This is a genomic window from Variovorax sp. GW821-FHT09B01 (genome assembly GCF_059418345.1).
In genome coordinates this window covers 718,553-826,851 of the sequence record NZ_JBWKPQ010000002.1, presented here as the reverse complement: position 1 = coordinate 826,851, position 108,299 = coordinate 718,553, and the positions used below count along the sequence as shown (strand labels likewise).

Annotated in this window: 112 protein-coding genes and 2 tRNA genes (2 of these 114 running past the window's edge); 50 read left to right on the top strand and 64 right to left on the bottom strand. The window is 69.2% G+C overall.

Annotated elements, in window-relative coordinates; all coding sequences use genetic code 11:
* Positions 1–82 carry the 3' portion of a Maf family protein gene (locus AC07RV_RS10930; protein ID WP_296787712.1) on the top strand. It extends 530 nt beyond the left edge of the window, so the window shows 82 of its 612 coding nt (coding positions 531–612); the start codon falls outside the window, past its left edge; the stop codon is at positions 80–82.
* A gap of 25 nt (positions 83–107) precedes the next feature.
* Complete coding sequence (rng, locus tag AC07RV_RS10925) at positions 108–1,634, top strand: ribonuclease G (protein WP_296787715.1); 1,527 nt, start codon at positions 108–110, stop codon at positions 1,632–1,634.
* 12 nt (positions 1,635–1,646) lie between these two features.
* Here rng and AC07RV_RS10920 read toward each other — a convergent pair whose 3' ends face one another.
* From AC07RV_RS10920 to AC07RV_RS10910, 3 genes are all read right to left on the bottom strand, one after another.
* A complete protein-coding gene (locus tag AC07RV_RS10920) occupies positions 1,647–2,981 on the bottom strand; it encodes an MFS transporter (RefSeq protein WP_296787717.1) in 1,335 nt (444 codons plus the stop codon).
* Positions 2,982–3,072: 91 nt separating this feature from the next.
* Positions 3,073–4,005 carry a 3,5-dioxohexanoate:acetyl-CoA acetone transferase gene (kce, locus tag AC07RV_RS10915; RefSeq protein WP_296787719.1) on the bottom strand — a complete coding sequence of 311 codons (933 nt, stop codon included), beginning with the start codon at positions 4,003–4,005 and terminating at the stop codon, positions 3,073–3,075.
* Between the two features lie 45 nt (positions 4,006–4,050).
* Entirely contained in the window at positions 4,051–4,833 is a 783-nt protein-coding gene (locus AC07RV_RS10910; protein ID WP_296787721.1) for an SDR family oxidoreductase, read from the bottom strand.
* 100 nt (positions 4,834–4,933) lie between these two features.
* Here AC07RV_RS10910 and AC07RV_RS10905 point away from each other — a divergent pair, with 100 nt between their 5' ends.
* Complete coding sequence (locus AC07RV_RS10905) at positions 4,934–5,677, top strand: GntR family transcriptional regulator (protein ID WP_296787722.1); 744 nt, start codon at positions 4,934–4,936, stop codon at positions 5,675–5,677.
* Here AC07RV_RS10905 and msbA read toward each other — a convergent pair.
* On the bottom strand, positions 5,659–7,449 hold the full coding sequence (msbA, locus tag AC07RV_RS10900) for a lipid A export permease/ATP-binding protein MsbA (protein ID WP_296787724.1): 1,791 nt from the start codon (positions 7,447–7,449) through the stop codon (positions 5,659–5,661). The two genes, AC07RV_RS10905 and msbA, sit on opposite strands and share 19 nt — an antisense overlap.
* A 201-nt stretch (positions 7,450–7,650) precedes the next feature.
* Between msbA and tolB the strand changes: the two genes are divergently transcribed.
* From tolB to AC07RV_RS10875, 5 genes are all read left to right on the top strand, one after another.
* Complete coding sequence (tolB, locus tag AC07RV_RS10895) at positions 7,651–8,976, top strand: Tol-Pal system beta propeller repeat protein TolB (RefSeq protein ID WP_172705446.1); 1,326 nt, start codon at positions 7,651–7,653, stop codon at positions 8,974–8,976.
* A 24-nt stretch (positions 8,977–9,000) separates the two neighbouring features.
* Positions 9,001–9,525, top strand: a complete 525-nt coding sequence (pal, locus tag AC07RV_RS10890) for a peptidoglycan-associated lipoprotein Pal (protein ID WP_093341601.1) — start codon at positions 9,001–9,003, stop codon at positions 9,523–9,525.
* On the top strand, positions 9,525–10,283 hold the full coding sequence (ybgF, locus tag AC07RV_RS10885) for a tol-pal system protein YbgF (protein WP_093341603.1): 759 nt from the start codon (positions 9,525–9,527) through the stop codon (positions 10,281–10,283). The genes pal and ybgF overlap by 1 nt, the downstream gene beginning before the upstream one ends.
* Before the next feature lie 109 nt (positions 10,284–10,392).
* Entirely contained in the window at positions 10,393–11,181 is a 789-nt protein-coding gene (locus tag AC07RV_RS10880) for a tRNA threonylcarbamoyladenosine dehydratase (protein WP_296787726.1), read from the top strand.
* A gap of 85 nt (positions 11,182–11,266) precedes the next feature.
* Positions 11,267–11,342 (top strand) — tRNA-Lys (locus AC07RV_RS10875).
* 179 nt (positions 11,343–11,521) lie between these two features.
* On the opposite strand, the gene AC07RV_RS10870 is transcribed toward AC07RV_RS10875, so the two are convergent.
* Complete coding sequence (locus AC07RV_RS10870; RefSeq protein WP_366929035.1) at positions 11,522–11,938, bottom strand: helix-turn-helix domain-containing protein; 417 nt, start codon at positions 11,936–11,938, stop codon at positions 11,522–11,524.
* 320 nt (positions 11,939–12,258) lie between these two features.
* On the opposite strand from AC07RV_RS10870, the gene AC07RV_RS10865 reads away from it, so the two are divergent.
* Both AC07RV_RS10865 and AC07RV_RS10860 read left to right on the top strand, forming a co-directional pair.
* Entirely contained in the window at positions 12,259–12,510 is a 252-nt protein-coding gene (locus AC07RV_RS10865) for a hypothetical protein (RefSeq protein WP_296787728.1), read from the top strand.
* 198 nt (positions 12,511–12,708) lie between these two features.
* Positions 12,709–14,331, top strand: coding sequence for a putative phage tail protein (locus AC07RV_RS10860; RefSeq protein ID WP_296787730.1), 1,623 nt, complete (start codon positions 12,709–12,711; stop codon positions 14,329–14,331).
* Positions 14,332–14,402: 71 nt separating this feature from the next.
* Here AC07RV_RS10860 and AC07RV_RS10855 read toward each other — a convergent pair whose 3' ends face one another.
* The 3 genes from AC07RV_RS10855 to AC07RV_RS10845 form a co-directional block, all read right to left on the bottom strand.
* Positions 14,403–14,915 (bottom strand): hypothetical protein, encoded by a 513-nt coding sequence (locus AC07RV_RS10855; RefSeq protein WP_296787731.1) that lies wholly within the window; start codon positions 14,913–14,915, stop codon positions 14,403–14,405.
* Between the two features lie 128 nt (positions 14,916–15,043).
* Positions 15,044–15,274, bottom strand: coding sequence for a hypothetical protein (locus AC07RV_RS10850; protein WP_296787732.1), 231 nt, complete (start codon positions 15,272–15,274; stop codon positions 15,044–15,046).
* A 112-nt stretch (positions 15,275–15,386) separates the two neighbouring features.
* Positions 15,387–16,325 (bottom strand): alpha/beta hydrolase, encoded by a 939-nt coding sequence (locus AC07RV_RS10845; RefSeq protein ID WP_296787734.1) that lies wholly within the window; start codon positions 16,323–16,325, stop codon positions 15,387–15,389.
* 179 nt (positions 16,326–16,504) lie between these two features.
* On the opposite strand from AC07RV_RS10845, the gene AC07RV_RS10840 reads away from it, so the two are divergent.
* Complete coding sequence (locus tag AC07RV_RS10840; RefSeq protein WP_296787736.1) at positions 16,505–16,945, top strand: hypothetical protein; 441 nt, start codon at positions 16,505–16,507, stop codon at positions 16,943–16,945.
* A gap of 30 nt (positions 16,946–16,975) precedes the next feature.
* Here the strand turns inward: AC07RV_RS10840 and AC07RV_RS10835 are convergent, their stop codons facing one another.
* The 3 genes from AC07RV_RS10835 to AC07RV_RS10825 all read right to left on the bottom strand — a co-directional run bounded on the left by AC07RV_RS10835 (position 16,976) and on the right by AC07RV_RS10825 (position 18,864).
* A complete protein-coding gene (locus AC07RV_RS10835; RefSeq protein ID WP_093341623.1) occupies positions 16,976–17,197 on the bottom strand; it encodes a hypothetical protein in 222 nt (73 codons plus the stop codon).
* Positions 17,198–17,317: 120 nt separating this feature from the next.
* Positions 17,318–18,244 (bottom strand): hypothetical protein, encoded by a 927-nt coding sequence (locus tag AC07RV_RS10830; RefSeq protein ID WP_296787738.1) that lies wholly within the window; start codon positions 18,242–18,244, stop codon positions 17,318–17,320.
* Positions 18,241–18,864 (bottom strand): YiiG family protein, encoded by a 624-nt coding sequence (locus AC07RV_RS10825; RefSeq protein WP_296787740.1) that lies wholly within the window; start codon positions 18,862–18,864, stop codon positions 18,241–18,243. The genes AC07RV_RS10830 and AC07RV_RS10825 overlap by 4 nt, the downstream gene beginning before the upstream one ends.
* Positions 18,865–19,121: 257 nt before the next feature.
* On the opposite strand from AC07RV_RS10825, the gene AC07RV_RS10820 reads away from it, so the two are divergent.
* Positions 19,122–20,120, top strand: coding sequence for an AraC family transcriptional regulator (locus AC07RV_RS10820; protein ID WP_296787742.1), 999 nt, complete (start codon positions 19,122–19,124; stop codon positions 20,118–20,120).
* Positions 20,121–20,129: 9 nt separating this feature from the next.
* Here the strand turns inward: AC07RV_RS10820 and AC07RV_RS10815 are convergent, their stop codons facing one another.
* Positions 20,130–21,344, bottom strand: coding sequence for an ABC transporter substrate-binding protein (locus AC07RV_RS10815; protein ID WP_256222403.1), 1,215 nt, complete (start codon positions 21,342–21,344; stop codon positions 20,130–20,132).
* A gap of 221 nt (positions 21,345–21,565) precedes the next feature.
* Here AC07RV_RS10815 and AC07RV_RS10810 point away from each other — a divergent pair, with 221 nt between their 5' ends.
* Genes AC07RV_RS10810 through AC07RV_RS10785 form a run of 6 tightly spaced genes read left to right on the top strand, consistent with a single transcriptional unit; the run spans position 21,566 to position 27,005 of the window.
* Positions 21,566–22,828 carry a dienelactone hydrolase family protein gene (locus AC07RV_RS10810; RefSeq protein ID WP_296787744.1) on the top strand — a complete coding sequence of 421 codons (1,263 nt, stop codon included), beginning with the start codon at positions 21,566–21,568 and terminating at the stop codon, positions 22,826–22,828.
* A 14-nt stretch (positions 22,829–22,842) separates the two neighbouring features.
* A complete protein-coding gene (locus AC07RV_RS10805; RefSeq protein WP_296787746.1) occupies positions 22,843–23,790 on the top strand; it encodes a PDR/VanB family oxidoreductase in 948 nt (315 codons plus the stop codon).
* A 25-nt stretch (positions 23,791–23,815) separates the two neighbouring features.
* Entirely contained in the window at positions 23,816–25,120 is a 1,305-nt protein-coding gene (locus AC07RV_RS10800; protein ID WP_296787747.1) for an aromatic ring-hydroxylating dioxygenase subunit alpha, read from the top strand.
* Positions 25,117–25,620: an aromatic-ring-hydroxylating dioxygenase subunit beta gene (locus AC07RV_RS10795; protein ID WP_203205888.1), complete on the top strand. Its 504-nt coding sequence runs from the start codon at positions 25,117–25,119 to the stop codon at positions 25,618–25,620. Before AC07RV_RS10800 ends, AC07RV_RS10795 begins: the two co-directional genes overlap by 4 nt.
* Complete coding sequence (locus AC07RV_RS10790; RefSeq protein ID WP_296787749.1) at positions 25,617–26,204, top strand: cysteine hydrolase family protein; 588 nt, start codon at positions 25,617–25,619, stop codon at positions 26,202–26,204. Before AC07RV_RS10795 ends, AC07RV_RS10790 begins: the two co-directional genes overlap by 4 nt.
* A gap of 18 nt (positions 26,205–26,222) precedes the next feature.
* A complete protein-coding gene (locus AC07RV_RS10785; protein WP_296787750.1) occupies positions 26,223–27,005 on the top strand; it encodes an SDR family oxidoreductase in 783 nt (260 codons plus the stop codon).
* On the opposite strand, the gene AC07RV_RS10780 is transcribed toward AC07RV_RS10785, so the two are convergent.
* From AC07RV_RS10780 to flgB, 13 genes are all read right to left on the bottom strand, one after another.
* Positions 27,002–27,868 carry an EAL domain-containing protein gene (locus AC07RV_RS10780; RefSeq protein WP_256222405.1) on the bottom strand — a complete coding sequence of 289 codons (867 nt, stop codon included), beginning with the start codon at positions 27,866–27,868 and terminating at the stop codon, positions 27,002–27,004. The two genes, AC07RV_RS10785 and AC07RV_RS10780, sit on opposite strands and share 4 nt — an antisense overlap.
* Before the next feature lie 193 nt (positions 27,869–28,061).
* Positions 28,062–29,294, bottom strand: a complete 1,233-nt coding sequence (locus AC07RV_RS10775; protein WP_296787752.1) for an HDOD domain-containing protein — start codon at positions 29,292–29,294, stop codon at positions 28,062–28,064.
* A gap of 44 nt (positions 29,295–29,338) precedes the next feature.
* A complete protein-coding gene (gene flgL / locus AC07RV_RS10770) occupies positions 29,339–30,541 on the bottom strand; it encodes a flagellar hook-associated protein FlgL (RefSeq protein WP_296787754.1) in 1,203 nt (400 codons plus the stop codon).
* Between the two features lie 20 nt (positions 30,542–30,561).
* Positions 30,562–32,445 carry a flagellar hook-associated protein FlgK gene (gene flgK / locus AC07RV_RS10765; RefSeq protein WP_296787757.1) on the bottom strand — a complete coding sequence of 628 codons (1,884 nt, stop codon included), beginning with the start codon at positions 32,443–32,445 and terminating at the stop codon, positions 30,562–30,564.
* Positions 32,446–32,466: 21 nt separating this feature from the next.
* On the bottom strand, positions 32,467–33,321 hold the full coding sequence (gene flgJ, locus AC07RV_RS10760; protein ID WP_296787991.1) for a flagellar assembly peptidoglycan hydrolase FlgJ: 855 nt from the start codon (positions 33,319–33,321) through the stop codon (positions 32,467–32,469).
* Positions 33,322–33,326: 5 nt separating this feature from the next.
* On the bottom strand, positions 33,327–34,478 hold the full coding sequence (locus AC07RV_RS10755; protein ID WP_444852427.1) for a flagellar basal body P-ring protein FlgI: 1,152 nt from the start codon (positions 34,476–34,478) through the stop codon (positions 33,327–33,329).
* Between the two features lie 14 nt (positions 34,479–34,492).
* The gene (locus AC07RV_RS10750; RefSeq protein ID WP_296787758.1) at positions 34,493–35,185 is read right to left on the bottom strand and encodes a flagellar basal body L-ring protein FlgH; all 693 of its coding nucleotides are present in this window, start codon (positions 35,183–35,185) and stop codon (positions 34,493–34,495) included.
* Positions 35,182–35,964, bottom strand: a complete 783-nt coding sequence (flgG, locus tag AC07RV_RS10745) for a flagellar basal-body rod protein FlgG (protein WP_057595348.1) — start codon at positions 35,962–35,964, stop codon at positions 35,182–35,184. Before flgG ends, AC07RV_RS10750 begins: the two co-directional genes overlap by 4 nt.
* A 31-nt stretch (positions 35,965–35,995) precedes the next feature.
* On the bottom strand, positions 35,996–36,736 hold the full coding sequence (flgF, locus tag AC07RV_RS10740) for a flagellar basal-body rod protein FlgF (protein ID WP_296787760.1): 741 nt from the start codon (positions 36,734–36,736) through the stop codon (positions 35,996–35,998).
* A gap of 25 nt (positions 36,737–36,761) precedes the next feature.
* The gene (gene flgE / locus AC07RV_RS10735) at positions 36,762–37,979 is read right to left on the bottom strand and encodes a flagellar hook protein FlgE (RefSeq protein ID WP_208508974.1); all 1,218 of its coding nucleotides are present in this window, start codon (positions 37,977–37,979) and stop codon (positions 36,762–36,764) included.
* A 38-nt stretch (positions 37,980–38,017) separates the two neighbouring features.
* On the bottom strand, positions 38,018–38,695 hold the full coding sequence (locus AC07RV_RS10730; RefSeq protein ID WP_296787761.1) for a flagellar hook assembly protein FlgD: 678 nt from the start codon (positions 38,693–38,695) through the stop codon (positions 38,018–38,020).
* Positions 38,696–38,735: 40 nt separating this feature from the next.
* Positions 38,736–39,140, bottom strand: coding sequence for a flagellar basal body rod protein FlgC (flgC, locus tag AC07RV_RS10725; RefSeq protein ID WP_057595352.1), 405 nt, complete (start codon positions 39,138–39,140; stop codon positions 38,736–38,738).
* 3 nt (positions 39,141–39,143) lie between these two features.
* Positions 39,144–39,572, bottom strand: a complete 429-nt coding sequence (flgB, locus tag AC07RV_RS10720; RefSeq protein ID WP_296787762.1) for a flagellar basal body rod protein FlgB — start codon at positions 39,570–39,572, stop codon at positions 39,144–39,146.
* A 211-nt stretch (positions 39,573–39,783) separates the two neighbouring features.
* On the opposite strand from flgB, the gene flgA reads away from it, so the two are divergent.
* The 3 genes from flgA to AC07RV_RS10705 all read left to right on the top strand — a co-directional run bounded on the left by flgA (position 39,784) and on the right by AC07RV_RS10705 (position 41,315).
* Entirely contained in the window at positions 39,784–40,524 is a 741-nt protein-coding gene (gene flgA / locus AC07RV_RS10715) for a flagellar basal body P-ring formation chaperone FlgA (RefSeq protein ID WP_093341648.1), read from the top strand.
* 97 nt (positions 40,525–40,621) lie between these two features.
* Positions 40,622–40,930 carry a flagellar biosynthesis anti-sigma factor FlgM gene (gene flgM, locus AC07RV_RS10710; RefSeq protein WP_093341650.1) on the top strand — a complete coding sequence of 103 codons (309 nt, stop codon included), beginning with the start codon at positions 40,622–40,624 and terminating at the stop codon, positions 40,928–40,930.
* Positions 40,931–40,934: 4 nt separating this feature from the next.
* A complete protein-coding gene (locus tag AC07RV_RS10705) occupies positions 40,935–41,315 on the top strand; it encodes a hypothetical protein (RefSeq protein WP_296787764.1) in 381 nt (126 codons plus the stop codon).
* 9 nt (positions 41,316–41,324) lie between these two features.
* On the opposite strand, the gene AC07RV_RS10700 is transcribed toward AC07RV_RS10705, so the two are convergent.
* Positions 41,325–42,245 (bottom strand): SdiA-regulated domain-containing protein, encoded by a 921-nt coding sequence (locus AC07RV_RS10700; protein ID WP_093341654.1) that lies wholly within the window; start codon positions 42,243–42,245, stop codon positions 41,325–41,327.
* A gap of 18 nt (positions 42,246–42,263) precedes the next feature.
* A complete protein-coding gene (locus AC07RV_RS10695; protein ID WP_296787766.1) occupies positions 42,264–43,184 on the bottom strand; it encodes a LysR family transcriptional regulator in 921 nt (306 codons plus the stop codon).
* Between the two features lie 68 nt (positions 43,185–43,252).
* Here AC07RV_RS10695 and pdxA point away from each other — a divergent pair, with 68 nt between their 5' ends.
* Positions 43,253–44,290, top strand: a complete 1,038-nt coding sequence (gene pdxA, locus AC07RV_RS10690; protein WP_296787768.1) for a 4-hydroxythreonine-4-phosphate dehydrogenase PdxA — start codon at positions 43,253–43,255, stop codon at positions 44,288–44,290.
* On the top strand, positions 44,287–44,958 hold the full coding sequence (locus AC07RV_RS10685; RefSeq protein WP_296787771.1) for a 4-hydroxythreonine-4-phosphate dehydrogenase: 672 nt from the start codon (positions 44,287–44,289) through the stop codon (positions 44,956–44,958). The genes pdxA and AC07RV_RS10685 overlap by 4 nt, the downstream gene beginning before the upstream one ends.
* 32 nt (positions 44,959–44,990) lie before the next feature.
* Here the strand turns inward: AC07RV_RS10685 and AC07RV_RS10680 are convergent, their stop codons facing one another.
* The 8 genes from AC07RV_RS10680 to flhD form a co-directional block, all read right to left on the bottom strand.
* Positions 44,991–45,713: an RNA polymerase sigma factor FliA gene (locus tag AC07RV_RS10680; protein WP_208509029.1), complete on the bottom strand. Its 723-nt coding sequence runs from the start codon at positions 45,711–45,713 to the stop codon at positions 44,991–44,993.
* A gap of 52 nt (positions 45,714–45,765) precedes the next feature.
* Positions 45,766–47,226 (bottom strand): flagellar biosynthesis GTPase FlhF, encoded by a 1,461-nt coding sequence (gene flhF / locus AC07RV_RS10675; RefSeq protein WP_296787772.1) that lies wholly within the window; start codon positions 47,224–47,226, stop codon positions 45,766–45,768.
* A complete protein-coding gene (gene flhA, locus AC07RV_RS10670; RefSeq protein ID WP_444852426.1) occupies positions 47,223–49,295 on the bottom strand; it encodes a flagellar biosynthesis protein FlhA in 2,073 nt (690 codons plus the stop codon). Before flhA ends, flhF begins: the two co-directional genes overlap by 4 nt.
* Positions 49,292–50,470 carry an EscU/YscU/HrcU family type III secretion system export apparatus switch protein gene (locus tag AC07RV_RS10665; protein ID WP_296787773.1) on the bottom strand — a complete coding sequence of 393 codons (1,179 nt, stop codon included), beginning with the start codon at positions 50,468–50,470 and terminating at the stop codon, positions 49,292–49,294. Before AC07RV_RS10665 ends, flhA begins: the two co-directional genes overlap by 4 nt.
* Positions 50,471–50,485: 15 nt before the next feature.
* The gene (motB, locus tag AC07RV_RS10660) at positions 50,486–51,505 is read right to left on the bottom strand and encodes a flagellar motor protein MotB (protein ID WP_296787775.1); all 1,020 of its coding nucleotides are present in this window, start codon (positions 51,503–51,505) and stop codon (positions 50,486–50,488) included.
* A 25-nt stretch (positions 51,506–51,530) separates the two neighbouring features.
* Positions 51,531–52,388 carry a flagellar motor stator protein MotA gene (gene motA / locus AC07RV_RS10655; RefSeq protein WP_057591773.1) on the bottom strand — a complete coding sequence of 286 codons (858 nt, stop codon included), beginning with the start codon at positions 52,386–52,388 and terminating at the stop codon, positions 51,531–51,533.
* Positions 52,389–52,512: 124 nt separating this feature from the next.
* On the bottom strand, positions 52,513–53,052 hold the full coding sequence (flhC, locus tag AC07RV_RS10650) for a flagellar transcriptional regulator FlhC (protein ID WP_057591772.1): 540 nt from the start codon (positions 53,050–53,052) through the stop codon (positions 52,513–52,515).
* Between the two features lie 29 nt (positions 53,053–53,081).
* Complete coding sequence (flhD, locus tag AC07RV_RS10645) at positions 53,082–53,414, bottom strand: flagellar transcriptional regulator FlhD (RefSeq protein ID WP_057591771.1); 333 nt, start codon at positions 53,412–53,414, stop codon at positions 53,082–53,084.
* 623 nt (positions 53,415–54,037) lie between these two features.
* On the opposite strand from flhD, the gene AC07RV_RS10640 reads away from it, so the two are divergent.
* From AC07RV_RS10640 to AC07RV_RS10625, 4 genes are all read left to right on the top strand, one after another.
* Positions 54,038–55,201 (top strand): flagellin, encoded by a 1,164-nt coding sequence (locus tag AC07RV_RS10640; RefSeq protein ID WP_296787776.1) that lies wholly within the window; start codon positions 54,038–54,040, stop codon positions 55,199–55,201.
* Between the two features lie 127 nt (positions 55,202–55,328).
* Entirely contained in the window at positions 55,329–56,777 is a 1,449-nt protein-coding gene (fliD, locus tag AC07RV_RS10635; RefSeq protein WP_296787778.1) for a flagellar filament capping protein FliD, read from the top strand.
* Between the two features lie 98 nt (positions 56,778–56,875).
* Positions 56,876–57,292: a flagellar export chaperone FliS gene (gene fliS / locus AC07RV_RS10630; RefSeq protein WP_208509020.1), complete on the top strand. Its 417-nt coding sequence runs from the start codon at positions 56,876–56,878 to the stop codon at positions 57,290–57,292.
* 19 nt (positions 57,293–57,311) lie between these two features.
* Positions 57,312–57,611 (top strand): flagellar protein FliT, encoded by a 300-nt coding sequence (locus AC07RV_RS10625; protein ID WP_093341673.1) that lies wholly within the window; start codon positions 57,312–57,314, stop codon positions 57,609–57,611.
* A gap of 73 nt (positions 57,612–57,684) precedes the next feature.
* Here the strand turns inward: AC07RV_RS10625 and fliE are convergent, their stop codons facing one another.
* Positions 57,685–58,002: a flagellar hook-basal body complex protein FliE gene (fliE, locus tag AC07RV_RS10620; RefSeq protein ID WP_203205913.1), complete on the bottom strand. Its 318-nt coding sequence runs from the start codon at positions 58,000–58,002 to the stop codon at positions 57,685–57,687.
* A 158-nt stretch (positions 58,003–58,160) separates the two neighbouring features.
* On the opposite strand from fliE, the gene fliF reads away from it, so the two are divergent.
* The 13 genes from fliF (at position 58,161) to fliR (ending at position 68,873) form a co-directional block, all read left to right on the top strand.
* Positions 58,161–59,906, top strand: a complete 1,746-nt coding sequence (gene fliF / locus AC07RV_RS10615) for a flagellar basal-body MS-ring/collar protein FliF (RefSeq protein ID WP_296787782.1) — start codon at positions 58,161–58,163, stop codon at positions 59,904–59,906.
* Positions 59,907–59,921: 15 nt separating this feature from the next.
* On the top strand, positions 59,922–60,914 hold the full coding sequence (gene fliG / locus AC07RV_RS10610; protein WP_057591764.1) for a flagellar motor switch protein FliG: 993 nt from the start codon (positions 59,922–59,924) through the stop codon (positions 60,912–60,914).
* Positions 60,915–60,957: 43 nt separating this feature from the next.
* On the top strand, positions 60,958–61,635 hold the full coding sequence (locus AC07RV_RS10605; RefSeq protein WP_296787783.1) for a FliH/SctL family protein: 678 nt from the start codon (positions 60,958–60,960) through the stop codon (positions 61,633–61,635).
* Positions 61,622–63,028: a flagellar protein export ATPase FliI gene (gene fliI / locus AC07RV_RS10600; protein WP_093341679.1), complete on the top strand. Its 1,407-nt coding sequence runs from the start codon at positions 61,622–61,624 to the stop codon at positions 63,026–63,028. The genes AC07RV_RS10605 and fliI overlap by 14 nt, the downstream gene beginning before the upstream one ends.
* A complete protein-coding gene (locus AC07RV_RS10595) occupies positions 63,025–63,474 on the top strand; it encodes a flagellar export protein FliJ (RefSeq protein WP_093341681.1) in 450 nt (149 codons plus the stop codon). Before fliI ends, AC07RV_RS10595 begins: the two co-directional genes overlap by 4 nt.
* Positions 63,471–64,733: a flagellar hook-length control protein FliK gene (locus tag AC07RV_RS10590; protein WP_296787785.1), complete on the top strand. Its 1,263-nt coding sequence runs from the start codon at positions 63,471–63,473 to the stop codon at positions 64,731–64,733. The genes AC07RV_RS10595 and AC07RV_RS10590 overlap by 4 nt, the downstream gene beginning before the upstream one ends.
* A 107-nt stretch (positions 64,734–64,840) precedes the next feature.
* Complete coding sequence (locus AC07RV_RS10585; protein ID WP_296787787.1) at positions 64,841–65,407, top strand: flagellar basal body-associated FliL family protein; 567 nt, start codon at positions 64,841–64,843, stop codon at positions 65,405–65,407.
* A 13-nt stretch (positions 65,408–65,420) separates the two neighbouring features.
* Entirely contained in the window at positions 65,421–66,410 is a 990-nt protein-coding gene (fliM, locus tag AC07RV_RS10580; RefSeq protein ID WP_296787788.1) for a flagellar motor switch protein FliM, read from the top strand.
* Positions 66,400–66,765 (top strand): flagellar motor switch protein FliN, encoded by a 366-nt coding sequence (fliN, locus tag AC07RV_RS10575; RefSeq protein ID WP_093341686.1) that lies wholly within the window; start codon positions 66,400–66,402, stop codon positions 66,763–66,765. Before fliM ends, fliN begins: the two co-directional genes overlap by 11 nt.
* 25 nt (positions 66,766–66,790) lie before the next feature.
* The gene (locus AC07RV_RS10570; protein WP_093341687.1) at positions 66,791–67,087 is read left to right on the top strand and encodes a FliO/MopB family protein; all 297 of its coding nucleotides are present in this window, start codon (positions 66,791–66,793) and stop codon (positions 67,085–67,087) included.
* Positions 67,068–67,817 (top strand): flagellar type III secretion system pore protein FliP, encoded by a 750-nt coding sequence (gene fliP / locus AC07RV_RS10565; RefSeq protein ID WP_296787790.1) that lies wholly within the window; start codon positions 67,068–67,070, stop codon positions 67,815–67,817. The genes AC07RV_RS10570 and fliP overlap by 20 nt, the downstream gene beginning before the upstream one ends.
* Positions 67,814–68,083: a flagellar biosynthesis protein FliQ gene (gene fliQ, locus AC07RV_RS10560; protein WP_057591754.1), complete on the top strand. Its 270-nt coding sequence runs from the start codon at positions 67,814–67,816 to the stop codon at positions 68,081–68,083. The genes fliP and fliQ overlap by 4 nt, the downstream gene beginning before the upstream one ends.
* 19 nt (positions 68,084–68,102) lie before the next feature.
* Positions 68,103–68,873: a flagellar biosynthetic protein FliR gene (fliR, locus tag AC07RV_RS10555; RefSeq protein ID WP_057591753.1), complete on the top strand. Its 771-nt coding sequence runs from the start codon at positions 68,103–68,105 to the stop codon at positions 68,871–68,873.
* A 1-nt stretch (position 68,874) separates the two neighbouring features.
* Here fliR and AC07RV_RS10550 read toward each other — a convergent pair whose 3' ends face one another.
* From AC07RV_RS10550 to AC07RV_RS10540, 3 genes are all read right to left on the bottom strand, one after another.
* Positions 68,875–69,402, bottom strand: coding sequence for a nucleoside 2-deoxyribosyltransferase (locus tag AC07RV_RS10550; RefSeq protein ID WP_296787792.1), 528 nt, complete (start codon positions 69,400–69,402; stop codon positions 68,875–68,877).
* 127 nt (positions 69,403–69,529) lie between these two features.
* Positions 69,530–70,927 carry an alkaline phosphatase PhoX gene (locus tag AC07RV_RS10545; RefSeq protein ID WP_296787794.1) on the bottom strand — a complete coding sequence of 466 codons (1,398 nt, stop codon included), beginning with the start codon at positions 70,925–70,927 and terminating at the stop codon, positions 69,530–69,532.
* A 288-nt stretch (positions 70,928–71,215) separates the two neighbouring features.
* Positions 71,216–71,968 (bottom strand): S24 family peptidase, encoded by a 753-nt coding sequence (locus AC07RV_RS10540; protein ID WP_492715350.1) that lies wholly within the window; start codon positions 71,966–71,968, stop codon positions 71,216–71,218.
* 117 nt (positions 71,969–72,085) lie between these two features.
* On the opposite strand from AC07RV_RS10540, the gene AC07RV_RS10535 reads away from it, so the two are divergent.
* Positions 72,086–72,490 (top strand): helix-turn-helix domain-containing protein, encoded by a 405-nt coding sequence (locus tag AC07RV_RS10535; RefSeq protein WP_296787798.1) that lies wholly within the window; start codon positions 72,086–72,088, stop codon positions 72,488–72,490.
* Positions 72,491–72,493: 3 nt separating this feature from the next.
* The gene (locus AC07RV_RS10530) at positions 72,494–72,745 is read left to right on the top strand and encodes a hypothetical protein (RefSeq protein WP_492715348.1); all 252 of its coding nucleotides are present in this window, start codon (positions 72,494–72,496) and stop codon (positions 72,743–72,745) included.
* On the opposite strand, the gene AC07RV_RS10525 is transcribed toward AC07RV_RS10530, so the two are convergent.
* From AC07RV_RS10525 to AC07RV_RS10480, 10 genes are all read right to left on the bottom strand, one after another.
* Complete coding sequence (locus AC07RV_RS10525) at positions 72,678–73,181, bottom strand: hypothetical protein (RefSeq protein WP_093341697.1); 504 nt, start codon at positions 73,179–73,181, stop codon at positions 72,678–72,680. The two genes, AC07RV_RS10530 and AC07RV_RS10525, sit on opposite strands and share 68 nt — an antisense overlap.
* A 115-nt stretch (positions 73,182–73,296) precedes the next feature.
* A complete protein-coding gene (locus AC07RV_RS10520) occupies positions 73,297–75,342 on the bottom strand; it encodes an ABC-F family ATP-binding cassette domain-containing protein (RefSeq protein WP_296787800.1) in 2,046 nt (681 codons plus the stop codon).
* A 168-nt stretch (positions 75,343–75,510) separates the two neighbouring features.
* Positions 75,511–76,389, bottom strand: coding sequence for a 50S ribosomal protein L3 N(5)-glutamine methyltransferase (gene prmB, locus AC07RV_RS10515; RefSeq protein WP_296787802.1), 879 nt, complete (start codon positions 76,387–76,389; stop codon positions 75,511–75,513).
* Complete coding sequence (dapE, locus tag AC07RV_RS10510) at positions 76,386–77,564, bottom strand: succinyl-diaminopimelate desuccinylase (RefSeq protein WP_208507889.1); 1,179 nt, start codon at positions 77,562–77,564, stop codon at positions 76,386–76,388. Before dapE ends, prmB begins: the two co-directional genes overlap by 4 nt.
* Positions 77,565–77,578: 14 nt before the next feature.
* Positions 77,579–78,727 carry a PilT/PilU family type 4a pilus ATPase gene (locus tag AC07RV_RS10505; protein WP_093341704.1) on the bottom strand — a complete coding sequence of 383 codons (1,149 nt, stop codon included), beginning with the start codon at positions 78,725–78,727 and terminating at the stop codon, positions 77,579–77,581.
* A gap of 92 nt (positions 78,728–78,819) precedes the next feature.
* Positions 78,820–79,653: a 2,3,4,5-tetrahydropyridine-2,6-dicarboxylate N-succinyltransferase gene (gene dapD / locus AC07RV_RS10500; protein ID WP_208507891.1), complete on the bottom strand. Its 834-nt coding sequence runs from the start codon at positions 79,651–79,653 to the stop codon at positions 78,820–78,822.
* A 50-nt stretch (positions 79,654–79,703) separates the two neighbouring features.
* The gene (dapC, locus tag AC07RV_RS10495; protein WP_296787806.1) at positions 79,704–80,930 is read right to left on the bottom strand and encodes a succinyldiaminopimelate transaminase; all 1,227 of its coding nucleotides are present in this window, start codon (positions 80,928–80,930) and stop codon (positions 79,704–79,706) included.
* 53 nt (positions 80,931–80,983) lie between these two features.
* Positions 80,984–81,619, bottom strand: coding sequence for a LysE family translocator (locus tag AC07RV_RS10490; RefSeq protein WP_296787808.1), 636 nt, complete (start codon positions 81,617–81,619; stop codon positions 80,984–80,986).
* 31 nt (positions 81,620–81,650) lie between these two features.
* A complete protein-coding gene (gene argA / locus AC07RV_RS10485; RefSeq protein ID WP_093341712.1) occupies positions 81,651–82,997 on the bottom strand; it encodes an amino-acid N-acetyltransferase in 1,347 nt (448 codons plus the stop codon).
* Between the two features lie 43 nt (positions 82,998–83,040).
* Positions 83,041–85,056 carry an AAA family ATPase gene (locus tag AC07RV_RS10480; protein ID WP_296787810.1) on the bottom strand — a complete coding sequence of 672 codons (2,016 nt, stop codon included), beginning with the start codon at positions 85,054–85,056 and terminating at the stop codon, positions 83,041–83,043.
* Positions 85,057–85,542: 486 nt separating this feature from the next.
* Between AC07RV_RS10480 and hrpA the strand changes: the two genes are divergently transcribed.
* Entirely contained in the window at positions 85,543–89,328 is a 3,786-nt protein-coding gene (gene hrpA / locus AC07RV_RS10475) for an ATP-dependent RNA helicase HrpA (RefSeq protein WP_296788000.1), read from the top strand.
* A gap of 106 nt (positions 89,329–89,434) precedes the next feature.
* Here hrpA and AC07RV_RS10470 read toward each other — a convergent pair whose 3' ends face one another.
* The 8 genes from AC07RV_RS10470 to lptF form a co-directional block, all read right to left on the bottom strand.
* Complete coding sequence (locus AC07RV_RS10470) at positions 89,435–89,593, bottom strand: DUF3309 family protein (protein ID WP_082321553.1); 159 nt, start codon at positions 89,591–89,593, stop codon at positions 89,435–89,437.
* 95 nt (positions 89,594–89,688) lie between these two features.
* Positions 89,689–90,156 carry a DUF3592 domain-containing protein gene (locus tag AC07RV_RS10465; protein WP_296787812.1) on the bottom strand — a complete coding sequence of 156 codons (468 nt, stop codon included), beginning with the start codon at positions 90,154–90,156 and terminating at the stop codon, positions 89,689–89,691.
* A 14-nt stretch (positions 90,157–90,170) separates the two neighbouring features.
* Complete coding sequence (locus AC07RV_RS10460) at positions 90,171–90,557, bottom strand: rard protein (RefSeq protein ID WP_208507897.1); 387 nt, start codon at positions 90,555–90,557, stop codon at positions 90,171–90,173.
* Between the two features lie 37 nt (positions 90,558–90,594).
* Entirely contained in the window at positions 90,595–91,764 is a 1,170-nt protein-coding gene (locus tag AC07RV_RS10455) for a pyridoxal phosphate-dependent aminotransferase (protein WP_296787814.1), read from the bottom strand.
* Between the two features lie 53 nt (positions 91,765–91,817).
* Complete coding sequence (locus tag AC07RV_RS10450) at positions 91,818–92,759, bottom strand: CysB family HTH-type transcriptional regulator (protein WP_093341723.1); 942 nt, start codon at positions 92,757–92,759, stop codon at positions 91,818–91,820.
* A gap of 63 nt (positions 92,760–92,822) precedes the next feature.
* Positions 92,823–93,197, bottom strand: a complete 375-nt coding sequence (locus tag AC07RV_RS10445; protein ID WP_296787817.1) for a sirohydrochlorin chelatase — start codon at positions 93,195–93,197, stop codon at positions 92,823–92,825.
* A complete protein-coding gene (gene lptG, locus AC07RV_RS10440) occupies positions 93,197–94,306 on the bottom strand; it encodes an LPS export ABC transporter permease LptG (protein ID WP_093341727.1) in 1,110 nt (369 codons plus the stop codon). Before lptG ends, AC07RV_RS10445 begins: the two co-directional genes overlap by 1 nt.
* On the bottom strand, positions 94,303–95,445 hold the full coding sequence (lptF, locus tag AC07RV_RS10435) for an LPS export ABC transporter permease LptF (RefSeq protein WP_093341729.1): 1,143 nt from the start codon (positions 95,443–95,445) through the stop codon (positions 94,303–94,305). The genes lptG and lptF overlap by 4 nt, the downstream gene beginning before the upstream one ends.
* Positions 95,446–95,466: 21 nt before the next feature.
* Between lptF and AC07RV_RS10430 the strand changes: the two genes are divergently transcribed.
* The 4 genes from AC07RV_RS10430 (at position 95,467) to AC07RV_RS10415 (ending at position 99,231) form a co-directional block, all read left to right on the top strand.
* Entirely contained in the window at positions 95,467–97,014 is a 1,548-nt protein-coding gene (locus AC07RV_RS10430; protein ID WP_296787820.1) for a leucyl aminopeptidase, read from the top strand.
* Positions 97,011–97,454 (top strand): DNA polymerase III subunit chi, encoded by a 444-nt coding sequence (locus tag AC07RV_RS10425; protein ID WP_093341733.1) that lies wholly within the window; start codon positions 97,011–97,013, stop codon positions 97,452–97,454. The genes AC07RV_RS10430 and AC07RV_RS10425 overlap by 4 nt, the downstream gene beginning before the upstream one ends.
* Complete coding sequence (locus AC07RV_RS10420; protein ID WP_296787823.1) at positions 97,454–97,873, top strand: hypothetical protein; 420 nt, start codon at positions 97,454–97,456, stop codon at positions 97,871–97,873. Before AC07RV_RS10425 ends, AC07RV_RS10420 begins: the two co-directional genes overlap by 1 nt.
* Positions 97,874–98,022: 149 nt before the next feature.
* A complete protein-coding gene (locus AC07RV_RS10415; protein ID WP_093341737.1) occupies positions 98,023–99,231 on the top strand; it encodes a branched-chain amino acid ABC transporter substrate-binding protein in 1,209 nt (402 codons plus the stop codon).
* 99 nt (positions 99,232–99,330) lie between these two features.
* On the opposite strand, the gene AC07RV_RS10410 is transcribed toward AC07RV_RS10415, so the two are convergent.
* From AC07RV_RS10410 to AC07RV_RS10390, 5 genes are all read right to left on the bottom strand, one after another.
* Positions 99,331–99,720, bottom strand: a complete 390-nt coding sequence (locus tag AC07RV_RS10410; protein WP_093341739.1) for a response regulator — start codon at positions 99,718–99,720, stop codon at positions 99,331–99,333.
* A gap of 142 nt (positions 99,721–99,862) precedes the next feature.
* Positions 99,863–100,243, bottom strand: coding sequence for a hypothetical protein (locus AC07RV_RS10405; RefSeq protein WP_093341741.1), 381 nt, complete (start codon positions 100,241–100,243; stop codon positions 99,863–99,865).
* 213 nt (positions 100,244–100,456) lie between these two features.
* A tRNA-Ser gene (locus AC07RV_RS10400) sits at positions 100,457–100,547 on the bottom strand.
* Between the two features lie 44 nt (positions 100,548–100,591).
* Entirely contained in the window at positions 100,592–101,524 is a 933-nt protein-coding gene (locus tag AC07RV_RS10395; RefSeq protein WP_093341743.1) for an SPFH domain-containing protein, read from the bottom strand.
* 37 nt (positions 101,525–101,561) lie between these two features.
* Positions 101,562–101,987, bottom strand: coding sequence for an NfeD family protein (locus AC07RV_RS10390; RefSeq protein ID WP_093341745.1), 426 nt, complete (start codon positions 101,985–101,987; stop codon positions 101,562–101,564).
* A gap of 208 nt (positions 101,988–102,195) precedes the next feature.
* Here AC07RV_RS10390 and AC07RV_RS10385 point away from each other — a divergent pair, with 208 nt between their 5' ends.
* A complete protein-coding gene (locus AC07RV_RS10385; RefSeq protein ID WP_093341746.1) occupies positions 102,196–104,493 on the top strand; it encodes an arginine/lysine/ornithine decarboxylase in 2,298 nt (765 codons plus the stop codon).
* A gap of 47 nt (positions 104,494–104,540) precedes the next feature.
* On the opposite strand, the gene AC07RV_RS10380 is transcribed toward AC07RV_RS10385, so the two are convergent.
* Both AC07RV_RS10380 and fabI read right to left on the bottom strand, forming a co-directional pair.
* A complete protein-coding gene (locus AC07RV_RS10380) occupies positions 104,541–105,380 on the bottom strand; it encodes a DNA ligase (RefSeq protein WP_296787828.1) in 840 nt (279 codons plus the stop codon).
* A gap of 141 nt (positions 105,381–105,521) precedes the next feature.
* Positions 105,522–106,304, bottom strand: a complete 783-nt coding sequence (gene fabI, locus AC07RV_RS10375; RefSeq protein ID WP_208508713.1) for an enoyl-ACP reductase FabI — start codon at positions 106,302–106,304, stop codon at positions 105,522–105,524.
* A 38-nt stretch (positions 106,305–106,342) separates the two neighbouring features.
* Here fabI and AC07RV_RS10370 point away from each other — a divergent pair, with 38 nt between their 5' ends.
* Positions 106,343–108,142: an extracellular solute-binding protein gene (locus tag AC07RV_RS10370; RefSeq protein WP_296787831.1), complete on the top strand. Its 1,800-nt coding sequence runs from the start codon at positions 106,343–106,345 to the stop codon at positions 108,140–108,142.
* A 40-nt stretch (positions 108,143–108,182) separates the two neighbouring features.
* Positions 108,183–108,299 carry the beginning of a microcin C ABC transporter permease YejB gene (locus AC07RV_RS10365; RefSeq protein WP_093341754.1) on the top strand. The gene runs 918 nt beyond the window's last position, so 117 of the gene's 1,035 nt are visible here — the first part of the coding sequence; its start codon is at positions 108,183–108,185; its stop codon lies off the right edge, out of view.

Sequence of the window (108,299 nt, the reverse complement as noted above, 5' to 3'; positions counted from 1 at the left end):
CAGCGGCTCCTATTCGGGCATCATGGGCCTCCCCATGTTCGAGACCGCGCAACTGCTGCGGCGCGCCGGTTTCCCCACTTGAGACAACCGAGACAACCGAGAACTCCATGCAAGACATCCTGATCAACTGGTCCCCGCAGGAGACCCGCGTGGCGGTGGTCGAGCACGGCGCGGTGCAGGAGCTGCACGTCGAGCGCACGCTCGAGCGCGGACTGGTCGGCAACATCTACCTGGGCAAGGTCTCGCGCGTGCTGCCGGGCATGCAGTCGGCCTTCATCGACATCGGGCTCGAACGCACCGCCTTCCTGCACGTGGCCGACATCGTGGCCCCGTTCACGCCGGGCTCGCGGCCCAGCGCCGCGCCAGCCGAACGCGACCACCGCAACGGCGGCACCATGGTGCCGATCGAGAAGCAGGTGTTCGAGGGCCAGTCGCTCTTGGTGCAGGTCATCAAGGACCCGATCGGCACCAAGGGCGCGCGGCTGTCGACGCAGATCAGCATCGCGGGCCGGCTGCTCGTGTTCCTGCCGCAGGACAACCACATCGGCGTGTCGCAGAAGATCCCGGCCGACCTGCGCGATGCGCTGCGCTCGCGCATGCTCGCGCTGATCGAGGCCGCCGCGGCCGCCGACAGCGGCGGCGTGGTGCCCGAGAACACCGGCGGCTTCATCCTGCGCACCAACGGCGAGGATTCGACCGACGCCGAGCTCGCCGACGACATCGCCTACCTGCGCAAGACCTGGTCGCGCATCCGCGAGGCCTCGACGCGGCTGCCGCCGATGTCGCTGCTGCACCAGGACCTGAGCCTGCTGCAGCGCGTGCTGCGCGACCTCACCACCGAGGACACGCAGACCATCCGCATCGATTCGCGCGAGCAGTTCGAGCTGCTGCTGAAGTTCGGCCTCGAGTTCATGCCCAAGGCGGCCGGCAAGCTGCAGCACTACCGCGGCGAGCGGCCGATCTTCGACCTCTATTCGGTCGACGAGGAGATCGCGCGCGCGCTGGGGCGCCGGGTCGATCTCAAGTCGGGCGGCTACCTCGTGGTCGACCAGACCGAGGCACTGACCACCATCGACGTGAACACCGGCGGCTTCGTCGGCGCGCGCAACTTCGACGACACCATCTTCAAGACCAACCTCGAGGCGGCGCAGGCCATCGCGCGCCAGCTGCGGCTGCGCAACCTGGGCGGGATCATCATCGTCGACTTCATCGACATGGCGCGCGACGACCACCGCGAGCAGGTGCTCGGCGAGTTCCGCAAGCAGCTCGCGCGCGACCGCGTGAAGACCACGGCCGGCGGCTTCTCGCAGCTCGGCCTGGTCGAGATGACGCGCAAGCGCACGCGCGAATCGCTGGCCCACATGCTGTGCGAGCCCTGCGTGGCCTGCGGCGGGCAGGGCATCGTGAAGACCGCGCGCAGCGTGGCCTACGACGTGATGCGCGAGATCCTGCGCGAGGCGCGGCAGTTCACGCCGCGCGAGTTCCGCATCGTCTCGTCGCCGCAGGTGATCGAGCTGTTCCTCGACGAGGAGAGCCAGCACCTGGCCGGGCTCAGCGACTTCATCGGCAAGCCGATCTCGCTGCAGTCCGAGCCGGCGATCGGGCAGGGGCAGTACGACATCGTCTTGCTCTGAGCCTTCGGGCTCTTAACGCCGCGACTCGCGCCCCTGGCGCATCCCGATGCTGGCGAGCGCCGCCAGCACCAGCAGCACGGCCATCGCGAGCAGGCCGTTCTTCGTGCTGCCCGTGCTCTGCTCGATCCATCCCATCACCGACGGTCCGATGAAGCCGCCCAGCAGGCCGCAGGTGTTGACCAGGGCCAGCCCGCCCGCGAGCGCCACGCCGGCCAGGCGCGAGGAAGCGAACAGGAAGATCACCGACTGCACCACGAAGAACATCGAGCCCGTGAGGCAGAAGCCCGCGAGCGCGACGGCCGGGCTCGCGAAGGCCGCGATGCCCAGCCCCACGGCCATGGCGACCAGCCCGATCAGCAGCAGCAGGCGCCCGCGCTGCGGCGTGACCGCGAGCCGCGGCAGCGCGATCGCGCCGACCGCGGCGGCGACCCAGGGCAGCGAATTGAGCGCGCCGATCTGCAGCGGCGTGAGCTTGCCGTAGGTGCCGATGATGCTCGGCAGAAAGAAGATCACCGTGTAGATGCTGATCTGGTGGCAGAAGTAGACGAAGATCGCGAGCCAGATCTGCTTGTCGACCAGGCAGGCACGGAACGATTCGCCGACCTGGCCATGGGCCGCGTCCTCGGCGCGTTCGGCGGCGAGGCCCTGCTCGATTGCCCGGGCCTGCGCAGGCGTGAGCCAGCTCGCATCGGTCGGCCCGTCGGGCAGCTTGCGCCAGACCACGAAGGCCAGCGCCACGGCCGGCAGGCCCTCGATCACGAACATCCATTGCCAGCCGTGCCAGCCCAGCAGGCCGTCCATCTGCAGCAGCGCGCCGCCGACCGGGCCGCTGAGGATGTTGGCGATGCACACGCCGAGCAGGAAGTAGCCGGTGGCGCGCGCCCGGTCCTTGCGGCCGAACCAGTAGTTCAGGTAGAGCATCACGCCCGGGAACAGGCCGGCCTCGGCCGCGCCGAGCAGCACGCGCATCACGTAGAACGAGGTCTCGCCGGTGACGAAGGCCATGCCGGCCGACAGCAGGCCCCAGGTGATCATGATGCGCGCGATCCACCAGCGCGCGCCCACGCGGTGCATCACCAGGTTGCTCGGCACCTCGAGCAACGCGTAGCTCAGGAAGAACAGGCCCGCGCCCAGGCCGTAGGCCGCGGCCGAGATGCCGATGTCGACCGCCATGTGGCTCTTGGCGAGCGCGATGTTGGTGCGGTCGATGAAGCTGATCACGTAGGCCAGCACCAGCAGCGGCATCAGTTTGCGGAAGATCAATGCGTTGAGCGAAGCCTGCTCGTCGGTGGTGGCCGTGTCGGCCGCGGGCCCGAGGCGGGCGCCGGGGATGGATGTGTGTGCCATCGGTGTCTCTCTCTGAAGTCTTGTTCTGATGAAGGAATGCAGCGGCGCGCCGTGCGATGCGGCGGCGCTGCGGACGATGGGAAAACGAGGGCTAGAAGTCGACCTGGGCCGCGCCCTTGAGGCCGAGGATCTCGCGCGCCTCGTCGGGTGTCGCGATGTCGATGTTCAGCGCCTCGAGCACGGCGCGGATGCGCAGCACCTGTTCGGCGCTCGAGGCGGCGAGCCGGCCCGGGCCGATCCACAGCGAGTCCTCGAGGCCGACGCGCACGTGCGAGCCCATGGCCGCGCCGATGGTGGCCAGCGGCAGCTGGTTGCGGCCGGTGCCGAGGATCGACCACTGGAAGCGGTCGCCGAACAGGCGCGCCGCCGTGCGGTGCATGTGCATCAGGTCCTCGGGATCGGCGCCGATGCCGCCGAGGATGCCGAACACCGTCTGCACGAACACCGGCGCGCGCACCAGGCCGCGGTCCATGAAGTGGCGCAGGTTGTTGAGGTGGCTGACGTCATAGCACTCGAACTCGAAGCGCGTGCCGTTGGCCTCGCCCAGGCGCAGGATGTTCTCGATGTCGGCGAAGGTGTTCTTGAAGATCAGGTTGCGGCTGTTCTCGAGGTGCTCGCGCTCCCACTCGTGCTCGAAGGACTTGAAGCGCTCGAGCATCGGGAACAGGCCGAAGTTCATCGAGCCCATGTTGAGCGAGGCCAGCTCGGGCTTGAAGGTGGTGGCCGGGCGCATGCGCTCCTCGACGCTCATGTGCGGGCTGCCGCCGGTGGTGAGGTTGATCACCGCGTCGGTGGCCGCCTTGATCTTCGAGAGGAAGGGACGGAACAGCGCCGGGTCCTGCGAGGGGCGGCCGTCCTTCGGATCGCGCGCGTGCAGATGCAGGATCGCGGCACCGGCGCGGGCGGCCTCGATCGAGGCGGCGGCGATCTCGTCGGCCGTCACCGGCAGGTGCGGCGACATGCTCGGCGTGTGGATCGCGCCGGTGGGGGCGCAGGTGATGATGGCTTTGGTGCGGGTGGCCATGGTCGGGATTCGGGTGAGGTCGGGAAGAGAAGAACAGGGGCGGGGTCAGCTCAGCGCCTGCGTGTGGCCGTCGACCACGAGCTCCTGGCCGGTGACGCTGGCCGCCAGGTCGCTGGCGGCGAACAGCACCATGTTCGCGATGTCGCCGGCCGTCACCATGCGGTTGAGCGCGGACTGCGAGGTGTAGATGCGCGTGACTTCCTCGATGGGCTTGCCGAGCGCCTGGGCCTTGGCGGCGATCACGGCGCGGATGCGCGGCCCGTCGACCGCGCCCGGCAGGATCGCGTTGACGCGGATGCCGTCGGGGCCGAGTTCGAGCGCGAGCGTCTTGGTGAAACCGATCACCGCCCATTTCGAGGCCGAGTAGGGCGAGCGGCCCGGCATGCCCAGATGGCCGGCGGCCGAGGACAGGTTGACGATCGAGGGATTGCGGCCCTGGCGCAGCCGTGGCACCGCGAGCCGGGCGCAGAGGAACTGTCCCGTGATGTTGACGGCCAGCGTGCGGTTCCAGTCGTCGAGCGAGAGGGTCTCGATGCCACCGGTCGGGCCGGCCACGCCGGCGTTGTTGACCAGCACGTCGAGGCCGCCGAGTTCGCGGTCCGTGGCTTCGAACAGCCGGGCGACCTGTTCCTCGCTCGAGACGTCGGCGAGGCAGCTGCCGACCTCGGGCAACTCGGCCGACAGCCGGTCCAGGCCCTCGGCCTGCACGTCGCAGGCGAAGACACGGGCGCCGGCCGCGGCGAAGGCACGCACGATCTCGAGGCCGATGCCGCTGGCGCCCGCGGTGACGAGCACGCGTCGGCCGGCGAGGGAATTTCCGTTCCACATTCTGAATAGCTCCTTGGGGTGTGACAGAGAACGGTCGGCATCGTAGATCTGTGATCACAGATATCTCATAGGGTATACCCCGAACCGTATACTCGCCGGCATGGAGCTCTCCGACCTCGTCACCCCGCTCAAGCGCCAGACGCTCAGCGCCAACGTCTACGACCAGTTGCGCGACCTGGTGATGAGCGGGCAGATGATGCCGGGCGAGCAGATCTCGCTGCGCAGCGCTGCGGCGGCGCTGGGCGTGAGCGTGATGCCGGTACGCGAGGCGATGCAGCGGCTGGTGGCCGAGCAGGCGCTCGAGCTGACGCCCAGCCGCACCCTGCGCGTGCCGCGCATGACGGCCGCGCAGTTCAAGGAGATCACGGTGATCCGCACCAACCTCGAGGGGCTGGCGACCGAGGCGGCGGCCGCGGCGGTCGGCACGGTGGCGCTGCGCGAGATCGCCGAGCGCCACGATGCCTTCGTCGCCGAGATGAAGGCCGCGAGTCCCGATGGCTCGAGGCTGGTCACCTTCAACAAGGAATTCCACTTCGCGGTCTATGCCGCGGCCGACATGCCGATGCTGTTGCAGATGATCGAGGCGCTGTGGCTGCGCATCGGGCCGATCCTCAACTACGACCTGCGCGCCGGCTCGCGCCGCGTGGGCGAGAAGACGGGGGTGGTGCACCATGCGGCGCTGCTCGCGGCGCTGAAGCGGCGCGACGGCGCCAAGGCCCGGGCCGCGCTCGAGGGCGACATCCGCAGCGCGGCCGAGTTCATCCTCTCGGCGGGCGTGCTGGTGGCGGAGGGCGTTTCAAGGCCGGCGCCGCCCGGCGGCCGGGATCAGAGCGTCGGATCCTGACCCGCGGCGGCGCTGCGCACCGCGTTCGTCTGCAGCCGTGCATAGAGGCCGTCGAGCGCCATCAGCTGCGCGTGCGAACCCTGCTCGGCCACGCGGCCCTGTTCCATCACGATGATGCGGTCGGCATGCTGGATGGTCGACAGGCGGTGCGCCACGATCAGCGTGGTGCGGTTCTGCATCAGGCGCTGCAGGGCGTCCTGCACCAGGCGCTCGGATTCGGTGTCGAGGGCCGAGGTGGCCTCGTCGAGCAGCAGCACCGGCGCATCCTTGTAGAGCGCGCGCGCGATCGCGAGGCGCTGGCGCTGGCCGCCCGAGAGCTGGGTGGCGTTGTGGCCCAGCACGGTGTCGATGCCCTGGGGCAGGCCCTCGACGTGGGTGCTGAGGTTGGCGGCCGCGATGCAGGCCAGCACGCGGTCGCGATCGATCCCGGCGTCGGCGCCCAGCGCCACGTTGGCCGCGAGGGTGTCGTTGAGCATCACCACGTCCTGGCTCACCATGGCGAACTGCGAGCGCAGGCTCTTGAGCTCCCATTCCGAGATGTCGTGGCCGTCGAGCAGCACCTGGCCGCCGCTGGGCAGCACGAAGCGCGGCAGCAGGTTCATCAGCGTGGTCTTGCCCGAGCCCGAGGGGCCGACGAAGGCCACGTTCTGGCCCGGCTCGATGGCGATGCTCACGCCGTCGAGGGCGGGGCGCTCGTCGTCGCCGCGGTAGTTCACGCGCGTGTCGCGGAATTCGATACGGCCCTGGGCATGCGCCATGCCGAAGCTGCCCTGCGGCTCGGTCGGCACCTCGTCGACCAGCGCCAGGCCGCGCTCGAGGGCGGCCAGGCCGCGCGTGATCGGGCCGGCCACTTCGGCGAGGCGCCGGATCGGCGCGATCAGCATCAGCATCGCCGTGATGTAGGCGACGAAACCGCCGACCGTGAAGCCCTGCTTGCCGCTCTGCCAGAGCGCGATCATCACCACCACCGACAGCGCCAGCGAGGCCATCATCTGCGTGAGCGGGGTGGTCGCGGCCTGGGCGATGGTGGACTTCACGGCCAGCCGGTTGAGCTTCTGGCTCAACTGCTCGAAGCGTTGGGCCTGGGCCGTTTCGGCGCCATGCAGGCGCACCATGCGGTGGGCCAGCACGTTCTCTTCCACCACGTAGGCCAGTTCGTCGGTGGCCTGCTGGCCCTGCTGCGTCAGCTTGTAGAGGCGTTTGGAGAACACCTTCATGATCCAGGAGATGCTCGGCACCAGGAAGGCCACGATCAGCGTGAGCTTCCAGTTCAGATAGACCAGGTAGCCCAGCAGCGCCACCAGCGTGAAGCCGTCGCGCGACAGCCCCAGCAGCGCCTGCACCAGCAGCATCGCGCCGGTCTGCACTTCATAGACCACGGTGTTCGACAGCGTGCTGGCCGACTGGCGCGCGAACAGTGCGAGCTCGGCGCCCAGCAGCCGGTCGAACAGCACCTTGCGCAGCCGCTGCATGCCTTCGTTGGCGATGCGCGAGAGCGCGTACTGCGAGATGAACTGGGCGATGCCGCGCACCGCGAACAACAGCAGCACGGCCGCCGGCACGAACCACAGCGGCATTTCGCCGCGCGTGAAGCCGCGGTCGAGCAGCGGCTTGAGGAGGGCCGCCATCAGCGGCTCGGTGATGGCGGCCAGCATCGCGCCGCTCAGTCCCAGCGCCCACCACTGGCGCGAACCGCCGAACCAGGTCATGAGCCGCGCCAGCCGGCGCATCAGGGGAGGGCGTGCGGCTTCGCTGCCGGGGGGTGTCTGCATGGCGGCGGATTCTACGGGGCGGGTCGGAACACCCTTTCAGCGGCCCGGGCCGGTGCTTCGGACCGCTTTCCTGAAGCATTTTGAATGTAGGACCCGGCCCCGCATGGAACGTTTTGCCATGGCGCCATCAAAGCAATGTGTACCATGTGGCCCCGTTACAAGGGGAGAAACTTTTTCAACCCGAGATCTCTCCGAAACCGCATGAACAAGCCGTTGCAAGCCCTCTCTCCAACTCCTTCTTCATCGCTTTTGGGTCGCCGCACGGTCATTGCGGCCCTGGCTGCCTCCCCCGTTTTGCCCGCACTCGCCCAGTTCAAGGTCGAGGTGTCGGGCGTGGGGCTGACCCAGTTGCCCATCGCGCTCGTGCCGTTCCGCGGCCAGGATTCCTCGCCGCAGAAGATCTCCGAGATCGTCCAGGCCGACCTCGAGCGCAGCGGCCAGTTCCGCGGCGTCGATGCCTCGGGCCAGGCGCTCGACGAGGGCTCGCGTCCTGATTTCTCCGTCTGGCGCCAGCGCACCGCCGACTCGCTCGTGGTCGGCAGCGTCACGCGCCTGGCCGACGGCCGGTACGACGTGCGCTTCCGTCTCTGGGACGTGGTGCGCGGACCGAACGGCGGCGATCTCGGCGGCCAGAGCTACATCGTTCCCCAGGGCGACCTGCGACTCGCCTCGCACCGCATCGCCGACTACGTCTACGAGAAGCTCACGGGCGACAAGGGCATCTTCTCGACCCGCATCGCCTACGTGACCAAGGGCGGCAGCCGCTACTCGCTGTGGGTGGCCGATGCCGACGGCGAGAACGCGCAGGCCGCGCTGGCCAGCCCCGAGCCGATCATCTCGCCGGTCTGGTCGTCCAACGGCCAGCAACTGGCCTACGTGTCCTTCGAGTCGCGCAAGCCCGTGGTCTACGTGCACAACGTGGCCAGCGGCCAGCGCCGGCTGGTCGCCAACTTCCGCGGCTCCAACAGCGCGCCGGCCTGGGCGCCCGACGGCAGCACGCTCGCCGTCACGCTGAGCCGCGATGGCGGCTCGCAGCTTTACACCATCCCGGCCAGCGGCGGCGAGCCGCGTCGGCTGACCCAGAGCGCGAGCATCGACACCGAACCGGTCTACTCGGCCGACGGCAGCACCATCTACTTCGTGAGCGACCGCGGCGGCGCGCCGCAGATCTACAAGATGGGTGCCAACGGCGGTAACCCGACCCGGGTCACCTTCAGCGGTACCTACAACATTTCTCCTTCCGTCAGCGCCGACGGCCGGTGGTTGGCCTACATCTCCCGCGTGGGAGGGGCCTTCAAACTCCATGTGATGGAGTTGGCCAGCGGCAATGTCACCGCCATCACCGACACCTCGGCGGACGAGAGTCCGAGTTTTGCCCCCAATAGCAAGCTGATCGTCTACGCCACGCAACTGCAAGGTCGCGAAGCCCTCATGACGACCACGCTGGACGGAAAAATAAAGGCACGGCTGGCGGGTCAGGCAGGAGACATCAGGGAACCGGACTGGGGTCCGTTTCAAAAGCAATGATTAGGTTTATCTGAGGAGTTCGAAATGTTGAAACGTACGATTTATTCGCTGGCCATCGTGGCGCTGATCGCAGGCTGCTCGTCGGGCACCAAGCTCAACGAAACGCCCGTGACCGACCGCACCGGCACCACCGGTGGCGCCGGCAACCAGGGCGCGACCACTTCCGTGGCGCCCGTCACGATCGATCCCAACGCCGGCACCGCGCAAGGCCCGGTGGGCGTCGAGCGCATCGTGTTTTTCGACTACGACAGCTACACGGTCAAGCCCGAGTTCCAGTCGCTGATCGACGGCCATGCCCGTTTCCTCAAGGCCAACGCACAGCGCCGCATCTCGATCGAAGGCCACACCGACGAGCGCGGCGGCCGCGAGTACAACCTCGCGCTGGGCCAGAAGCGTTCGGAAGCCGTGCGCCGTGCGCTCACGCTGCTGGGCGTGAACGACAGCCAGATCGAAGCCGTGAGCTTCGGCAAGGAAAAGCCCGCCGTGACCGGCGCGGGTGAAGAAGTCTGGGCGCAGAACCGTCGCGCCGAAATCCGCTACACCCGGTGATGCGACCCGCCCAACGCGCTCTGTGGCGTGGCGCGGCCCTGGCGGCCGCCCTGTTGTGCGCCTCGGCCGGATCGCAGGCCGCGCTGTTCGAGGATGACGAGGCCCGCAAGGCCATCCTCGACCTGCGCCAGCGCGTGGAGGCCGTGCGCCAGCAGACCGATCAGCGCCTGAGCGACGAGAACGGCCAGTTGCGGCGAAGCCTGCTCGACCTGCAGACGCAGATCGAGCAGATGCGCGGCGACCTGGCGCGCATGACCGGCCAGAACGAGCAGCTCACGCGCGCCGTGAGCGACCTGCAGTCCAAGCAGACCACCATCGACGATCGGCTCAAGCAGAACGAGCCCTCGAAGGTCACGGTCGATGGCCGCGAGTTCAATGCCGATCCGCGCGAGAAGGCCGACTTCGAAGCCGCGCTCGGCGTGTTCCGCGCCGGCCAGTTCGCGCAGGCCCAGACCGCCTTCGCCGAGTTCGTCAAGCGCTACCCGCAAAGCGGCTACAACGCTTCGGCCCTGTTCTGGCTCGGCAACGCCCAGTACGCCACGCGCAACTACAACGAGGCCATCGCCAACTTCCGTTCGATGCTCTCGCTCGCGCCCGACCATGCCAAGGCCCCCGAGGCCGTGCTGTCGATCGCGAACTGCCAGATCGAGCTCAAGGACACGCGCGCCGCGCGCCGCACGCTGGAAGACCTGACCAAGGCCTACCCGCAGTCGGAAGCCGCGCAGGCCGGCCGCGAGCGTCTCTCGCGCCTGCGCTAGTGCCGGCGGAGCCCTCCGCTTGAGCGCCGTTCACGAGCCCGTCTCCACGATCGAACCGGCGACTGCCCCCGAGGCAGCCGCCGGTTTTGTCGCGTCTGGCGACGACGCGATGGCACCCGATTTCGCGCGCCGCTTCGGCGGCCTCGAGCGCCTGTACGGCGTGAGCGGCGCCGCGCGCATCCGCAACGCGCACGTGCTCGTCGTGGGCATCGGCGGCGTCGGATCGTGGGCCGTCGAGGCGCTGGCGCGCAGCGGGGTGGGTCGCCTCACGCTGATCGATCTCGACCACGTGTCCGAGTCGAACATCAATCGCCAGATCCATGCGCTCGACAGCACCGTGGGCCAGGCCAAGGTCGAGGCCATGCGCGAGCGCATCGCGCAGATCAATGCCGAGTGCCGCGTGCTGCCGATCGACGAGTTCGTCGAGCCCGACAACTGGCCCGCGCTGCTAGAAGCCGCGCAGGCCGCCAACGGCCCCGTGCATGCCGTCATCGATGCCTGCGACCAGGTGAAGGCCAAGCTCGCGATGGCCGCCTGGGCGCGAGGTGTCGCACGCGGCACCGACTTCGTCACCGTCGGCGCGGCGGGCGGCAAGCGGCTCGCCCACAAGGTCGACATCGACGACCTCTCGCAGGTCACGCACGACCCGCTGCTCGCGCAACTGCGGCAACGCCTGCGCAAGTCGCACGGCGCGCCGCGCGAAGGCCGCAAGATCGGCGTGGCCTGTGTCTTCAGCCGCGAGAGCGTGGCCCCGCCCGATGCTTCGTGCGCCATCGAGAGCGGCGACGGTTCGCTCAACTGCCATGGCTACGGATCGGTGGTCAGCGTGACCGCCACCTTCGGCCAGTGCGCGGCGGGGTGGGTTCTCGATCGGGTGGCTGCAAATACCACGCTATAATCTCGGGCTTTGCCGCGTTTGACACAGCGGCGAAGCACCAAGAAGAACAAGAACGAGGAACTCCCTTCCAAGGGAAACCGAATTCGGGACGTTAGCTCAGTTGGTAGAGCAGCGGACTTTTAATCCGTTGGTCACTGGTTCGAATCCAGTACGTCCTACCAGAATCAGATCCATCGATCTTCGAATGGATCTAGCAGCCCTAAGTGAGTCAATCACTTAGGGTATTTTTTTGTCCCCTTGCGCATGCTTGAAGCCAGCGATTTCGTTGGGACGAGCGCTGGTATTCGGCCGCGGGGGGCTGATGGCTTGGCCTGTGGGAGCGGCGCGTGTGGGCTTCGCTTCATGCGCCGCGATTCGGCTTCGCGCGAGCTTTCTCGGCAAGAAAATGCAGGAGGTCCGGATACACGAAGATCCAACTCCGGCCGATCCTGAGGCCTGGGATCTCACCCGTTCGCATCATTTCTTCCACGCGCTCAGCTGTGCAGTGCAGTAGCTCGGCACATTGATCTACCGTGATGACCTTGGTGGACGCTGCTACGCAGTCGGGTTCGCATTGATGGTTCGCACGGCAGCTGCAGTGGGTAGTCTTTGGCGGAGCTGCGAACCGACTCACCGAGCTCTTTTCTCGTCCATAGCAAGTCGGCAAGGCTTTCGCTGGGTGATCCCGGAGATTCGCCCAAGCTAATCGCTTCCCTGATGCCGTGCAGCGCGAGGAACTCGCCAGCCTTGTGAAGAGAGCCGCCGAGAGTGTCAACATCAAGGATCAGTCGTCCGCGAGAAAACTTTCAGTTTCGATCCCCGAATACACGCCTGGCGGGGTGGTCAACGCCGGTGTTCAATGTCTGCTGGAGACGTGATCTTGCGCGCCACCGGCCGAGGCGCGGGTGATGCGACTGGAGATCGCTCGTGCCAGTGCGACTAACCCCGCACTTGTTTGAAGTTCGTCTGCTTGCGGAGCGACGGCCTGGTCGACTTGCGTCGAGCGGGCTCGCGTGTCGGCATAGGCGCCAAACTGCGCGATCGTGATCTGGTTCGCCCGGTCGACGTACAAGCGCTGACCAAAGCATCACCCCAGGTGTGTTGTCCGAAGATGTGCTGGAGGAGATGCCGCAGTCGATGGCCGAGCACGCGCTGCAGAACTTCGCGCTCGACAAGCCCGTGGATGAGGGCCTCGACGCGGCCGCGGCGCAGGGCCTGCTGGCCCGCGGTGCTGGTGCACGGCGCGCGCGTAGAGCTCGCTTCAGCGGCACCGGCACCGGCACCGGCTGCAGCAGGATGTCGAAGTTAAGCGGGGCGTCAGCGCTAGTCCTTGCAGCTTCGAATAGCTGAGGTTGACTCATCACAGAACGCCCCGTGGTTCGTGGGCAGGACTAGCTGCGAACGCTGACGCGATGATGGGCGGGAGCGCCGACGAGCATCAACGTTCAACCATGGCAGGTGGACAGTGAAACGGTAGTCTCTGTTCATGCGGTCACGAGATACCCTGGCAATCGTGCCTTGCTCAACGACTGCGAGGAGATCCGTTTCATGGCTACCTATGTCACGCGCGAAGACCTTGCCGCCCCAGCTACCTTGGCAGCATACGGGTATGACGCCGAGGAAGCGCAGAGCATTTTTGACAACGCATTGCCGGTGCAGGGGTACACAGAGCTGCGCGCATACACAGGGCGCGCTGCTGGCGTGCGCATCACTGGCGCGGGCGTGGCGGGAACTTTCCAGCGGGATGCCTCCGACACGACCAGCGCGGACAACGGCGGCACGGTCATCGTGGATGCGACCGGCCGGCGATGGAAGCGGATCTTCGACGGCGCCGTTGTTGTGGAGTGGTTCGGGGCCATTCACGGTTGTGACAGCACGGTCGAGATTCAAAACGCGCTTAACTTCGCACGATCCGCCGGTATCCCAGAGGTCCTCTTGGTCCGCGACTACCTGATCACAAACATCGAGGTTCCCGAAGGCGTGACACTGAAGGGCTACGGAAATCGGTCGACCTATCAAAGCGGCACTTCCGGCCTGCCGTCGCGCGTTACGAAGAAAGCAGGCTCGACAGGTTGGGGCGTGAAGCTTGTAGGCACGCGGGCCCGCATTGAAGGCGTGGGAATCTATTCGGAGGCTGGTGCTTCAGGAGGTGGGCTTTGGATAGCTGCAAATTACTGTAGCTTCATCCGTATCGCGTCAAACGGGCACAACGGCAAGGGCATCCACGTCGGAGCGCTGGCTGGCGACCGGTACATCAATTGCAACGGCTGGTACGGCGCTGAGATAACCGCATCGTTCAACTCAGACGTCGGGTTCTCAGTTGACGATCAATTCACGGCGTGGCCGTTGAATGACGTGAATGCCGGCATGCTGATTCAGGCCGAGTTTCGTTCCAATGGAAGCCACGGGGTGTACGTCGGTAACTGCTTCGCGAATGTCTTCCAGAGCGTCTTGACTGACCACAACACGGGTTACGGGGCCTACTTCGATGCCAAGAGCGCGAAGTGCACGCTGATCGGTAGCGATCTGGATGAGTCGAACACCTTGGGGCCGCTGTTCATCCACGCCCAGGCGCAATACCACACCGTCATCGGCGTGCCGGCGCTCTATACGAACAACAGCCCGAGTTCGAACGTGATGTCGTGGACGCGGAATGTGTTCAACCAGACCGACGTCGCGACTCGGCTCGCGGTGCGGCGGGGAGGTGACGCGGGAATCGGCACGGCCATCGTCGTTTCGAGTCGCTCCAATCGCCTGACGAATCGTGGTGTTTCCATAGACATGGAAACACCCATTAATGAGGGCGGAGATCCCCAGACCGGTGTTCGACTCATCGCCAAAGCCGGTCCCAACATCGTCTATGACCGGTTCGAGCTGCAGGTTCGGGAATCGATGATGGTCACCGCATTCACTGTCGATCCTTCGAGTGGCGTGCACGCGCTGTATCCGGGGGCGGACAACACTTGGAATCTCGGCATCACGTCGTTTCGCTGGAAGGACTTCTACATGGGAGGCACGTTCTCACATACCGGTGCGAGCGCGGGATTCTTCGGCGCAACTCCCGTGACAAGGCCGACAGTGAGCGGGTCTCGTTCTGGGAATGCCGCGCTCGACAGCCTTGTGACTGCGCTGACGAATCTCGGACTCATCAACAACGGTACGACTGCATAGATATTTCCCTCGAATCCGCCGTGGCAGACCTCATCGTTGCCAACAACGCACTGACCTCTGCCGACGTACCATCATTCAGATCGATCGCCCCCGCCGCGAATCGATGTCGCCATCGCCACCTTGCGCATGTGATGAGCAATCCGCATGAAGTAGATGATGGTGTAGGCAAGCGACGCGACGAACACGAGCAGGCGATAAACGAAAGCGGGGTCCCGAAACGTGTCGTTCGTCAGCACATGCGGCAGTCCAAAGTGCATGAGGGTCGCCACCAGAAGATTGAGGGCCAGGACCTTGAATCCGATGGGAACCGCAATGACGCAATAGCGACGAACGAAGTCGCGCCCGGAAGCCGCACCGTTCGCGACAAATGCTTCGTGCGTGCCCACGAAGCTGATGGCGAGGGTGAGGGCGGCTTCGAACAGCAAGGTCCAGTTTCTGTAGCCGCCGAACCAGAGCGCCGAATAGTTCAGGATCACATAGAGCAGCGCCGCCGCCAGCATGTACTTGAGGCCATCGGTTTCATCGAGCCTGTCGTGGACCAGATCGTCTCTGAGTTTTCGCGTGTTCCAGATGTGCATGCTCATGGGGATTTCGATGGCTGGGTTGAATCCAGATGTACACCCATAAGCATGCCGGATCCACCTTTGTCCGCCGGATCCAGATGGTCAACAAGCGGATGCAGTCCGGGTGCTCCCGGAACCACCGGGTCGGTTCACGTCGCGGGCCGAATCTTCCGCGGCCAAAGCAACTCCTTCCCCGCCGGCGTCAGCTGATAAGCAAACCGCCGCGCCGGCCTCGCCTGGATCCGCATCGAAGGCGTATCCACCGGCGCTATCAACCCCGCCGTCTGCAGCACCTCGAGGTGATGCCCCTCGACCTCCGGCCACGCCCCCGCGCTGACCCGCGCAAGGCAGGCGGTGACGAGCGTCTTGTTCTCGAGCATCGATGACTCCTTCTGGCTGGCCGCGATTCTGTGCCTGCCATGGAGTTCGATCCCTCCTCCGTTGGGAGGAGGAGGAAGGGCGCACGCGGAGCGAGGTCCGAAGCGCGTGCAGTTAGTCGATGAACCGCGCCGCGATGTCTCCGAGCGAAGGGATATCCATCTGCGTGTGCCCGCCCGCATACCCCTTCAGGCTCAGCTTCAGGCCCTTGTAATTGCGGCTGGCGATCGTGTCGTGCATCGCGGTGATCGTGGGGCCGCCGCTGTTGTTGAGGGCATAGGCCAGCAGCATCGTCACGGGAACATCGCGGGTGGCGGCGTTGGCGTACATCTGCTTCTCGAGCTGATCCATCGGCGCGGCCAGCGGGCCGTTGAAGGGGGCTTCGGAAGAGAAGAAGTACTGGAAGGTGAATTGGCCCGCACCCTCCATGAAGAAGGCGCTCGCGACGAAGATGCCGCCGTTCGACAGTCCCGAGAGCATGCGCCTGGCCGGGTTGGCGCGGTAATTCGATTCGACGTACGGCACGAGTTCGCGCGTGACGAAGTCGTGATACGCCGTGGAGCCGGGCGGCAGGTAGTCGGTGTTGCGGTGCGCGGTGCCGCCGATGCCGACGACGATGGCCTTCTTGCCCTGCTGCTCGAGGATGTCGACGAAGTTCTGGAAGCGCGACGTGCCGAAATTGAATTTCGCATCGCCGTCCGTCAGGTACATCGCGGGATAGGTCGATGTCCCGCCATCGTAGGCGGCGGGCAGGTAGATCTGGATCGGATAGGTGTCGCCGTTCGCGTTGGACTTCAGCGTGGCATTGATCACCCGGCTCGTGCTGGACGGCGGCGGCGGGGGCGGCGGTTCACCGGCCACCGGTGGAAGCAGCGGCAGTCCACCGCCACCGCCGCCGCCTCCACCCCCGCCACAGGCGGCGAGGCTGAGCACGAATGCGGCGGCCAGGGCCAACGTGAATCGGCGGAACATCCGATGAACCTGCATGCTGAATCTCCTCGTGCTGCGGATGCGCGGGGCATCCTGCTTGTGCTCGCCGATGCGGGATGGCATCGCGCGGCCAATGGCTTGCGCATTGGTGGAGAGCGATTGGGTCAGAAGATGTCGGCGAATGGAAGTTACGAAGATCGTTGTAGTCGGCAGGGGCGCGAGCGACGCGGGCGCACGAAGATCGGGGGTATGGCCGCGCGCTACAGTGGTCCACCTCCGGAACCACAGACCAGGGACGATCCATGACCACCCGAAGAAGCCGCCCGGCCTGCCTGCTGCTGGCACTGGCGGCCTCCTGCACGGCCGCATCGGCCGCCACCATCGTCTGCACGCCGGGGCCGGCCGCGGGCAATGCGCCGTTCAACGCGGTGCGCAGGATCGCGATCGACGAGTTCTCGCGCACGGTCAATCTCGACGTGGTGCGATCGAAGACGCGCGAGACCGAGACGCTGGGCAAGATGCGCGCGGACCTGGTCGGCATGGACGAATCGTCCGGCGATCCGGTCTACGTGTTCAATTCGATCCCGACCTCCGAGGTGGAGACCACCACGTTGTTCAAGCTGTTCAAGGCCGGCGAATGGCGGCTGACCAGCGCCACGCTGAGCTTCGTGGGCAAGGTGCCCATGCTGCGCGCGGCGGACAGCGGCACGGTGTTCAACTGCAAGCGCTCGAGCCTCGGTTGACGAGGCCGCGGGCGAACGAGGGGAACGGGCTCAGGGCTGCGTGCGTGCCTTGATGAACTGGCCGCCGCGCAGCCGCACGCGTTCGACGGCCGCTTCCAGCGAAGGTTGGCGCATCACGACGAGGTCGCCCTTGGGGATGCCGTGCCAGGTGATCCGGGCCACGCCCGAATAGCTGCCGCGCACCGTCTCCCTGCAGAAGAACGAACCATTCCAGCCATCCTGGAGGTCGACGGAGATGTGGGCTGAGTGCATGGGAGGCGAGCGTAGGCGCGAGAGGCCTGCGAAGCCAGGAAATAGTACCTTGGTTCTCAACTTATTGCTACCGATTGCCGTGGGCGATCCGGCATCGGCAGCGGCCGGCTTCAGGGCTCGTCAGTTGAAGTCGGTCATGAAGTACCAGATCGGCTCGAGCTTCGCGCCGGGCGCGGGCCGGTGCAGGTAGATGTCGTAGACGATGGTCCGGGGCTGCGGCCCCCGCTTGTACGCGATGCGCACCACGCCTTCGTCGACGCTGGCCGGATCGGTGCGCCTGAGCCGCACCAGCTTGCCGTCGCCGCGGATCTCGAGCGCGTGGTGCTCGAGCGGCACGACGGTTCCGGTGCCCTTGTCGATGAAGCTCACCCATTCGGCATCCCGCTCGCGCGCCTCCCTGGCCGACAGGTAGATGGTGGGGTAGAGCAGCCGCTGGGCCTTGGCAAGCGCGCCGATGAAGGCCTCGCCCTTCCTGTTCCCGATGTCGTCGATCAGCCGGCGGTAGGCCTCGACCACCTCGGCCTCGAGCTTGGGATCGTTGGCATCGAGCGGCACGCTGCGTTCCCAGCCGGCCAGCCTGTAGGGCACCTGGGCCTCGAACTGCACGGTCTGGCTGAAGCCCTGCGGGTCGGTGAACTGCGCCTGCCTGCCGTCGCGCAGCGGGGGCAGCTCATAGAGCGTGGTGTTGCGCGGCGGCGCGGTCTTGCTGCGCACCACCAGTTCCACCTTGAGGTCGTCCGTGTCGGGCAGCCGGTCCTGCCCGGCCGCGGGCAGCAGGCGGATCGTGAGCTTCTGCGGGCCGCTGCGCAGGATCGCGGGGTTGAGCGGCATGCTCATCGAGCCGATCCGCCGGGTCGGGAAGGCCTGGATCAGCAGGTCGTTGACATACACCCGGAACGCCAGCTTCTCGGTCGAGATCCGCAGGTCATAGGAGGGCTGCTGCTCCTGCTGCTTCGGCGTGGCCGCGTCGGCCGGGGCCTGGGCCGCCACCGGCACGGTGGCCTGCAGCAGCGCGGCGAGCACCGCGATGGCGGTCGATTTCCTCATTCAACGATCTCCTTGAGCCGGGGTGAGCGCTGGGCATGCAGCGCATCCTGCACGCGGTCGAGCTCGGTGCCGAGCGTGTCGATGCGTTCGAGCAGGCCGATGAAGGCGCGGCGCATGTCGTCGTCGGCGGCGCGGGCCCGGGCCCAGTGGTCCTCGAGGAAGCCCCTGGACGCGTAATAGGCGTCGAGCGGCGTCCAGACGTCGACCAGCCTGTCGCCGGCCGCCAGCACGCCGTCCACGGCGGCATCGAGCGCCGCGTCGCCCGAGCCGTCGATGCGCGCCGCCTCGAGGTCCGAGAGGATGGGATGCAGTTCGGAGGGACTGCCATGGAAGGCGCTCGCGTTCGGCGCCGTGCCGGGCACGTTCATGCGCAGGTAGCTGCGGTACTTCGCGGCCACGCTGCGGTTGTCGGCGACCAGCCGGTAGTAGGCCGTGCCGTAGGCGCCGCGGGTGGTGGCCTGCAGCCTGTCGAGGGTGGGGCGGGCCAGGGCCGGGGGAGCCGCGTTCGAAGGCACCGTCGCAGTGCGGTCGCTCGGACCGCAGGCCGCGAGCAGGGCGCAGCACAGGCCCGGCAGCAGCAGGCGCGCATGCGCCACCCTCCCTCTTTCTCGTTCGCTCATGGGCGTCTTTTCTCTCCCGAAGGGCGCGGATGATAGCCACGCCCTCGGCCAGAACGGCCGCGCGACATGCAAGCAATCGCAACGTCCGCTGCTTTGCGCTTCAGGCCTCGCGGGCAGGTTTCTTGCTGCGCGAATACCTCCGTGTGCATCGCCTCAGGGCAACCGCCATGGCGGCCCGCGGCGTTTGCACGTAGATTCGCCGCCGCACAAGACGCAACAAGCGTTCGGTTCCCCACCTTGAAATCGCAGGAGTGTCCGTGGAAGCATGGTCGAGCCAGCAACTCTCGCCGCTGTACGGGCGCGAGGTCTTCCGTTCCCGCGCGGCGGACGAAACCCATGCACGCATCGCCTGCGAGCTGAAGCCGCACCGCAGCGTCTGGCATCGCGGCGACGTCGATGCGATCTTCTGCCGCGCCGAGCTCAGCGCACTCTCGCTGTGCATCCTGCGCTATGGCTGCGACGTGGACATCGAGCCCGATGCGCTCGGCAACTTCGTGCTGGTGCAGATGCCGCTGCGCGGCCACGCCGACATCCATCACGCGGGCGGCAGCCTGCAGATCCATCCGGGGCAGGGCGCGGTGATCTCGGCCCACAAGCCGGTGCGGCTGCGCTGGCATGCCGACTGCGAACAGCTGATGCTCAAGATCGAGCTGAGCCGACTGCAGGAGGTGGCGCGCCATGCCTTCCCGCTGCGCGGCGCCGATGCGGTGGGCGAGATCGACTTCGAGATGCCGTTCCGGCTCGACGACACGGCGGGCACGCAATGGCGCCGCATGGTGGCCAGCCTCGCCTCGCTGCTGCCCGCGGCGGGCGATGCCGGCTACGACGCGCGCTGGCTCTCGCATTGCGAGGACAACCTGATGCTCTACCTGCTGTGCCACCGGCCGAACTCGGTGCGCGAGCGGCACGACGAGGCGCGGCACGGTTCGGAGGCCGCGAGCCTGCGCCAGCTGCGGCGCGCCGAGGAGTTCATGCAGGAGCGGCTCGACACGCCGCTGTCGCTCGAGGAGGTGGCGCGCGCCGCCGGCCTCACGCGGCGCGGGCTGGCGCTGCTGTTCCGGCGCTACCGCGAGCGCTCGCCCGGCGAGGTGCTGCGCAACATGCGGCTCGACGCCGCGCATGCGCAGCTCGCGCGCCACGACGGCGCCAGCGTGACCGAGGTGGCGCTCAACTGCGGCTTCTCGCACCTGAGCCGCTTCGCGGGGTGCTACCGCGAGCGCTTCGGCCACCTGCCGCGCGAGACCGCGCGGCATTGAGGCACTGGGTCAGGACGACTTCATCGCGCACTGCGCCGCGGTCGTGTCCTGGTAATTCGTCAGCACGGTGCCGATCACCTTGTTGGCGATGCGGCCGCTGCCGTCCTTGGCGATCACGCGCAGGTAGTAGTTCTGCACCGGGAAGTTGTTGGCGCCATAGCGGAAGTCGCCGCGCACCGACTTGTAGTTGGCGGCCTTGATCGCCTTCAGCAGCGCGGGCTTGTCGGCCACCTTGCCGCCGACGTCGCGCACCGCCGCGTCCATCGCCATCAGCACGTCGTAGGCCTGGCCCGCGTAGAACGAGGGGTTGCGGCCGTTGTTCTGCTGCCGGAACGCGGCCACGAAGCGCTGGTTGGCCGGGTTGTCGAGGTCGAAGGACCAGTGCGCGGTGTTGAACAGCCCGAGCATCGGCTCGCCGACCGCGGGGATCATGTCCTCGTCGGCCGAGAAGGCGGTGGAGATCAGCGCCACGTCCTTCGACAGGCCCGCGCCCACGAACTGCTTGATGAAGGCCACGCCCATCGCGCCCGGCAGGAAGAAGTAGAGCGCGTCGGGCTTCGAAGCGCGGATCTGCGCGAGCTCGGCGGAGTAGTCGAGCTGGCCCAGCTTGGTGTAGAGCTCGTCGCCCGTGCCGCCCTTGTAGGTGCGCTTGAAGCCGGTGATGGCGTCCTTGCCGCCGGGGTAGCTGGGTGCGATCAGCGCCACCTTCTTGAAGCCCTTGTCGCCCGCGAACTTGCCGGCCGCCTCGTGGTACGCATCGTTGGGGTACGAGGCGCCGAAGAAGTAGGGATTGCAACGCGCGCCCGAGAGGTCGCTCGGCCCGGTGTTGCTCGACAGGTAGGGCACCTTGGCCGCGAACAGCGGCGGCGCCACCGCCAGCGCCACCGAGGAGCCGACCGGCCCGGTGAACAGGTCGATCTTGTCGCGCATCAGCATGCGCTCGACCACCTGGCGCGCGGTCTCGGGGTTGCCCGCGGTGTCGGCCTCGACGAACTCGACCGGCACGCCGCCGAGCTTGCCGCCCAGTTGCTTGATCGCGACCGCGAAGCCGGCCTTCGACTCGGCGCCGCCGACGGCGAAGGGGCCCGACAGGTCCATCGCGAGGCCGACCTTGACGGTCTGCGCGCGCACCTGCGGCGACACGGCGAGCACCGCGGCGAAGGCGGCGAGGGCGATGACCGAGGGCACGGCGGCGGTGGTCGTGCGCTGGCGTCTGTACGGCATGAAGGAACTCCTCTGGCGGTGGTCCGCCGAACGTGGGTGGCAAGGCTGGATGGAAAAAAGCGTCAGGGAAATGTACGCAAGCCGGAGTCTGGGCAGCGCCCCTCGGCGCGGCTATCCATTTCCTGCAGCGCCGCCGGCTGCCGGAAATGGACAGACAGCCGACGCGGGCGCTCGCCAGAATCGCCGCCACGACGATCCACCCCTTCGAAAGAGACACCCCGATGAGCCACTACATCGACATCCCGGCCGGCGACGGCACGCAGAGCTTCCGCGGCTACCTGGCCCTGCCGGCCTCGGGCCGCGGCCCCGGCATCGTGCTGTGCCAGGAGATCTTCGGCATCAACGACTACGTGCGCGAGGTGGCCGACCTCTATGCCGAGGAAGGCTACGTGGTGCTCGCGCCCGACCTGTTCTGGCGCATGGAGCCCGGCGTCGAGCTCGGCTACTCGCCCGAGGACTGGCAGCGCGCCTTCGGCTTCTTCCAGCAGTTCGACATCGAGGCCGGCATCGCCGACGTGACGGCCAGCGTGCAGGCGCTGCGCGCGCACCCGGCCTGCACCGGCAAGGTCGGCGCGCTGGGCTTCTGCCTCGGCGGCAAGCTGGCCTACCTCGCGGCCGCGCATTCGGGCGTGGACGCGGCGGTCGGCTACTACGGCGTCGGCATCGAAGGCGCGCTCGAACTGGTGCCGAAGATCGCGTGCCCGATCGCGCTGCACTTCGCCGAGCTCGACAAGTTCTGCCCGCCCGAGGCGCGCGCCCAGGTGCTCGAGGCCTTCGCGGGCCGGCCCGGCGCGCAGATGTACGTCTACCCCGGCGTCGACCATGCCTTCGCGCGCACCGGCGGCGACCACTTCGACAAGCCCTCGACGCTGATGGCGCACCAGCGTTCCATGGCGCTGTTCAAGGAGGCGATCGGACCGGTCTACGACCTGTCGGCGCTGTGGGACAAGCACTGCGAGTACGAGTTCGCCACGCGCGACGTGGTCGCCACCATGGGCACCATGGTCGCCGAGCCCTACGTCAACCACATCCCCACCATGACCGGCGGCGTGGGCGCGAAGGAGCTGTCGCGTTTCTACAAGCACCACTTCATTCCCACCACGCCGCCCGACACGCGGCTCACGCCGATCTCGCGCACCGTGGGCGCCACCCAGATCGTCGACGAGATGCTGTTCTGCTTCACCCACACGGTCGAGATCGACTGGATGCTGCCGGGCATCGCGCCCACGGGCAGGCCGGTGGAGATTCCGCTGGTGGCCATCGTCAAGTTCCGCGGCGACAAGCTCTATCACGAGCACATCTACTGGGACCAGGCCAGCGTGCTCGCGCAGATCGGCCTGCTCGATGCAACGGGCCTGCCGGTGGCCGGCGTGGAGACCGCGCGCAAGCTGGTCGACGAGAAGCTGCCCTCGAACACGCTGATGCCGCGCTGGGCCAAGTCCACCGCGCTGACCATCGCCGACCCGGCGCTGCCGCTCGGATGAACGCCGCGCCTTCCATGCTCGAACTGGTGGTGGCCTCGGCCAGCGCGCTCACGCCGGCCATCAAGGCCTTCGTTCTGCGCAGCGCGAACGGCGAGGCGCTGCCCGCGTTCGCGCCGGGCGCGCACCTGGGCGTGCAGGTGATGCAGTCCAACGGGCAGGCCGGCCAGCGTGCCTATTCGCTCGCGCGGCCGCATGGCGATTCGAACCGCTACGAGATCGCCGTGCTGCACGAGCCCGACGGCGCGGGCGGCTCGGCCTGGATGCATGGCCTGGCCGAGGGCGCGCGCGTGCTCGCGCAGGCGCCGCGCAACGATTTCGCGCTGCGCCGGGGCGAGGCCGCGCCGCTGCTGATCGCGGGCGGCATCGGCATCACGCCGCTGCTGTGCATGGCGCGCGCGCTCGCGGCCCAGGGCCACGCCTTCAAGTTCCACTACGCCACGCGCAACCCCGAGGCCACCGCCTACCTCGACGAGGTGCGCGCGCTCGGCGGCCGCGTGGTGCACGACGGCGGCGATCCCGCGCGCGGCCTCGACCTGCGCGCGCTGCTGGCCGCGCCGGTGCCCGGGCGCCATCTGCATGTCTGCGGTCCGCGCGGTCTGGTGCAGGCCGTGGTCGACACCGCGCGTGCCCAGGGCTGGGCCGACGACCACGTGCACTTCGAGCTGTTCGCGGGCGCGCTCGCGCAGGCCGGCGACGTCGCCTTCGAGGTGCGCACGCTGCGCTCGGGCCATGTGCTGACGGTGCCGCCGGGCCAGAGCCTGCTCGACGTGCTGATCGCCGCGGGCCTCGACCCGCTCTACGATTGCCGCCAGGGCGACTGCGGCGTGTGCGCCGTCGACGTGGTCGAGGGCGTGCCCGACCACCGCGACCACAACCTGAGCCCGCGCGAGAAAGCCGACGGGCGCACCATCTGCACCTGCGTGTCGCGCGCCAGGACGCCGCAGCTGGTGCTCGACATCTGATCCCACGATTCCAGGAGACCCATCCATGACCATCGACCTGCAGTCCCTCGTGCAGCCCGACCGCGTCCACAAGCGCGTCTACACCGACCCCGCGATCTTCGAGCTCGAGATGGACCGCGTGTTCGGCCAGGCCTGGCTCTACGTCGGCCATGAGAGCCAGGTGCCCAAGCCCGGCGATTACTTCACCACCCGGCTCGGCCGCGAGCCCGTGGTGATGGTGCGCCACACCGACGGCCAGATCCACGTGATGTTCAACCGCTGCCCGCACAAGGGCGCCAAGATCGTGCCCGACGGCAGCGGCAGCGCCGGCAAGTTCCTGCGCTGCCTCTACCACGGCTGGACCTTCAAGTGCGATGGCAGCCTGCTGTCGGTGCCGCTGCGCAGCGGCTACGAGGACACGGGGCTCGACCTCAAGGACCCGCAGTACGGCGTGCGCAACGTGGCGCGCGTCGCCACGCACCGCGGCTTCGTGTTCGCGAGCCTGTCGAAGGAAGGGCCCGAGCTCAAGGAGTTCCTCGGCGGCGTCGCGACCTCGCTCGACAACTTCTGCGACCGCGCGCCCGAGGGCGAGGTCGAGGTGGCCGGCGGCGTGCAGCGCGTGATCCAGCGCAACAACTGGAAGATCTTCTTCGAGAACCTGCACGACACCATCCATGCGGTGGCCACGCACGAGTCGTCGTGGCGCGCGGCCAAGGAGGAGTTCGAGGCCATGCCGGCCGGCACGCAGAAGCCCTTCGAGGTGGTGATCGTCGACGGCAACGGCGAGCCGCTGGAGTTCTGGGAGAAGCTCGAGCTCAAGGGCTACGACAACGGCCACGGCTTCATGGAGGGCATCTTCGTGCCGCCGACCGACCCGGTGAGCCTGGCCTACGTGGCCGCGCTCGAGGCGGCGCAGGGCGCCGAGCGCGCGGACCAGATCCTGCGCGTGAACCGCCACAACACCATCGTCTACCCGAGCTGCTCGCCCCACACCTCGTTCCAGCAGATCCGCGTGATCCGGCCGCTGTCGGTCGACCGCACGCTGGTCGAGATCTTCAGCTTCCGGCTCAAGGGCGCGCCCGAGGCCACCTTCCAGCGCACGCTGAAATACACCAATATCGTCAACTCGCCCTCGTCGAACGTGATGCCCGACGACCTCGAGGCCTACAACCGGGTGCAGGAGGGCCTGGGCTCGGACGGCGGCGACTGGGTCAGCATGCACCGCGCCGTGGGGCGCGACCAGCCGCTGCCCGGCGGGCGCGCCTCCAACGGCAACAGCGAGATGCCCGCGCGCAACATGTTCGGCGCGTGGGCCAGGTACATGGGCGTGGACACCGGGAGCGCCGCATGAACTTCCTCGACTGGAACGAACAGCAGGAGATCACGCAGTTCCTGCACCACGAGGCACGGCTGCTCGACGAGCACCGCTGGGACGAATGGCAGCGCCTGTTCACGCCCGACGGCCTGTACTGGGTGCCGCTGGTGCACGGCCAGGCCGACCACCTCAACCATGCCTCGCTGTTCTGCGAGGACGCGCTGCTGCGCTCGATGCGTGCGCGCCGGCTCGAGCAGGCGCGTGCCTATTCGCAGCAGCCGCCCACGCGCACGGTGCACGTGGTGGGCAACATCGGCATCGAGGCGCGCGAGGAGGGCACAGAGGGCAAGGGGGCCGGCTGCACCGTGCGCTCCACTTTCGTGCTGCTCGAATGGCGCAAGACCGAGCAGCGCATGTTCGGCGGCAGCGTGCTGCACACACTGCGCCGCCACGAGGGCGAGCTGCGCATCCACCTCAAGCGCGTCGAGCTGGTCAACTGCGACGCCGCGCACGAAGCGCTGCAGGTGTTCGTGTGAAGGCCGCGCTGCTCGCGATGCACTACCAGAACGACGTGCTGCACGCCGACGGCAAGGTGCGCGTGGGCGTCGCGGCCGACGATCCGGCGCGCCCGCGGCTGATCGCCTCGGCCGGCCGGCTGATCGCGGGGGCGCGCGCCGCCGGCGTGCCGGTGATCTTCGTGCGCATCGCCTTCGCGCCCGGCTACGTCGACTGCCTCGACAACTGCACGCTGTTCCGGCGTGTGGCGCAGAGCGGCGCGGTGCAGGAGGGCAGCTGGGGCGCGGAGTTCTACGACGAGCTCGCGCCGCTGCCGGGCGAGGCCGTGGTCACGCACAAGCGCAACAACCCCTTCTGGGCCAGCGGGCTCGAGCGGGCGGTGCGCGCCACCGGCGCCGACCGGCTCTACGTGGCGGGCATCGCGACCAACCACGTGGTCGAGCACGGCGCGCGCCATGCGAGCGACCTGGGCTACGACGTGGCGGTGGTGGCCGATGCCTGCAACACGGCGCAGCCGCACCTGCATGCCGCGAGCCTGGAGAATCTGTCGATGCTCGCGCAGGTGATCGGCGTCGAGGACGCACTCGCCCAGATGGGCCCCTGAACCGATGAAGGACATCTCATGAACATGCAAGGCAAGGTCGCGATCGTCACCGGCGCGGCCGCGATGCTGGGCAACGCCATCGTGCGCACGCTGGCGCAGGCCGGCGCGCGCGTGGTCGCGGTCGACATCGACGCGGCGCGCGGCCAGGCGCTGGCGGACGAGGTCGGCGCGGGCTGCCGATTCGCCGCCTGCGACATCGCGAACGACGAGGCGCTCGACGCGCTGGTGGCCGATGCGCTGCGCATCGAGGGCCGCATCGACTGCCTGGTCAACAACGCCGTGGTCTACAACGACGGCGGCATGGGCGCGAAGCGCGCCGAGTGGCTGAGCGCGCTCAACGTCAACCTGGTGTCGGGCGCATTGCTCGTGCACAAGGCCACCGAGGCGCTGGCCGCGCAGGGCGGCGCCATCGTCAACATGGGCAGCGTGGGCGGCAAGTTCGGCACCGCCGATCGCGCGCTCTATCCCGCGGCCAAGGCGGCGATCCTGCAGCTCACGCGCAACCAGGCCGCGACCCTGGCGCCGCGGCGCATCCGCGTGAATTCGGTGTCGCCGGGCTGGACCTGGTCGGACGCGCTCTCGCGCATGGCCGGCGGCGACCGCGCCAAGGCCGACCGCATGGCCGCGCCGCTGCATCCGCTGGGCCGCGCGGGCGACGGCGACGACGTGGCGCAGGTGGTGCTGTTCCTGTGCTCGGACGCGGCGCGTTTCGTGACCGGCGCCGACATCCCGGTCGATGGCGGCTTCTCGATGCTGGGCCCCGACCAGGGCCGCTCGGCGCGCGACTGGTTCGCGAGCTAGTCGAAGCGCTGCTCCCACTCCCAGTTCACCGCCGGCAGCGTCTCGACCACCGGCCGCGCGAACAGGTAGCCCTGGAACAGCCGGATACCGAGCTCGCGCAGCGCCACCACCTCTTCCATGATCTCCACGCCCTCGGCCACCACGTGGATGCCGAGTTCGCCGCAGGTCGACACAAAGCCCTTGACCACGGCGCGGCGCACGCCGTCGGTGTGGATGTTGCGGATCAGCTCCATGTCGAGCTTGACGATGTGCGGCCTGAGCGCGACGAACAGCTCGAAGCCCGCGAAGCCGGCGCCGAAGTCGTCGATGGCCGAGGAGAAGCCGTGCTGCTGGTGCATCTCGAAAGCCTTCACCAGGTGCGGCAGGTCCTCGACGCGCTCCGACTCGGTCACCTCGAAGATCAGCCGCTCCTTCGGAAAGCCGAAGCGCTCGGCGGTCTCGACCGCGCTCTGGAAGCATTCGCCCTGGCGCCCGGTGTCGTTGGGCATCACGTTGAGGCTCAGCCGCGAGGCCATGCGCAGCCCGGCCGCAAGCTCGATCGCCTTGGCGCGGCAGGCGCGGTCGAACTCGACGCGGTGGCGCGCATGCACCAGCCCGAGGATGTGGCCGGCGCCTTCGCCATGGATGCCGCGCACCAGCGCCTCGTGCGCGTAGACCTCGCCCTTGTCGACGTCGACGATGGGCTGGAAGGCCATGGTGAAGGCCGGGCAGCTGGCGGCGAAGTCGAGCACCGCCGAGGCATCGTTGCTGGCCTGGGTGGCCGGCTGCTGGAGGCGGTTGATGGTCAGCGCGCGCGCGGCGCTGCAGTAGCCCGGCGGGCGGGCGTTGAGATCGAGGGCCAACGACGATGCCGAACTGGACACGGATGGCCTTCAGGCCCGGGGGCCGTGGATGAAAAGTCGGTGCGGGATGCTCGACATGCTGTTCTCCGGTTCCTGGGCGCGGCCACGTGGGGCCGCATGTCCGCTTTTTCGGCGCGGCGGCGGAAGACTTGAGGAAAAAAGCGGGTCGGCAGGCAAAAAAAGAGCGGACTCCTCCCAATGGAGGAGGGCTGGCCTAGAAGCCGCCCGCGGCGATCATCCGCAGCAGCGCGCGGTTGACTTCCTCGGCATCGACCGCATGGGTGCGGCGCAGGTTGCGCAGCGCGGTCGGGTTGCTCGATTCGAGCGCGGTCGCGAGCTGCAGCGCCGGCGCATAGGGGCCGTTCTGCGCGATGGTCGCGGCCACGATGCGGTCGGTCAGCGGGATGCGGCCGAAGCTGGTGCGCAGCGGCTCGCCCATCACCAGGTCGAGCTGCGAGAACAGGCCGCAGAGGTAGACCTCGCGCTTGAGGTCGTCCTCGATGCCGGCGTCCATCAGCTGCGCGACCAGGTGGCCGCGCATCGCCATCGAGGTGTTGAGCGGGCGCAGGTTGGCGTCCTCGCTGGCGGTCGGCAGCTGCTGCGACAGCCAGGTGCTCAGGCGCTGGAAGCCGATCATCATGAAGCCGTGGCGCAGCGAGGCCACGCGGTTCGGCAGCCCCAGGCCCGGCGAGTTCAGGTAGAGCATCAGCGCATAGACCAGCGCCGCCTCGCGGCTCACGAGCTGGTCGATGCGCTCGAGCGATTCCTCGGCATCGATCGCATTCATCACGCGCACGATGGCGCGCCGCGTCGGCGGCAATGGCTGGCCGCCGTAGCCGTGCAGCACGTCTTCGCTGGGCCAGCCGGCCACGGCCCAGGCGTTCTGCTGGTCGAGCGCATGCTCGGCCAGCGCGCGGCTGGCCACGCCGTCGATCAGCGCGTCGGGGCGCACCGGGCTGCTCTCGCCGGGGTGCGTCATGCCGCGGTCGAACACCGTGGTGTCGCGCTCCACCTGCGCCAGGCGCAGTGCGTCCATCGCGTCTTCCGGTGCCAGCCGCAGCAGCCGGCGCTCGAACCAGGGCGCGGCCTCGGCATCGGGGATCTGGGTCGGCACGCCGCTCGCGACCATGCGCACGCCGCGGCGGGCGGCGGCGCGCACCGCGGGGCGCAGGCCGGCGTCCTGCATCCAGCCGAGCGGAATCTCGAGCATCGGCCCGGCCGCCTCGGCATTGCTCGCGATGTCGCGCAGGAACTCGGGCGTCTGGATCGACAGCAGCAAGGTCGGCGAATCGGCGTTCCAGGTCTCGGCCAGCGTGCGCAGCAGGTGGCGCCCGTCGATGCGTTGGCGGTCCTCGTGGACGAACAGCTGGACTCCCGCGAGCGCGCGCGGCCGGTTCCAGAACGGGCGGTAGCCGAAGGTCAGGCTGCCGAGTACCGATTGAGACATGAAGGCGAGAAGGAGAGAAAGAACGAAAGGGCGGTCACGCCACCTCAGCCGATGAAGTTGAACAGCGAGAGTTTCTGGATTTCGGCATAGGAGCCGAGGGCCGCGGAGTAGGCGGTCTGCTGGGTCTTGAAGTCGGACAGCGCCTGGATCGTGTCGAGGTCCTCGGCGCGCGAGCGGTCGGCCTCGAGCTGCAGGCTGCGCGAGGACTGGCGGTCGGAGATGCTGTCGACCTGGTTCAGCAGGTCGCCCGCGCGGCCGCGCGAGGCCGACAGCCGCGCGCTCGCGGCGTCGATCTGCACCAGCGACTGCGCCACGTTCTGCGCCAGCTGGCCGCTGCTGTTGCTGCCGTCCTTCACGCCCGCGATCGCCTGGTCGAGCACGCCGAACAGGCTGGTCTTGCCGCTGGGCGCGACGGTCAAAGCATTGCCGTCGGTCGGCACGCCGCTGGCCGTGAGCGAGATCCCGGCGAACTCGATCGCCTGGCCCGCGGTGTAGGGCTGGCCCGACTTGAGCGTGGCCTGCGTGGTGGTGTCGATCACGTCGTAGGTGGTCACGCCGTTGGCGACGCTGAACGCGACGCGGTAGCCGTGGCCGGTTAGCGCCGAGGGATCGACCACCTTGCCGGCGTCGCTGTAGACATTGCGCGTGCCGGCCGCCTGGCTCACGGTGAACACGCCGTTGCCGGTGGGCACGTCCATCCAGGTGCCGTAGCCGTCGAGCATCGAGGGGATGGCGGTGTCGCTGGCGGCGCCGGCCTGGCCCGCGATGCCGTCGAAGCGCACGCCGCTGCCGTTGTCGACGAAGGGCGCCGCGGTGCTGCCCAGGCCGCCGAACAGCGACTGGCCGTTGCTGTCCTGCGCATTGGCATAGCCGAGCAGCTGGCCGCGCAGCGTGGTCAGGCGCTGCGCGATGGTGGCGCGGTCGGCGGCCGACAGCGTGGCATTGCCGGCGTTCACCACCAGCGTGCGGAACTCGGCCATGGCCGCGGTCGCGCTGCCCAGGGTCGACTCGGCCGTCGAGACCGCGTTGCGCTGCAGTTCCAGCGCGCGCTGGTCGGTGCTGACGCGCGCCATGCGCGTGATGGCGCGCTCGGCCTGCGCCGCGCCGGTCGGGTCGTCGCTGGGGCGCAGCACCTTCTTGCTGGCGCTGAGCTGTTCCTGCAGTTTCGAGAGCTGGGACTGGCGCGTGGTGAGCTGGCGCACCGCGTTGTCGTAGGTGGTGGCACTGGCGAGGCGGGTGGCTGTCATGGTTCTTCCTGTCTCCCGGGTCAGTTCATGTTCTGCAGCAGCGAATCGAAGATGCTCTGCGCGATCTGGATCATCTTGGACGAGGCCTGGTAGGCCTGCTGGTACTGCAGCAGCTTGGCGGCTTCCTCGTCGAGGTTCACGCCGGCCTGGCTGGTGCGGTCGGTCTCGAGCGAGGTGGCGATCGAGCCCGAGATCTCGGCCGCGTACTGCGCGCTCTGCGAACGCACGCCGACCTGCGCCATCAGCGCGGCATAGCCGTCGGTCATGGGGGCGCCGTCGAACACCGTCTTGTCGCGCAGTGCCAGGAGCGCCTGCGCATTGCCGGCGTTGCTGCCGCCATAGGCGGTGGTGGCGGCCTGGACGGTGATCGTGTCGCCGGCCTTGGGCGTGCCCGACAGCACGATGGTCCAGCCGTTGTAGCTGATCGGCTGGCCCGCCACGTAGGGCACGCTGGTCGGGTTGCCGGTGCCGTTGCCCGACACGTCGAAGCCGCCCGCGCCGTTGAAGGTCAGGGTGACCGGCTGGTTGAGGTTGGCATTGGCCGAGGTCGCGGCCAGGCTGCCGACCGCCATGCCGCCGGTGTTGCCGGTGCCCACGCGCGCCTCGACCGGGCTGCCCGCGGCCAGCCCGCGCGCCGAGCGCAGCACGGTGGCCATGTCGCCGGCGGCCGAGGCATAGGGCTTGAGCACGAAGCTGTCGCCCTCGGCCGCACTGCCCGACTTCAGGTCGAGCTTGAGGCCGTCGATCTCGATCGGCATCGGGCCCGCGAAGCTGGTGGTCTTGCCGTCCGACAGCCGCTGCACCTCGATGCTGCCGCCCGCGCCGAACTTGACCTGGTAGCTCGAGGCCGCGAGCGCCGAGGTGTTGGACACCGTGGCGCCGATCACCGCGCTGCCGGTGTTGCTCGCGGCGCCCATGGCATCGGGGATCGCGATCGGCTTGAAGAAATCGCCGCCGGCCTTGCCGTCGAGGTCCACGCCGAGCCGGTGCTGGGCATTGATCTCGGTCGTCAGGGTGAGCGCCATGCGGCCCAGGCCGTCGCGTGCCTCGGCCAGGTCGCTGTTCTGGAAGCGCAGCAGGCCCGCGACCGCGCCGCCGCCGAGCGTGGCCTCGTCGATGGTGGTCGAGAGGCCGCTGCGCATCAGCGTCAGCTTGCTCTGGTTGGCGTCGTCGGTGCTCATCGCGACCTGCGCCGCCTTGTTGCCCAGCACCAGCGCCTGGCTGCCCACGAACACGCTGAGCGAGCCGTCGTCGGCCTGCACGGTGGTGGTCTGCACCTGCTGGTTGAGCTCGCGCAGCAGCTGGTCGCGCTGGTCGAGCAGGTCGTTCGGGCTCTGGCCGCCGCCGCTGGCGCGCGCGATCTGCTCGTTGAGCGTGGCCAGCCGCGCGGCCAGGCCGTTGATGCTGCGCACCGCGTCGCCGAGCTGCGAGTTCACGCCCTTCTGCAGGTCGTCGAGCCGGGTCTGGGCATCGCGCATGCGCGCGGCCATCTCGTCGGCGCGCGTGAGCACCACGTTGCGCGCCGTCACGTCGGTCGGCGCGCTCGCGATGTCGGAGAAGGCGTTGAGCAGGTCCGACACGGCCGCGCCCAGGCCGGTCTTGCCGCCCTTGAAGATGTCCTCGAGCGAGGACAGGCGCGCCGCGCGCGTCTCGTCCATGGCCTGCACCGACTGCGCGGCCGCGGCCTGGCGCGTGAGGAACTCGTTGTGGGCGCGCTCGATGGTCGTGACCTCGACGCCCTTGCCGATGTAGCCACTGCCGGTGTATTGGCCCGCGACCTGGCCCATCACGGCGGTCTGGCGCGAATAGCCGACGGTGCTGGCGTTGGCGATGTTGTGGCCGGTGGTCGACAGCGCGACCTGGTTCGCGAGCAGGGCGCGGGCGCCGACGTTGAGCAGACTCATGGCGGGATCTTTCTCGGCGCTTCAGGTGCGCTGGATCTTCAGCGTGGTGTGGATCGCGCGGCTGAGCTTGGCCGCGTAGGCCGGGTCGGTGGCATAGCCGGCGCGGTGCAGTTCGCTCGCGTAGGCGCTGACCGAGCTCACGCTGGCGCGCGCCTTCTCGTAGCGCGGCGAGTTGCCGATCAGGCGCGCGTAGTCGCGGAACGACTCCTCGTAGGAGTCGTAGGCACGAAAACGCGCCGTCACCTTGCGCGGCTCGCCGCCGATGTATTCGGTGGTGGTCACGGCCACGGTGGGGCCGGTCCAGCTGCCGCCGGCCTTGATGCCGAACAGGTTGTGCGAGGGGGTGCCGTCGCGGTGGCGGATCTCGCTGCGGCCCCAGCCGGTCTCGTGGCCGGCCTGGCCGATCATGAAGCTGGCGGGAATGCCGGTCTCGCGCGACACGCGCTCGGCCGCGTCGTCGTGCTGCTCGACGAAGCTGCGCTGGTTGGCGGCCGGCTTGATGCGCGCGGCCTCGGCGCCCAGCGCGATGGTCGGCGCCTTGGCGGTGCCGCTCATCTGCTGCGTGAGCTGGCGCGTGATCGCGTCGGTGAGGCCGCCGGGCAGGCCCGAGAGCTGCACCGCGAACTGCTGGTCGAGCAGGTCGGTACCGAGCTTCTCGCCGTCGCTGTCGAGCAGGCCCGACTTCATGGTCGCCTCGCGCATGCTCTTGATCAGCTCGCGCATGAACAGCGACTCGAACTGCTTGGCCGCCTCGCGCACCGCCTTCGGGTCGTTGCCGTTGGCCGCGAGCTTGAGTGCGTCGAGCGAGCGCGCGTCGGCCGCCAGCCCCTGGCCGGTGGACGGCGACATGGACATCGCGGACAGCGAGGTCTGCATCGACATCAGATCACCTCGAGTTCCGCGTTGAGCGCGCCCGAGGCCTTGATGGCCTGCAGGATCGCGAGCAGGTCCTGCGGCGTGGCACCCAGCGAGTTGAGGGCGCGCACCACGTCCGACAGCAGCGGCGCGGCCGGCACCTGGATCATGGTGCCGGGTTCCTGCTTGATCTGGATCGAGGCCTGCTCGGCCACCACGGTGCGTCCGCCCGACAGCGGCGCGGGCTGGCTGATCACCGGCGCCGAGCTGATCGTGACCGACAGGTTGCCGTGCGCGATGGCGCAGGGCCCGAGCGTCACGGCCTGGTTCAGCACGATCGAGCCGGTGCGCGCATTGATCACCACCTTGGCCGCGGGCGTGCTGGCCTCGAGCGTGAGCTCCTCGAGCTCGGCGATGAAGTTCACGCGCGCATTGGCGTCGGTGGGCGCGCGCACCTGCACCGTGCGGCCGTCCATGGCGCGCGCGGTGCCGGTGCCGAGCCGGCGGTCGATGGCCTGGGCCACGCGGCGCGCGGTCTGGAAGTCGACCGCGTTGAGGTCGAGGTTCACGCTGTCGCCGTCGAGCAGCGGCGAGGGCACGCTGCGTTCCACCTGCGCGCCGTTGGGCACGCGGCCCGCGCTCAGGTGGTTGATCTGCACCTTGCTGCCGGCGGCCGCGGCGCCGGCGCCGCCCACCACCATGTTGCCCTGCGCGAGCGCGTAGATCTCGCCGTCGGCGCCGCGCAGCGGCGTGGCGACCAGCGTGCCGCCCTTGAGCGACTTGGCGTTGCCCATCGAGGAGACGTTGACGTCGAGCTGCTGGCCCGGCTGCGCGAAGGCCGGCAGCTGCGCGGTGACGATCACCGCCGCCACGTTCTTCAGCTGCAGCTGCGAAGCGCGGTTGTCGGGCAGCGTGATGCCGAGCTGCTGCAGGTAGTTCGCCACGCTCTGCGTGGTGTAGGGCATCTGCGTGGTCTGGTCGCCGGTGCCGTCGAGGCCGACCACCAGGCCGTAGCCCGTGAGCTGGTTGCTGCGCACGCCCTGCACGGCGGCGACTTCCTTGATGCGCAGCGCATGCGCCTTTTGCGCGGGGCCGAGCGCGAGCAGCAGCATGCCGGCCACGCCGAACGAGAAGGCGGCGAGCCGGCGGCGCAGGCGGTGCTTCTGTGAAAGGGCCATGGCGTCGTGCATCCTCAGAACGGCAGCACGCTCATGAAGAAGCGGCCCAGCCACGGCATCACCTGCGATTCCTGCTGCGCGCCGCGGCCGCGCGACTCGATGCGCACGTTCGCCACCTGCGTCGACAGCACGTTGCTGCCGGCCTGGATCGAGCGCGGATCGATGGTGCCCGAGAAGCGCAGCACGTCCACGTTCTGGTTCACGCCGATCTGCTTCTCGCCGGTCACCACCAGGTGGCCGTTGGGCTGCACGTCGATCACCGTCGCCGTGATCGAGCCCTGGAAGGTGTTGGCGCTCTCGGTGCCGCCCTTGCCCGCGAAGTTGTGGGCCGACTCGGCATTGGCGCTGGCGCGGCCGAAGGAGTTGGCGGCGAAGAAGGGCAGGGCCGCGATGCCGGTGTCGATGCTGCTGGTCTTGCCGATGGTCGAGGTCGACTTCTGGCTCGCGCTCACGTTCTCGACGATCGAGATCGTCACCGTGTCGCCGATCATGCGCGCGCGCCGGTCCTCGAACAGCGGCCGGTAGCTCGCGGTGCGGAACAGGCTGCCCGTGGCCTGGCGCGGCACGGCCGCCATCGGCGAGGCGCTCACGGGCGGCGGCGCGGTCGAGGGCATCTCGACCTGCGGCGTGTTGGCCAGCGTGGTGCAGCCGCCGGCCACGACGAGGGCGAGGGCGGCGAAGACCGCGCGAAACAGTGGAAGTCTCACAGCTGCCCCAGCTTCTGCAACATCTGGTCGCTGGTCTGGATGGCTTTCGAGTTCATCTCGTAGGCGCGCTGCGTCTGGATCATCGAGACCAGCTCCTGCACCACGTTCACGTTCGAGGTCTCGAGGAAGCCCTGCATCACCGTGCCCAGGCCGTTGGTGCCCGCGGTGCCGCCGTTGGGCTGGCCCGAGGCGGCGGTCTCGGCATAGAGGTTCTCGCCCAGCGGCTCGAGGCCGGCCGGATTGATGAAGTTGACGATCGCCAGCGAGCCGATGTTCTGCGGCGTGGCATTGCCCGACAGCGTGGCCGAGACCGTGCCGTCGCTAGAGATGCTGACGCTGGTCGCGGTGGCGGGCACCGTGATGCCGTTGGCCACCGGCAGGCCCGAGGAGGTGACCAGCCGGCCCTGCGCGTCGACCTGGAACGAACCGTCGCGCGTGTAGCCGATGGTGCCGTCGGGCTGCGTGACCTGGAAGAAGCCGTTGCCCTTGATCGCCAGGTCGAACTGGTTGTTGGTCTGCTGCATGCTGCCCTGCGAGAACGAGCGGCTGGTGGCGACCGTGCGCACGCCCAGGCCCAGCTGCAGGCCGGTGGGCAGCTGCGACTGCTCGGTGCTGTTGGCGCCGACCTGGCGCAGGTTCTGGTACATCAGGTCCTCGAACACCGCGTTGGCGCGCTTGTAGCCCGTGGTCGAGACGTTGGCGAGGTTGTGCGAAATCACGTCCAGCTGGGTCTGCTGGGCTTCCATGCCGGTCTTGGAGATCCAGAGCGAATTGATCATGGCGAGGGTCTTTCTTCTCTTGCGGCGGGCATCAGCCCTGGACGTTGAGCAACTGCGCGGCCGACTTGTCGGAGTCCTGCGCGGACTGCAGCAGGCGCAGCTGGCTGTCGAACTGGCGCGCGGCGGCGATCATCCCGACCATGGTCTCGATCGGGTTCACGTTCGAGCCCTCGAGCGCGCCGGTCTCCACGCGCGCGGTGGCGTCCGAGGGCAGCGGCTCCTGCGAGGCGGTGCGGAACAGGCCGTCCTCGCCGCGGCGCAGCGGGTCGTCGGCCGTGGGCGTGGCCAGCTTCAGGCGACCCAGGGTGGAGGAGGGCTGGTCGCCGGTCTTGGCGCTGACCGTGCCGTCGCTGCCCACCGACAGCTCCGAGCCCGGCGGCACGTCGATCGGCGCGCCGCCGTCGGACAGGAGCGGCAGGCCCGAGCTGGTCATCAGCGTGCCTTCGGGCGAGACCTGGAAGGCGCCGGCGCGGGTGTAGGCCTCGGTGCCGTCGAGACCCTGCACCGCGAACCAGCTCTTGCCCTGCGCCACCATGTCGAGCGCGCGGCCGGTGCGCTGGATCGCGCCGGGCTTGTCGTCGTGGCCCGAGGTGGCTTCCATCGCGAACACGCGCGTGCTGGCGCCGTCGCCGCGCAGCGGCACGGCGCGGAAGGTCGAGAGCTCGGCGCGAAAGCCCTGGGTCGAGGCATTCGCCAGGTTGTTGGCGAGCACGCTCTGGCGCTGCGCCGCGGCGCTCGCGCCGCTCATGGCGGTGTAGATCAGGCGGTCCATCGCGCGTCGCTTCCGGTGCGTCCGGTCAGCGCAGGTTGATCAGCGTGGACATGACCTGGTCCTGCGTCTTGATGGTCTGCGCATTGGCCTGGTAGGCGCGCTGCGTGCTCATCATGTTGACCAGCTCGGCCGTGAGGTCGACGTTCGATTCCTCCAGCGCGCCCGAGCGCAGCTGGCCGAAGGTGCCCTCGCCGGGCGCGCCGCGCACCGGCTGGCCCGAGGCGGCGGTCTCGACCCAGTAGCCCGAGCCGCTGGGCGCCAGGCCCTGGGCGTTGCGGAAGTTCACCAGCGCGACCTGGCCCGCGGCCTGGGTCTGGCCGTTCGAGTAGGTGGCGGTGATGACGCCGGTGTCCTCGATCTTGATGCCGGTGAGCTGGCCGGCGGTGTAGCCGTCCTGCGTCAGGTCCGAGACCGCGAAGCGCGCGTTGACCTGGGTCATCTTGCTCAGGTCGAGCGAGGCGGTGAAGGTGCGCGTCGGGTCGTTGGGCGAGGACAGCGTGATCGCGGGCACCGTCGAGGTGGTGGTGTTCAGGCTGCCGTCGGCGTTGAAGTTGAGCTGGAACGGCGTGGAGGCCGCGGGATCGCTGCCGTTGACGCTGGTGTAGACGTTCCAGCTGTTGTTGGCGGTCTTCTGGAAGTACAGGCCGACCGGCACCTCGAGGCCCTGCGCGTCGTAGGCGGTCAGCGAGGTGCCGTAGGTGCGGATCGGCGTCGGCGGCGTGGCGGTGGAAGCCACCACGGCGCTGGCGTCGAGCGTGATCTCGGCCGCCATCTTGGTGGTCTGCTTGGCGGGAATGGGCGCGCCGGTGGGCAGCTTCAGCGGGATCGCGTCGTAGCTCTGGCGCACGCCGTTGGCGTCGGTGGCATAGCCCATCACCTGCGCGCCGCTGTTGGTGATGATGTTGCCCTGCTTGTCCTGCTTGAAGTTGCCGGCGCGGGTGTAGGCGGTGGAGCCATCGGGGGCCTTCACCTGGAAGAAGCCGCCGCCGTTGATCGCCACGTCGAGGTCGTTGCCGGTGATCGACAGCGAGCCCTGCGAGAACTGCTGCGAGACGTCGGCCACGCCCACGCCCAGGCCCACGTTGGTGCCGCCGATGGCGCCGGCCGAGCTGGCGTAGATCTCGGCGAACTCGGCGCGCGAGGACTTCATGCCGGTGGTGCCCGCGTTGGCGATGTTGTGGCCGATCACGTCGAGGCTGCGGCTGGCGGCGTTGAGACCCGAGAGTGCCTGTTGAAAGCTCATGGAGTGGCTCCTGTGTGCTGGATGGGAAGGGGTGTCTGTCAGAGAACGGCGTGCACGTTGGCGTAGGGCGTCTTGCCCGCGGTCAGCAGCGTGAGCGTGAGGCCGCCGCTGGCGTCGCTGCCCACGGCCACCACCTTGTCGCGCATCAGCGCCACGGCATCGACCTTCTCGCTGCCGTTGGTGGCGATGACCTTGAACTGCAGCGGCGTGTCGGCCGGGTACTTGGAGGAATCGAGCGTGAAGCCGTGCTGGCCCGCCTCGAGCTCGCCGAGCGAGACGGTGTCGATGACCTGGCCGCCGGCCGTGGTGACCTGGATCTTCACGTTGCTGGCCTTGGCCGGCAGCTCGATCGCGCCCACCGCGGTCTTGGCCGTGGTGTCGAAGGCCAGCTGGTTGCCCTCGGTCAGCACGCCGTGGCCCACCAGGTTGCCGGCCTGCAGCACCTGCATGGCCGACATCTGGGTGTTCATGTTCTTCATCGTGTCGTTGAGCTGCTGGATGCCCGTGACCGTGTTGATCTGCGCGATCTGCGAGGTCATCTGCGCGTTGTCCATCGGATTCATCGGATCCTGGTTCGCGAGCTGGGCGACCAGCAGCTTGAGGAAGCGGTCCTGCGCCTCGGCGGTGCCGCTGGCGGAGATCGACTTGCTGTCCGCGCTCGAGCTCGGCACGTAGGTGGTGCCGGTGAGGTTGGAGGTGGCGGCGGTGGAGGTCATGCGCGGGCGTCCGGAAGAGGGGTGTGCGGTGGGGTGGCGGTCACTGGCCGATCTGCAGCGTCTTGAGCAGCAGGTTCTTGGCCGTGTTCATCACCTCGACGTTGTTCTGGTAGGAGCGCGAGGCCGAGATCATGTTGACCATCTCCTCCACCGCGTTCACGTTCGAATGGGTCACGTAGCCCTGGGCGTCGGCCATCGGGTTGGCGGGCTCGTGCACCTTGCGACCGGGCGTCTGGTTCTCGGTCACCGAGTCCACGCGCACGCCGGCGCCGGTCTCGCCGTCGAGCGCCACGGTCTGGAACACCACCTGGCGCGCCTTGTAGGGCTGGCCGTCGGGGCCGGCCACCGCGTCGGCATTGGCCAGGTTGCTGGCCACCACGTTGAGGCGCTGCGACTGCGCGCTGACCGCGCTGCCGGAGATGCCGAAGATCGAGAACATCGACATGGCTTATTGCCCCTGGATGGCCGCGAGCAGCGTCTTGCCCTGGCCGTTGATGAAGCGCAGCGTGGCCTCGTAGCGCACCGCGTTGTCGGCGAAGGCCGCGCGTTCGCGGTCGAGGTCGACGCTGTTGCCGTCGAGCGAGGGCTGGGTCTGGACCGCGTAGCCGCCGCTGGCGCCCGTGCCACCGGTTCCGCCGCCCGAAGTCAGCGGGATGTGGCGCGCATCGGTGCGGCCGTCGGCGCCGGCACCCGAGGCGGCGCGCGGCGTGCCGCCGCCCGTGGCCTCGCGCATCGCATCGGCGAAGCTGAAGTCGCGCGCCGCGTAGCCGGGCGTGTCGGCGTTGGCGATGTTGCTCGCGATGTCGCGCTGGCGGTCGGCACGCAGCACCAGCGCTTTCGCCTGGAAATCCAGTGAGTTCGTCAGTTTGTCGAGCATGGGCCAAGGTCCTCGCGAAGGGGGTGGGCGTGAGCGCCCGTGCGGAAATTGTGGGAGCCGCGCCGATTTCGGAAGCGCGGATGAAAGGCGGCTTTTTCGGCCTTATCGCGGCTTTGGGGTCGGGCCGGTCTGCCTACAGTGCGGGTCGCGGCGCGGTGGGCCGAGGCGCGCGCGTTCCGCATTTCCGTCCCTGCACATCCCGGAGGAGCCCATGGCCATCCCCGCATTCCATCTCGCCGCCGGCGCGCTGCTGCTCGCGGCCGGCACCGCATTCAGCGCCTTCGCCCAGCAGGCACCGTCCGAAGGCGCCGAGGCCGGCGAGGCCTTCGCCGCCAGCACCCGCCAGTGGCTCGACGACGCCGTGGCCCAGGCCCAGTCGGCCAATCCCGCGCCGCTGCGCATGGAGGTCGCCATCGGCGCGCTCGACAACCGGCTGCGCCTGGCGCCCTGCAGCCGTGTCGAGCCCTACATTCCCACCGGCCTGCGCCTGTGGGGCCGCACCCGGCTCGGGCTGCGCTGCGTCGAGGGCGGCGCGCGCTGGAACGTGTTCCTGCCGGTCACCATCAAGGCCTTCGGCCCGGCCTGGGTGCTGCGCGACAACGTGCTGCCCGGCACCGTGCTGAGCGCGGCCGACGCGGTCGAGGCCGAAGCCGACTGGGCCGCCGATCCCTCGCCGGTGATGGCCGAGGCCACCCAGTGGGTGGGGCAGGTCGCCTCGCGCTCGCTGCAGGCCGGCCAGCCGCTGCGCCAGTCGATGGTGAAGCCGGCCCAGGCTTTCGCGGCCGGCACCCAGGTGCGCGTGGTGGCCCAGGGCCAGGGCTTCGAGATCGCCACCGAGGCCCAGGCGCTGACGCCGGGCGTGGTCGGCCAGATGGTGCGCATCCGCATGGAGAATGGCCGCATCACCACCGGGGTGGTGCAGGATCCGCGCACCGTGCGCCTCTCGATGTGAGCGGCGCGGCGCAAAAAACTTCGAAAAAGTCCTCAAGTCCGTCGAACGGCGGCCGAAATCCTGGGGACGAAGCCCCCGCCCGGGGCCAGGAGCCGCCATGAAGATCAACCCGTTGCAAGATCCCGCCGTCGCGGCCGCCACTGGCGTGGCCGCGACCGCGAAGACCGGCCGGGGCGCCACGCCCGCGGTGGCCGATGCCGGCGACGCCACCGGCACGCCGGTCAGCGTGTCGGCCTCGGCCCGCACGCTCGAGGCCGCCGCCACGGCCGGCAACGGCATCGACGCGGCGAAGGTGGCCGCGGTGCGCGCCGCCATCGCCGACGGCAGCTTCAAGGTCGACTCCGGCGCCATCGCCGACAAGCTCCTGGCCAACGCCCAGGAATTCCTGAGCCGCGCAAGGAACTGATGCCATGCCCGATACCCGTGCTTCCGCCGAGATGCTGCTGAGCGAGGTCGAGGACCAGCTCGACCGGGTCGATGCCGGCCTGCGCTGCGACCAATCCTCGGACCTGCTGCAGGCCAGCGGCGAGCTGCGCCGCTGCGCCACCGGTTTCGCGCGCGCCCTCGAGGCCGCGCTGTCGGCCGAGGCGCTCGACGCCGAATTCCGCCGCCGCATCGAGGCCGTGGCCCAGCGGCTGTCGAACCAGCGCGACAGCGTGGCGCGCCGCACCGTCATCGTCGACCGCAGCCTGGCCTCGCTGCTGGGGCCGCGCCCCGACGCCACCTACACCATGCCCGGCGAGCGCAGGGTGTTCGCGGGCCTGCGCTCGGCCTCGATGCCGGCGCACTGACGACCAAGGCTACGAAGGCTTCGGCGCGCGCTCGAAGCGGTAGAACAGGTTGGGTTCCGACAGGAGGTAGAGCCGCCCGTCGGGCCCGACCGCCACGCCCTCGGGCTGCGGCACCTTGCGCTGCAGGCCGCCGAAGCCGCGCCACAGCGGCAGCATGCTGATCGGGCGCCCGTCGGGTGCGTACTCCACCACCAGCGCCGACTCGTCGCTCAGCAGCAGCAGGTGGCCGGTCGCATCGTGCAGCGTGACCGAGGACAGGTCGCTCATGAACAGCGAGGACGCGCGCGAGGACTGCCATTCGCTGATGTCGATGTTGAAGCCGCTGGAAGTCGTGTCGGGGTCGAGCCCGGTGATCACCAGCACGCGCATCGGCAGCTTCTCGCGCACCACGTACAGGCGCTTGTGCACGCCGTCCCAGGAGATGCCCTCGAAGCTGCTGTTGTGCAGCCGGTCGATGCCGATGCCCAGGCTCGGTCGGCCGGCCACCGACACCTGCCGCGTGTCGCGCCCGATCTGCACCCAGTACATGCGGTGGCTGTCCTCGTCGGAGATCACGTAGCGCTCGCCCTGCACGTAGGTGATGCCCTCGGGATCCTTCACGCCCTCGAGCCCGATCACGCGTAGCAGCCGGCCCTCGGTGTCGAGCTCGGCGATCTGCGGCGGGCGGTTGATCACCGTGAACAGGGTGCCGGTCTCGGTGTTGAAGGTCAGGCCCGAGGCGTTGCGCGTCAGGCCCTGGATCGGCAGGCCCTCGACCGCCACCCGGTAGTCCGGCAGCCACAGCGCGTTGTTCGCCCATTGCGCCGCGCCCAGCGTGGTGCTGAGCCAGTAGTAGCCGAGCGCGGGCACCTTGAAGTACCAGCCGAAGGCCACGCCGAATGCGAGCACGATGGCCAGGAACAGGGTCTTGCGGGATCTGGCTCGGGTCATGCGGGCGGAGTCTAGCGTTCAGACCACCGAGAGCAGCCAGTCGAGCAACTGGCGCTGCCGACCCGTCGTCGGCTTCTGCGGCGACAGCAGGAAATAGCCCGAGCCGTCCGCGACGAAGCCCAGCGGCGCGGCCAGCACGCCGCTCGCGAGGTCGTCGCAGACCAGGTGCCAGGGCCCGATCGCCACGCCGAGCCCGGCGACCGCCGCCTGCAGGCTGAAATAGAAATGCTCGAAGACCTGTTCCCTGCCGCCGGCGCCGGCCGATGCGCCTTGCAGCTGCATCCACGACGGCCAGGCCTGCGGCCGCGTGCGCGTGTGCAGCCGCACCGCGTCGCGGCGCAGCGACGCTCCCGCGCTGCTGGTGTCGAAGAAGGCGTCGACCCGGCCCGGGCTGCACACGGGGCCGACCTTCTCCTCGAACAGCGGCTGCGCCTGCACGCTCGCGGGCCAGTCGAAATCGTTGCGCCGGATCGCGAGGTCGATGCCGCCGTCGAAGGCGAACGGCCCGCCGCCCGCCACCAGGTGCACGGCCGCGTCGGGATGGCGTGCCTGGAAACTCGGCCAGCGCGGGATCAGCCAGCGCATCAGCAGGGTCGGCTCGCACGAGAGCACCAGCGGCGCCTCGCGCGCCGAGTGCCGCAGCTCGCGCGTGGCGTCCTCGATCAGGCCGAAGCCCTCGTCCACCGCGCGCTGCAGCCGGCGCCCGGCCTCGGTGAGGAAGACCCCGCGGTTGCGCCGTTCGAACAGCGCCAGGCCCAGGTCGTCCTCGAGCATGCGCACGGCGCGGCTGACCGCGCCATGGGTCAGGTGCAGGCTGGCGGCGGCCTGGCTGAAGTTCTGGGTCCGGGCCGCGGCGGCGAAGCAGCGCAGCGCCATCAGCGAGGGCAGGCGCGAGGGGTTTTTCCGTGAGCCAGGCTCACCGTCGGTGTCAGCAATCATCGTTTGTCCTGGGGCGGGCATCTGCATAGATTAGGGCGTCCGGCTCCGCTGTCCACCAAGTCCCCACGATGCAAGAACTGTCAGCCCAACTCACCCAGCCCGCGCCGCCCGAGCGGCTCGCGCTGACGATGGGCGATCCCTCGGGCATCGGCCCCGAGATCGTTGCCCGCACCATGCTGAACGCCGAGTGGGCCCGGCGCTGCGTGCTGGTCGGCGATCCGCGCGTGATGCGCCAGGCCTTCGAGGCCCTGGGCGCCGGCGCGAGGCTGCGCGTGGCGGCGTCGATCGACGACATGGCGCACGAGGTGGGCATGGTGAACCTGCTGGCCGCGTCGCGGCTCGAGGCGCTGCCGCCCGTGGGCGCCGTGCATGCGGCCAGCGGCCGGGCCGCCTTCGAGGCGATCGCGGCCGCGATAGCCCTCGCGCAAGCGGGCCGGGTCGCGGGCATCGTCACGGCGCCGATCCACAAAGAGGCGCTGGCGGCCGCCGGCCTGCGCTATCCGGGCCACACCGAGATCCTGGCCGAGCGCACCGGCTGCAAGGTCGCGATGATGCTGGCCAACGACGAACTGCGCACCGTGCTCGTGACGGTCCATTGCGCGTTGCGCGAGGCCATCGAACGCGCGGACTTCGCGGCGCAGATGTCGGCGATCCGGCTCGCGCACCAGGGCGTCCGGGCCTTCGGCATCGCCGCGCCGCGCATCGCGGTGGCGGGGCTCAATCCGCATGCGGGAGAGGGCGGTCTGTTCGGCGACGAGGAGCAACGCACCATCGCGCCCGCGATCGCCGCCGCGCGGCGCGAGGGCATCGACGCCAGCGGTCCCTGGCCCGGCGACACGGTGTTCATGCAGGCGCGCCAGGGCCGCTTCGACGTGGTGGTGGCGCAGTACCACGACCAGGGGCTGATCCCGGTCAAGTACCTCGGGCTCGACAAGGGCGTGAACATCACGCTCGGCCTGCCTTTCGTCCGCACCAGCCCCGACCACGGCACCGCCTTCGACATCGCGGGGCGCGGCATCGCCGACGCCGCCAGCCTCGAGGCCGCGCTCGACATGGCCGCGCGCCTGGCGGCCGCCCACCGAACCACGAGAAAGACCGGACCATGAGCGGCTTCGAATTCATCTTCATGCTCACGCGCCACGACCGCACCGTGGCCGACGCGGCACGGCACCTGGCGATGGCGCTCGCGGCCGGCGTGCGCCACATCGGCTTCAAGGACATCGGGCTGCCGATGGGCGAGCTCGAGGGCCTGCATCGCACCCTCCGCGCGCACGGCGCCTCGAGCTACCTCGAGGTGGTCTCGCTCGACCGCGACAGCGAGATCGCCTCGGTCGAGATGGCGTGCCGGCTCGGTGTCGATCACCTGCTCGGCGGCACGCATGTCGACGAGGTGCTGCCGCTGCTCGAGGGCACCGGCATCCGCTACTACCCGTTCGCGGGCCGGGTCTCGGGGCATCCGAGCGTGCTCGGCGGCTCGATCGACGAGATCGTGGCCAGCGCCCGCGCGATCGCGAGCCGGCCCGGCGTGGCGGGGCTGGACCTGCTGGCCTACCGCGCCGCGCTCGACGTGCCGCGGCTGATGCGCGCGGTGTGCGAGGCCGCGGGCAAGCCGGTGATCGTGGCCGGATCGATCGACACGCCGGAACGCATCGCGGCGATCCGCGCCAGCGGTGCCGCGGGCTTCACGGTGGGCACGGCGGCGCTCGACGGGTGCTTTCCGGCGGCTGGCCGAAGCCTCGAGAGCCAGCTCGCGGCGATCCTCGGCGCGCGATGAAAAAAGCACCGCGACGCGGTGCTGTGTGAGCGTCAGTGCGAGCGCATCTTCGCGCGCAACCGCGCGATCGACTGGCTGTGCAGCTGCGACACGCGCGACTCGGTCACGCCGAGCACGGCCGCGATCTCTTTGAGGTTCATGTCCTGCTCGTAGTACATGCCCATGATGTGGCGCTCGCGCTCGGGCAGGCTGTCGATCGCGCCCACCAGCGCCTGGCGCAGCCGCTGGTCCTTGAGCAGGCTCATCGGGTCGGCGTCGGCATCGGCCAGGTGGCGGTCGAGAAAGCCCGACTCGCCCTCGGCATCGGTGCCGCCGCCCATGTCTTCCAGGTATACGAGCTGGGTGCCGCGCACGCGGCCCAGCAGGCTCTGGTAGTCGGCCAGCGGCATCTCGAGCGCCTCGGCGATCTCGGACTCGGCCGGCGCGCGGCCCAGCTTCTGCTCGAGCGCGCGCACCGCCTGCTCGATCTGCTTCTGGCTCTTGCGCGAGCCGCGCGAGAGCCAGTCGCCGTCGCGCAGCTCGTCGAGCATGGCGCCGCGGATGCGCTGGGTGGCGAAGGTCTCGAACTGCACGCCCTGGCTGGCCTCGTAGCGCGACAGCGCATCGGCCAGGCCGATCATGCCGACCTGGATCAGGTCGTCGAGCTCGACGTTGGGCGGCAGCTTGGCGATCATGTGATGCGCCAGCCGGCGCACCAGCGGCACGTGCTGGCGGATCAGCGCATCGCGATCGAGCCGGCCCTTGGGCGTGTACATCTGGGAGAGCGGGGAAGCGGCCTGCATGTCGTGTCGGGGGGCGCAACGCTCCTCAGAGTTCGCCCGCGCCCGGCGAGAAGAACAGCTCGAGGTCGGCCGGCTGCGGATCGAAGGGCGAGCGCTGCGCCGCGCGCATCGAGTCGCGCACCAGCTCGGCGGCCAGCGCCGGCTTCCAGTCCTGCGAGGTGCGCGGGCCATGGGCCACGCCGCGCAGCACCAGCTGGTGGCGGATCAGCGTGTCGAGCGCCGGGCCCAGCTTCACGGCCTCGTCGGTCTTGCTCAGCACGGCCTGGCGCGCGCCGCCGATCTTGAAGCTGGCGGCCATCTCGTCGAGCGTGTCGCCGTGCGCGCCGGCGTTGAGCACCATCAGGCGCGAGATGCCGGGCAGGTCGAGCAGGTCCAGCAGGTCGCGCCGGCGCGGATCGCGCGGCGCGAGGCCGGCGGTGTCGATCAGCACCATGCGCTTGCCGTGGAACAGCGCGAGCAGCTCCTGCAGCGCGGCGCGGTCGTGCGCGAGATGCGCCACCACGCCCATGGCGCGGCCGTGGGCGCGCAGCTGCTCGTGCGCGCCCGCGCGGTGCATGTCGAGCGTGATCAGGCCGACGCTGGCCGGGCCGTGCAGCCGCGCGCACTGGGCCGCGATCTTGGCGGCGGTGGTGGTCTTGCCGACACCGGTGGCGCCGACCAGCGCGTAGACGCCGCCTTCCTCGGCCAGCGTGGGCGCGGCGGGGTCGAGGCCGAGCATGGTTTCGAGCGCGGCCATCATGCGGCGCACCGCGCCGGCCGCGTCGTTGTCGAGCGCGATCGATTCGAGCACGCTGCGCGCGAGCGCGGGCGAGTAGCCGGCGCGCAGCAGCTTGAGCATCAGATTCGAATGCACCGGGTTCTGCCGCGCCGGGCCGAGCCAGGCGAGGGCGTTGAAGCGGCTCTCCATCAGCGTGCGCATGGCCTGCAGTTCGGCCATCAGCGCCTGCTGCGTTTCGCTCGCGGTGTCGATCGCGGGAGCGGGCGTGGCGACGGGTGCGGGGCGGGGCGTTTCGGTGGCGGCAGGGGCGGCAGTGGGCGCGAAGGCCGCGCGGGCCGGCGCTGCCGAGGGCGCGGCGGGTGCGGGTGCCGGCGATGCGGCCTCCTGCTGGCGCCGCAGCATGCGCTCGCGCACGTAGTCCTGGAACGACAGCGTGCTCATGCCGAGCTCGGCCACGTCGGCCTCGACGATGGCGCGCGATTCGGCGCTCGCGAGCGGGGCCGGTGCGGCGGGTTGCGGTTGCGCGATGGCGGGCGCGGGCACCGGCTTCGGCGGCGTCCACGCGGGCGCCGACAGCGTGCCTTGCGTGCCCTGCAGGATCGCGCGGCCGGCCTCGAGCGCGCTGAGGCTGTCCTCGGCCGCGGCCACCACTTCCACGCCGTCGTCGAGCTGGCGGTTCGAGAGGATCAGCGTGCCGTCGCCGAAGACATTGCGCGCCAGCGCCATCGCTTCGCGGGCGGTCGGTGCGGTGAAACGTTGGATGTTCATGCGGAGGCTCCTCGCAGGATCGGGCCGATGCGGATCGTGTGGGTTTCAGGGATTTCGCTGTGGCCGAGCACCTGCATGCGCGGCGCGGCGCGGCGCACCATGCGCGCGATGGCGTTGCGGATGGCGTCGGGCACCAGCAGGCAGGCCGGCACGCCTTGCTCTTCCTGCTTGAGCGCGACCTCGGCGGCGGTGCGCGTGAAGATCTCGACCACGCCCGGATCGAGCGCGGGCGCCTGGGCATTGCCCAGCGCCTGCATCAGCAGGCGCTCGAAGGCCGGCTCGATGGCGATCACGTCGAGCTCCTTCACCGGGCCGTAGATCTGCTGCACGATGGCCGGCGCCAGCGCCACGCGCACGCGGCGCGCGAGTTCGGCCGGGTCGGTGGTGCTGCCGGCATGTTCGGCCAGCGTCTCGACGATGGTGCGGATGTCGCGGATGTGCACCGACTCTTCCAGCAGCAGCTGCAGCACCTTCTGGAACGTGGACAGCGGCACCAGCTTGGGCACGACTTCCTCGATCAGCTTGGGCGCCAGTTTGTTCACGTGTTCGACCAGTTGTTGGGTTTCGGTGCGGCTCAGCAGCCGCGCCGCCTGCACCTGCATCAAATGTGACAGGTGGGTGGCCATCACGGTCTCCGAATCAACGACGGTGAAACCGCTCATTTGCGCGGCTTCCCGCTGCCGCTCCTCGATCCAGTGCGCGGGCAGGCCGAAGGCCGGGTCGGTGGTGGGCGTGCCGATCAGCGGGGTGGTGATGCCGCCCGGGTTGATCGCCAGGTACATGCCCGGATGGGCCTCGCCCTCGGCCACCACCACGCCGCGCAGGGTGACGCGGTAGCTGCTGGGCTTGAGCTCGAGGTTGTCGCGCACGTGCACCGCGGGCGGCAGGAAGCCGACCTCCTGCGCGAACTTGCGGCGCACGCCCTTGATGCGCGTGAGCAGGTCGCCCTGACGGCTCTTGTCGACCAGCGCGATCAGGCGGTAGCCGAGCTCCAGGCCCAGCAGGTCCACCGGCTGCAGGTCGTCCCAGGTGGCTTCGGCATCGGGCGCGGGCGGGGCCGGCGGCGCGGGCGCGGCCGGCGGCGGGCGGCGCGACAGCCGCCAGGCGCCCCAGGCCAGCAGCGACGCGATCGAGAGGAACACCACGTGCGGCATGCCCGGGATCACGCCCAGCAGGCCCAGGATGCCGGCCGTGAGGCCCAGCACCCGCGGCGAGGTCAGCAGCTGGTCGACGATCTGGCGGCCCACGTCGTCCTCGCGGCCCACGCGCGAGATCACCATCGCCGCGGCGACCGAGATCAGCAGGCCCGGCACCTGCGCCACCAGCGCGTCGCCGACCGCGAGCAGCACGTAGGTGTCGGCCGCCTTGCCGGCCGACAGGCCGTGCTGCAGCACGCCGATGGCGAAGCCGCCGACGATGCTGATCACCAGGATCAGGATGCCGGCGATGGCATCGCCGCGCACGAACTTGGAGGCACCGTCCATCGAGCCGAAGAAGTTGGCTTCCTCCGACACCTCGGCGCGGCGGCGGCGGGCCTCCTGCTCGTCGATCACGCCCGCGTTGAGGTCGGCATCGACCGCCATCTGCTTGCCGGGCATGGCGTCGAGCGTGAAGCGCGCCGACACCTCGGCGATGCGCTCGGCGCCCTTGGTCACCACCACGAAGTTGATCACCACCAGGATCGCGAACACGATCAGGCCGACCGCGAAGTTGCCGCCGATCAGGAAGTGGCCGAAGGACTCGATCACCGCGCCCGCGGCGCCGGGGCCGGTGTGGCCCTCGAGCAGCACCACGCGCGTGGAGGCCACGTTGAGCGACAGCCGCATCAGCGTGGTCAGCAGCAGCACCGAGGGAAAGGCCGCGAAGTCCAGCGGGCGCACCATGTAGGCCGCCACCATCATCACCATCAGCGCGACCGCGATGTTGAGCGTGAAGAAGCCGTCGAGCAGCCAGGGCGGGATCGGCAGCACCATCAGCGCGAGGATGGCCACCACCAGCAGCGGCGCGGCCGCGCGCTGGAACATGCCGCCGCGTTCACCGAGCCACTGGCGCAGGGCGAGCGGGTTCATGGGCGCACTCCGGCGACGGGTTCGGCGGCTGCCGTTGCAGGCAGCTTGCGGTGCGGGTCGAGCTCGGGCGCCACGTAGGGATCGGGCACGCCCTGCGGCATCGGGCCCTCACCGCGCAGCGCGGCCTTCAGGCGGTAGACGTAGGCCAGCACCTGGGCCACGGCGGTGAACAGGCTCGAGGGAATGGGCTGGTCGATCTCGGCATGGGCGAACAGCGCGCGCGCGAGCATCGGCGACTGCACCACGGGGATGCCGTTGGCGTTGGCGATCTCGCGGATCTTCATCGCGAGCAGGTCGGCGCCCTTGGCCACCACCTGCGGTGCGTTCATGGTGGCCTCGTCGTAGCGCAGCGCCACCGCGTAGTGGGTCGGGTTCATCAGCACGAAGTCGGCGCGCGGCACGGCCGTGATGCTGGCGCGCTGCGAGATCGCGCGCGCCGCGCTGCGCTGCCTGCCCTTGGTATGCGGGTCGCCGTCGGATTCCTTGTGCTCCTGCTTGAGCTCCTGGTGCGACATCTTGAGCTTCGACAGGTGGAAGAAGCGCTGCAGCGGCACGTCGATCACCGCGGTGGCGAACACCACCAGCAGCAGCAGGCCCACGCCGGTGGCGAGCCAGTCGCCGAGCGCGCGCAGCGCCGAAGGCGAGGGCTGCAGCACCACGCGCACCACCTCGCCGATCGAGCCCGCCACGTAGTACCAGCCGATGGCGCCGAGGATGGCCGACAGCAGCACCAGCTTGGTCACCTGCGCGACCTGCTGGCGGCTGAACAGGTTGCCCAGGCCCTTGAACGGGCTCAGGCGCGAGAGGTCGGGCGTGATCGCCTTGGTGCTCGAGACCCAGCCGCCGACCGCGAGGCTGCCCGCGACCGCCGCGCTCAGCACGATGGCCGCGAACACCACGCAGGCCACCAGGCCCAGGCCGGCGAAGGTCGACAGCCGCGACAGCATGTCGGCCGGGTCCTGCACGCTGGCCGCGTTGAAGACCAGTGCCTGCGCGAGCGTGCCGCGCAGCTGCTCGAAGGCGGTGGGCGCCAGCAGCAGCAGCGCGACCGCGCCGGTGCCCATCACCGCGAGGTGCGACAGGTCCTTCGAGCGCGGCACCTGGCCGTCGCGGCGCGCCTGGTCGATCTTGCGCTGCGAGGCGGGGAGCTGGCGGTCCTGGCTGTTCGATTCCATGGCGGTGGCGCTCGCTCAGGGCTGGGCGCGGCCCGGGGTGGCGGCGGGCGCCGCACCGGCGGGCGCGGCCGGCGCATCGGCGCCCTCGGGCTTCTTCTGTTCCTTGGCGAGCTCGGTGGCGATGGCCTTCACCGCGTCGTTGCCCTCCAGGCGTGCGTTGCCGAACAGGCGCGATTCGGCATCGCGCGTGAGCACCACGATGCTGATGCGGCGGTTCAGCGGCGCCAGCGCGTTCTTCTTGTCGAGCAGGTCGCTGGCGGCCAGGCCGACCACGCGCACCAGCTTGTCGTCGGGCATGCCGGCGGCCACCAGCTCGCGCCGCGAGGCATTGGCGCGGTCGGCCGACAGCTCCCAGTTGCCGTAGCCGCGGTCGCCGTTGCCGTAGGGCGCGGCGTCGGTGTGGCCGGCCAGGCTCACGCGGTTCTCGATGTCGTTGAGCGCGCTGCCCACCGCGCGCAGGATGTCGTGCATGTAGGGCTTCACGATCGCGCTGCCGGTGTCGAACATCGGGCGGTTCTGCGCGTCGACGATCTGGATCTCGAGGCCGTCGGAGGTCACCTCGAGCTTGATCTGCGAGCGGAACTCGCGCAGCTTGGGGTTGGCGTTGATCATCTCCTCGATGCGCGCGCGCAGGGCGGCCATGCGGCGCGCGTCCTGGCGCGCCTGCTCGAGCTTGAGGCTGTTGTCCTGGCCGATCTTCTTCGGGTCCATGGTGCTGCCGTCGGTGCGGCGCACTTCGCCGGTGGTGCGCGTGAGGTCGCGCCCGCCGCCGGGCACCACGCTCGAGGCGCTGCCCGCGCCCGAGCCGCCGGCCATCTCGACCTTCATCGGCGAGTTGAAGTAGGAGGCGATGCCCTGCAGGTCGCCCTTGGCAGTCGAGCCCAGCAGCCACATCAGCAGGAAGAAGGCCATCATGGCCGTCACGAAGTCGGCGTAGGCGATCTTCCAGGCGCCGCCGTGGTGCGCATGCGTGGTCTTCTTGACCCGCTTGATGATGATCGGCTGGAGCTTGCGGGTCCCGGGCGTGGTGGCCATGGCGTTGCCTCTTGCGCTGGGCGCTCTACTTCTTCTTCACGTGGGTCTCGAGCTCGGTGAAGCTCGGCCTGTCGGTCGAGAACAGCACCTTGCGGCCGAACTCGATCGCGGTCGTGGGGTTGTAGCCCTGCATGCTCGCCAGCAGGGTGGTCTTGATGCACTGCAGTTCCTTGGTGCCTTCCTCGGCCTTCTGCTCGAGCAGGCCGCCCAGCGGCTCGACGATGGCGTAGGCCAGCAGGATGCCCAGGAAGGTGCCGACCAGCGCCGAGCCGATCATGGCGCCGAGCACTGCCGGCGGCTGGCCGACCGAGCCCATGGTGTTCACCACGCCCAGCACCGCGGCCACGATGCCGAAGGCCGGCAGGCCGCCGGCCAGCCGCGCGATGGCGGCCACGGGCGCGTGCGATTCCTGGTGGTGGGTCTCGATCTCGCTGTCCATCAGCGACTCGATCTCGTGGCTGTTGAGGTTGCCCGAGGCCATCATGCGCAGGTAGTCGGTGGTGAACTCGACCACGTGGTGGTCCTTCGCCACGTTCGGGTGCTTCTGGAACAGCGGCGAATCCTGCGGTGCCTCGATGTCCTTCTCGATCGACATCAGGCCTTCCTTGCGCGCCTTCTGCAGGATGTCGTAGAGCAGCGCCATCAGCTCGAGGTAGCGCGCCTTGGTGTACTTGGAACCCTTGAGAGCGGTCGGCAGCGCCTTCAGCGTGGCCATCAGCACCTTGCGCTGGTTGTTCACCACGAAGGCGCCGAGCGCGCCGCCGCCGATCACCATCAGCTCGATCGGCAGCGCATGCAGCACCACCCCGATGTTGCCGCCATGGATGATGTAGCCGCCGAAGATGCAGCCCAGCGCGACGAGGTAACCGAGGATGACGGACATGGGGCGATACGAGTTCCTGGAGCCCCTATTGGGCCTCGGAGCCGCCCCGCGCATTCCATGAAAAAAGGGCCCTGCGGGGGCCCTTATCTTCTGTTTGCCGGCTGGCTCGCGGCATTCGCCGCGCTCACTGCAGCTGGATGCCGCCCGCGCCGGAGCCCTTGCCGGCGCGCGCCGGCGGTTCGCACAGGCCGCAGACGAAGTGCTGCGCGTTCTCGTAGGGCTCGGTCACGAAGTGGCCGCCGCAGCGCGAGCAGGGCGTCATGGCGAGCATCTGGTTCTCCATGAAGCGCACCAGCCGCCAGGCACGCGTGATCGACAGCTGCGGCTCCAGGCCGCAGGCACCGGTCTGCTCGGTGTACAGGCCATAGGCCTTGATCAGCGCGTCGACCGGTTCGAGCTCGCTGGTCTTGTGGAGGTAGGTGTAGATGTTGTGGAACAGCGAGGCGTGGATGTTCGGCTGCCAGGTCAGGAACCAGTCGGTCGAGAAGGGCAACTGGCCCTTCGACGGCGACTTGCCCGCGACTTCCTTGTAGAGGCGCAGCAGCCGCTCGTACGACAGCTCGGTCTCGCTCTCCAGCACCTGCAGGCGGGCGCCCATCTCGATCAGATGGACCGCGCGCTCGATCTGCCGGGACTCGCCCAGCACGCTCTTCGGATTGGCCATGCCTTGTCAGCTCGCGAACGCGCGGCGCCTCAGTACGAGGTTTCCGCGAAGCGGCTCGACATGACGATGTTGGCGTGCAGCTTCAGCGTCTCGTCGTTGGCCGTGCGGGTGCGCACGTTGTGGTTGGTGAGCAGTCCCCAGACCATGTCGTCGGTGGCGCGGAAGCGGCACAGCAGCATGTTGCTGGAAGCCAGCTTCATGATCTGCGCCGGCGACAGCGTGTCGATGAGGTCCGCGGATTCCTCGGAAATGCCCAGCCGGAACAGGGCCTGTGCCTTGTCTTCCCGGATGAGGCTCTGGGCCAGCATCAGGTAGGTGAGGTTGGCTTCCTTGATCTCGGCGAGCAACTGTTCATTGGTCATGAGTGCCTCCTCCTAGGCGGGCAAAAGTGCCCTTGTCGACCGTGTACTTTCAGTTTAATCACAAATGTCAGCTTCAGTAAACATTTGTTAAAAATGTACCTGAGTAGGCGGGTTCCTACAAAAAAACTTCGACCCGAAGGCATCCGATGGTAAGCGCTTGCAACCATCGCGCCCCAAGAATGTGATTTTGTTGGCTGAAATGAATACTAAGGGATGCGCGGTGAAAGACTTATTTCGACACTGCTAGATAAATCTATCGAAAGTCAGACATTCATGGCTTTAGCACTGCGCTTTACAAGCTGTTAACGAGTGTGACCTGTCGTGGTGCACAGACCACGAAATCCCGTGGGGGCGAAGTTGTCTTGCGTGGCGGGGAAGCTACGTGTTTCCGTGGGGGTAACACGCGGAACATGGTGGCCCCGGCAGCGCAATCGCCGGCGCACCCGTCTGCATCCGGGCGGAAATCTTGAGGGTGCGATCGCAAAAATAAATCGCTAAAGAGCCGGCCGGGACCCACCGAAAACCAGTGCAACGGGCCTTGCACCAGGGTTCGTCAGGCAGCCAGCGCTTCGCTGGCGCGACTTTGGCAGCGATGCCCGACTTATCAGTTTGAAGGAGCTCTCATGGCCTCGATCATCAACACCAACATCAGTTCGCTCACCGCGCAGCGCAACCTCTCGGGTAGCCAATCCTCGCTGGCCACCTCGATGCAGCGCCTGTCCTCGGGCCTGCGCATCAACAGCGCCAAGGACGACGCCGCCGGCCTCGCGATCTCCGAGCGCATGACGGCCCAGATCCGCGGCCTGACCCAAGCCGGCCGCAACGCCAACGACGGCATCTCGCTGGCGCAGACGGCCGAAGGCGCGCTGAGCACCATCGGCAACAACCTGCAGCGCATCCGCGAACTGGCCGTGCAGTCGCGCAACGCCACCAACTCGACCGAGGACCGCGCCTCGCTGCAGAAGGAAGTCACGCAGCTCAAGAGCGAAATCGACCGCGTCGCCAAGCAGACCTCGTTCAACGGCACCAAGCTGCTCGACGGCAGCTTCAACGCCCAGTCGTTCCAGGTCGGCGCCAACCAGGGCGAGACCATCTCGATCGACTCGATCGCCAACGCCAGCATCAACTCGCTGGGCAGCTGGAACAGCGTGGACACCTACTCGGCCACGGTGGCCGGCACGGCGCCCGCGGGCTTCGGCGGCATCACCGCCAACGCCTTCACGATCAACGGCGTGGGCATCGGCGCGGTCAATGCCGGCACCGACGCGGCGACGCAGGGCGCCAACGTGGCGGCCGCCATCAACAAGAAGTCCAGCGAGACCGGCGTGGTCGCGACGGCCGCCGCCAGCGGCGCCATCACGCTGACCTCGAGCGGCAGCAACGCCATCAACATCGGCGGCACGCTGACCAACACCGGCCTGACCGCCGGCCAGACGGCCGCGACCGTCACCGCCGCGGGCAGCGCGCAGACCGGCTTCAACAACCTGACGGTCGACACGGTGGACGGCGCCGACAACGCGATCCTCGCGATGGACGCCGCGCTGAAGGCCGTGAACTCCTCGCGCGCCGACCTCGGCGCGATCCAGAACCGCTTCGAATCGGTGGTCTCGAACCTCTCGACCTCGGCCGAGAACCTGACCGCTTCGCGCAGCCGCATCCAGGACGCCGACTTCGCGGCCGAAACCGCCAACCTGTCGCGCGCCCAGGTGCTGCAGCAGGCCGGCACGGCGATGGTGGCCCAGGCCAACCAGCTGCCGCAGACGGTGCTGTCGCTGCTGCGCGGCTAAGGCTGGAACAGGGGGCCGAAGGCCGGCCTCCTGCACGCTTCATCGCGGGGCGGCGAACGGACAATTCCGTTCGCCGCCCCGCGTTTTTTTCCGTGGGCGCAGGCGATTCCAGCATCGGAGAAACGACATGGCCACCATCACATCGACCGGCATCGGCAGCCAGCTCGACGTCGAATCCATCATCACGCAGCTGATGGCGATCGAGAAGAAGCCGCTGACCGCGCTGCAGGGCACGGCGTCCACGCTCGACAACAAGATCTCGGCCTTCGGCACGCTGAAGTCGCAACTCTCGGCGCTGTCCGACGCGGCCACCAAGCTGGCGGCCGCCGCGACCTGGAACGCGAAGACCGCCTCGAGCTCGAACGCCACTGCGCTGAGCGCCAGCGTGACCAAGGCCGGCGACGCCGTGGCCAGCAGCTTCACCATGCAGGTGTCGCAGCTCGCGCGGGCCCAGGCCGTGTCCTCGGGCGCGGTGGCCACGGGCACCGGCTTCGGGCTCGGCACGCTGAGCATCCAGCTCGGCGACTGGAACGACACCGACGCGGGCGGCCCGAACTTCGCGGCCGGCGACAAGCCGGCGATCGACATCAGCGTGAACGAGGGCGACAGCCTCTCGGCCATCGCGGCCAAGATCAACGCCGCCGGCGCGGGCGTCAGCGCCACCGTGCTCAAGGACCTCTCGGGCGAGCGGCTGATGTTGCGCTCGGGCGCCACCGGCGAGGCTGCGGGCTTTCGCGTCACCGCGGCGCCCGTGGGCTCGGGCGACGGCGCCGACCTCGGCCTGCTGGCCTTCGACGGCACGGGGCAGGGCATGGGGGCGAACCCGGTGCAGTACGCGCGCAATGCCGAGGCCACCATCAACGGCGTGGCGATCCGCTCGGACAGCAACGTGCTGGCCGACACCGTGCCGGGCCTGAGCCTCACGCTGTCGCAGGTGACGACGGCGCCGGTCGAGGTCGCCGTGACCACCGACACCTCGGGCCTGCGCAGCACGATCCAGGCCTTCGTGACGGCCTACAACACCATGAACCAGACGCTGAACTCGGCCACCGCCTACGACGCGGCGAGCAAGACCGCGGCGCTGCTGCAGGGCGACTCCACCGCAGTGAGCCTGCAGAACGCGCTGCGCAGCCTGGTCGGCGCGCCCTCGGGCGGCGGCGCGATCCAGCGCCTGAGCGACCTCGGCATCACGGTCGCCAAGGACGGCGCGGGAAACCTCGCGCTCGACACCGCCAAGCTCGACACGGCGCTGAAGAATCCGGCCGCCGTGCAGCAGTTCTTCGCCGCGCCGCAGAACACCGTGGACTCCAGCGCCACCGGCTTCGCCACGCGCCTGTCGGCCTTCACCCAGGCGGCCGTGGCCACCGACGGCACGCTCGACACCCGCACCCAGTCGCTCAAGGCCCAGCGCAAGGACAACGACAAGAGCCAGGACAACCTCAACGACCGGCTGACCCTGACCGAGAAGCGGCTGCGCGCGCAGTACACGGCGCTGGACACCAAGATGGCCTCGCTGACCGCGCTCAACACCTACATCTCCCAGCAGGTGGCGCAGTGGAACAAGTCCACCAGCTGAGGCCCGAGATCGGGCGCGCGCGCCGGGCCCGCGGGCCTCAACTTCCGCACCGGCATGCCGATAAAGAAGGCATAGACACCGGAACAGGAAGCCGCACCATGTACACCTCGCCCGCAGCCCGCGCCGCCAAGGCCTACTCCAGAGTGGGCGCCGAATCGGGCGTGGACGCCTCGACCTCCCCGCACCGGCTCATCGAACTGCTGTTCGACGGCCTGCTGCAGTCGATCCACGCCGCCAGCGGCGCGCTGGCGCGCGGCGACATCGCGCTCAAGGGCCAGCAGATCATGCGGGCGGTGCGATTCCTCGAGGAGGGCCTCAAGGGTGGGCTCGACGAGGCCCGGGGTGGAGAACTCGCGGTTACACTCCGCGCGTTGTACGACTATTGCATCAACCGCCTGACGGTCGCCAACCTCCGCAACGACGGGGCGGCCCTGGCGGAAGTGGCCTCGCTGATCGCACCGGTCGCACAGAGCTGGAAACAGATCGGGCCCTCCCAGCCCGCGCAGGCCGCCTGAGGCGTCCTTGGAGTCCTTCATGCAAGAGCGACTGCTCGACTACTACAAAGCGATCGAAGCCGCGAGCAAGCAGATGCTCGAGGCCGCCCGCATGGAAGACTGGGAAGGCGTGGTGCGCTGCGAAGGCGCCTGCGCCGTGCTGATCGAGCAGTTGCGCTTCAAGGCCACCACCCTCGAGCTGCCGCGCACCGACCGCGCCGAGAAGACCCGCGTGATGCAGCGCATCCTGCGCAACGACGCCGAGATCCGGCTGCTGGCCGAGCCGTGGATCGCCGACCTCGACCACCTGTTCGACTCGCGGCTGCAGCTGATCCACTGAAGAAGAAGGACCGACACCGCCGGCAAGGCGGTGGCACGGTCCGGCAAGACGGACGGGCAGGGCGCCCGTCGCCTCACACCTGCATGTTCATGATGTCGCTGTAGGCCTGCACCATGCGGTTGCGCACGTGCATCGTGGCCTGGAAGCCGATCTGCGCCTTCTGGATCGCGACCATGGTCTGCTCCAGGCTGACGTTCGGGTTCTCGAGCTGAACCTCGCGCTGCAGCGCGCCGGCCTGGTTCTGGGCCGCGCTCACCGACTGCAGCGCGCCCGAGAGCGCGCCGGCGAAGCCGCCGCCGCTGCCCTCGGCGGCCGAGGGCGCGGTGCGCGCCGTGCGCGCGAAAGCCTGCGCCGAGGTGGGCGAAGTCAGCGGTGCGAGTCGGAGGTCCATGGGCACCGATGCTACGGGCGGTGGGCCGAGCGCGATCGCGGGGAAATGGGCAGGAAAGCAGCCCTTTATCGGGCTTATGTGGGACGGGGCCGGCCCGAATAATCGCAGCGAGCACGAAGCGCCTTCCGCGCCGTGCGAACACCCGCACCGCCGAGCCCATGTCCACCGCCGTCGCCGAACTTCCCGCCGCCCAGCCCGCGTCCCTTGCCGCCCCGGCCTGGCAGGGCCGCCTCGCGTCGCTCGACCGGCGCCAGCGCCTGCGGCTGGCGATCGGCGCCGCGCTGCTGGTGGCGCTGGCCGTGGCCGCCATCGTGATGGGCCGCCAGGCCGACTGGCGCGTGCTCTACGCCAACCTCGGCGACAAGGACGGCGGCGCGATCGTCGCCCAGCTGGCCCAGATGAACGTGCCCTACAAGTACACCGAGGGCGGCGGCGCCGTGATGGTGCCGGCCGACAAGGTGCACGACGTGCGCCTGCGCCTGGCCTCGCTGGGCCTGCCCAAGGGCTCGGTGGCCGGCTTCGAGCTGATGGAGAACAACCGCTTCGGCATGACCCAGTTCCAGGAGAAGCTGAGCTTCCAGCGCGGCCTCGAGGGCGAGCTCACGCGCTCGATCCAGGGCCTGGCCTCGGTGCAGAGCGCGCGCGTGCACCTGGCGCTGCCGAACCAGAACGGCTTCTTCCGCGAGCAGCAGAAGCCCTCGGCCTCGGTGCTGCTGACCCTGCACCCGGGCCGCACGCTCGAGCGCAACCAGATCGCGGGCATCGTGCACCTGGTGGCTTCCAGCGTGCCCGAGCTCGCGCCCTCGGCCGTGAGCGTGGTCGACGACAGCGGCAAGCTGCTGTCGCAGACCGGCGACGGCGCCGCGGGCGGCGCGGGTGCCGGCGAGGGCCAGCAGCTGCAGTACGTGCAGCAGATCGAGCAGCAGTACATGCGCCGCATCCTCGACATCCTCGAGCCGGTGGTGGGGCGCCAGAACGTGAAGGCGCAGGTGACGGCCGACGTGGACTTCTCGCAGAGCGAGGCGACCATGGAGGAGCACCGCCCGAACCAGGCGGCCGAGGCCGGCGCCGTGCGCAGCCAGCAGACGGTGGAGACCACCGGCCCCGGCGCGGCCGGCGCCACGCCGCCCGCGGGCGTGCCGGGCGCGACCTCGAACCAGCCGCCCGGCGCCTCGTCGGCCCCGGTCAACGGCCCGGCCGCGGCGCTCGCGCCCACCGGCGCGGCGGCCGCGGGTGCCGCGGCCCAGCGCCCGCCGGGCAAGCGCGAGTCCACCATCAACTACGAGGTCGACAAGACCGTGAAGACCGTGCGCAGCGCCAGCGGCCAGATCCGCCGGCTCAGCGCGGCGGTGGTCGTCAACTACCAGGGCGTGACCGATGCCGCGGGCAAGGTGGTGCCGACCGCGCTGTCGGCGCAGCAGGTCGAGCAGATGACCGCGCTGGTGCGCGAGAGCATCGGCTTCAACAAGGAGCGCGGCGACTCGGTGAACCTGATGAACACGCCGTTTCTGGTCGACGCGCCGGTGCAGGTCGAGCTGCCGCTGTGGAAGCGCCCCGAAACGCTCGAGCTGGCGCGCAGCTTCGCCTGGCCCGTGGGGCTGGTGCTGATCGGCGCGATCGTGCTGCTGGGCATGGTGCGCCCCGGCCTCAAGGCCATGGCCGCGGCCAAGCCGCTGCCCGGCAGCACCACGCCGGCGCTCGGCGGCCCCGCCGCCGGCAGCCAGCTCAACGCGATGGTGGCCGACACGCCCGAGCGTCCCGCGCTCGGCGCGCCCGAGGCGGTGGCCGTGCCCTCGCCGCAGGAGCAGGTGCCCGAGCAGATGCGGCTGGAGGGCGCGCGCCAGATGGCGCGGCAGAACCCGGTGGCGGTGGCGAACATCGTCAAGACCTGGGTCCACGGCTGAGCGGAAACCAGGCAGATGGACGAACAGGGACTCAACGACGCGGCGATCCTCCTGATGTCGCTCGGCGAACAGGAAGCCGGCGAGGTGCTGCGGCACCTGTCGCCGCGCGAGGTGCAGAAGATCGGCGAGACCATCGCCAAGACCCGCGCGGTGTCGCGCGAGCGGCTCGGCGAGGTGGCGGACCGCTTCATCACCGCCACCGCGGGCCAGAGCCTGTTCGCGGCCGACACCGGCGACTACGTGCGCTCGGTGATGCGCCATGCGCTCGGCGAGGAGAAGGCCTCGATCCTGGTCGACCGCATCCTGCAGACCGCCGACCTCAGCGGCATCGAGAACCTCAAGTGGATGGACGCGCCCTCGGTGGCCGAGGTGCTCAAGCTCGAGCATCCGCAGATCGTGGCCGCGATCCTGGTGCACCTGGAGCCCGAGCATGCCTCGGCGATCCTGCTGCAGCTGCCCGACCTGCAGCGCGCCGAGGTGCTGCTGCGCGTGGCCACGCTCGAGGGCATCCAGCCGGCCGCGCTCGAGGACCTCAACGAGGTGATGTTCCGCGTGCTCTCGGGCGGCGCCAAGGTGCGCAAGCCCTCGCTGGGCGGACCGCGCACCGCGGCCGGCATGATCAACCTGCTGGGCAGCGGCGCCGATGCGCAGGCCATCGCGGCGATCCGCAACCACGATGCCGAGCTGGCGCAGCAGATCGCCGACCTGACCTTCGTCTTCGACGACGTGATGAAGCTCGACGACAAGTCGCTGCAGCTGGTGATGAAGGAGATCGCCTCCGAGACGCTGATCGTCGCGCTCAAGGGCGCGGCGCCGCCGCTGCGCGACAAGTTCCTCTCGAACATGTCCTCGCGCGCGGCCGAGGCGCTGCGCGAGGACCTCGAGGCGCGCGGTCCGCTGCGACTGTCGGAGGTCGAGGCGCAGCAGAAGGAAATCCTCAAGGCGCTGCGCCGGCTCGCCGACGAAGGCCAGATCATGCTGGGCGGTGGCGATGGCGGGTTCGTCTGATGGACGCGCGCATGACCGTCGCTGAATCGACCGGAGCCCGCCGATGAGCCGCGGCGCCTTCATCCGCGGCGAGGACGTCGCGCGCTTCGCGCGCTGGCAGTTCGCCGCCGTCGGCGCCGAGGGCAACGTGCTCGGCGGCGTGGTCGATCCCGAGGCGATCGAGGAGGCGCGCCAGCAGGGCCGCGACGAAGGCTATGCGGCCGGCCGCGCGGCCGCGCAGGCCGAGGCGCGCGAACAGATGGAGGTCTACCAGGCCAACGAGGGCCTGGAGGCCGCGCAGCGCGTGGCCGCCTTGCTCGCAAGCGCCGAGGCGCAGCTGGCCGAGGTGCAGCAGGAGCTCGCGCGCGGCACGCTCGAGATCGCCTGCGCGCTCGCGCGCCAGGTGCTGCGCCAGGAGATCGCGACCCGGCCGGCCGTGCTCGAGCCGGTGGTGCGCGAGGCGCTCGCGATGCTCGCGGTCGATGGCAAGGCCAGCGCCGTGCGGCTGTCGCCGGCCGATTTCGAGAGGCTGGGCGTCGCGCTGCGCGCCGAGTTCGAGGGCCAGCCCGTGAGCGTGGTGGCCGACGCGGGCATCGCGCCCGGCGACTGCCTGGTCGAATCGGCCGGCACCGTCATCGATGGCGGCGTGGCCACGCGCTGGTCGCGCGCGGTCGCGGCGCTGGGCCTGGCGATGCCGTGGCAGGACGACGCGGCGCCGAAGGACCCGGATGCGGCTGGCTGACCCGCTCGACTGGCGCCAGTTCATGGCCGATGCGCAGGCGCGGCTGGCGCACGACGCCGGCCTCGAGGCGCGCGGCACGCTGACCCGGCTCACCGGCCTGGTGCTCGAGGCCTCGGGCATCCGCGCGCCCGTGGGCTCGCAGTGCCTGGTGCGCATGGGCAGCCAGCCCGCGGTGCTGGCCGAGGTGGTGGGCTTCTCGAACGACCGCGCCTTCCTGATGCCGGCCGGCGAGGTGCAGGGCCTGTCGAGCGGCGCCAGCGTGGTGCCCGCCGCGCCCTATGTGCCGGTGCCGCGGCTCGGCGAGGCCGATCCCGGCATCGCGCCGCGCGTGGGCGCGCTGCGCCTGCCGCTTGGCGACGGCCTGCTGGGCCGCGTGGTCGATCCGCAGGGCCATGTGCTCGACGACCTGGGCCCCTTGACCGAGGTCAGCGCCGAGCCGCTGGACCGCGCGCCGATCAACGCGATGGACCGCGACCCGGTGCGCGAGCCGCTCGATACCGGCGTGCGCGCGATCAATGCCTTGCTGACCGTCGGCCGTGGCCAGCGCATCGGCCTGTTCGCCGGCTCGGGCGTGGGCAAGAGCGTGCTGCTCGGGATGATGGCGCGCTACACCGCGGCCGACGTGATCGTGGTCGGCCTGATCGGCGAGCGCGGCCGCGAGGTGAAGGAATTCATCGAGGACATCCTCGGCCCCGAGGGCCGCGCGCGCTCGGTGGTGGTGGCGGCGCCGGCCGATTCGCCGCCGCTCTTGCGCATGCAGGGCGCGAGCTATGCCACCGCGGTGGCCGAGCATTTCCGCGACCAGGGGCTGCACGTGCTGCTGCTGATGGATTCGCTCACGCGCTATGCGATGGCGCAGCGCGAGATCGCGCTGGCGATCGGCGAGGCGCCGGCCACCAAGGGCTATCCGCCCTCGTGCTTCGCCAAGCTGCCGCGGCTGGTGGAGCGCAGCGGCAACGGCCTCAACGGCGTGGGCTCGATCACCGCCTTCTACACCGTGCTGTCGGAGGGCGACGACCAGCAGGACCCGATCGCCGACGCGGCGCGCGCCATCCTCGACGGCCACATCGTGCTGTCGCGCGCGCTGGCCGAGGAGGCGCATTTCCCGGCCATCGACATCGAGCAGTCGGCCTCGCGCGTGATGCACAACGTGGCCTCGGCCGGCCACCTCGAGTGCGCGCGCCACTTCCGCGCCATCTATTCGCGCTACCGCAAGAGCCGCGACCTGGTGCGCGTGGGCGCCTATGCCGCGGGCAGCGACCCGGCGCTCGACCAGGCGATCCGGCTGCAGCCCGCGATGACCGCGTTCCTGCAGCAGCGCATGCACGAGAGCGCGCCCTTCGATGTCAGCCTCGGTGGCATGGCCGACGTGCTCGAGGGCCGGCAGCCATGAGCGGCCTGGAGATTGCCGCCGACATGGCGCGCGACCGGCGCGATGCCGCGGTGCAGCTGCTCGCGCAGGCGCGCCAGAAGTGGCTCGCGGGCCAGGTGCAGCTCGACCAGCTCGAGAGCTACGCGCAGGAATGCACCGCGCGCTGGGCCACGCGCTCGCTCAACTGCACGCCCGAGCTGATGCGGCACCACTACCAGTTCATGGAGCGGCTCGATCACGCGATCGCGCTGCAGACCGGCATCGTGCGCGAGCTCGGCCAGGGCGTGGAGCGCGCGGCCGTACCGGTGCGCGAGGCCGAGGCGCGGCTCGAGAGCCTGCGCCAGTTGGTGCAGGCGCGCGAGCGCGAGCTGCAGCTGCAGGCCGACCGGCGCGCGCAGAAGCAGACGGACGAACAGGCGGCGCTGCAGCACCGCCGGCACCAGGAACGCACGGAGGAATGGCGATGAGCGTCGAAGTCGCGCGCACGGGCGCCGATCCCTTGCTGCCCGCGCGTGCGCCGGCCGCGCGCGAACAAGGCGGCGCGGCCGATGCCTTCGACCGGGCGCTCGAGGGCGCGAATGAATCCCAGGCCTCGGAGGCGGCGGAAGCGGCCGGCGAGGAGGGCGCTTCGAGGCCCGTGAAGACACCCACCGCGGGTGCTGTGAAAGAGGACGAGAAGGCCGACGAGGCGCTTGCCGGCGCGCCGGTGCCGGCAACCACGCAGCCGGCCGTCGAGCCCTGGATGCTGCTGGCGCAGGGCGCGTTCGTAAGCCGCGAGGGCAAGGCGGGGGACGCGCCCGTCGCCACGGCCGAGGCCGCTGTCGATGCCGTGAACGGCGCCGGAGCGGGACCGAAGCCCGCCAAGGGCATGCCCGCATTGCCGACGACGCTTGGCACCGCGCAGGACGCCGCTGTCGATGTGCCGGTCGCGCCGGTCGCGCCCGCCGCCAAGCCGAATGGCGCGGCGACCGCGCGCAGCACGGCGCAGCGCCTGGCGAACCTGGCGGCGGCCGATGCCGCGGCCGCGCCGCAGCGCACCGCGCCGTCGCAGGCCCTGCCGCCGAAGGAAGAACTCGCGGCCGCCTCGCTGTCCGCGCAGGCGCGAACGATCCAGGCCGCGGTGACGGAAACCGTCGCCACCGTGGCCACGCCGCGCCGCGCCGAGCGAAGCACCGAGCGCGGCAGCGCCACCGGCACGCTCGCCGATCCCGGCAGCGCGACCGTGGGCACGTCCTCCTCCGCCTCGGCATCGTCGGCCTGGATGGCGCCCGTGGATGCTGCGTCCGCCGCGGCCTCGGCCGGTGGCGCCGTGCTCGCCGACCGCATGACCGAGCAGGTCAGCTGGTGGCTGGCGCAGAAGTCGCAGGGCGCCGATGTCTCGCTCGAGCTCGCGCCGGGCCAGACCGTGTCGTTCAGCGTGCAGGTGCAGGGCAACGAGGCGCAGATCGCGTTCCGCAGCGACCAGCCCGAGGTGCGCCAGATGCTGGGCCAGGCCGCGGCGCAGCTCAAGGACCTGTTCGGGCAGGAGGGGCTGCTGCTGTCGGGCGTGACCGTGGATGCGCAGTCCGCGGGCACGCAGCAGCGCGGCGAGGGCGAAGGGCGGCCCGATGCGCGCGGCCTGGTGCGCGGCGTCGCGCGGCTCGGTGCGGCCTCCGCCTCGGCGCCCGCGCCGGCCGTTGCGCGTGCGCCGCTGCCGGCGGGGCGCGCGCTCGATCTGTACGTCTGAGCGGTTTTCCCCCCTTTTTTCCGCCCCTTCCCGCGGCCCTCGCGATCGAATAATCGACCGCACGAGGACGGCGATGGCCGCCGTCCGTGCCCCCAAGGAAACCCACCGTGTCCGCCAAAGCCGCCGACTCCGCCACGGCCACCGCCGCGCCGCCGCCCAAGGGCCGGATGAAGCTCGTCCTGGGCATCGTCGTCGCCGTGCTGCTGGCTGGCGGCGCGGCCGCGGGCGGTACCTGGTTCTTCCTCAACAAGACCGGCGCCGCGGCACCGGCCGCCGCCGCCGATGCGGAACCCGAGCCCGATGCCAAGCATGCGGACGCCACCTACCTCGCGCTCGAGAACCTGATCGTGAACCTGGCCGACCCGGGCGGCGAGCGCGTCGCGCAGATCGGCATGACGCTCGACGTGCGGGACGAGAAGACCGCCGCGCGCCTGAAGACGCTGATGCCCGTGGTGCGCAGCCGGATGCTGATGCTGGTGTCGCAGCGCACCTCCGAGGAACTGCTCAAGCGCGACGGCAAGGAGAAGCTGGCCGAGGACGTGATGATCGAGGTGACGCGCGTGCTCAACCCCGACGCGGCGCGCGCCGTCGACGACGAGGCGCCGCGTGCGCGCAAGCCGCGCGCGAACGGCCCGGTGCGCGGCGTGCTGTTCTCCAGCTTCATCGTGCAGTGAGCCCGAAGCGCCCATGAGCAGCAGCGAACAGGACACCGAGCCCGCGCCCGAGGCGGCGGCCCCCACCGACACCGCCGAGCGCATGGCCGACGCGGCCGCGCGCGACTACGACATCACGGCCGGCGAGGAGCGGCTGGTGCGCCGCCCCATGCCCACGCTCGACGTGGTGCACGACCGTTTCGCGCGCAACCTGCGCCAGGGCCTGTTCCAGCTCGTGAGCCGCAGCGCCGACATCGCGATCGAGCCGGTGCAGCTGCTGCGCTTCTCCGATTTCCTCGGCGCCTTGCCGCTGCCGTCCAACTTCAACATCGTGGCGATGCCGCCGCTGCGCGGCCGCGCGCTGGTGGTCTGCGAGGCCACGCTGATCTCGGCGCTGGTCGATGCGCTGTACGGCGGCTCGGGCACGGTGCATGCGCCGATCGAGGGCCGCGACTTCTCGCCGACCGAGCAGCGCGTGATCCAGCGCGCGCTCGGCGCGATCTGCCATGCCTACAACAGCGCCTGGCAGGACGTGTACCCGCTCAAGCTGGTGCCCGATCGCTCCGAGACCCACGTGCAGTTCGTCGACGTGGCCGCGCCCGGCGACACGGTGCTGGTCAACCTGATCAAGGTCAGCGTGGCGGGCGTCACGGGCCACATCCACGTCTGCCTGCCGTACGCCTCGCTGGAGCCGATCCGCTCGGTGCTCTACGGCGCGCAGCAGGCGCGCGAGATGGCCGAGGACCGGCGCTGGGTGACCATGCTCACGCGCGAGATCCAGGCCGCCGAGGTCACGCTGGTGGCCGAGCTGGCCCATCCCGAGGTCACGGTGGCGCAGCTCATGAGCATGAAGCCCGGCGACTTCATCCAGTTCGACCGCCTGCCGCAGCTGGTGGCCTCGGTCGAGGGCGCCCCCGTCTTCATCTGCCACTACGGCACCCACAACGCGCGCTACGCCTTGCGCATCGACGAATGCCTGCGCGGCGACGACCCGCACTGGCTTGGAGGTTCACATGTCCACTGATCAAGCCACCCCAGACAACGCGGCCGGCGGCTGGGCCGAGGCGCTCGAGGAAGTGCCCGCGGGCGCCGCCGCTTCGGGCGCGGCGCCGCTGCAGGACATCCAGCGCGTGCTCGACATCCCGGTGCAGCTCTCGGTGGAGCTGGGCCGCAAGAAGGTGCCGATCAAGCAGATCCTGCAGCTCGGCCAGGGCTCGATCGTGGAGCTCGACACGCTCGCGAGCGAGCCGATGGACGTGCTGGTCAACGGCTACCTCGTCGCCCAGGGCGAGGTGGTGGTGGTCAACAACAAGTTCGGCATCCGGCTGACCGACGTGGTCGCGCCGGCCGAGCGGCTGCGCCGGCTCAACCGGGTCTGAGGCGGCTTTTCCTCCGTTTGCCTTCATGACGCAGAGCCTGCTCACCATCGTCGTCTTCATCGGCCTGATCTGCGCCGTGCCCTTCGTGCTGCGCCGCCTGCAGCAGCGCCGCGGGCTCGGTCCGGCCGGCGCGGGCGGTTCCGCCTCGCGCCTGCTGTCGGCGGTGGCGGTCGGGCCGCAGCAGCGCGTGGTGACGGTCGAGGTCGGCCCCGAGGGCGCGCGGACCTGGCTGGTGCTGGGCGTGACCGGCCAGTCGATCACCTGCCTGCACACGCTGCCGGCCGCGTCTTCCGAGGTGCCGCATGCGCAACTGCCGCGCTAAGGCCCTCGCGGCCCTCGCGCTGCTCGCGCCCGCATTCGCCTTCGCGCAGGAGGCCGGCGGCCAGCTGCCGCTGCTGGTGGGCTCGGGCAGCGGCGGCACCAGCTTCTCGGTGCCGGTGCAGACCTTGCTGTTCTTCACCGCGCTGTCGTTCCTGCCGGCCATCGTGCTGATGATGACGGGCTTCACGCGCATCGTGATCGTGCTGTCGCTGCTGCGCCAGGCGCTGGGCACGCAATCGGCGCCGCCCAATCAGGTGATCATCGGCCTGTCGTTGTTCCTCACGGTGTTCGTGATGGGCCCCACGCTGGACCGCGTCTACGACGAGGCCTACAAGCCCTACAGCACCAATGCGATCGGCTTCGAGGAGGCGCTCAAGCGCGCCGAGACGCCGATGCGGCAGTTCATGCTCAAGCAGACGCGCCAGAGCGACTTCGCGCTGTTCGCGCGGCTGGCCAAGCTGCCGGCCGACGTCAAGGCCGAGACCGCGCCGATGCGCGTGCTGATCCCGGCCTTCGCCACCAGTGAGCTCAAGTCGGCGTTCCAGATCGGCTTCATGATCTTCATCCCGTTCCTGGTGATCGACATCGTGGTCTCGAGCGTGCTGATGTCGCTCGGCATGATGATGCTGTCGCCGGTGTTGGTCGCGCTGCCGTTCAAGCTCATGCTGTTCGTGCTCGCGGACGGCTGGAACCTGTTGATCGGCTCGCTTGCCGCGAGCTTCGCCACATGAACGCCCAGATGGTCCTGACCATGGGGCAGGAGGCGCTGGTCATGCTCCTGACCGTCTCGCTGCCCGTGCTGCTGGTGGTGCTGGTCGTGGGCCTGGTCGTGAGCATCTTCCAGGCCATCACGCAGATCAACGAGGCCACGCTGGCCTTCGTGCCCAAGCTGGTGGCGGCGGTGGCGGTGTTCGCGCTGGCCGGGCCGTGGATGCTCGCCACGCTGGTCGACTACATCCGCCGCGTGATCGAGTCGATTCCGCAGATGGTGCTGTAGCGCGCCTTCTTCTTTTTCCGTGCTGACCTTCACCGAAGCCCAGCTCATGGCCTGGGTCACGCCCGTGCTGTGGCCCTTCCTGCGCGTGCTGGGCGTGTTCACCACCGCACCGGTCTTCTCCTCGCGTGCCTTTCCGGTGCGCGCGCGCATCGGGCTGGCCTTCATGGTCGCGCTGTGCGCGCAGGCCACGCTGGACACGCCGCCGATGATCGGCCTCAACGACGCCGCGATGCTCGGCACGCTGGTGCAGCAGGTGGGCATCGGCATGGCGATCGGCTTCTCGGTGCGCATGGTGTTCGCGGCGGTGGAGTTCGCGGGCGAGCTGGTCGGGCTGCAGATGGGCCTGAACTTCGCCTCCTTCTTCGATCCCGTGAGCAGCGGCCAGACCAGCGCCGTGTCGCGCTTCTTCGGCAATATCGCGGTGCTGTTCTTCGTGGTGATCAACGGCCACCTCACGGTGCTGATGGCGGTGATCCGCAGCTTCGAGGCCTTCCCGGTCGGCGGCAGCCTGCTGCAGGCGCTGGCGCGCACGCGCATGCACGAGCTGGGCACCGACCTGTTCGCGAGCGCGATGTGGATCGCGCTGCCGATGATCGGTCTCCTGCTGTTCGTCAACTTCACGCTGGGCATCGTCTCGCGCGTGGCGCCGCAGATGAACATCTACGCCATCGGCTTCCCGGTCACGCTGACCGCAGGGCTGGCCGGCATCGCGCTGGTGCTGCCGATGATGGAGCAGCCGCTGCTCGCGCTGATGGAACGCATGATCACGACCGCCGCGGGCGGCCGCTGAGTCAGCCCAGTCGCTGCTGCAACAGGTCGAGCGCTTCCTCGGCCGTGCGCGCGATGCGGATCGAGCAGGCCAGCATCAGGTTGAGCGGCAGCTCGAAGCCCTCGACCGCCATGCCACTGGCGTCGCGCAGCGTGCCGTCGGCATCGCGCCGCGTGGGCAGCGCGGATTCGACGCGCGCCGCATAGCTGCCCTCGGGAATGCCATAGCCCACCACCGGCAGGCCCAGCGCGATCGCCACCCCGACCTCGAACACCGTGCCCGAATCGGGCTCGGTGCCGCGGAACGGCGACAGGTCGGCGATCACGCCCGAGGCGCGGCGCAGCAGCGCCATGTTGGTGTCGTAGATCGCCTGCGCGACCTCGGCCGGCGGCGTGGCCGGACCGCTCGCGTCCTCGGCCGGCGGCAGCGCCTCGAGGCCGCGTGCCTCGCAGGCCTCGACCAGGCGCTGCAGGCGCGCCGTGGCATCGGCGCTGAAGACATCGGGGCCGGCGAGGTAGACGCGCCGCACGCGGTCGGAAGGAGCGTTCATGGGCCGAGTATGCGGCGGCATGGCGCGCGTGTGCGTAGGGCGATGCGCCCTGGCATATCGCCGCGGACGAAAAAAAGCCCGGACGAACCGGGCCAAGACTGCTCGCAGGAATGCGCGCCGTGCCGCTTTACTTGGCGGGCGAAGGCAGCGTGATCTCGAAGGTGATGCCGCCGTTGCTCGAGCCGCTGGTGCCGCGCTGCGAGCTGAAGTACAGGCGCGTGCCGTCGGGCGAGAGGGCGGGGCCGGTGACTTCGCTGTCGTCGTGGCCCACGAGGCGCATCAGCGGCTGGGAGGTGCCGGCTTCGATGCGCAGCACGCCGATCTCGAGGTTTCCCGCGTCCTCGGCCACGAGGATGTCGCCGAGCGCCGAGATCGTCAGGTTGTCGGGCTCGTCGATCGAATGCGTGGCCGGGTCCTTGTCCTTGCCGTCGTAGATCACCTCGAGCGTCTGGTTCAGCGTGTCGTAGGCCCAGATGCGGGCATTGAACGAGGTCACGAAATAGACGATGCCGTTGAAGAACCAGATGCCCTCGGCCTTGGTGAAGATGGCGCCGGGCGGCGTGAGGCCGCCGGTGCGCATGGCGCTGCGCACGCCGGCCTGCGCCTTCTCGGGATTGATCACGTCGAGCCATTCCACGGGCTGGGGCGTGCCGTAGTCCTTGAGCTTGGCGTAGTCGGGCGCGGCGAGGTCCACGTCGTTCACGATGCCCTTGACCTTGAGCACTTCGAGCCGGCCGCTCTTCATGGCGGGACGCGCCGCGCCCTCGGGCCAGTCGCTGGCGTCGCAGACGAAGCGGTAGACGCGGCCGCCCGAGGCGTCCTCGGTCAGGTAGAGCGTCTTGTGGACCGGGTCCACGCAAACGGCTTCGTGCGCATAGAGGCCGAGCGCGGGCAGGCTGGGCGCGCTGTTGGCATCGACCCAGGGCTTGGCGGGATCGCATTCCCACACCATGCCGCTCGAATGTTCCTCGCACGAGAGCCAGGTGCCCCAGGGCGTGGGGCCGCCGGCGCAGTTGGTGGAGGTGTTCTTGAGCACCGCGTACGAATCGACGACCACGCCGTTCTTGTCGAAGCGCAGCGCGCCGACGCCGCCGTTCTTGCTGCCGACTTCCGAATTGCTCAGGTAGATCCAGCCGCCGTCGGGGCCCGGATAGACCGCGCCGCCATCGGGCGCGCCGTGCCATGCATAGCTGCCCGCGGCCGCGGTGCCCGAGCGCGCGACGATGCGCGAGCTGAAGCCCTTGGGCAGCATCACGCCGTTGGCGTCGGCGGCCTGCAGCGCGGAGAACTCGGCGAACGGGCTCTTCTTCACGGGCGGTGCCGGCGGCGGTGCGGGCGGCTCGCCCGCGGGCGGCGGGCTCGGCGGCAGGGCGCCGATCGGCGGGAAGGCCACGCCGTCGCCGCCACCGCCGCAGGCGGCGAGGAAGGCGGGCAGCGTGACGGCACCGGCGGTGGCGAAGCTCTGGCGCAGGAAGGCGCGGCGCTGGGGCAGGTCGAGGGGAATCGCGGGGAAGGCTTTTGTCATGTTCTTTGCATCGTGAAGTCAGGTCGCGGTCAGGGAGGACCGGGCGCGATTCTTCGGGGGTGCGATGGCAGAACGATGACGCTGGACGCGAGGCGTCGCGGAAAAAAAACAGCCCGCACGAGGCGGGCTGGAAGGTGACCTGCGGAGGAGGGAGGATCAGAGGTACAGGTCACAGGGAGAGCCCTTAATGTGCTCCGCGAACCTGCATGCAACCTGACCGCGGGCGCCGTTTCGCATTCCTGGAGGGATGCTCATCCTGCGCTCATTCTTCTCGCCGCGGCGCTCGACTCAGTCCTCGTCTTCCCACTTGCCGATGACCGTGCCCAGCACGGTGAACGCGAGCCGGATCGGTTCGTGCGCGGGATTGAGCGGCTGCAGCCAGCGCCGGCCGTCCTCCTGCTTGAAGGCCTTGAAGGTGACTTCGCCGCTGGCGTCGAGCCTCGCGATGATGCGTTCGCCGTCCATGGGCTGCACGCGCTGCGGGTCGACGAAGATGATCGCGTCGGCGGGATAGCTCTTCAGGTGGCCGCTGGGCGCGGTCATGCTGTCTCCGCGCACGCGCAGCGCATAGGCCAGCTCGCTGTGGCGGCTCACGCAGGGAATCCACATCTCGGCCGGCACCGGTTGCGGTGGCGGCGCGGGCGGCAGCTTGCCCTTGCGCAGCTCGCGCACGTTCAGTGGCAACGGGGGCGGAGCCGGCGGTGGCGGTTCGGGGATGGTGGGGCCGGTCCAGGTGGCGGCCTGTTCCCAACTGATCAGCGGCACGGTACCGGGCGTGCCGGGGCGATAGAAAGGGATCGGCGGCGGTACGCGGGTCACGCGGTAGGAGCCGTCGGGTTCGCCCGTGATGTTGGCCGAGCGCGGCAGGGCGGCCTCTTCCCAGGGGGCGCGCCCTCCGCCCGTGGCCAGCCACACCGGATCGCAGCGATAGGCGAGAGCAAGCTGCAGCAAGCCCGAAGGGCGCAGGGTCTCGCCGCGTTCGATCTTCGAAATGTCCGATTGCCGGACCCCCGATTTGTCCTCGGCTGCCCTTTGCGTCATGTCGGCGTAGAGGCGAGCCGCCAGTGCTCGTGCGGCTAGGGAGTCTTCCATAGCCGCAGATTTAATCCCGAGAGAATATTCTATATCGACTCTAGAATAAGCGAAAGGGAGTCAGCCATGAAGCCACAAGAGCTCGTACTGGCGCTGCGCGCCATGGGACTTACGCAGAAGCAGATCCAGAAACGGACCGGCATTCCGCAACCCACCATCAGCAAGATCGGACGCTACGGCGAGCGCGACGTGATGCTGCGCACCTACGACGCGCTGCTCGCCGCCTACGAACAGCAGCTTAAGGAAGGACCGGTGGCGCCAGGGCCGGGCCGGGGCCGGCCATTGTCGCGCAGCGCGCCGGCCGAGAACGCGGCCTCCGAATCGGCACCCGCGACCCCAGCCTCAGCGTCCGCGCCGGCGCCGGCGCCGGCCAGGTCGGGCAGCTCGTCCCGCCGCCGACCGGCGGCCCCGGTGGTGCTGCGGCCCTTCCCGCGCGGCCCGCTGCCCTGGCCCGCGATGCACCGCGATTGAGCCATGCGCCGCGAAGCCGCGCCGGGCCTCGAGTTCGAGGGCGCGCTGCGCGGGCTGCTGATGCTGGTGTCGGTGGCCGTGATCTGCGTGGGCTTGCAGGCCGGCGACACGCTGGCGCTGGGCTTGGGCGGCTTCGGCCTGGCGGTTGGCGTGGCCCTGGCGCTGACCACGCCCGACCGCGAATCGCTCAGGCGGACGCGGGCGCTTCGGCGGGCGGCAGCGCGAGCGCGGTGCGCACGCGCACGCAATCCTTGATGTGCTGTTCACCCAGGGCGCGCAGCGCGGCATAGCCGAGGGCGGCCGACACCACCTGCCCGGCGATCGGCACGTACTTGGTGGCCTGCTTGGCCGTGAGCCGCATGCCGGCATGGCGCGCGAGCTTGAGCAGCAGCTCGCGCGTGACCAGCCGGCCGACCAGCAGCGCGCCGACGGTGGTGGCGGCCTTCTGCACGCGCTCGCGCTGGTGCGTGCCGAGGCGGTCGATCTGGGTCACCGAGAGCCCGAATTCGGCGCTGATCTGCGGCACCAGCCGCGAGAGCAGGGCGGCATCGGCCATCCAGTCGACACCCGGCAGCGGCACGGCACTGGCGGCCGCGGCCATCAGCGCCTTGCGTCCGAGCAGGCGCCGGCTGCGCAGGATGGCGGCGATCAGCTTCTCGTCGCCCTGGGCCAGTTCGATGGCGGATGGCATGCGGTGCACCTCCCGGGTGTTCGTCGGATGGATGGGGATCTTCCGATAGATGGTCCGCCCGGGCGGTGGTTCAAGGCCTGCAGGCGTTACTGGCGTTACAGGCGTCTCCGGCCCGTCACGCGCTCAGGGCTTCCAGCTGGTCCGACAGCGCGAGCCAGCGCTCCTCGAGCTGGCCGATCTCGTCGTTGAGCGCCTTGAGCCGCTTGCCGGCGTCGGCGATCTCGGCCGGCGGCAGCGGCTCGGCCAGCCGGGCCTCGAGCGCGCTGCGCTCGGTGCCGGCCGCGGCCATGCGCTCGTCGATCTTCGAGAGCTCGCGCTTCAGTGGCTTGGCCTGCTCGCTGCGCTGCTGGCGCTCCTGGGCGTCCTGCTTGCGCTGCTGCGGGTTGCGCGACGAGGCCGCGGGCGACGAGGCGGACGACACGGGCGCCGGTGCCGGCGCGGGCGCGGGCGCCGCCACCGGTGCCGGGGCAGGGGCCGCGGCCGATGCCGCCGCCGCGTTCGCCACCTTGGCCTCCTCGCGCAGCCGCTTGGCCTCGTCGAGCAGGTAGCGCTGATAGTCGTCGAGGTCGCCGTCGAAGTCGCCGACCACGCCGCGGCCCACGAGCCAGAACTCGTCGCAGACCGAGCGCAGCAGCGCGCGGTCGTGGCTCACGAGCATCAGCGTGCCCTCGAACTCGTTGAGCGCCACGGCCAGGGCCTCGCGCGTGGCGAGGTCCAGGTGGTTGGTGGGCTCGTCGAGCAGCAGCAGGTTGGGCCGTTGCCAGACCATCATCGCGAGCACCAGCCGCGCCTTCTCGCCGCCGCTCATGGTGCCCACGGGCTGCTTCACCATGTCGCCGCTGAAGTTGAAGCTGCCGAGGTAGCCGCGCAGCGCCTGTTCGCCGGTGGCTTCCTTCACGCTGCTGCCGAGTTCGCGCGCCATGCGCACCATGTGCTCGAGCGGGTTGCTCTCGGGGTGCAGCACGTCGAGTTCCTGCTGCGCGAAGTAGCCGATGTTCAGGCCCTTGCCCTCGGTGACCTGGCCGGCCAGCGCGCCCATCTCGCGCGCGATGGTCTTCACCAGCGTCGACTTGCCCTGGCCGTTGGCGCCCAGGATGCCGATGCGCTGGCCCGCGAGCACCGAGCGGTTGACGCCGCGCAGGATGGTCTTGGGCTCCTCGTTCTCTATCTCGTAGCCGAAGCTCGCGTTGCTGATCGACAGCATCGGGTTCGGGATGTTGCCCGGCTCCTTGAACTCGAAGCTGAAGTCGGCCTCGGCCAGCAGCGGCGCCACGCGTTCCATGCGCTCGAGCGCCTTCACGCGGCTCTGGGCCTGCTTGGCCTTGCTGGCCTTGGCCTTGAAGCGGTCGATGAACTTCTGCAGGTGGGCGATCTTGTCCTGCTGCTTGGTGAAGGCCTGCTGCTGCTGCTCCATCTGCAGCGCGCGCATGTCCTCGAACTTGCTGTAGTTGCCGCCGTAGCGCGTGAGCTGGGCATTGGCGATGTGCAGGGTCACGTCGGTCACGGCGTCGAGGAACTCGCGGTCGTGGCTGATGACGATCATGGTGCCAGCGTAGCGCTGCAGCCAGGCTTCGAGCCAGACCAGGGCGTCGAGGTCCAGGTGGTTGGTGGGTTCGTCGAGCAGCAGCAGGTCGCTCGGGCACATCAGCGCGCGCGCGAGCTGCAGCCGCATGCGCCAGCCGCCCGAGAAGCTGTTGACCGGCGCGTCGAGCTCGTGCGCCTTGAAGCCCAGGCCCAGGATCAGCGCCTGCGCGCGCGGCACGGCATCGTGCTCGCCGGCATCGGCCAGGTCGGTGTAGGCATGCGCGAGCGCCATGCCCGCGTCGGCGTCGTCGGGATCGGCCTCGTGCGCGGTCTCGGCCAGCGCGAGCGCCTCGCGCAGCTCGACCAGGCGGGTGTCGCCGCCGACCACGAAGTCGGTGGCCGACTCCTCGGTCTCGGGCATGTTCTGCGCGACCTGCGCCATGCGCCACTGCTTGGGCACGGAGAAATCGCCGCCGTCCTCGTGCAGGGTGCCGTTGAGCAGCGCGAACAGGGTGGACTTGCCCGCGCCGTTGCGGCCCACCAGGCCGACCTTCTCGCCGGGGTTGAGGGTGACGGTGGCGCCGTCGAGCAGGACCTTGGCGCTGCGGCGAAGAATGACGTTCTTGAGAGTGATCATGAGAGAGGAACCGTGGGGGCGATTATCCCGCCCGGCCCTTGCGTCTTGGCGACAAGGGACAAAGGCGCGGAAAACCAGCCCGAAAACCGGGATTCGCGGCCGATGGCTGCGAGAAGAAGGTGGAAGGGGTTGCGGTCGAGCGCAGCTAACGCACGCCGGCGCCGGCCCTCATGGCGGCGTGAGCGCCGCCAGCGCGGCGCGGGTGGCGAGCAGCACCTGGTCGTCGCCGGCCGAGGTTTCGAGCCACACCACCTCGAGCTGCGGAAACGCCGCCTCGAAGTGCTCGCGCTCGTTGCCGATCTCCAGCACCAGCACCGCGTGCTCGCTCATGCGCGCGGGCGCGTCGGCGAACAGCCGGCGCACGAAATCCATGCCGTCGGTGCCGCCGGCCAGCGCCAGCTCGGGCTCGGCGCGGTATTCGGCGGGCAGGGCGGACATGCTTTGGCTGTTGACGTAGGGCGGGTTGCACAGCACCAGGTCGTAGGGGCCGGGCGTGGCCGCGAGGCCGTCGGATTCGATCAGCGTCACGCGCGCATCGAGCGCATGGCGCGTGACGTTGATCGCGGCCACCTCGAGCGCCGCCACCGACAGGTCGGCGGCGTCCACCCTCACCTCGGGATAGGTCAGCGCGGCGAGCACCGCGAGGCTGCCGTTGCCGGTGCACAGGTCGAGCACGCGCTGCGTGTGCTCGCCGAGCCAGTAGTCGATGGAGCCGTCGGCGATCAGCTCGGCGATGAAGCTGCGCGGCACGATGGCGCGCTCGTCGACATAGAAGGACACGCCCTGCAGCCAGGCTTCCTTCGTGAGGTAGGCGGCGGGCTTGCGGCTCGCGATGCGCTCGGCGACCAGCGCCTCGACCTTGGCCGCGTCGGCCGGTGCCACCGGCGTGTCGGCCACGGCATCGAGTTCGTCGAGCGGCAGCTTGAGGCGCCACAGCACCAGCCAGGCCGCTTCGTCGAAGGCATTGGCCGTGCCATGGCCGAAGGCCACGCCGGCCTGTTCGAGTTGCTCGGCGCCGGCTTCGATCAGCGCGATGACGGTCTTCATGCCGCGAGGGCAGCGTCGAGCTGCTTCAGGGTGCGCAGGTAGATGTTCTTCAGCGTCTCGATCTCGGCCACCTCGATGTGCTCGTCGATCTTGTGGATGCTGGCATTCACCGGGCCGAGCTCGACCACCTGCGGGCAGACCTTGGCGATGAAGCGCGCGTCGCTGGTGCCGCCGCTGGTCGACAGCTCGGTCTCGATGCCGGTCTCGTCGCGGATCGCGCCCTGCACGGCCGCGACCAGTTCGCCCGGCGTGGTCAGGAAGGGCAGGCCGCCGACGGTCCAGGCCAGCGTGCAGTCGACGCCATGCGCGTCGAGCACGGCCTGCACGCGCTGCTGCAGCGCCTGCGGCGTGGACTCGGTCGAGAAACGGAAGTTGAAGTCGATCACCGCGCTGCCCGGGATCACGTTGCTCGCGCCGGTGCCCGCGTGGAAGTTGCTGATCTGCCAGCTCGTGGGCTGGAACCAGGCATTGCCGGCGTCCCAGCCGCCGGCCGCGTTGATCGCGACCAGCTCGGCCAGCGCGGGCGCCACCGCATGCACCGGGTTCTTCGCGAGGTGCGGGTAGGCGATGTGGCCCTGCACGCCCTTGACCGTGAGCTTGCCGCTCATGGTGCCGCGGCGGCCGTTCTTGATCATGTCGCCGCAGCGCTCGACGGCCGTGGGCTCGCCGACGATGCAGTAGTCGAGCTTCTCGCCGCGCGCGGCCAGCGCGTTGCACACCACCACGGTGCCGTCGACGCCCGGGCCTTCCTCGTCGCTGGTGAGCAGCAGCGCCAGCGTCAGGCGCGGATCGGGCACGGCCTGCAGGAATTCCTCGATCGAGACCACGAAGGCAGCCACCGAGGTCTTCATGTCGCAGGCGCCGCGGCCATAGAGCTTGCCGTCGCGGTGCGTGGGCGTGAACGGGTGGCTGGTCCACTGCTCCACGGGGCCGGTGGGCACCACGTCGGTGTGGCCCGCGAACACCAGCGTCTTCGTGGCGGCCGAGGCGTCGGCCGGGCGGCGCACCGCCCACAGGTTGGTGACCCGGAAGTCCGCCGGACCGCTCTCGATGGTCTCGAGCGCGAAGCCCAGCCGCGCGAGCCGCTCGCCCAGGATCTGTTGGCAGCCCGCGTCGTCGGGGGTGACGGAAGGGCGCGAGATCAGTTGTTCGGCGAGCTGGAGCGTGCGGGACATCGGGGGGGCGGTTCTCAGAATTTCACGTCGAGCGTGATGTCGGTGAAGGTGGGCTCGTCGAGCTGGTCGGTCAGGTGCCGCTCGTCGGCCTGGGGCTTGGGCGCCTGGCGGTTCTGCAGGCGCCACATGAGGTTGGTGGGCGAATCGGCATGCGCTAGTCCTTCCTCGCGGGTGATGCGCTCCTCGATCACGAGGCGCGCGATGTCTTCCTCGAAGGTCTGCGAGCCTTCGGCCATGGATTTCTCCATCGCTTCCTTGACGCCCGAGAAGTCGCCTTTCTCGATCAGCTCGGCCACCAGCGCGGTGTTGAGCATGACCTCGAGCGCCGGCACGCGCGCGCCCTGGGGCGTTCGCAGCAGCCGCTGCGAGACGACGGCGCGCAGCGCCGAGCCCAGGTCGCCCAGCAGCGTGGGGCGCACCTCGACCGGGAAGAAGCTCAGCACGCGGTTGAGCGCGCGGTAGCTGTTGTTGGCATGCAGCGTGGCCACGCACAGGTGGCCCGACTGCGCATAGGCGATGGCCGCCGTCATGGTCTCGCGGTCGCGGATCTCGCCGATCTGGATCACGTCGGGCGCCTGGCGCAGCGCGTTCTTCAGCGCCGTCTGCAGCGACTGCGTGTCGCTGCCCACCTCGCGCTGGTTCACCAGCGAGCGCTTGTTGGTGTAGGTGAACTCGATCGGTTCCTCGACCGTGAGGATGTGGCCGCTGGCGTGCTCGTTGCGGTAGTCGAGCATCGAGGCCAGCGTGGTGGTCTTGCCGGCGCCGGTGGCGCCCACCATCAGGATCAGCCCGCGCTTCTCCATGATGAGCGTCTTCAGGATGTCGGGCAGGTTGAGCTCGTCGAAGCCCGGGATGACCGAGGCGATGTGCCGCACCACCACCGCGTAGGTGCCGCGCTGGCGCATCGCGCTGATGCGGAAGTTGCCCGCGCCCTCGATGCCCACCGCCATGTTGAGCTCGCCGTTGGCCTCGAGCTCCTGGATGCGCGCGGGCGGCACCACCTCGGCCAGCAGCGCGAGCGGCGCGGCCGGCGGCAGCACCTGCGCATTGATCGGCACGCAGACGCCGTTGATGCGGATCTGCACCGGGGAGTGCGCCGACAGGTAGATGTCGGAGGCCTTGCGCTCGGCCATCAGCCGAAGAATCCGCTCCATCATGTTCATCGTCGCTCTCCTTCTCCTCGGTCGTTCGGCGGTGCCGTCGTGGCACTCTTGGTGGGACAGGAAAAAGGCGGCCCCCTTCGGCCGCCGTTCGATCAGTCGCGCAGCAGGTCGTTGAGGCTGGTCTTCGAGCGCGTCTGCGCGTCGACCGTCTTCACGATGATCGCGGCGTAGGTGCTGTAGTCCTGGCCGGTCTTGGTCTTCTTGGGCAGGTTGCCGCTGATCACCACGCTGCCGCTGGGCACGCGGCCGTACGAGATCTCGCCGGTGTCGCGGTTGAAGATCGGGGTGCTCTGGCCGATGTAGACGCCCATGCCGAGCACCGAGTTCTCTTCCACGATCACGCCTTCGACCACTTCGGAGCGCGCGCCGATGAAGCAGTTGTCCTCGATGATGGTCGGGTTGGCCTGCAGCGGTTCGAGCACGCCGCCCAGGCCCACGCCGCCCGACAGGTGCACGTTGGCGCCGACCTGCGCGCACGAGCCCACGGTGGCCCAGGTGTCGACCATCGAGCCTTCGCCCACGTAGGCGCCGATGTTCACGTACGAGGGCATCAGGATCGCGCCCTTGGCGATGAAGCTGCCGCGGCGGGCCACGGCCGGCGGCACGATGCGCACGCCCGAGTCCTTGAGCTCGCTGGCCGACAGGTGCGAGAACTTGGTCGGCACCTTGTCGTAGAAGCCGAGCGAACCGGCCTGGATCTGCTCGTTGTCCTTGAGGCGGAACGACAGCAGCACGGCCTTCTTGATCCACTGGTGCACCGTCCACTGGCCCACGCCCTGGCGCGTGGCCACGCGCAGCTTGCCGTTGTTGAGTTCGGTGATCACGTGCTCGACGGCATCGCGCACCTCGGCCGAAGCGGCGGTGGCGGAGATGTTGGCGCGGTCTTCCCACGCGGCGTCGATGATTTGTTGCAGTTGCTGGGTCATGAGGACTCTCGGATGAAGAAGCGAAAAATCGGAGGCGGGGAGAGGCAGGATCAGCGGCCGCCCTGCACGAAGCGCACGATGCGCTCGGCCGCCTCGACGCACTCGGCGGTCTCGGCCACCAGCGCCATGCGGATGCGGCCCTTGCCCGGGTTGACGGGGGCGCCGCCCTGCGGGCCGTGCGTGTCGCGTGCCAGATAGCTCCCCGGCAAAACCGTGACATTGTATTGAGCGTAAAGCGCGCGGGCGAAGCCTTCGTCGTCGCCGGCCCACACTTCGGGCACGCCGGCCCAGAGGTAGAAGCTGGCGTCGGGCAGGCGCACGTCGAGCACCGGCTCGAGCAGCGGCGTGACGGCCGCGAACTTGGCGCGGTACATCGCGCGGTTGTGCACCACGTGTTCCTCGTCGCCCCAGGCGGCGATGCTGGCCGCGGCCACGATGCCGCTCATGGCGCTGCCGTGGTAGGTGCGGTAGAGCAGGAATTTCTTGAGGATGTCCGCATCGCCCGCGACGAAGCCGCTGCGCAGGCCCGGCACGTTGCTGCGCTTGGACAGCGAGGTCAGCGCGACCAGGTTCTTGAAGTCGCCGCGGCCGAGCCTGGCGGCCGCTTCCAGCCCGCCGAGCGGCGGCTCGTCGCGGAAGTAGATCTCGCTGTAGCACTCGTCGGAGGCGATCACGAAGCCATGGCGCTCCGACAGCTCGAACAGCTTGCGCCATTCGTCGAGCGGCATCACGGCGCCGGTCGGGTTGCCGGGCGAGCAGACGAACACCAGCTGGGTGCGCTGCCAGATCGCCTCGGGCACGCTGTCCCAGTCGACGGCGAAGTTGCGCGCGGGCACGCTGGGCGCGTAATACGGCTCGGCGCCCGAGAGGAAGGCCGCGCCCTCGTAGATTTGATAGAAGGGATTGGGCGAGATCACGACCGGCGGATGGTCGCGGTCGCTGGCGTCGATCACGGTCTGGGCCAGCGAGAACAGCGCCTCGCGCGAGCCGTTGACCGGCAGCACCTGGGTCGAGGGGTCGAGCAGCAGGCCGTAGCGGCGCTCGATCCAATCCATGAAGGCGACGCGCAGCTTGCCTTCGCCGTGCGTGGGCGGGTAGGCGGCCAATGCGCCCAGGCTGCCGCTCAGCGCCTGCTTAATGAATTCGGGCGTGGCGTGCTTGGGTTCGCCGATACCGAGGCTGATGGGCTTCAGGTCGGGGTTCGGCGTGACGCCGGCGAACAGCTGCTTCAGCCGTTCGAAGGGATAGGGCTGGAGCCTGGAAAGCAGGGGATTCATGGGGCGAGATTATCGGCGACACGGGCAGCCGCCGCCCCGGCCGGGCCCGGCGTTCAGGGCGTGGCGCGGCGGTAGAAGGCCAGCGAGCCGGCCAGCGCCAGCAGCATCGCGCCGCAGGTTCGGTCGATCCAGCGCGCGGCACGTGCGGTCAGCAGCTGCATCGCCTTGGCGCCGACGAAGGCGTAGACCAGCATCACGGCCATGTCGAGGCCCGCGAACAGCACCGCGATGATCGCGTACTGCATGCCCTGTGGCGAGGCGGGATCGATGAACTGCGGCAGCAGCGCCGAGCAGAACAGGTAGCCCTTGGGATTGGTCACAGCCACCAGGAAGGACTTGAAGAAGACCTGGCGGCCGCTGCCCGGCGCGGCGGCCGCGCCCTCGGCGGGCCGCTCGAAGCTGCCGCCCTTCGAGCGCAGCATGCGGATGCCGAGCCAGGCGAGGTAGGCCGCGCCCACCCACTTGAGCATCGAGAACCAGAATTCCGAGGCCGCGAGCAGCGCGCCCAGGCCCAGCGCCACCGCGCCCACCAGCACGAAGTCCGACAGCATCGCGCCGAACATGCCCGGCAGCGCGCCGCGCACGCCGCGGCGCGAACCGTTGCTCAGCGCCAGCAGCACGGTGGGGCCGGGCGTGGCGATGGCGGCCAGGGCCACGATGCAGAACAGCAGGGCGGTGGTGAGCGTCATGGTTTCTCGCGGGCGGAATCGATGGAAGGGTTCAGATCTTCTTCACCAGCACCTGGCTCTTGCGGTCCCAGTTGTACTTGCGCTTGCGCGCCTCGGGCAGCCAGTCGGGGTTGACCTGCTGGAAGCCGCGCTTGAGGAACCAGTGCATGGTGCGGGTGGTGAGCACGAACAGGCTCTCGATGCCCATGGCCTTGGCGCGATGCTCGATGTGCTTGAGGATGCGTTCGCCGTCGCCCTGGGCCTGCGATTGCGGCGAGACGGTGAGCGCGGCCATTTCGGCGGTCTTGGCCTCGGGATAGGGATAGAGCGCCGCGCAGCCGAAGATCACGCCGTCGTGCTCGACCACCGTGTACTGGTGGATGTCGCGCTCGATCTCGGTGCGGTCGCGCTTGACCAGCGTGCCGTCGCGCTCGAAGGGCTCGATCAGCTGCAGGATGCCGCCGATGTCGTCCACCGAGGCCTCGCGCAGGCTCTCGAGCTTCTCGTCGATCACCATGGTGCCCACGCCGTCGTGCACGTAGATCTCGAGCAGCAGCGAGCCGTCGAGCGCGAACGGCAGGATGTGGTTGCGTTCCACGCCGGCCTTGCAGGCCTTCACGCAGTGCTGCAGGTAGAAGGCGGTGTCGGTCGGTTTCTGCGCAGGCGGCAGCGCGGCCAGCAGCTTCTCGGCGGCGTCCAGCGGCAGCTCGGTGTCGATCGGGTTGTCCTCGCTCTCGGGCAGCTCGCTGTGGATGCGGATGCCCGGGGTCTCGGTCAGGAAGATCAGCTTGTCGGCCTGGATCGAGATCGCCACGCTGGTCGCGACTTCCTCCATCGTGAGGTTGAAGGCCTCGCCGGTGGGCGAGAAGCCGAACGGCGACATCAGCACCATCGCGCCGAAGTCGAGCGTGCGGCGGATGCCGGCCGAGTCGACCTTGCGCACCAGGCCCGAATGCTTGAAGTCCACGCCGTCGACCACGCCCACGGGGCGCGCGGTGATGAAGTTGCCCGAGATCACGCGCACCGTCGAACCGGCCATCGGCGTGTTCGGCAGGCCCTGGCTGAACGCGGCCTCGATCTCGTAGCGCAGCTGGCCCGCGGCTTCCTGGGCCGAATCGAGCGCCACCGCGTCGGTGATGCGGATGCCGTGCGAGTACTTGGCCTCGTGGCCCTTGGCGGCGAGCTGCTCGTTGACCTGCGGGCGGAAGCCGTGCACCAGCACGATCTTCACGCCCATGCTCTGGATCAGGGCCAGGTCCTGCGCGATGCTCTGGAGCTTGCCGGCCGCGATCGCCTCGCCCGCGAGCCCGACCACGAAGGTCTTGCCACGGTGCGTGTGGATGTAGGGCGCGACGGAGCGGAACCAGGGCACGAAGGTGAAATTGAAGACGGTCGACATGGGGCGTGATTGTGCATTCTTGGGCGCGTTTTGGTGCAGCGCATCAGGCCAGGGCGCGCAGCAGCCGCGCGGCACCCCCGGCCGGCGGCGTGCCGCGGGCCTTGAACGACGCGAGCTGGGTGGCGTAGGCGTCCAGCGGTTCGACCTCCGGCGCGGCCGGCGGGCCCGCCGTGGCGAGCGGCAGGCCGAGCAGCGCCGCGAGTTCGGCCGGCGCGATCGAGCCCTGCGCCATCAGCGCATCGACCACGGCCAGGAAGGCCGTCGCGTGCGACTCGATCAGCTCGAGCGCGCGGATGTGCTCGCGCGCCAGGATCTGCTCGATCTCCCGGTTGGTGGCGGCCACGTCGGTGTTGAGGTTGTCGTTGGCGTCGGTCGTCACGTCGGTGCGGCTCCAGCGGCTGCCGAAGGCGTGGTGCCGCACGTGGCGCGCCGCGGTCTCGGTGGCCTGCGCCAGGTCCTGCTCGGCGCCGGTGGTGGCGCCGGCATCGCCGAACACCAGCCGCTCGGCCGCGCGGCCGGCCAGGCTCACGCAGATGCTGTCGAGCGTGTTCTGCTTCGACCAGGCCTTGCGCTTCACGTAGCTGTTGTAGCCGCCCTCGAACGAGGCCACGTTGATGCGGATCTCCTGCGGCGCGCGGCCAAACAGCAGCGCATAGACCAGCCCGTGGCCGGCCTCGTGCACCGCCAGCAGCGCGCGGAAGTCGGCGTTGGCGCGCTGCTTGAGCCGGTTGAGCTCGAGCACCACCGGGAACTCGCGCCGCGCGAGGCGAAAGCGCGCCACCATCTTCGCCTGGCCCTGCGCACCCTGCGATCCATCGCCCGCGTCCAGCATCAGCCACACCGGCTCGGCGCCGTTGGCGCCCTGTTCGAGCGCCCAGAGCGCCGCGTTGACCAGCGTTGCACTGAGGATCGCGTGGATCGACGAGAACAGCGGCCGCGTGCCCTGCGCGGGGAACACCGCGTTGGCGTAGATCTGCTCGTAGACGCTGGCGTCGAGCACGAAGCGCACGCCCGAGCTCTCCTGGATCTCGCTCACGTAGCGGTCGCAGATCGAGAGGATCAGGCGCACGTAGGTCGCGCGGTCGAACGAGGGATAGATCACGTGGTTGTTGCCCAGCCGCGCGATCTGCTCGGGCTTGAAGCGTTCGGCCAGCGCCTTCTTGACGTCGATCAGCGAGAGCTTCTTCGTCAGTGCGTGGAAGATGTCGGCGTCGGTGTCGCAGTCCTCGACCCGCTTGGCGGTCTCGGCGTACATCTCGTCGAGGTTGCCCGAGACGAAGACCAGCAGCTTCGAGTAGTCGGTCTCCCAGCTTTCCTGCGAGGCGCGGAAGGCGCGCAGCCGCTCCTGAATCTCGGCCGGCTTCCAGGTCATGATGTCGAGCAGCGATTCGCGCAGCTTGAGGCAGCGCTTGAACTCCTGCGCCTCCCACGGCGACAGCTGAAGCCGGCGCTTGCGGCGCGGCTTGCCGTCCTTCTCGTCGTCTTCTTCGTCGTCCTCGTCCACGCTCTTGCGGTCCTGGTCGTACTCGGCCCAGGCCAGCGAGGACTCGATCTCGCCGAGCACCGACAGCGAGGGCGGCAGGCGGCCGTCGGACAGCAGCGCCCAGACGTCCTGGTAGCGCTCGACCTTGGCTTCCTTGCCGTGTTTGTCGACGGTGCGAAAGCGCTGGAACTCGTCGAGCACCAGGATGCCGCGCTCGCCCTCGGCGATGCCCGACTCGGCCAGCATGGCCGAGATCGAGCCGGCGCTGCGGTGGCCCGAGCCGTGGCTGAAGCCGTCCATCTGCACTTCGATGAAGCGGTCGTAGAAGCCCAGGTGCTGGGCCAGGCGGCGCACCAGCTGCGTCTTGCCGGTGCCCGTGAGGCCCCAGAGGCAGATCACGACCGGGCGGCCGATGAGCTGCGGCAGCACGTACCAGGCGCGCAGGGAATCGATCACGCGATCGATGATGTCGTCGATGCCGAAGAGCTCGGTCTTCAGCGAATGGGCCACGGCCTGCAGGTGGCGCGAGCGCTCGGCGAGCGTCGCATGCAGGTCGGAATGGATGTCGTTGGACATGGCGGTGTTTTTCTTCTTCGGATGATGTTTCGGGAGACGGGAACGCGGCCGCTTCCCCGCGAACGGGGAGAGGCTGCATGCGATGCGCTGGTCGGGATCAGGGCGGCGCGCTTCGGACTGCTGCCGAAGCGCGCGGGCGGCGTTCCGTGAAGGAGAACGCGGCGCGCGCGGGCTTCGTCAGGCCGGGCGGGTCGACTTGACCCCGCCACGTGCACTCACGTGGCCTGCGCGCAAACGCAGCGAGGGGGGGACAAGGATGGTGGTCATGGCCGCGATCGTAGCGGCGCGGGCTCGCGGCGTAAAGAATATTTACGCCGCGGTGTGGATGTGATGCAACATCCAGCGCGCGCGCCGATAATCGACGGTTTGCCCGAAGAGAACGGGCGCCTGCGCTTGCGACCCCCTCCCTTGACGACCACGACGACTTCCTCCCTTCGCATCGACTTTCCCGAATCGCTGCCGGTCTCCGCCCGGCGCGACGAGATCATGGCCGCCATCCAGGCGCACCAGGTGGTGATCGTCTGCGGCGAGACCGGCTCGGGCAAGACCACGCAGTTGCCGAAGATCGCGCTGGCGCTGGGCCGCGGCAAGCTCAACGCCGAGCCCGGCAAGGGCCGCCTCATCGGCCACACGCAGCCGCGCCGCATCGCCGCGAGCTCGGTGGCCAAGCGGATCGCGGAAGAACTCAAGACGCCGCTGGGCGACGTGGTCGGCTTCAAGGTGCGCTTCCAGGACCGCTTGTCGCGCGATGCCTCGGTCAAGCTGATGACCGACGGCATACTGCTGGCCGAGACGCAGACCGATCCGCTGCTCAAGGCCTACGACACCATCATCATCGACGAGGCCCACGAGCGCTCGCTGAACATCGACTTCCTGCTCGGCTACCTGCGCGAGATCCTGCCGCGCCGGCCCGACCTCAAGGTGATCGTGACCTCGGCGACCATCGACGCCGACCGCTTCGCGCAGCATTTCGCCTCGGCCAAGGGGCCGGCGCCCACGGTGTTCGTGTCGGGCCGCACCTTCCCCGTGGAGCAGCGCTACCGGCCGTTCGAGGAATCGCGCGACCACGACCTCAACGACGCCATCGCCGACGGCGTCGACGAGCTCTGGCGCGATCCGCACCACGCGGGCGACATCCTGGTCTTCCTGCCCGGCGAGCGCGAGATCCGCGAGGCCGCCGACCACCTGCGTCGGCACCTCACGCACCAGCCGCTGTACCGCAATGCCGAGGTGCTGCCGCTGTTCGCGCGGCTGTCGCAGGCCGAGCAGGACCGCATCTTCGACGGCCACACCGGCCGGCGCATCGTGCTGGCCACCAACGTGGCCGAGACCTCGCTCACCGTGCCGGGCATCCGCTACGTGATCGACGCGGGCACGGCGCGCGTGAAGCGCTACAGCTTCCGCAGCAAGGTCGAGCAGCTGCTGGTCGAGCCGATCAGCCAGGCCGCCGCCAACCAGCGCGCGGGCCGCTGCGGGCGCGTGGCCAACGGTATCTGCATCCGTCTCTACGACGAGAAGGACTTCGAGGGCCGGCCGCGCTTCACCGATCCCGAGATCCTGCGCTCGTCGCTCGCGGGCGTGATCCTGCGCATGAAGTCGCTGCGGCTGGGCGACGTGTCGCGCTTTCCCTTCCTCGAGGCGCCGTCGCCGCGCGCCATCGCCGACGGCTACCAGCTCCTCAACGAGCTCGGCGCGGTCGACGATGCCAACGAGCTGACCGCCACCGGCGCCGAGCTCGCCAAGCTGCCGCTCGACCCGCGCGTGGGCCGCATGATCCTCGAGGCCCGTTCGCGCGGCGCGCTCGAGGAGGTGCTGGTGATCGCCTCGGCGCTCAGCGTGCAGGACGTGCGCGACCGCCCGATGGAAGCGCAGCAGCAGGCCGATCAGGCGCATTCGAAATTCGACGACGAGAAGAGCGAGTTCAGCGGCTACCTGCGGCTGTGGAAGTGGATCGCCGACGCGCGCGGCGGCCACGGCGACAGCCACAAGCTCAGCAACCGCCAGTACGAGCAGCTGCTGCGCCAGAACTTCGTCAACGTGCGCCGCGTGCGCGAATGGCGCGACATCCATTCGCAGCTGCTCACGGTTGTCACCGAGCACAAGTGGCGCATCAACGCCGAGCCCGCGGGCTACGAGCCGCTGCACCTGTCGATGCTGGCCGGCCTGCTCGGCAACGTCGGCTGGAAGCTCGAGGACGACGAGGCCTACCTCGGCGCGCGCGGCATCAAGTTCTACAAGCATCCCGGTGCGCACCTGAAGAAGAAGCCGGGGCGCTGGATCGTGGCGGCCGAACTGGTCGAGACCACGCGGCTGTTCGGCCGCGGCATCGCCAACATCGAGCCGCAGTGGCTCGAGCAGGTGGGCGGGCATCTGCTGAAGAAGCAGCTGCTCGATCCGCACTGGGAGAAGAAGACTGCGCAGGTGGCCGCGCTCGAGCGCGCCACGCTCTACGGCCTGGTGGTCTACAGCGGCCGGCGCGTCGACTTCACGCGCGTCGACCCGGTCGCCGCGCGCGAGATCTTCATCCGCGAGGCGCTGGTCGGCGGGCAGTGGGAGAGCCGATTCCCGTTCCTCGCGGCCAACCGCAAGCTGGTGCGCGAGGTCGAGGGCCTCGAGCACAAGTCGCGCCGGCAGGACGTGCTGGTCGACGACGAGCTGATCTTCGCCTTCTACGACGCGCAGCTGCCGGCCGACGTGGCCAGCGGCACGACCTTCGAGAACTGGTACCGGCAGGCCTCGAAGGAGCAGCCGCGCCTGTTGTTCCTCTCGCGCGACGAGCTGATGCGCCACCAGGCGGCCGGCATCACCACCCAGTCGTTCCCGCCCACCTTGCGGCTCGGCGGCGTGGACTGCGCCGCGAGCTACCTGCACGAGCCGGGCGACGCCAAGGACGGCCTCACCGTCAGCGTGCCGCTGTTCGTGCTCAACCAGGTCAGCGAGGAGCGCTGCGAATGGCTGGTGACGGGCATGCTCAAGGACAAGATCCAGGCCTTGCTCAAGAGCCTGCCGCAGCGGCCGCGCTCGCGGCTGGTGCCGTTGCCCGAGTCGGCGGCGAAGCTGGCCGAGGCGCTGTCGGAGCCCGAGCTGTTCGGCACCGGCTCGCTGACCGACGTGCTGCTCAAGCGCGTGCGCGACATGACCAGCATCGACGTGAAGCGCGCCGACTTCAAGCTCGACATGCTGGCGCCGCACCTGTTCATGAACCTGCGCGTGGTCGACGAGCACGGCCGCCAGCTCGGCATGGGGCGCAACCTCGGCGCGCTCAAGGCCGAGCTCGGCGCGAAGGCGCGCGGCGCGTTCCAGGCGCTGGCCGGCCTCAACGTGAAGGCCTCTTCCGAACCCGCCAAGGCGCCGGCGCCCGATAACGCGCGCCGTGCCCAGGAGGCCGCGCCGGCCGCGCCCGCCACACCGGTGCTGCCGGCCGGCCAGCGCTACACCGCCTGGAGCTTCGGCGAACTGCCCGAGCTGATGGAGGTGCGCCGCGGCGCCCAGTCGCTGGTGGGTTTCCCGGCGCTGCGCGACGAGGGCGACGCGGTCACGATCGAGGTCTTCGACGAGCCCGCGGTCGCGGCCGCGAAGCACCGCGCGGGCCTGCGCCGGCTGTTCGCGCTGCAGCTGAAGGACGCGCTCAAGTACCTCGAGAAGAACATCCCCGACCTGCAGAAGATGGCCGTGGCCTATATGCCGCTGGGCACGGCCGACGAGCTGCGCGCGCAGATTGTCGAGGTCGCGATCGACCGCGCCTTCCTGCAGGAGCCGCTGCCGGCCGACGAGTTCGCCTTCAAGCGGCGGCTCGACGAGGGGCGCGGACGGCTGACCCTGATCGCCAACGAGGTCGCGCGGCTGGCCGCGACGATCCTCGCGGAATACGCCGCGGCCGCGCGCAAGATCAAGGACACGAAGATCCAGCCCGAGTCGGTGCAGGACGCCGCGCAGCAGCTGCAGAAGCTGGTCGGCAAGCGCTTCATCGCCGATGCGCCGTGGACGCAGCTGCAGCATTTCGCGCGCTACCTCAAGGCCATCGTGCTGCGGCTCGACAAGCTGCGCGGCGACCCGGCGCGCGACACCGCGAAGCTGGCCGAGCTGCGCCCGCAGGAGCAGCGCTATTGGCGGCTGGTGGCCGAGCGCAAGGGCGTGGTGGACGACCGCATGCTCGAGTTCCGCTGGCTGCTCGAGGAACTGCGCGTGAGCTTCTTCGCGCAGGAACTGCGCACGCCGCAGCCGGTGAGCGTGAAGCGGCTCGACAAGGCCTGGGCGCAGTTGCAGGCCTGAGGGTTCTTTCGACGCTCCAAAGAAAAAGCCCGCTGTCGCGGGCTTCGTCCGAAGAGGCCTCGGCCTCGTCATGAAGGGCGAGGCGGCATGCCGCCTCGCCCGCGCGTCATATCCTGCCCATCAGCACCAGGATGATCACGATCACGAGCACGAGGCCAAGACCGCCGCTGGGACCATAGCCCCAGGTACGGCTGTGTCCCCAGCTCGGCAGCGCGCCGATCAGCAGAAGGATCAGGACGATCAGCAGAATGAACGAGAGCGACATGTTTTCTCCAGGGACGTTGTTATCGAGCCTCAATGCTCGTGACCCCGGGGTGCGCGCAGCGCAAGAGAGCCGCGCCTTCGCCGGTCAGGACTGTCCTACCGTGGGCGTCGGCGCCCGCGCCGGGTGGGCTGCTCCGGTGTAGCCGCCGCGGCGATGGCGAGCACCAGCACGACCACCAGGAAGGCCGTGCCGATGGCACCGAAAACGATCGACATGCCCCAGAGCGAGAAGAAGCTGTCGATGCGCGCGTTGCGCGGATTGCCGGGCGCATGCAGCACCCGCACCGCCTCGCCGACTTCGTAGGAGGGCGGGTTGCTGCTGGTCGAGGACTCGAAATCGATCGTCTCGCCCGCGGCCGTGCGGAAGCGCACGCGCGGCTTCCAGGTGCCGTCGCCGTCGTCGTCCGACTCCACGTGCAGCAGGTCGATCACCTCGCCCTGCGCGTGCACCGCGGACCGGATGAAGTAGACGGTGTGGGCCGCCACGAGCAGCGCCACCACGAACAGGGCCGCGCCGACGCCGCCGAAGACCTTCTGCAGGGTCCGAAGCTGGGGATTCGCCATGGCGCGTGCCTCCTTCAGCCGCCGCGGTGCGATGCGCCCGCGGCGAAATCGCCGAGCAGGCCGCCGAGGCTCGCGAGCAGCAGACAGAAGGCGAGGAAGCCCACGGTGCGCAGCAGGCCGAGCAACGCCTGCCGCCAGGGCCGCGTGCGCAGGAAGAACACGGGCACGCCCAGCAGCGGGAACACGCCCGCGAACAGCGCGATGCGCCCGCGCGGCACCTGGCCGCGCGCGAGCAGGTCGGCGCGGCACCAGGCGTAGCACAGTGCGGTGATCAGCGGCATGTGCAGCATGTCGACGGCCGAGTACTGCCGGCCCGGCAGCAGCGGCACGAAGGCGTCGGCCACGCCGGCGGCGAAGAAGGACAGCGCCAGCGCGCCGAGGATGAGCCGTGGCGCCTTCATCGCGTGCGGTCCCGTGGCCCGGCGCCGATCGATGGGCTCAGAGCTTGGCGAGCCGGTCGAGCGCGGCGACCAGCGTCTCGTCCTTCTTGGCGAAGCAGAAGCGCACCACGCGCTGGTCGAAGCCGTCGCCGTAGAAGGCCGACAGCGGGATCGCCGCCACGCCGATCTCGCGCGTGAGCCAGAGGCAGAAGTCGGCTTCGGAGAGATCGCTGACCGCAGAGATGTCGACGCACTGGAAGTAGCTGCCTTCGCTGCGCAGCAGCTTGAAGCGGGTCTTGGCGAGGCCGGCGGCGAACAGGTCGCGCTTGCGCTGGTAGAAGGCCGGCAGCTCGAGGTAGGGCGCGGGGTTGGCCATGTAGCGCGCCAGCGCATGCTGCATCGGCGTGTTGACGGTGAACACGTTGAACTGGTGCACCTTGCGGAACTCGGCCATCAGCGGCGCCGGCGCGGCCACGAAGCCGACCTTCCAGCCGGTGACGTGGTAGGTCTTGCCGAAGCTGCTGACGATGAAGCTGCGCGCCGCCAGGCCCGGGAAGCGGGCCACGCTCTCGTGGCGCGCGCCGTCGTAGACCATGTGCTCGTAGACCTCGTCGGCGATCACGAACACCTCGGTGGGCGCGAGCAGCTCCTCGAGTCGGCGCATCTCGGCCTCGGTCCACACGGTGGCGCTCGGGTTGTGCGGCGTGTTGACGATGATCGCGCGCGTGCGCGGGCTCAGCGCGGCCGCGATGCGGTCGAAATCGGGGCGGAAGGTGCCCGGCACCAGCGGCACGCGCACCACGCTGCCGCCCGCGAGCTCGATGTTGGGCACGTAGCTGTCGTAGCAGGGCTCGAGCACGATCACCTCGTCGCCCGCGCGCACCACCGCGAGGATGGCCGTGATGATCGCCTGCGTGGCGCCCGCGGTCACCGTGATCTCGGCCGCGGCGCTGTAGCGGTGGCCGTAGAGCGCCTCGATCTTGGCCGCGATCGCCTCGCGCAGCGCGGGGATGCCCGGCATCGGCGGGTACTGGTTGTGGCCCGCGGCCATGGCGGCCGTCACGTCCTCGAGCAGCTGCGGATCGCAGTGGAAATCGGGGAAGCCCTGGCCCAGGTTGACCGCGTTCTTCTCGGCCGCGAGCGCGGACATCACGGTGAAGATGGTGGTGCCGACGGCGGGCAGCTTGGTCGCGATCTCGGGCGTGCGGGGGGAAAGGGCGGTGCTCATGGTGGGATGCGTGGGAGGAAAGTCGGGACGAGCGCGTGAACCTCGGCGGGCGCTCAGAGTTCGTAGTCCTGCTGGTGGCCGCTGAGGGCCTTGGCGATCAGGTTGCGGTCGAGCCGGTCGGACAGCAGCTCGGCGAACTTGAACACGAAGTTGCGCAGGTAGGCGCTGCGCTTGAAGGCCACGCGCGCGATGTTCTGGCCGAACACCTGGCCCATCGGGCGCACCACGAGGTCGGCATTCGATTCGTCGCGCACCGCCATCTCGGCCACGATGCCCACGCCGAGCCCGAGGCGCACGTAGGTCTTGATCACGTCGGAGTCGATGGCTTCGAGCGCGATGCGCGGCGCGAGCTTCTTCTGCGCGAAGGCATGGTCGATGCGCGTGCGGCCGGTGAACGAGGGGTGGTAGGTGATGATCGGCTCGGACGCCAGGTCCTCGAGCGAGATGCGCTCTTTGGTCGCCAGCGGATGTTCCTTGGGCAGCACCAGCACGTGCTGCCACTCGTAGCAGGGCAGGGTCACGAGCTCGGTGTAGTCGGCGAGCGATTCGGTCGCGATGCCGATCTCGGCCACCTCGTCGATCACCATGCGTGCCACCTGGTCGGGCGAGCCCTGGTGCAGGCTCACGTTGACCTTGGGGTAGGCCTCGCGCAACTTGGCCACCGGCACGGGCAGCACGTAGCGCGCCTGCGTGTGGGTGGTGGCGATCGACAGCGTGCCGCTGTCCTGTGCGCTGAACTGCTCGCCGATGCGCTTGAGGTTGCCGACCTCGCGCATGATCAGCTCGATGCTCGCGATCACGTGCTGGCCCGGCTCGGTCACGCGCTTCAGACGCTTGCCGTGGCGCGCGAAGATTTCCACGCCGAGTTCTTCCTCGAGCTCGATGATCGCCTTCGACACCCCGGGCTGGGAGGTGTGCAGCGCCTTGGCGGCCTCGGTCAGGTTCAGGTTGCGCCGCACGGCTTCCTGAACAAACTTGAACTGGTGCAGATTCATATCAAATTCCGTCTTATTGCGGAATTTATTATGCCTTCGGAATCTATGGAAATTGCCTAATGTTCAGATTTCCACCGCAATTCGGGCCAGCAGGTCGATCACCTGCGGCGATTCCCCCACGGTGGGCGCGAGCGTGAAGGCCAGCGCCGGCCATTCGGCGCGCAGCGCGTCGAGCTGGCGCGGGATGTCCTCGCGTGCGTGCTTGCCCATGCCGAGGAACAGCGGCACCACGCGGATCGCGCGGGCGCCTTCATCGACCAGCGCGGCGGCCGCGGTGCGCAGGTCGGGCTCGGCCAGTTCGAGGTAGGCGCAGCGCACCCGGACCTCGGGGGACAGCGCGCGCGTTCGCACCGCCACGGCCTCGATCGGCTCGCGCCAGCGCGGGTCGCGCGAGCCGTGCGCCAGCAGCACGATGCCCTGCACCGTCGGCGTGGCCATCAGCGTCTGAGCACCAGCCAGCTGAAGGCCGCCAGCGACATCACCGAATAGATGAGCCCGGGCGCCGCCGCCGTGATCCAGGGCGACCAGTTGCTCAGGTTGCCGAGGTAGCCGAACACGTTGTTCAGCAGGAAGAAGCTGATGCCGATCATCACGCCGCCGAACACGTAGGTGGTGATGCCGGCCTGGCGGAAATGCAGGTAGGCGAAGGGCAGGGCGAGCACCACCATCACCAGGCAGGACAGCGGATAGAACACCTTGCGCCAGAACTCGATCTCGTAGCGCTGCGCGGTCTGGCCGTTGGCGTCGAGGTGGCGGATGTAGTCGAACAGGTCGATGGTGCTCATGCGGTCGGGCCGCAGCAGCGCCACCGAGACCATCTCGGCCGTCAGCGAGGTCGGCCAGTTGAGCTCGGCCATCCGGGTGGTGGCGACATGCGCCTTGCCTTCGGCGGCGCGGGTGTCGTAGTCCTGCTGCTCGATCTCCGACAGCACCCAGTAGCCGCGCTCGATGCGCGCCGTGGCGGCGGTCATCTGCTTGCGCAGGTAGCCCTTGTCGTCGAACTCGAAGATGCGCGCGGTCTTGAGCCCGCCGTTGCGCGAGATCGACAGCACGTTGACGGCGTAGGACGCCTTGTCCTGCCGCTCCTTGAGCCAGGCGCCGGTGTTGCCCACGAAGGTGAAGGTGCCCTGGTAGCGCGATTTCACGAGCTGGGCGGCGCGCTCGGCGGCCGGCGCGAGGTAGTCGCCCACCGCGAAGGTCAGCACCACGAAGCCCAGGCCCAGCACCAGCAGCGTGCGCAGCGCGCGCCAGGGACCGAGGCCGCTGGTGCGCAGGATGGTGTATTCGGAGCTCTGTGCGAGCCGCGCCATCACGAAGATGCAGCCGATCAGCACGGTGATCGGCAGCAGCTCGTAGAGATGGCTCGGCAACAGCAAGGTCACGTAGAGCAGCGCCTGCGCCGGCCCGTAGGCCAGGCTCTCGGGGCGGCCCACGGCCTGCAGCTCGTCGACGAAGTCGAAGAAGAAGAACAGGCTCAGGAAGCCGAGGGTCACGAAGGCCACGGCCTTCAGCGCCTCGATGTAGATCAGGCGGCGGATGGTTCTCATGGCGTGGGCTCCAGCCGGGCGGTGGATGGCGGCGGGGTGGGGCCGGAGGCCCGGCCGCCGCGGCTCTTGCGGCGCGCCCAGTTGTTGTTGCGCAGCGTGAGCCACGAGATGGCGAACAGCGCCACGCCGCCGTGCAGCAGCAGCATGAAGCCGCCCATGCCGTAGCGGCCCGAGCTGATCCAGCTCTGGCCCAGGTTCAGCAGGTTGTAGTAGATGACGAAGGCGAACAGCGCGAACAGCAGGTTGCCGCTGCGGCCCACGCGCGGATTGACGCTGGAGACGGCCAGGGCCAGCAGCACGAAGTTGATGGCCGCCAGCAGCATGCCCACGCGCCAGGCGAGTTCGCCGCGCGCCGCGGTTGCGTTGAAGTCGCCGAGCAGCGACAGCGTGGTGCGCGCGCGTGGCGGCGTGGCGTCGCTGGTGCCGGCGGCGCTGCCGCCGGCGCGCGTGCCGTAGGTCTCGAACTCGCTGATCTTCAGGGCGCCGTTGGGCAGCAGCGGGCGCTCCAGGCGCTGGCCATTGCTCAGCATCAGGTAGCGCGAGTTGCCGAGCGTCTCGATGCGGCCGCTGCGCGCCGAGGTCGTGATCTGCAGGTTGCGCTCGACCGACCAGATGAAGACGTTGGTGGCGGTGGCGCTGTCGGCGGAGTCCTTGTCGATGAAGAACACCCGCAGCCGGCCGGCCGATTCACGGAATTCGCCGGGCGACACGCGCTCGAGGTCGCCGCGCTGCTCGTACTGCTGGCGCATGCCCATGGTCTGCGAATTGGCCCAGGGCCAGCCGATCAGCGCCATGGCGGCGATCAGCAGCAGCACCGGCCAGGCGAAGCGGAACAGCGGCTCGACGAAGTCGGACAGCCCGCGGCCGCTGGAGAACCAGATCACCATCTCGCTGTCGCGGTACATGCGCGACAGGGTGCCGACGATGGCGATGAACAGGCTCAGGCTCAGGATGGTCGGCATGTAGCCGAGCACCGTGTAGGCCATGACGAGGAACACTTCGGACGGGTTCACGCTGCCCTTGGAGGCCAGTCCGAGCGTACGGATGAGCATCATGGTCATCACGATGGTGACCAGGACCACGAGGGTCGCTCCGAAGCTGCGCGACAGCTCCTTGCGTAGGGAAGAATGGAATAACATCGTTCGAGGAAAAAAAGGATTATGGACTTTCAACTCAAGACCCTCACAGTCGCCCGCGCAGCGGCCGAAAAATCCGACGTCCTGATCGTGCTCGTGGGCAGCGCGCCGCTCGCGTCCAAGGACCCCCTCTCCGTCCAGATCGCGGCCGCCCGCAAGGCCGGCGACCTGCCCGACAAGGCCGGCAAGCTGCTGCCCCTGTACCGGCCCGAGGACGTGGCCGCCGCCCGCGTGGTGCTGGCGGCCATCGGCGACGGCAAGCCGGCCTCGGTGCGCAGCGGCGTGATCGCCGCGGTCAACGCCGCCAAGGCTCAGTCGCCCAAGCGCGTGGTGCTGGCCTTCGCCCAGGACGCCGAACCCGCGGCCGTGGCGAGCGCCGTCATCGCGGCCGCCGACGCCAGCTATGTCTACACCGCCACCAAGTCCAAGGCCGAGCCGCGCAGCATCCGCCAGGTGACCGTGGGCGTGGCCGATGCGGCCACGGTCGGCGCGGCCTTCGAGCAGGCGCGCGCCACCGTCGAGGGCATCGAGTTCGCCAAGGAATGGGGCAACCGCCCCGCCAACCATGCCACGCCGACGATGCTGGCCGAGGCCGCCAAGGGCCTGGGCAAGCTGCCCGGCATCAAGTGCGAGGTGCTCGGTCCCAAGGAGGTCGACAAGCTCGGCATGGGCGCCTTCGCGGCCGTGGCCCAGGGCTCGGCCGAGCCGCTGCGCTTCATCGTGCTGCGCTACCAGGGCGGGTCCAAGGACCAGGCGCCCGTGGTGCTGGTCGGCAAGGGCATCACCTTCGACACCGGCGGCGTCTCGCTCAAGCCGGCGGCCGAAATGGACGAGATGAAGTTCGACATGTGCGGCGCCGCGAGCGTGCTCGGCACCTTCCGCGCGCTGGCCGGCATCAAGCCCGCGATCAACGTGATCGGCCTGATCCCCTCGTGCGAGAACATGAACGACGGCCGCGCCATCAAGCCCGGCGACGTGGTCACCAGCATGAGCGGCCAGACCATCGAGATCCTCAACACCGATGCCGAAGGCCGGCTGATCCTCTGCGACGCGCTGACCTACGCCAAGCGCTTCGACCCCGCCGCCGTGATCGACATCGCGACGCTCACGGGCGCCTGCGTGGTGGCTCTGGGCGGCGTGCGCAGCGGCCTGTTCTCGAGCGACGACGCACTGGCCGCGGCGCTCGAGGCGGCCGGCGAGAGCTCGCAGGACCGCTGCTGGCGCCTGCCGCTCGACGACGAATACGCCGAGGGCCTGAAGACCAACTTCGCCGACGTGGCCAACGTGGCGGGCCGCGCAGGCGGTGCCATCACGGCGGCCAAGTTCCTGCAGCGCTTCACGGCCGACTTCGCCTGGGCGCACCTGGACATCGCCGGCACCGCATGGAAGAGCGGCGCAGCCAAGGGCTCGACCGGCCGACCGGTCGGCCTGCTGGTCTCGTACCTCACGCGCCGCGCGCAGGACGGTGCGACCGGCGCCGGCGAGGGCAAGGCGAAAGCCAAGGCCGAGCGGAAGACGGAGGGCAAGTCCGAGAGCAAGGCGGCGGCCCGCAAGGCGCGTTCGGTGCAGTGACCGACATCGGCTTTCACTACAACGCGCCGGACAAGCTCAGCTACGCCTGCCGGCTCGTGCGCAAGGCCGTCGCCACGCGCGGCATGCGGGTGGTGGTGGTCGGCGAGGCGCAATGGCTCGACGCGATCGACGCCGGCCTCTGGCAACTGGCACCGACCGAGTTCGTCGCCCATTGCCGCGGCGATGCGCCGGCCCACGTGCTGTCGCGCTCGCCGGTGATCCTGGCCGACGAGGGCGCGGAATCGGCCGCGCTGCCGCACCGCGAACTGCTGGTCAATCTCGGTGCGCAGGTGCCCGCGGGCTTCGAGCGCTACGAGCGCCTGATCGACATCGTGAGCAACGAGCCCGACGACCGCCAGATCGGCCGCGCGCGCTGGCGCCACTACGCCGACCGCGGCTACACGATCCAGCCGCACGACTTCGCGAGGAGCGCATCCTGATGGCCACCCCGACCCGCACGCCGCCGCGTTTCGTTCCCACGCTCACGACCGTGCTCGACCTGCCCGCCGAGCCGGTCGCGGCGCATTCGCCGTTGGCGGACAACGCGGGGCCGGATGCCGTCGCGCCGGCCATGCCCGACCCGGCCCAGGCCGTCGCATTGCCGCCCGCGGTGCAGCGTTCCGAGGCCGACATCGTGCGGCTCGAGGAGCAGTTGCTGCACCGTGTCCTGCAGCGCGTGGACTTCTCGCTCGAGGAGCGTTTGAGCGACACCGTGGCAGCCGCCGTGCAGCAGCAACTCGATGCGATGGTGCCGCGTTTGCGCGGCGAAATCGAAGCCGTTTTGCGTGCGCTGGTGATCGAGGCGATGGCCGCCGAACTCTCGGAAAACCCAGGGTCTACGCCAACTTTCGAGGGGTGAAGCTTCAGCTAAACTGCGCGCCAGGTCGGGTGGGCCAAAGCTGGAGGGTTAGGGTGGCCCGGGTCTGCGGCGCGGAACTTGCGAGGTCAGGAGCGCCCGGATCACACGACCGGTTTCTCAATCTCATCATCCATGTTCTGGAGGTTCTCATGCAATTGAAATGGACTGCGGTCGCTCTGGCTGCACTCACGCTGGTGGCTTGCGGCAAGAAAGAAGAAGCTGCGGCACCCGCTGCTGCCCCGGCGCCCACCGCGGCCGCCCCGGCACCCGCTGCACCTCCCGCCGATGCACTGGTCGTGAAGATCGGCCACGTGGCTCCGACCAGCGGTCCGATTGCCCACCTCGGCAAGGACAACGAGTTCGGCGCCAAGATGGCGATCGAGGAACTGAATGCCAAGGGCCTCAAGATCGGCGACAAGGTCGCCAAGTTCGAGCTGGTCGCCGAAGACGACGCAGGCGATCCGAAGCAAGGCACGGCCGTGGCCCAGAAGCTGGTCGACAGCAAGGTCAACGGCGTGGTCGGTCACCTGAACTCGGGCACCACCATCCCCGCCTCGAAGCTCTACAGCGACGCCGGCATCCCCCAGATCTCGCCTTCGGCAACGAACCCCAAGTACACCCGCCAGGGCTTCAAGACCACCTTCCGCGTGGTGGCTGACGACACGCAACTCGGCGGCACGCTGGGCAAGTACGCGGTCGAAACGCTCAAGGGCAAGAACATCGCCGTGATCGACGACCGCACGGCCTACGGCCAGGGCGTCGCCGAAGAATTCGAGAAGTCGGCCAAGGCCGCCGGCGCCACCATCGTGGGCCACGAATTCACCACCGACAAGTCGACCGACTTCAACGCCATCCTGACCAAGCTCAAGGCCGCCAAGCCCGACGTGCTGTTCTTCGGCGGCATGGACGCCGTCGGCGGCCCGATGCTCAAGCAGGTCAAGCAGCTCGGCCTGAACGTCAAGTTCATGGGCGGCGACGGCCTGTGCACCGGCGAACTGCCGAAGCTCGCTGGCGATGCCATCGGCGAAGACATGGTGGTGTGCGCCGAAGCCGGCGGCGTGGACGGCGACTTCAAGCAGCCGCTGGAAGACTTCAAGGCCAAGTTCAAGACCAAGAACGGCGTCGACGTCCAGATCTACGCACCGTACGTCTACGACGCGGTCAACGTGCTGGCCGAAGCGATGGTCAAGGCTGGTTCAGCCGATCCCGAGAAGTACCTGCCCGAAGTGGGCAAGATCCAGTACAAGGGCGTGACCGGCCCGATCGCCTTCGACGAAAAGGGCGACATCAAGGGCGGCGCCCTGACGCTCTACACCTACAAGGGTGGCCAGCGTACGCAGATCGCCGTGGTGCGCTGATCGGCTTCGATCCGCGTTCCAACGAGAAAGGGCCTTCGGGCCCTTTTTTCATGGGCGCTCGAAACGGCGGGGGAGAAGGAAGAGGAGGGCTCCCGCTGCTCAGAGCGGCGCGAGTCCCGAGGGGCGGTCGGTGTTGCAGTACTCGATGAAGGCGTCGAGGTCGCGCGACTTGTCGAACACCGCGTCCGCGCCGAGCGTCTCGCAGCGCGCGCGGATGTCGGCCGTCACGTAGTTGCTCAGCACCACCGCGCGCTGGCCGGGAAGGCGTTCCTTGCAGCCCGCGAGCACGCCCAGGCCCGAGCCTTCCTTGAGGAACAGGTCGACGATCAGCAGCTGCCACTCGGCCGGATGGGCGCGCAGCCACGCCAGCGCTTCGGATTCGGTTTCGGCAAAGCCAACGACTTGGGCATTCACCAGGTCCTCGAGTGCCGGAACCAGGTTGTCCCTGATGGTCTTGTTGTCCTCGACGAGGAACGTGATGAGGGCCATGCCACGGATAGGGTGTGAGAACCAATAGCGTAGCGTGCCGCGCGCGCTTGCTGCGTAGGAGAAAGGAGACGGAGAAACGCGGCGTGTCCCTATTTCATACGATGTCCGCCGCGCTCCGCCGCCGGCGCGCGGGTCGCGTCAGTCAGTCGTTCGCGCGCTTGCCCGTGCCGGGCTCGGCCGCGGTGGCCTGCCGGGCCTCGAGCTTCTTCACGCGGGCCGCGCTCTCGTCGCGCTGGGCCGTGGCCTCGATGCGCTTCTCGATCTCCTCGCTGAGCGCCGCGTTGACCTCGGCGAGCTGCTCGGCCGATTGCGCGAGCTTTTCCTCGAGCTGGCTCGTGTGCGCGATGGCCAGCGCCACCTCGCCCACCTGCACCTCCTCGGGCAGCTCCTGCTCGAGCACCGTGTTGACCACCGCGAGGTTGTCGGAGGCCTTCTGCACGTCGGCGGCGACGCGCTCGGTTTTTTCGAGCGTGCGGTCGAGCGACGTGCTGCCGTGCGGCTTGGTGCTGGGATGTCCTGCCATGCGGCGCCTCCTGGGGAACTGAAAACCTGGGGATCGTACCGCCAGACGGGTCGGGGAGGGCGGTGTGAGGTCTGCGCGGGTCGGTGGGGTGAGTCCGGCGCATCGGTGAGAGCAAGGGGCGCGCCACGCAACAGGCGCCCACAAAAAAGCCCAAGTGCCAATGGCAACTCGGGCTTTCTGCATGTTCGCGAACGGTTGCGAACAAAGACTCTCTGGCGGAGCAGGCGGGATTCGAACCCGCGGAGGGCTATTAACCCTCACACGCTTTCCAGGCGTGCGACTTAAACCGCTCATCCACCGCTCCGAAGCCCACGATTGTAGCAGTCGCCGGGACCGTTTCCGGAAGCCTCAGGCCGTGGGACCCGAGGATTTGCCGGCCTGCACCATGCGCATGGCCGAGGCGATCAGCGCGGCGGTCTCGGTCATGTTGCTCGGCACGATCAGCGTGGTCTTGGAATCGGCCGCGACCTTGCCGTAGGCATCGACCGCGCGTTCGGCCACCTTGAGCTGCACCGCCTGCTCGCCGCCCGGCTGCTGGATCGCGGCCGCCACGCGCTCGATGGCATCGGCCGTCGCGGTGGCCACCGCGGTGATCGCGGCCGCCTCGCCCTGGGCGTTGTTGATCTGGGCCTGCTTCTCGCCCTCGGAGCGCGCGATGAAGGCCTCGCGTTCGCCGGTGGCGATGTTGATCTGCTCCTGGCGCCGGCCCTCGGAGGCCGCGATCAGCGCACGCTTCTCGCGTTCGGCCGTGATCTGCCGCTGCATGGCCTGCAGGATTTCTTTCGGCGGCGTCAGGTCCTTGATCTCGTAGCGCAGCACCTTCACGCCCCAGTTGAGCGCCGCCTCGTCGATGGCCGCGACCACCTGGGCATTGATGACGTCGCGCTCCTCGAAGGTCTTGTCGAGCTCCAGCTTGCCGATCACGCTGCGCAGCGAGGTCTGGGCGAGCTGGGTCACGGCCACGATGTAGTTCGAGGAGCCGTAGCTGGCGCGCATCGGGTCGGTGACCTGGAAGTAGAGGATGCCGTCGACCTGCAGCTGCGTGTTGTCGCGCGTGATGCAGATCTGGCTCGGCACGTCGAGCGGGATTTCCTTCAGGCTGTGCTTGTAGGCCACCCGGTCGATGAACGGGATCAGGAAGTTGGGGCCGGGCGTCATGGTGCCGTGGTACTTGCCCAGGCGCTCGCGCACCCAGGCGTTCTGCTGCGGCACGAACTTCACCGACTGGCTGATGAAGATGATCGCGATGACCAGGATGATGATGGGGACCGAATATTCCATGGCTCTGTACCTTTCCTCTTTCGTTCTCGGGTTCTAGCTAGACCTTGTCGACCACCAGCCGGCTGCCGACGACCTCGACCACGCGGTGTTCGCCGGTGGAGGGCGCATGGCCCGCGCGCTGCACGACGGTCCACTGGGCGCCGCGGTAGCGCACGGTGGCGGTTCCGTCGGGGTTCCATGCCTCGACCTGTACGCTCTCGCCGATGTCGAGATTGAGGTCGCGGTTGGCTTCGGTGGGTGGGGGCGGCGGGCGCTTGCGCTGGATCGAGTACCAGGTCAGCACCGCCACCACGCCGACGACGGCGGCCACGAGCAGTTGCGTGACGGTGCCGAAGCCCAGGTGGGCGGAGATCGCCGCGGCTGCGAATCCGCCGGCCAGCAGCAGCAGGTAGACCGTGCCGGACAGGAGCTCGACCACGATTGCCGTGCCAGCGATCAACCACCAGATCGTGGAATTCGCCATGACATCTCCTCTGTAGTTGTTTCAGGCGACGCCATTCTGAGGCATGCGCTCCGGGCGGCCCGGACTCGCCTGCACTTTGTGGGGGCTCCCGGCGCGGCGGCGAAAAGCGTGTCGCACCGTCATTCGGCGGACATTCGACGCGTCGGCGAATTCTTCATCTGAATTCCGTACACTTCGCGCCTCATTGCCTGTCCCGGAGCTCCGCCCCATGAAATTCCGCTTTCCCATCGTCATCATCGACGAGGACTTCCGCTCCGAGAACACCTCGGGCCTCGGTATCCGCGCGCTCGCGCAGGCCATCGAGACGGAGGGCTTCGAGGTGCTGGGCGTCACGAGCTACGGCGACCTGAGCCAGTTCGCTCAGCAGCAAAGCCGTGCCAGCGCCTTCATCCTGTCGATCGACGACGAGGAATTCACGGTCGGCCCCGACCTAGATCCGGCGGTGCTGAACCTGCGCAATTTCATCGGCGAAGTGCGGCGCAAAAACGCCGACGTGCCGATCTACATCTACGGCGAGACCAAGACCTCGCGCCACATCCCGAACGACATCCTGCGCGAGCTGCACGGCTTCATCCACATGTTCGAGGACACCCCCGAATTCGTGGCGCGCCACATCATCCGCGAGGCCAAGAGCTACCTCGAGGGCGTGCAGCCGCCGTTCTTCAAGGCGCTGATCGACTACGCGGAAGACGGTTCGTACTCGTGGCATTGCCCGGGCCATTCGGGCGGCGTCGCCTTCCTCAAGAGCCCGGTGGGCCAGATGTTCCACCAGTTCTTCGGCGAGAACATGCTGCGCGCCGACGTCTGCAACGCGGTGGAGGAACTGGGCCAGCTGCTCGACCACACCGGCCCGGTGGCGGCCAGCGAGCGCAACGCGGCGCGCATCTTCAATGCCGACCACTGCTTCTTCGTGACCAACGGCACCAGCACCAGCAACAAGATGGTGTGGCACCACACGGTGGCGCCCGACGATGTGGTGGTGGTGGACCGCAACTGCCACAAGTCGATCCTGCACGCGATCATCATGACGGGCGCGATTCCCGTATTCATGAAGCCCACGCGCAACCACTTCGGCATCATCGGCCCGATCCCCAAGAGCGAGTTCGAGCCCGAGGCCATCAAGGCCAAGATCAAGGCCAACCCGCTGCTGGCCGACGTCGATGCCAACAAGGTCAAGCCGCGCGTGATGACGCTCACGCAGTCGACCTACGACGGCGTGATCTACAACACCGAGACCATCAAGAACACGCTCGACGGCTACGTCGACACGCTGCACTTCGACGAGGCCTGGCTGCCGCACGCCGCCTTCCACCCGTTCTACGGCTCCTACCACGCGATGGGCAAGCGCCGCGTGCGGCCGAAGGAATCGCTGGTGTTCGCGACCCAGTCCACGCACAAGCTGCTGGCCGGCATCAGCCAGGCCAGCCACGTGCTGGTGCAGGACTCGCAGAACCGCCAGCTCGACCGCGACCTGTTCAACGAGGCCTACCTGATGCACTCGTCGACCAGCCCGCAGTACGCGATCATCGCGAGCTGCGACGTGGCCGCCGCGATGATGGAGCCGCCCGGCGGCACCGCGCTGGTGGAGGAGAGCATCCTCGAGGCGCTCGACTTCCGCCGCGCCATGCGCAAGGTCGAGGAGGAGTTCGGCAAGGACGAGTGGTGGTTCAAGGTCTGGGGCCCCGAGAAGCTCGTGGACGAGGGCATCGGCGTCCCGGACGACTGGATCATGCACGGCGAGAAGAACGGCAAGAGCCGCTCGAAGAAGTCGCCGCGCAACTGGCACGGCTTCGGCGAGCTGGTCGACGGCTTCAACATGCTCGACCCGATCAAGTCGACCATCGTGACGCCGGGCCTGGACCTCGAGGGCAACTTCGCCGAGACCGGCATTCCCGCCAGCGTGGTGACCAAGTTCCTGGCCGAGCACGGCGTGATCGTCGAGAAGACCGGCCTCTACAGCTTCTTCATCATGTTCACCATCGGCATCACCAAGGGCCGCTGGAACACGCTGCTGACGGCGCTGCAGCAGTTCAAGGACGACTACGCGCGCAACCAGCCGATGTGGCGGATCATGCCGGAGTTCTGCCAGCAGCACACGGGCTACGAGCGCCTCGGCCTGCGCGACCTGTGCCAGCACATCCACCAGCTCTACGCGCGCTACGACGTGGCCCGCCTGACGACCGAGATGTACCTGAGTGACCTCACGCCGGCGATGAAGCCCAGCGACGCCTTCGCCCACATCGCGCACCGCAAGACCGAGCGCGTGGAGATCGACGAGCTCGAGGGCCGCATCACCACCAGCCTGATCACGCCGTACCCGCCGGGCATCCCGCTGCTGATCCCGGGCGAGGTCTTCAACAAGAAGATCGTCGACTACCTGAAGTTCTCGCGCGAGTTCAACACGCAGTGCCCGGGCTTCGAGACCGACATCCACGGCCTGGTCGCGCGCATCGACGAGACGGGCAAGAAGCGCTACTACGCGGACTGCGTGCGGAAGAGCGCCTGAGCGCCGGGGCGCAAAGCCGGCAGGGCGGGCAGGGTGCGAGGGGCGGCTCAGCCGTCCTCGCGCACGCGCATGAAGCGTGCGAAGCGCGGCAGCCCGCCGGCCGTGAGTCCGTTGTAGCGGTAGGTGACCCAGGTGCCGATCGCGGGCGGCTGCTCGCGCTCGGCATCGCTCAGGCCGGTGCCCAGCTTGAAGCGCTGGCCGCCGGGCATCTCGACCAGCAGCGCGCCGAGCCGGTGAGCGTGTTTGCCCTTGCCGGGCACGTAGCCGACCACGCGGGCTTCCGCGTCGTCATGCGTCTTGACCTTGAGCAGGTCGTTGTTGCGCTCGGCACGGTAGAGCGAGGCGCCGCGGTGCAGCATCAGGCCTTCGCCGCCCATCTTCACGGTCTTGTCGAGCAGCGCCTGCAGCGCCTCGGCCGTGGTCGCGCGCTCCTGCGGCACCGCCACCACCCAGGGCGCATCGGTGATCGGCAGCAACTTGCGCAGCACGCCGAGGCGGGCCGTGAAGTCGCCGCCCTGGGCCGGCAGGTCGAACACCATGAACTTCATCTCGTGCCAGGCGACGTCGTTGGGCGTCTGGCTGCGCACCGTCGACACCGCATGCGAGAAGCGTCCGCGGCCGGCCCAGAGCTCGCCGTCGAGCGGCTGCTTGGGCAATGCGGCGGTGAACCAGGCCGGCGCCAGGATGCGCTCGCCGCCGCGCGTGAAGAGCTGCCGGCCGTCCCAGTACGCGCGCACGCCGTCGTACTTCTCGCTGACCCAGTAGTCGGCCAGCGACATGCCCGGCTTGTAGACCTCGGCCAGCATCAGCGCGGGCGCGCCGGCGTGCGCCGGCAAGGTCAGCGCAAAGCCCAGGGTGGCGAGCAGCAGGGAGCGTCGATGGAGCACGGGTGCTATGAAATGAGTAGCTGGAAACGACCGATGGATGCCCATTTGTGGCCGAAGTTCCTTCGCGAGACAAGCGCTGCGCGACCGGCGTGCATCGCCGTCCGACGGGCGCGAGAGCGCGCCCGGGAGCCGTGGTGCTGCTTACTCGGCCATGCCGCCGACGACGTTGCTGAAGCCGCCGTCGACGTAGGTGATCTCGGCCGTCACGCCGCTGGCGAGGTCGCTCAGCAGGAAGGCCGCCACGTTGCCGACTTCCTCGATCGTCACGTTGCGGCGGATCGGCGAGGCCTCGGCCACGGCGCCGAGCATCTTGCCGAAGCCCTTGATGCCGCTGGCCGCGAGCGTCTTGATCGGACCGGCGCTGATGCCGTTGACGCGCACGCCCTTCGGGCCCAGCGAGGCCGCCGTGTAGCGCACCGAGGCCTCGAGCGAGGCCTTGGCCAGGCCCATGGTGTTGTAGTTGGGCAGCGCGCGTTCGGCGCCCAGGTAGGTCAGCGTGAGCAGGGCCGACTTGTCGTTGAGGTAGGGCTGCGCGGCCTTGGCCATGGCCGGGAAGCTGTAGGCGCTGATGTCGTGCGCGATGCGGAAGCCCTCGCGCGACAGGCCCTCGAGGAAATCGCCCGCGATGGCCTCGCGCGGCGCGAAGCCGATGCTGTGCACGAAGCCGTCGAAGGTCGGCCAGACCTGCGACAGGTCGGCGAACAGCTTCTCGATCTGTGCATCGTCGCCGACGTCGCAGTCGAAGATCAGCTTCGAGCCGAAGTCGGCCGCGAACTCGGTGATGCGGTCCTTGAAGCGCTCGCCGACGTAGCTGAAGGCGAGCTCGGCACCCTGTTCATGGCAGGCCTTGGCGATGCCGTAGGCGATGGAGCGGTTGCTCAGCACGCCGGTGATCAGGAGTTTTTTGCCGGAAAGAAAGCCCATGGAGTTGCCTCGTGAAAATCTCGGGGCAGAATTCTCGCATGCGAGGTTGGCTGCTCTGGTTCGGTTTGGCGCTCTCGGCGGCCCCTTCGTGGGCCGCCCATGCGTACGCGCAATTCGGCGACGTCAAGTACGCGCCGGGCTTCACGCACTTCGGCTACGTGAATCCGAACGCCCCCAAGGGCGGTGAATTCAGGCTGGTGCCGCCGACCCGGCCCACCAATTTCGACAAGTTCAATCCGTTCACGCTCAAGGGCACCGGGCCTTCGGGCCTCGGCCAGCTGATGTTCGAGAGCCTGATGACCGGCAACTCGGAGGAGCCGACCACCGCCTACGGCCTGCTGGCCGAAGACATCGACGTGGCGCCCGACGGCCTCTCGGTCACCTTCAGGCTCAACCCCAAGGCCCGCTTCAACGACGGCTCGCCGGTGCTGGCGGCCGACGTGGTCTATTCGTTCCAGACCCTGATCGGCCCGCTCGCGGCCCCGCAGTACAAGACCATCTATGCCGAGGTCAAGAAGGCGAGCGCGCTCGGCGAGCGCACGGTGCGCTTCGACTTCGCGAGCCCGAACCGCGAGCTGCCGCTGGTGGTCGGCGGCATGGCGGTGTTCAGCCGCAAATGGGGTGGCGGCAAGTCCTTCGATCAGATCGTGACCGAGGTGCCGATCGCCTCCGGTCCCTACAGGCCCGCGAGCGACCGCCTGGGCCGCGACATCACCTACGTGCGCCGCGCCGACTACTGGGGCGTCGACCTGCCGGTGCGCAAGGGGATGTTCAACTTCGATCGCGTCGCCTACAAGGTCTACCTCGACGAGACCGCGCGCTTCGAGGGCCTGAAGGCCGGCGAGTTCGACTTCATGCGCGAGTTCGTCTCGCGCAACTGGGCGCGCCAGTACAAGGGCAAGCAGTTCGACAACGGCGAGATCGCCAAACGCGCCTTCGAGAACCACAACCCCGGCGACTTCCAGGGTTACATCTTCAACACGCGCCGCGACAAGTTCAAGGACGTGCGCGTGCGCCAGGCCGTCGCCCTCGCGATGGACTTCGAGTGGCTCAACCGCCAGCTCTTCTACGGCATCTACACCCGCGTGCAGGGCTACTTCCCGAACAGCGACTTCCATGCCGACGGCCTGCCCGGGCCGGACGAGCTGGCGCTGATGGAGCCGCTGCGCGCCAAGCTCAAGCCCGAGGTGTTCGGTCCCGCGCCGGTGCCGGCGAGCACCGATCCGCCCGGCAGCCTGCGCGAGAACCTGCGCAAGGCGAGGGCGCTGCTGGCCGAGGCCGGCTGGACCTACCGCGACGGCGCGCTGCGCAACGCGAAGAACGAGGCCTTCACCATCGAGTTCCTCAACGACCAGCCCTCGCTGATCCGCGTGGCGACGCCGCTGCAGACCGCGCTCAAGAAGCTGGGCATCGAGATGAGCTTTCGCACCGTCGACTTCTCGCTCTCGCAGCAGCGCATGCAGAACTACGACTTCGACATGACTTCGATGCGGCTGCCGGGCAACACCGCGCCGGGCGGCGAACTGTTCGAGCTGTTCGGCTCGAAGTCGGCCGAGACGCCGGGCTCCTCCAACTACTGGGGTATCGCCGATCCGGCGGTCGACGCCATTGTCGGCAAGGTGGTGACGGCCACCACGCGCCCCGAGCTCACCACCGCCTTGCGCGTGCTCGACCGCGTGCTGTCGGCCGGCTACTACTCGATCCCGATGTACTACGGCAGCGCCTTCCTGGTCGGCTACCGGCCGGCCGGCGTGGTGCTGCCGCCGACGATTCCGCCGTACTACGATGTCGGCGATTGGGCCCTCGCGACATGGTGGGCCTCGCCGGCCAACAAGTAGCGCCCGCCGCACGAGAAGAGATCCGGAGCACGACAACCGCATGGCCAGCTACATCCTCAAGCGACTGCTGCTGATGATCCCCACGCTCCTGGGCGTGCTGATCATCACCTTCGGCGTGATCCAGTTCGTGCCGGGCGGTCCGGTCGAGCAGATGGTG

What these genes read in the sequence shown, in the direction of transcription:
- AC07RV_RS10640 (WP_296787776.1), top strand. Translation starts at nt 54,038, where the DNA reads ATGGCCTCGATCATCAACACCAACATCAGTTCGCTCACCGCGCAGCGC.
- fliD (WP_296787778.1), top strand. Translation starts at nt 55,329, where the DNA reads ATGGCCACCATCACATCGACCGGCATCGGCAGCCAGCTCGACGTCGAA.
- flgK (WP_296787757.1), bottom strand. Translation starts at nt 32,445, where the DNA reads ATGAGTCTGCTCAACGTCGGCGCCCGCGCCCTGCTCGCGAACCAGGTC.
- flgM (WP_093341650.1), top strand. Translation starts at nt 40,622, where the DNA reads ATGAAGATCAACCCGTTGCAAGATCCCGCCGTCGCGGCCGCCACTGGC.
- rng (WP_296787715.1), top strand. Translation starts at nt 108, where the DNA reads ATGCAAGACATCCTGATCAACTGGTCCCCGCAGGAGACCCGCGTGGCG.
- AC07RV_RS10605 (WP_296787783.1), top strand. Translation starts at nt 60,958, where the DNA reads ATGAGCCGCGGCGCCTTCATCCGCGGCGAGGACGTCGCGCGCTTCGCG.
- lptG (WP_093341727.1), bottom strand. Translation starts at nt 94,306, where the DNA reads ATGAGAACCATCCGCCGCCTGATCTACATCGAGGCGCTGAAGGCCGTG.
- AC07RV_RS10625 (WP_093341673.1), top strand. Translation starts at nt 57,312, where the DNA reads ATGCAAGAGCGACTGCTCGACTACTACAAAGCGATCGAAGCCGCGAGC.
- AC07RV_RS10590 (WP_296787785.1), top strand. Translation starts at nt 63,471, where the DNA reads ATGAGCGTCGAAGTCGCGCGCACGGGCGCCGATCCCTTGCTGCCCGCG.
- AC07RV_RS10905 (WP_296787722.1), top strand. Translation starts at nt 4,934, where the DNA reads ATGGAGCTCTCCGACCTCGTCACCCCGCTCAAGCGCCAGACGCTCAGC.
- fabI (WP_208508713.1), bottom strand. Translation starts at nt 106,304, where the DNA reads ATGGGCTTTCTTTCCGGCAAAAAACTCCTGATCACCGGCGTGCTGAGC.
- fliF (WP_296787782.1), top strand. Translation starts at nt 58,161, where the DNA reads ATGTCCACCGCCGTCGCCGAACTTCCCGCCGCCCAGCCCGCGTCCCTT.
- AC07RV_RS10860 (WP_296787730.1), top strand. Translation starts at nt 12,709, where the DNA reads ATGGCTACCTATGTCACGCGCGAAGACCTTGCCGCCCCAGCTACCTTG.
- dapC (WP_296787806.1), bottom strand. Translation starts at nt 80,930, where the DNA reads ATGAATCCCCTGCTTTCCAGGCTCCAGCCCTATCCCTTCGAACGGCTG.
- AC07RV_RS10540 (WP_492715350.1), bottom strand. Translation starts at nt 71,968, where the DNA reads ATGACGCAAAGGGCAGCCGAGGACAAATCGGGGGTCCGGCAATCGGAC.
- flgJ (WP_296787991.1), bottom strand. Translation starts at nt 33,321, where the DNA reads ATGCAGACCTCGCTGTCCGCGATGTCCATGTCGCCGTCCACCGGCCAG.
- ybgF (WP_093341603.1), top strand. Translation starts at nt 9,525, where the DNA reads ATGCGACCCGCCCAACGCGCTCTGTGGCGTGGCGCGGCCCTGGCGGCC.
- flhA (WP_444852426.1), bottom strand. Translation starts at nt 49,295, where the DNA reads ATGAACCCGCTCGCCCTGCGCCAGTGGCTCGGTGAACGCGGCGGCATG.
- fliM (WP_296787788.1), top strand. Translation starts at nt 65,421, where the DNA reads ATGAGCAGCAGCGAACAGGACACCGAGCCCGCGCCCGAGGCGGCGGCC.
- fliQ (WP_057591754.1), top strand. Translation starts at nt 67,814, where the DNA reads ATGAACGCCCAGATGGTCCTGACCATGGGGCAGGAGGCGCTGGTCATG.
- fliG (WP_057591764.1), top strand. Translation starts at nt 59,922, where the DNA reads ATGGACGAACAGGGACTCAACGACGCGGCGATCCTCCTGATGTCGCTC.
- AC07RV_RS10480 (WP_296787810.1), bottom strand. Translation starts at nt 85,056, where the DNA reads ATGTCCAACGACATCCATTCCGACCTGCATGCGACGCTCGCCGAGCGC.
- kce (WP_296787719.1), bottom strand. Translation starts at nt 4,005, where the DNA reads ATGGCCACCCGCACCAAAGCCATCATCACCTGCGCCCCCACCGGCGCG.
- AC07RV_RS10845 (WP_296787734.1), bottom strand. Translation starts at nt 16,325, where the DNA reads ATGCCATCCCGCATCGGCGAGCACAAGCAGGATGCCCCGCGCATCCGC.
- AC07RV_RS10920 (WP_296787717.1), bottom strand. Translation starts at nt 2,981, where the DNA reads ATGGCACACACATCCATCCCCGGCGCCCGCCTCGGGCCCGCGGCCGAC.
- AC07RV_RS10680 (WP_208509029.1), bottom strand. Translation starts at nt 45,713, where the DNA reads ATGTACACGCCCAAGGGCCGGCTCGATCGCGATGCGCTGATCCGCCAG.
- AC07RV_RS10700 (WP_093341654.1), bottom strand. Translation starts at nt 42,245, where the DNA reads ATGACCCGAGCCAGATCCCGCAAGACCCTGTTCCTGGCCATCGTGCTC.
- AC07RV_RS10810 (WP_296787744.1), top strand. Translation starts at nt 21,566, where the DNA reads ATGAGCCACTACATCGACATCCCGGCCGGCGACGGCACGCAGAGCTTC.
- AC07RV_RS10530 (WP_492715348.1), top strand. Translation starts at nt 72,494, where the DNA reads ATGCGCCGCGAAGCCGCGCCGGGCCTCGAGTTCGAGGGCGCGCTGCGC.
- motA (WP_057591773.1), bottom strand. Translation starts at nt 52,388, where the DNA reads ATGTCCGTCATCCTCGGTTACCTCGTCGCGCTGGGCTGCATCTTCGGC.
- flgB (WP_296787762.1), bottom strand. Translation starts at nt 39,572, where the DNA reads ATGCTCGACAAACTGACGAACTCACTGGATTTCCAGGCGAAAGCGCTG.
- flgG (WP_057595348.1), bottom strand. Translation starts at nt 35,964, where the DNA reads ATGATCAATTCGCTCTGGATCTCCAAGACCGGCATGGAAGCCCAGCAG.
- AC07RV_RS10430 (WP_296787820.1), top strand. Translation starts at nt 95,467, where the DNA reads ATGGACTTTCAACTCAAGACCCTCACAGTCGCCCGCGCAGCGGCCGAA.
- AC07RV_RS10520 (WP_296787800.1), bottom strand. Translation starts at nt 75,342, where the DNA reads ATGATCACTCTCAAGAACGTCATTCTTCGCCGCAGCGCCAAGGTCCTG.
- AC07RV_RS10490 (WP_296787808.1), bottom strand. Translation starts at nt 81,619, where the DNA reads ATGACGCTCACCACCGCCCTGCTGTTCTGCATCGTGGCCCTGGCCGCC.
- flgF (WP_296787760.1), bottom strand. Translation starts at nt 36,736, where the DNA reads ATGGACCGCCTGATCTACACCGCCATGAGCGGCGCGAGCGCCGCGGCG.
- AC07RV_RS10415 (WP_093341737.1), top strand. Translation starts at nt 98,023, where the DNA reads ATGCAATTGAAATGGACTGCGGTCGCTCTGGCTGCACTCACGCTGGTG.
- dapE (WP_208507889.1), bottom strand. Translation starts at nt 77,564, where the DNA reads ATGTCCCGCACGCTCCAGCTCGCCGAACAACTGATCTCGCGCCCTTCC.
- AC07RV_RS10385 (WP_093341746.1), top strand. Translation starts at nt 102,196, where the DNA reads ATGAAATTCCGCTTTCCCATCGTCATCATCGACGAGGACTTCCGCTCC.
- AC07RV_RS10825 (WP_296787740.1), bottom strand. Translation starts at nt 18,864, where the DNA reads ATGAGCGAACGAGAAAGAGGGAGGGTGGCGCATGCGCGCCTGCTGCTG.
- msbA (WP_296787724.1), bottom strand. Translation starts at nt 7,449, where the DNA reads ATGCAGACACCCCCCGGCAGCGAAGCCGCACGCCCTCCCCTGATGCGC.
- AC07RV_RS10705 (WP_296787764.1), top strand. Translation starts at nt 40,935, where the DNA reads ATGCCCGATACCCGTGCTTCCGCCGAGATGCTGCTGAGCGAGGTCGAG.
- AC07RV_RS10855 (WP_296787731.1), bottom strand. Translation starts at nt 14,915, where the DNA reads ATGAGCATGCACATCTGGAACACGCGAAAACTCAGAGACGATCTGGTC.
- AC07RV_RS10405 (WP_093341741.1), bottom strand. Translation starts at nt 100,243, where the DNA reads ATGGCAGGACATCCCAGCACCAAGCCGCACGGCAGCACGTCGCTCGAC.
- AC07RV_RS10815 (WP_256222403.1), bottom strand. Translation starts at nt 21,344, where the DNA reads ATGCCGTACAGACGCCAGCGCACGACCACCGCCGCCGTGCCCTCGGTC.
- AC07RV_RS10880 (WP_296787726.1), top strand. Translation starts at nt 10,393, where the DNA reads ATGGCACCCGATTTCGCGCGCCGCTTCGGCGGCCTCGAGCGCCTGTAC.
- AC07RV_RS10795 (WP_203205888.1), top strand. Translation starts at nt 25,117, where the DNA reads ATGAACTTCCTCGACTGGAACGAACAGCAGGAGATCACGCAGTTCCTG.
- AC07RV_RS10455 (WP_296787814.1), bottom strand. Translation starts at nt 91,764, where the DNA reads ATGAGCACCGCCCTTTCCCCCCGCACGCCCGAGATCGCGACCAAGCTG.
- prmB (WP_296787802.1), bottom strand. Translation starts at nt 76,389, where the DNA reads ATGAAGACCGTCATCGCGCTGATCGAAGCCGGCGCCGAGCAACTCGAA.
- AC07RV_RS10910 (WP_296787721.1), bottom strand. Translation starts at nt 4,833, where the DNA reads ATGTGGAACGGAAATTCCCTCGCCGGCCGACGCGTGCTCGTCACCGCG.
- fliS (WP_208509020.1), top strand. Translation starts at nt 56,876, where the DNA reads ATGTACACCTCGCCCGCAGCCCGCGCCGCCAAGGCCTACTCCAGAGTG.
- AC07RV_RS10685 (WP_296787771.1), top strand. Translation starts at nt 44,287, where the DNA reads ATGAGCGGCTTCGAATTCATCTTCATGCTCACGCGCCACGACCGCACC.
- AC07RV_RS10695 (WP_296787766.1), bottom strand. Translation starts at nt 43,184, where the DNA reads ATGATTGCTGACACCGACGGTGAGCCTGGCTCACGGAAAAACCCCTCG.
- flhF (WP_296787772.1), bottom strand. Translation starts at nt 47,226, where the DNA reads ATGAACATCCAACGTTTCACCGCACCGACCGCCCGCGAAGCGATGGCG.
- dapD (WP_208507891.1), bottom strand. Translation starts at nt 79,653, where the DNA reads ATGACCCAGCAACTGCAACAAATCATCGACGCCGCGTGGGAAGACCGC.
- fliN (WP_093341686.1), top strand. Translation starts at nt 66,400, where the DNA reads ATGTCCACTGATCAAGCCACCCCAGACAACGCGGCCGGCGGCTGGGCC.
- AC07RV_RS10570 (WP_093341687.1), top strand. Translation starts at nt 66,791, where the DNA reads ATGACGCAGAGCCTGCTCACCATCGTCGTCTTCATCGGCCTGATCTGC.
- flgA (WP_093341648.1), top strand. Translation starts at nt 39,784, where the DNA reads ATGGCCATCCCCGCATTCCATCTCGCCGCCGGCGCGCTGCTGCTCGCG.
- AC07RV_RS10525 (WP_093341697.1), bottom strand. Translation starts at nt 73,181, where the DNA reads ATGCCATCCGCCATCGAACTGGCCCAGGGCGACGAGAAGCTGATCGCC.
- pal (WP_093341601.1), top strand. Translation starts at nt 9,001, where the DNA reads ATGTTGAAACGTACGATTTATTCGCTGGCCATCGTGGCGCTGATCGCA.
- AC07RV_RS10470 (WP_082321553.1), bottom strand. Translation starts at nt 89,593, where the DNA reads ATGTCGCTCTCGTTCATTCTGCTGATCGTCCTGATCCTTCTGCTGATC.
- tolB (WP_172705446.1), top strand. Translation starts at nt 7,651, where the DNA reads ATGAACAAGCCGTTGCAAGCCCTCTCTCCAACTCCTTCTTCATCGCTT.
- AC07RV_RS10550 (WP_296787792.1), bottom strand. Translation starts at nt 69,402, where the DNA reads ATGAACGCTCCTTCCGACCGCGTGCGGCGCGTCTACCTCGCCGGCCCC.
- hrpA (WP_296788000.1), top strand. Translation starts at nt 85,543, where the DNA reads ATGGCCGCCATCCAGGCGCACCAGGTGGTGATCGTCTGCGGCGAGACC.
- AC07RV_RS10755 (WP_444852427.1), bottom strand. Translation starts at nt 34,478, where the DNA reads ATGGCCCTTTCACAGAAGCACCGCCTGCGCCGCCGGCTCGCCGCCTTC.
- AC07RV_RS10445 (WP_296787817.1), bottom strand. Translation starts at nt 93,197, where the DNA reads ATGGCCACGCCGACGGTGCAGGGCATCGTGCTGCTGGCGCACGGCTCG.
- AC07RV_RS10665 (WP_296787773.1), bottom strand. Translation starts at nt 50,470, where the DNA reads ATGGAATCGAACAGCCAGGACCGCCAGCTCCCCGCCTCGCAGCGCAAG.
- AC07RV_RS10800 (WP_296787747.1), top strand. Translation starts at nt 23,816, where the DNA reads ATGACCATCGACCTGCAGTCCCTCGTGCAGCCCGACCGCGTCCACAAG.
- AC07RV_RS10465 (WP_296787812.1), bottom strand. Translation starts at nt 90,156, where the DNA reads ATGGCGAATCCCCAGCTTCGGACCCTGCAGAAGGTCTTCGGCGGCGTC.
- AC07RV_RS10370 (WP_296787831.1), top strand. Translation starts at nt 106,343, where the DNA reads ATGCGAGGTTGGCTGCTCTGGTTCGGTTTGGCGCTCTCGGCGGCCCCT.
- AC07RV_RS10450 (WP_093341723.1), bottom strand. Translation starts at nt 92,759, where the DNA reads ATGAATCTGCACCAGTTCAAGTTTGTTCAGGAAGCCGTGCGGCGCAAC.
- AC07RV_RS10840 (WP_296787736.1), top strand. Translation starts at nt 16,505, where the DNA reads ATGACCACCCGAAGAAGCCGCCCGGCCTGCCTGCTGCTGGCACTGGCG.
- AC07RV_RS10505 (WP_093341704.1), bottom strand. Translation starts at nt 78,727, where the DNA reads ATGAACATGATGGAGCGGATTCTTCGGCTGATGGCCGAGCGCAAGGCC.
- AC07RV_RS10460 (WP_208507897.1), bottom strand. Translation starts at nt 90,557, where the DNA reads ATGAAGGCGCCACGGCTCATCCTCGGCGCGCTGGCGCTGTCCTTCTTC.
- fliE (WP_203205913.1), bottom strand. Translation starts at nt 58,002, where the DNA reads ATGGACCTCCGACTCGCACCGCTGACTTCGCCCACCTCGGCGCAGGCT.
- AC07RV_RS10850 (WP_296787732.1), bottom strand. Translation starts at nt 15,274, where the DNA reads ATGCTCGAGAACAAGACGCTCGTCACCGCCTGCCTTGCGCGGGTCAGC.
- AC07RV_RS10545 (WP_296787794.1), bottom strand. Translation starts at nt 70,927, where the DNA reads ATGACAAAAGCCTTCCCCGCGATTCCCCTCGACCTGCCCCAGCGCCGC.
- fliI (WP_093341679.1), top strand. Translation starts at nt 61,622, where the DNA reads ATGCGGCTGGCTGACCCGCTCGACTGGCGCCAGTTCATGGCCGATGCG.
- AC07RV_RS10805 (WP_296787746.1), top strand. Translation starts at nt 22,843, where the DNA reads ATGCTCGAACTGGTGGTGGCCTCGGCCAGCGCGCTCACGCCGGCCATC.
- AC07RV_RS10410 (WP_093341739.1), bottom strand. Translation starts at nt 99,720, where the DNA reads ATGGCCCTCATCACGTTCCTCGTCGAGGACAACAAGACCATCAGGGAC.
- lptF (WP_093341729.1), bottom strand. Translation starts at nt 95,445, where the DNA reads ATGTTATTCCATTCTTCCCTACGCAAGGAGCTGTCGCGCAGCTTCGGA.
- AC07RV_RS10390 (WP_093341745.1), bottom strand. Translation starts at nt 101,987, where the DNA reads ATGGCGAATTCCACGATCTGGTGGTTGATCGCTGGCACGGCAATCGTG.
- AC07RV_RS10830 (WP_296787738.1), bottom strand. Translation starts at nt 18,244, where the DNA reads ATGAGGAAATCGACCGCCATCGCGGTGCTCGCCGCGCTGCTGCAGGCC.
- argA (WP_093341712.1), bottom strand. Translation starts at nt 82,997, where the DNA reads ATGTCGACCGTCTTCAATTTCACCTTCGTGCCCTGGTTCCGCTCCGTC.
- AC07RV_RS10420 (WP_296787823.1), top strand. Translation starts at nt 97,454, where the DNA reads ATGGCCACCCCGACCCGCACGCCGCCGCGTTTCGTTCCCACGCTCACG.
- AC07RV_RS10730 (WP_296787761.1), bottom strand. Translation starts at nt 38,695, where the DNA reads ATGACCTCCACCGCCGCCACCTCCAACCTCACCGGCACCACCTACGTG.
- motB (WP_296787775.1), bottom strand. Translation starts at nt 51,505, where the DNA reads ATGGCCACCACGCCCGGGACCCGCAAGCTCCAGCCGATCATCATCAAG.
- AC07RV_RS10595 (WP_093341681.1), top strand. Translation starts at nt 63,025, where the DNA reads ATGAGCGGCCTGGAGATTGCCGCCGACATGGCGCGCGACCGGCGCGAT.
- AC07RV_RS10785 (WP_296787750.1), top strand. Translation starts at nt 26,223, where the DNA reads ATGAACATGCAAGGCAAGGTCGCGATCGTCACCGGCGCGGCCGCGATG.
- flgL (WP_296787754.1), bottom strand. Translation starts at nt 30,541, where the DNA reads ATGACAGCCACCCGCCTCGCCAGTGCCACCACCTACGACAACGCGGTG.
- AC07RV_RS10395 (WP_093341743.1), bottom strand. Translation starts at nt 101,524, where the DNA reads ATGGAATATTCGGTCCCCATCATCATCCTGGTCATCGCGATCATCTTC.
- AC07RV_RS10535 (WP_296787798.1), top strand. Translation starts at nt 72,086, where the DNA reads ATGAAGCCACAAGAGCTCGTACTGGCGCTGCGCGCCATGGGACTTACG.
- flhC (WP_057591772.1), bottom strand. Translation starts at nt 53,052, where the DNA reads ATGGCCAATCCGAAGAGCGTGCTGGGCGAGTCCCGGCAGATCGAGCGC.
- AC07RV_RS10870 (WP_366929035.1), bottom strand. Translation starts at nt 11,938, where the DNA reads ATGTTGACACTCTCGGCGGCTCTCTTCACAAGGCTGGCGAGTTCCTCG.
- AC07RV_RS10835 (WP_093341623.1), bottom strand. Translation starts at nt 17,197, where the DNA reads ATGCACTCAGCCCACATCTCCGTCGACCTCCAGGATGGCTGGAATGGT.
- flgC (WP_057595352.1), bottom strand. Translation starts at nt 39,140, where the DNA reads ATGTCGATGTTCTCGATCTTCGGCATCTCCGGCAGCGCGGTCAGCGCG.
- pdxA (WP_296787768.1), top strand. Translation starts at nt 43,253, where the DNA reads ATGCAAGAACTGTCAGCCCAACTCACCCAGCCCGCGCCGCCCGAGCGG.
- AC07RV_RS10775 (WP_296787752.1), bottom strand. Translation starts at nt 29,294, where the DNA reads ATGTCTCAATCGGTACTCGGCAGCCTGACCTTCGGCTACCGCCCGTTC.
- fliP (WP_296787790.1), top strand. Translation starts at nt 67,068, where the DNA reads ATGCGCAACTGCCGCGCTAAGGCCCTCGCGGCCCTCGCGCTGCTCGCG.
- flgE (WP_208508974.1), bottom strand. Translation starts at nt 37,979, where the DNA reads ATGAGCTTTCAACAGGCACTCTCGGGTCTCAACGCCGCCAGCCGCAGC.
- flhD (WP_057591771.1), bottom strand. Translation starts at nt 53,414, where the DNA reads ATGACCAATGAACAGTTGCTCGCCGAGATCAAGGAAGCCAACCTCACC.